Genomic DNA, 113,045 nt, shown 5'->3' with positions numbered 1-113,045 from the left:
GCGGCAGCGTGCGGACGGTGCCGCAGGGCCCGCCCCGCCGTGTCACCCGCCGTCCGGGTCCGCCCGGTTGAGAGCGGACCGCGGGGCCGGGCCCGCCGTCATCAGATAGTCCGCGGCCGAGGTGTCCGTCACCAGGCTGGTGACCAGACCGGAGCGCAGTACGGCGTCGATCGCGGGCCCCTTGCGCTGTCCGCCGGCGATCGCGACGACCTCCGGCACCCGGCGCAGCTGGTCCGCCTTGACCGTGATGCACCGCTCCCCGAGGTCCCGGCCGACCCGGCGGCCCTCGGCGTCGAAGAGGTGCGCGGACATCTCCGCGGCGACACCGAGGGAGGCGTAGTGCGCCCGCTCCTCGTCGCTGAGCATGTCGTGCACCGTCGAGATGCCCGGCTCCCAGGAACCGATGGAGACACAGGCGACGGTGACCTTGTCGAAGTACTCGAAGGCCCGCGCGATCCCGGTCTGGTGGCGCAGCGCCTGAGCGGTGGCCGCGTCCGGCAGCAGCATCGGCGCGTAGATGGGGTGGGCGTCGCCGCCCGACACCTGCGCGGCGCGCCGCACGGCCTCCACCGAGCCGCGTTCGGCGGTCCCGGCGTCGTACACGCCCGTGAGCTGCACGACCGTGCAGGGCGGCAGCCGGTCCAGGGCCGCCGCCATGTGGATGGTGGACCGGCCCCAGGCCAGCCCCAGCACATCCCCTTCGTTGACCAGCTCGCCGAGCAGGTCGGCGGCCACCTCTCCCAGGTTCTCGGGGTCGGGTGTCTCCTCGGCCTCGGCCGGGGACTCGACCACGACGGCGTGCCTGAGGCCGTAGCGGGCGCGGAGCGCGTCGGAGCGCTCGGCGTCCAGTTCGGCCGGCACGCGGATCTCGATCCGCACGAGATCCCGTTCGAGGGCGGTCTCCAGGACCCGGGCCACCTTGAAGCGGCTGACGCCGAACTCCTCGGCGATCTGGATCTTGGATTTGCCCTCGAGGTAGAAGCGGCGGGCCATGGCCGCCGCCTGCACCAGCTCAGCGGGTCCCATCCGCATGGCTGACCGGCCCGCCGACATACCCGACACGGCGATCTCCTCACTGCTGTTCACACTCTGGATTCGCCGTTCATCCTTGCAGATCCGGCGCGGTCGATCAGCCCTGCCGGGCGCCGTTCACGTTCCTGACGCTCAGTGGTCGCATGCCCACGATGCCTTGGCCGTCGCGGCCTCCGCCTGGTTGCGCAGTGCACGTACCGCCTCGGCCGGGTCCGATGCCCCGTACACGGCGGAACCCGCGACGAAGACGTCGGCGCCGGCGTCCGCGCACCGCTCGATGGTGGAGGCCGAGACTCCGCCGTCGACCTGGAGCCAGAGCTCCAGACCGTGCCGGTCGATCAGCTCACGGGTGCGGCGGATCTTCGGCAGCATGATGTCGAGGAACGCCTGCCCACCGAAGCCGGGCTCAACCGTCATGATCAGCAGCATGTCGAGCTCGGGGAGCAGATCCTCGTACGGCTCGACGGGGGTGGCGGGCTTCAGCGCCATGGAGGCGCGGGCGCCCTTGGCGCGGATCTCGCGCGCGAGCCGTACGGGCGCGGCGGCGGCCTCGACGTGGAAGGTGACGGAACCGGCCCCCGCCTCCACGTACTGGGGCGCCCAGCGGTCCGGGGCCTCGATCATCAGATGGCAGTCCAGCGGCGTGTCCGTCGCGCGGGCCAGCGACTCCACGACCGGCACGCCGAGCGTGAGGTTGGGGACGAAATGGTTGTCCATGACGTCGACGTGGAGCCAGTCGGCTCCCTCGACCGCCTTCGCCTCGTCCGCGAGGCGGGCGAAGTCGGCGGACAGGATGCTGGGGTTGATCTGCGGGGCCATGGCCCAAGACTGCCATGCCCGCCGGGGGTTGCGTGCAGCGGTGCCGGTGCGCGGACCGACTCCCCGGGCGGCGGACGGTCCCCGTGACCGGCCCCGCCCCCACAGGCACCGCCGTGACACCCGCCGTCCCGGCCTCACAGCCCGCACAGGACACGGAACACGGAGCCTTCACCACCGGCCCGGACCACAGGTGCCGCGGACGGCGAAGCCCACAGAACCGGCGTCCGCAGCTCACGGCAGGCACGTTCACCGGCCCTGCCCCACCGAATACGGCACGACGCCGGACCACGCACGGACACCTGCCGCCCGCCCGAACCACCGGTGCCGCGGACGGCGAAGCCCACCGGGCAGGCGTCCGCAGCTCACGCCGGGCACGTTCACCGGTCCTGCCCCACCGAATACGGCACGACGCCGGACCACGCACGGACACCTGCCGCACGCCCGAACCACCGGTGCCGCGGACGGCGAAGCCCACCGGGCAGGCGTCCGCGGCTCACGGCAGGCACGTTCAGCGGCCCTACCCCAACGAATGCGGCACGACGCCGGGCCACGCACGGACACAGGTGTCGCGGGCCGCGAGGCCCACCGGGCCCGCGTCCGCGGCTCACGGCGGGCATGTTCATCGGCCCTGCCGCACCGGATGCGGCACGACGCCGGGCCGCGGACGGGCACACGGGCCGTCGTCCCGGTCACGGGCGGCCGGTCCGGCACCTGCGGATGCCCCCGGCGGCCTCCCCGTGCCCCGCACGGGCTCCCCCCGCCGCACCGGACCCGCCGAGGACGCGTCACCGGTGGCCGGACACACCCTCGGTGGGCGGCGGGAGCGGCCGGTCAGCCGGTGCGGCGGATGAGGGCCAGGTACATCGCGTCGGTGCCGTGCAGATGGGGCCACAGCTGTATGTCGGGGCCCTCACCGAGGTCCGGGACGCCGGGGAGCAGGGGGCGGGCGTCGATGAGGTCGGCCTCCGGGAACTGCTTGAGGAGGTCGGCGACCACGGCGCGGGTCTCGGCGAGGTGCGGCGAGCAGGTGGCGTAGCCGACGACACCGCCGGCGCGTACGGACTCCAGCGCGGTGCGCAGCAGCCCGCGCTGGAGGGGCGCGAAGCCGTCCAGGTCCTCCGGGCGGCGCCGCCAGCGTGCCTCGGGGCGGCGGCGCAGGGCGCCGAGGCCGGTGCACGGCACGTCGACCAGCACCCGGTCGAAGCTGCCGGGCCGCCACGGCGGGCGCGTCCCGTCGGCGGCGACCACCTGGTACGGGCCGGGGTTCCCGGCGAGCGCCTTGGCCACGAGTCCGGCCCGGTGCGGCTGTTTCTCGGAGGCGAGCAGCACGGCGCCGCGCTCGGCGGCGAGCGCCCCGAGCAGCGCGGCCTTCCCGCCGGGCCCGGCGCAGCCGTCCAGCCACATCCGGTCACGGCCCTCGACGGGGGCATTGGCGAGCGCGAGGGCGACCAGCTGGCTGCCCTCGTCCTGGACGCCGGCGCGGCCGTCGGCGACCGCCGTGATGGCGCCCGGTTCGCCGCCCTCCGCCAGCCGCACGGCGTGCGGCGACCAGCGGCCGGGGACGGCGGCGTCCTCGTCGAGCAGCTCGTCGGTGGTGGCCCGGCCGGGGCGGGCGACCAGGGTCACCTCGGGGCGTTCGTTGTCGGCCCGCAGCAGCTCCTCGATGCCGTCCCGTCCGCCGCCGAGGGAGTCCCACAGCGCGGAGACCACCCAGCGGGGGTGCGAGTGCACGACGGCGAGGTGGTCCTCGGGGTCCTCGTCGTACGGCGGGGCGACCCGCTCCAGCCAGCCGTCGAGGTCGTCCTGCGCGATCTTGCGCAGCACGGCGTTGACGAACTTGGCCCGCCCGTCGCCGAGCACCACCCGGGCCAGTTCGACGGACGCGGACACGGCGGCGTGCGTCGGGATCCGCGTCCCCAGCAGCTGGTGCGCGCCGAGGCTCAGCACGTCCAGCACCGGCGGGTCCACCTCGCGCAGCGGCCGGTCGACACAGGCCGCGATGACCGCGTCGTAGGTGCCCTGCCGGCGCAGGGTGCCGTACACCAGCTCGGTGGCGAGGGCCGCGTCCCTCGCGTCGAAGTCGTCGTCCTCGCGCGCCTTGCGCAGCAGCGGGGGCAGGACGAGGTTGGCGTAGGCGTCCCGCTCGTCCACGGCCCGCAGGGCCTCGAAGGCGAGGACGCGGACGGGGTCCTTCTTGGGCCGGCGGTAGGGCTTGGCGGGCTTGCGGGGCCGACGGGGCTGGTCGCTCACGAAAAAGGTGCTCCGGATGTGGGGTGAAGTGCGCGCTCCACCCTACGTCCTGGAGGTCCCGGGGGCGTCAGGCGCCGACGGTCTCCCCCGCACCGATGCGCACCCCGCGGGCCCAGTCCGCCGCCCGCATCGGCTTCTTGCCCTGAGCCTGCACCCACAGCAGCTCCACGGCGTACGAGGCGGTGCCCACGTACACGTTGTTCTTGCCGGCGGACAGCTGTCCGGGCGCGAGGCCGGTCAGGTCCGGTACGGGGACGGCCTGCACGATCTTCAGGCGCTCGCCCCGGAAGGTGGTCCAGGCGCCGGGCGCGGGAGTGCAGCCGCGCACCACGCGGTCGACGCGCAGCGCCGGGGTGTGCCAGTCGACGCGGGCGTCCTCGACGGTGACCTTGGGGGCGAGGCTGATGCCGTCGGCGGGCTGCGGCACGGCCTTCAGGGCGCCGTCCTCGATGCCGTCCATGGTCGCGGCGAGCAGGCCGGCGCCGGCGAAGGCGAGCCGGGTGAGCAGGTCGCCGCTGGTGTCGGTGGGGCGGATCTCCTCGGTGACGGTGCCGTAGACGGGCCCGGAGTCGAGGCCCTCCTCGATGAGGAAGGTGGCGGCGCCGGTGATCTCGTCGCCGGCCATGATGGCGTGCTGCACGGGTGCGGCGCCGCGCCAGGCGGGCAGCAGTGAGAAGTGCAGGTTGACCCAGCCCCGGGCGGGGATGTCGAGGGCGGCCCTCGGCAGGAGGGCGCCGTAGGCGACGACGGGGCAGCAGTCCGGCGCGATCTCCCTGAGCCGCTCCAGGAAGTCGGGGTCCCGGGGCTTGGCGGGCTTCAGCACCTCGATCCCGGCCTCCTCGGCACGGTCGGCGACGGGAGAGGCGACCAGCCTGCGTCCCCGCCCGGCGGGCGCGTCGGGCCGTGTGACGACGGCGGCCACCTCGTGCCGCCCGGAGGCGAGAAGAGCGTCCAGTGCGGGAACGGCGACCTCGGGGGTACCGGCGAAGACGAGCTTCATGGGGTGCGTGGGGCCTCTCGGGCGGGAACGGCTGGGCAGCGCACCAGTCTATGGTCCGGGCCCGCGCCCGCCTCACGGGGACGGCCGCCGGCGACGGGCAGCCCCACGGCAGACGCCCGCCTCCCGGCCCACCGGAAACGGGCGGTGCGCGAGCGGGAGAACACTCTGGGACCGAAGGCCGAGGCACACCCCCGCAGGGGCGTACGCATATGCCGCCGCGCCCCCTCCCCGTGACCAGCGGAGCGTCCACGCGTTGGTCAAGAAAGAGTTGACCTCGGGCCCGGCAACGGGCTCATTCCTTTCAACGCCGGTTCGAGAGGCTTGTTCATGGCCGACCACGCAACCCACGACGCCCAGGCTCGGGCCAGCCTGCACTTGCTGGTGCGGGACATCGAGCGGGTCCGGCGGCAGGTGGACGCACTGCGCACGCTCACCGCCCAGCTGGGCAACGTCTACCGCCCGCGCCGCTCCGGCCCCTCCACGGGCTTCGTCGTCTACGGACGTGCCCCCGCCCCGACGGTCCGTCTCGCCCAGGAGCTGCGGGACAGTGTCGAGACCCTGGTCACGGCGGCCGTGGACTTCGACCGCTCGCTCGGCTTCTCGTGGGACGCGGTGGGCTCCGCGCTCGGGGTCACCAAGCAGGCGGTGCACCGCCGCTACGGCGCCCGCCGCGCGGCCGACCGTACACCGGCCGCCTCCACCGCCGAGGCCGAGCGGACGCCGGAGTCGTCGGGCACCCGCACGGTCAACGTGGGCGCGGGCGTCTCCACCGTGCCCACGGTTCCCGCGGCGCGCTCCATGCCGACCCAGCCCACCGCCGGCAGCCCGTCCCTGCGCGAGGAGCCCCGACCCACGGTCTTCCCCGCCCCGCGCAACGGCTGACCCGCCCCTCCCGCCGCGCCCTCCCGGACGACCGCCCCGGGAGGGCGCGGCACGTCCACCCACCACGGCCCGGCCTGACCGGCCCGGCCCAGTCCGATCCGGCCGGTCAGCCGATGTCCAGCGGATCGATCCGGACCCACACGGGGTCATTCCCGCCCCGGGCCATGCGTGCCGCCTGGGCGGCCTTCAGGGCCGCGGCCAGCGCGGCGCCGTGGCCGGGCGGTACGCGGACCAGTGCCCGGTCCCAGTGCTCCCCGGGCGGGGGTGCGCCCGGGCGCCGTGGCCGGCCGGGCGCGGTGACCGGCAGCGGCACCGGGCCCAGGATCTCCGCCCGGGGCGGCAGGTCCACCGCGCGGAGGAACGCGGCCACCGCCTCGCCCGGCCCGGAGACCGCCGCCATCCGCGACACCGGCGGGAAGCCCAGTTCGCCCCGTTCCGCCAGCTCCCGCACCGCGTGCCCGACCGGGTCCCACCGCACCAGGGCCTGCACCGGCCGCAGCGTCGGCTCCGCGACCACCACCACCGTGCCGCCCGCCGGCTGGGGGCGCACCAGCGCCGCCGCGCCGATCCAGCGGCGCAACGCGTCCTCGTCGGAGCGCAGGTCGGGCCGGCCCAGCATGGCCCAGCCGTCCAGCAGCAGCGCCGCCGCGTACCCGCCCTCGGCCACCGGTTCCGCGCCCGGCGTGCTCACCACCAGCGCGGGCGTCCCCGGCACCGTGTCCAGGACGTGCTCGCGCCCCGAGGTCCGTACCGGAACCGCGGGGAAGGCCCGGCCCAGCTCCTCGGCGGTCCGCCGCGCCCCCACGACCTGGGCCCGCAGCCGGAACCCGCCGCACTCGGGACAGTGCCAGCCGCTCTCCTCACGCCCGCACCAACCGCACCGCAGATCGCCGGAGCCCTGGGCCTCCAGCGGCCCGGAGCAGTGCCGGCAGCGCGCCGGGGCCCGGCAGTGGGCGCACGCCATCCGCGGCACGTACCCCCTCCGGGGGACCTGCACCAGCACCGGTCCGTGCCGCAGGCCCTCCCGGACGGCCTGCCAGGCGAGCGTCGGCAGCCGCGCCGCGCGGGCGGCCTCGTCCCGGGCGAGATCCTGGTCGCCCACGGTCCGCACCAGCGGCGCGGCGGCCCGTACCCGTTCCCTCGTGGCGATCAGCGGACGGGCCCAGCCGGTGTCCACGAGCTGGGCGGCCTCCACGGTGCAGCTCCAGCCGCCCAGCAGGAAGGCGCACCGGTCCTGCGCGGCCCTCAGCAGCAGCACCTCACGGGCATGCGGCTGCGGGGCGTGCTGCTCGCTGTGGCTGTCGTCGCCGTCGTCCCAGACCGCGACCAGTCCGAGGTCCCGTACCGGCGCGAACATCGCCGCCCGCGTCCCGATGACGGCCCGGACGGATCCCCGCCGCACCGCGAGCCACTGGGCGTAGCGCTTCTCCGGTCCCGCGTCGGCGGTGAGGACCGCGTGCCGCCCCTCCCCCAGCAGCGCCGTGAGCGCGGCGTCGGCGCGGGTCACGGCCCGTCCGTCCGGCAGGACGGCCAGCGCGCCGCGCCCGGAGGCCAGGGTCGCCGCGACGGCCCGGGCCAGTTCCTCGCTCCACTGCGGGCCGGGCAGCGCGTTCCACACGGCGCGCGGGGCGCCTCCGGAGGCCAGTGACTCCAGGAACGCCGGCCCCTGCTCGTACCGCTCCCAGGAGCCGGGTACGGGCGCCGGCGGCGGGGGCAGCGGCGCGGGCGAGGGACGCTGCTCGGCGCGGGCGTTGCGCGGCGGCACGGCGAGCTGGAGGACGTCGGCGAGGCTGCCCGCGTACCGGTCGGCGACCGCGCGGGCGAGACCCAGCAGTTCCTCGTCGAGCACCCGCTCGGGCGAGACGACCTGGGCCAGCGCGGCCAGCGGCCCCGAGTAGTCGGATTCGGCGAGGCGCTCGACGAGGAACCCGTCGATCAGGCCGCCGCCCTCGCGGCGGCCCTCGCGGACCCGGTGCCGGCCGGCGCCGAACCGCACCCGCACCCGCACGCCCGGCTGCGCGTCGGCGTCCAGTTCCTCGGGCACCGCGTAGTCGAAGTAGCGGTCGAGGTGGAGCACGCCCTTGTCGACCAGGACCCGGGCGACGGGCAGGTCCTTGGCGAGCGCGGCGCCCCGCCAGGTGCGCGGTTTGGCCCGGGGGGCCTTGGCCTGGCGCACGCTCTCCCGGATGAGCGCGAGCTGCTCGGGCGGCGCGCCCTCCGCGCCGCCGTCCTGCCGTCCGTTCTCGCTGCTCACGCCTGCATTCTTACCAAACGCGACTGACAGCGGCGCCGGGCCCGGGATCGGCTCGGGTACCGGCCGAACGACCGAAGGGCGCCGCTGCCCCGGCCCGCTCGGCCCCACCGGGTCCGGGAACCGGCAGCGGGATCGGGACCTGCACCGCAAGCGCGGGGCCCATTCGCGCGGCGCGCACCGACGTTCACGGCGCTGCGTACGTGCCGAGGCCCGGCGGTCCCTCGTCGAGGGGCCGCCGGGCCTCGGGCGGACGCGGAGGCGGTGCCTACAGGCCCGCCGCCTTGCGCAGGGCGTCGACGCGGTCGGTGCGCTCCCAGGTGAAGTCGGGCAGCTCACGGCCGAAGTGGCCGTAGGCGGCGGTCTGGGCGTAGATCGGGCGCAGCAGGTCCAGGTCGCGGATGATGGCGGCCGGGCGGAGGTCGAAGACCTCGTCGATGGCCCGCTCGATCTTCTCGGTCTCGACCTTGGCCGTGCCGAACGTCTCCACGAACAGACCGACGGGCTCCGCCTTGCCGATCGCGTACGCCACCTGGACCTCGCAGCGCGCGGCCAGGCCGGCCGCCACCACGTTCTTGGCGACCCAGCGCATCGCGTACGCGGCCGAGCGGTCCACCTTGGAGGGGTCCTTGCCGGAGAAGGCGCCGCCGCCGTGGCGGGCCATGCCGCCGTAGGTGTCGATGATGATCTTCCGGCCGGTGAGACCGGCGTCGCCCATCGGGCCGCCGATCTCGAACCGGCCGGTGGGGTTGACCAGCAGCCGGTACTTCTCGGTGTCGAGCTTGATGCCGTCGTCGAGGAGCGCCTTCAGCTCCGGCTCCACGACGAACTCGCGGATGTCGGGGGCGAGCAGCGACTCCAGGTCGATGTCGGAGGCGTGCTGGGAGGAGACGACCACGGTGTCCAGACGGACCGCCTTGTCGCCGTCGTACTCGATGGTGACCTGGGTCTTGCCGTCCGGGCGCAGGTAGGGGATGGTCCCGTTCTTGCGCACGTCGGACAGGCGCTTGGACAGGCGGTGGGCGAGGAAGACGGGCAGCGGCATCAGCGTCGGCGTCTCGTCCGTCGCGTAGCCGAACATCAGGCCCTGGTCGCCGGCGCCCTGCCGGTCCAGCTCGTCCGTTTCCCCACCTGCGGCGGCACCCTCGACCCGGGACTCGTACGCCGTGTCGACGCCCTGTGCGATGTCCGGGGACTGCGCGCCGATCGACACCGAGACGCCGCAGGAAGCGCCGTCGAAGCCCTTCTTCGAGGAGTCGTAGCCGATCTCCAGGATCTTGTTGCGCACCAGCGTCGCGATGTCCGCGTACGCCTTGGTGGTGACCTCGCCGGCCACGTGCACCAGGCCGGTGGTGATCAAGGTCTCGACGGCGACCCGGGACGCCGGGTCCTCGCGGAGCAACGCGTCGAGGATGGTGTCGCTGATCTGGTCAGCGATCTTGTCGGGGTGACCCTCGGTCACGGACTCCGAGGTGAACAGACGACGGGACACAACGCTCCCTGGGGTTGCAGCGGCTGCTGGCTGATCATGGGCGGACGGCGGGGGCTGCACCCGGGCGCCGTCCGTCGGACAGTTTATCGGTCGCGCTCCGCCGCGGGTCCCCCTGTCTCGCCTACCGGAGTGCTGTGACCTGCGGCACGGGCATTCTCTCCGGGCCGGGCGAGGTTCGCCAGGGGTGCCACGCCCCGGTGTGGGGAGGTTTCGGCGGGCCGGAGGGAGAATCAACCACTCATCCGAGGCGTTCGGCCACCAGGTCCCAGACGGTTTCGGCCAGGGCCTCCTTGGGGCCGTGCGGGACGGGGGTCTCGCTGCCGTCGGCGCCCAGTACCACGGCCTCGCTCTCGTCCCGGCCGAAGGTCTTGTGCTCCCCCACCTCGTTGACCACGAGCAGATCGCAGCCCTTGCGCTTCAGCTTGGCGCGGCCGTTGGCGAGCACGTCGTCGGTCTCGGCGGCGAAGCCCACGATCACCTGTCCGGACCGCGCCCGGTCGCCGGAGATCTCGGCGAGGATGTCCGGATTCCGCACCAGGGTGACGGGCTCGGGCTCCTGGCCTTCCTTCTTCTTGATCTTCCCGGTGGCGTAGGCCGCCGGGCGGAAGTCGGCGACGGCCGCCGCCATGACGACCGCGTCCGCGTCGGGGGCGGCGCGCAGCACGGCCTCTCGGAGCTCCACCGCGGTCCCCACCGCGACGACGTCCACCCCCGCCGGGTCGGGCAGCGCGGCGTTGGCCGCGATCAGCGTGACGCGGGCGCCCCGGGCGGCGGCGGTGCGGGCGAGGGCGTACCCCTGCTTGCCGGAGGAGCGGTTGCCGAGGAAGCGGACGGGGTCGAGGGGCTCGCGGGTGCCTCCGGCGCTGATGACGACGTGGCGGCCCGTGAGGTCGGGGTCGGTGACGCCGCGGGCCAGTACCCGGCGGCAGACCTCGAAGATCTCACCCGGGTCGGGGAGCCGGCCCTTGCCGGTGTCGGCTCCGGTGAGACGGCCGACGGCCGGTTCGATGACGACGGCGCCCCGTGCGCGCAGCGTCGCCACGTTGTCCTGGGTGGCCGGGTGCTCCCACATCTCGGTGTGCATGGCGGGCGCGAAGACCACCGGGCAGCGGGCGGTGAGCAGGGTGTTGGTGAGCAGGTCGTCGGCCAGGCCGTGGGCCGCCCTGGCGAGCGTGTCGGCCGTGGCCGGGGCGACGACCACCAGGTCGGCCTGCTGTCCGATGCGGACGTGCGGCACCTCGTGGACGTCGTCCCAGACCTCGGTGGAGACCGGATGGCCGGAGAGGGCGGACCAGGTGGCGGCGCCGACGAAGTGCAGCGCGGAGGCGGTGGGGACGACCCGCACGTCGTGGCCCGACTCCGTCAGCCGCCTGAGCAGCTCACAGGCCTTGTACGCGGCGATGCCGCCACTGACCCCCAGAACGACCTTCGGCTTGTCCACCGTCTCTCCCCGGACCTCGGAAATGTTGCGATCAGCACCCATGAGACACCACAGGCCCGGCAACGTGCTGCCGGGCCTGTGGAAAAGTCAGCTGCGAACCGCTGATACGACGTACTGACCGGTTACTGGCCGGGGCCTTCGACGGCCTCGGAGGTCAGCAGTCCCGCGTTGATCTCACGCAGGGCGATCGAGAGCGGCTTCTCGTGGACGTGGGTGTCGACGAGGGGACCGACGTACTCGAGCAGGCCCTCGCCGAGCTGCGAGTAGTACGCGTTGATCTGGCGGGCCCGCTTGGCCGCGTAGATCACGAGGCTGTACTTCGAGTCCGTGGCCTCGAGGAGCTCGTCGATCGGCGGGTTGATGATGCCCTCGGGCGCGGAGATGGAAGAGGACACGCTCTACCTTCCGATGGATGGGAAAGATTCTGTCGGCCTGACCGGTGAGCGACTGCTCACGATCACACGACGTTCACCAAGGCTAGCAGCTCGCGGGCGACGTCCTGGACGGAGGTGTTGACCAGGGTGGTGTCGAACTCCGGCTCGGCGGCCAGTTCGGTCCTGGCGGCGGCGAGCCGGCGCTCGATGACCTCGGCCGACTCGGTGCCGCGGCCCGTGAGCCTGCGCACGAGCTCCTCCCAGGAGGGCGGAGCCAGGAACACCAGCTGGGCCTCGGCCATGGACTCGCGGACCTGCCGCGCACCCTGGAGGTCGATCTCCAGCAGCACGGGCACACCCGCCTCCAGGTGTTCCAGCACCGCCGCGCGGGGCGTGCCGTAGCGGTTGCCCGCGAACTCGGCCCACTCCAGCAGCTCGCCGTTGGCGATCAGCTTGTCCATCTCCTCGTCGGTGACGAAGAAGTAGTGGACTCCGTGCTGCTCACCGGGACGGGGCTTGCGGGTCGTCGCCGAGACGGAGAGCCAGACCTCGGGGTGTTCCTTGCGCATATGAGCGACGACCGTGCTCTTGCCGACCCCGGAGGGGCCGGAGAGCACGGTCAGCCGCGGACGTACGTCCGGGGGTACGGGGGACGTCCCCCGGGGTGTTGCAGCCATGCGGCGATTATTCCAGCAATCCCGGGGCGCCCGGGACGCCGGTCCCGGACTGCCCGGTACTCAGGAGCCGGTGCTGCCGAACTCGCGCTCCAGGGAGGCGATCTGGTTGGACCCGAGACCACGCACACGGCGGCTCTCGGAGATGCCCAGTCGCTCCATGATCTGCTTGGCACGGACCTTGCCCACGCCCGGCAGGGACTCGAGCAGGGCGGAGACCTTCATCTTGCCGATGACGTCGTTCTCCTGGCCCTGCTTGATGACCTCGTGCAGGGAGGCGCCGGAGTGCTTGAGTCGATTCTTGACCTCGGCCCGCTCCCGGCGAGCCGCGGCGGCCTTTTCGAGCGCGGCTGCGCGCTGTTCAGGGGTAAGGGGCGGAAGAGCCACGCCTACGTCACCTCGGATGTCGAACTGTCGGATACGGACCGGTGAGGAACCTAGTCGCCCCACACCTGGGAGCCACGGGCAACACGCTCGCCCGTTCACTCTCCGTCGGAGACTAGCGGCCAACTCCGCCGGAAGTCAGCGAGAACTGCGGAAAAGTCCAGGTCAGCCTCCGCCAGGTCGGACATTTCGGGGCAAAAAGTTGCGTAATCGAGGCTGTATTCAGAGTGCGACGACCACGCAATCTCCCGCCGGCCGCCCTCACCCCCGTGTCACGGCGGCCCGGATCTCCTCCGCGAACCGCTCCGCGGCGTCACGCAGAGCGACCGCGTCGGGACCGTGGCGCAACACTCCCCGGCTGACGTTCGGCACCACGTTGCGCACCGCGCCCCCGAACACCGCCGGGAGGTCGGCCGCCGTGGCCCCTTGCGCGCCGATGCCGGGGGCGAGGATCGGGCCGCCCATGTCCAGGTCGTAGGAGGACAGGTCGCCGAGCGTGGCGCCGACCACCGCGCCGAAGGACCCGAGCGGCTCCTCGCCGGCGTTCTCCAGGGCCAGGTGCCCGAGCATGGTCGCGCCGATGGTGCGCCCGTCGGCGCGGACCGCGTGCTGCACCTCGCCGCCCTCCGGATTGGACGTCAGCGCCAGCACGAACAGTCCGGTGCCGGTCTCGCGGGCCAGCGCGACGGCCGGGCTCAGCGAGCCGTAACCGAGGTACGGCGAGACGGTGAGCGCGTCGGAGAACAGAGGCGCGTCCTTGTGCAGGAAGGACTCGGCGTAGGCGGCCATGGTGGAGCCGATGTCACCGCGCTTGGCGTCCATGACGACCAGCGCCCCGGCCGCCCGCGCCTCCTGGACCGTCTTCTCCAGGACGGCGATGCCGCGCGAGCCGAAGCGCTCGAAGAAGGCGCTCTGCGGCTTGAGCACGGCGATCCGGTCGGCGACCGCCTCGACGACCGTGCGGCTGAACCGCTCCAGCCCCGTCACGCTGTCGCTCAGGCCCCACTCGGCGAGCAGGGAGGCATGCGGGTCGATGCCCACGCACAGCGGGCCCCGCTCGTCCATCGCGCGGCGCAGACGCGCGCCGAAGGGTTCCAGACCTGTCATGCCGTGGTCCTCACGTCGGCGCCCACCGCGTCGGCGAGCGTGGCGTAGGGGCTGGTGCGCAGCCGCGCGGCGAGCCCCTTGTGCATGGCGCGGCCCCAGAAGGGGCCCTTGTAGACGAACGCGCTGTAGCCCTGGACCAGCGTGGCACCGGCCAGGATGCGCTGCCAGGCGTCCTCGGCGTTCTCGATGCCGCCGACGCCGACCAGGGTGATCCGGTCGCCCACGCGTGCGTAGAGGCGGCGCAGCACGTCGAGGGAGCGCGTCTTCAGGGGGGCGCCGGACAGTCCGCCGGTCTCCTTGACGGCCGCGGGGTCGGAGGTCAGGCCGAGCCCCGCGCGGGCGATGGTGGTGTTGGTGGCGATGATGCCGTCCAGGCCGAGCTCGACGGCGAGGTCGGCGACCGCGTCGATGTCCTCGTCGGCGAGGTCGGGGGCGATCTTCACCAGCAGCGGCACCCGGCGGGCCGGGACGCCTCGGTCGGCGGCCTCGCGGACGGCGGCCAGCAGCGGGCGCAGCTGGTCCACGGCCTGGAGGTCGCGCAGTCCCGGGGTGTTCGGGGAGGAGACGTTGACGACCAGGTAGTCGGCGTACGGTGCCAGCCGCTCGGCGGACTTCACGTAGTCGGCGACGGCCTCGTCCTCGGGGACGGCCTTGGTCTTGCCGATGTTGACGCCGACGACCGTCCTGAAGACGGGGGTGCGGGAGGCCAGGCGTGCGGCGACGGCGAGCGAGCCGTCGTTGTTGAAGCCCATGCGGTTGATCAGCGCCCGGTCGCCGACCAGGCGGAACAGCCGCTGCTTGGGGTTGCCGGGCTGCGGCTCCCCGGTGACGGTGCCGATCTCGACGTGGTCGAAGCCGAGCATCGCCATGCCGTCGATGCCGACGGCGTTCTTGTCGAAGCCGGCGGCGAGCCCGAAGGGGCTGTGCAGGCGCAGCCCGAGGGCCTCGGTGCGCAGTTCCCTGTGGCGGGGCGCGAGCACGGCGGCGACGAAGGTGCGCAGGACGGGGACCCGCGCGACGCGGCGGATCCAGCCGAAGGCCAGGTGGTGGGCCCGCTCCGGGTCCATCCGCCGGAAGAGCAGAGTGAAGAGAATCTGGTACATGGTGTCCTCATGAAGAGGGGGACACCGTTTCCGGTGTCCCCCTGGGGGCTGCTGCTAGTCGCGGGCCGCGGTCAGATGCTCCGCGTGTTCCTGGAGCGAGCGGACGCCCACGTCGCCCCGGTTGAGCGCGTCGATGCCCTGGACGGCGGCGGCGAGCGCCTGGACCGTCGTCAGGCACGGCACGGAGCGGGCCACGGCGGCCGTGCGGATGTCGTAGCCGTCGAGGCGGCCGCCGGTGCCGTACGGGGTGTTGACGATGAGGTCGACCTCGCCGTCGTGGATGAGCTGGACGATGGTCCGCTCGCCGTTCGGGCCGGGGCCCTCGGACTGCTTGCGCACCACGGTGGCGTTGATGCCGTTGCGCTTGAGGACCTCGGCGGTGCCGGAGGTGGCGAGCAGCTCGAAGCCGTGCGCCACCAGTTCCCGCGCGGGGAAGATCATCGAGCGCTTGTCCCGGTTGGCGACCGAGATGAACGCGCGTCCCTTGGTCGGCAGCGGGCCGTAGGCGCCGGACTGCGACTTGGCGTACGCCGTGCCGAAGGCGGAGTCGATGCCCATGACCTCGCCGGTGGAGCGCATCTCCGGGCCGAGCACCGTGTCGACACCGCGGCCGTGGATGTCCCGGAAGCGGGACCAGGGCAGCACGGCCTCCTTGACGGAGATCGGCGCGTCCAGCGGGAGCGTGCCGCCGTCGCCCTTCGCCGGGAGCAGGCCCTCGGCGCGCAGCTCGGCGACGGTGGCGCCCAGCGAGATCCGCGCGGCGGCCTTCGCCAGCGGCACCGCGGTCGCCTTCGAGGTGAAGGGGACGGTGCGCGAGGCGCGCGGGTTGGCCTCCAGGACGTAGAGGATGTCGCCGGAGAGCGCGAACTGGATGTTGATCAGACCGCGTACCCCGACACCGCGCGCGATGGCCTCCGTGGAGGCCCGCAGCCGCTTGATGTCGAAACCGCCGAGGGTGATCGGGGGCAGGGCGCACGCCGAGTCGCCGGAGTGGATGCCGGCCTCCTCGATGTGCTCCATGACACCGCCGAGGTAGAGCTCCTCGCCGTCGTAGAGGGCGTCGACGTCGATCTCTATGGCGTCGTCGAGGAAGCGGTCGACGAGCACCGGCCGGGAGGGGCCGATCTCGGTCGACTCGGCGATGTACGCCTCCAGCCGGTTCTCGTCGTAGACGATCTCCATGCCGCGGCCGCCGAGCACGTAGGACGGCCGGACCAGGACCGGGTAGCCGATCTCGTCGGCGATGGCCTTGGCCTCGGCGAAGGTGGTGGCGGTGCCGTGCTTGGGGGCGGGCAGGCCGGCCTCCTTGAGGACCCGGCCGAAGGCGCCGCGGTCCTCGGCGGCGTGGATGGCCTCCGGGGAGGTGCCGACGATCGGCACGCCGTTGTCCTTCAGCGCCTGCGCCAGGCCGAGCGGGGTCTGGCCGCCGAGCTGGACGACGACGCCCGCGACCGGTCCGGCCTGCCGCTCGGCGTGGACGATCTCCAGGACGTCCTCCAGGGTGAGCGGCTCGAAGTAGAGCCGGTCGGAGGTGTCGTAGTCGGTGGAGACGGTCTCCGGGTTGCAGTTGACCATCACGGTCTCGTATCCGGCGTCGCCGAGCGCGAAGGAGGCGTGGACGCAGGAGTAGTCGAACTCGATGCCCTGGCCGATGCGGTTCGGGCCGGAGCCCAGGATGATCACCGCGGGCTTCTCGCGCGGCGCGACCTCGGTCTCCTCGTCGTAGGAGGAGTAGAAGTACGGCGTCCTGGCCGCGAACTCGGCGGCGCAGGTGTCGACGGTCTTGTAGACCGGGCGGATGCCCAGCGCGTGCCGCACCTCGCGGACGACGTCCTCGCGCAGGCCGCGGATCTCGCCGATCTGCTGGTCGGAGAAGCCGTGCCGCTTGGCGTCGGCGAGCAGTTCGCGGGTCAGCTCGGGGGCGGCGGCCAGCTCGTCGGCGATCTCCTTGATGAGGAAGAGCTGGTCGACGAACCAGGGGTCGATCTTCGTGGCGTCGAAGACCTCCTGCGGGGTGGCGCCCGCGTGGATGGCGCCCATGACGGCGTTGATCCGGCCGTCGGTGGGGCGGACCGCCTCGCGCAGCAGCTCGGCCTTGTCGCCGGGCTCGCCGACGAAGGTGAACTGGCTGCCCTTCTTCTCCAGCGAGCGCAGCGCCTTCTGGAAGGCCTCGGTGAAGTTGCGGCCGATGGCCATGGCCTCGCCGACCGACTTCATGGTGGTGGTGAGGGTGGAGTCGGCGCTCGGGAACTTCTCGAAGGCGAACCGGGGGGCCTTCACGACCACGTAGTCGAGCGTCGGCTCGAAGGAGGCCGGGGTCTCCTGGGTGATGTCGTTCGGGATCTCGTCGAGGGTGTAGCCGACGGCGAGCTTGGCGGCGATCTTGGCGATCGGGAAGCCGGTCGCCTTGGAGGCGAGCGCGGAGGAGCGCGACACGCGCGGGTTCATCTCGATGACGATGACCCGGCCGTCCTCGGGGTTCACCGCGAACTGGATGTTGCAGCCGCCGGTGTCGACGCCGACCTCGCGGATGATCGCGATGCCGACGTCGCGCAGCACCTGGTACTCGCGGTCGGTCAGTGTCATGGCGGGCGCGACGGTGATCGAGTCGCCGGTGTGGACGCCCATGGGGTCGAAGTTCTCGATGGAGCAGACGACCACGACGTTGTCGTTCTTGTCGCGCATCAGCTCCAGCTCGTACTCCTTCCAGCCGAGGATGGACTCCTCCAGGAGCACCTCGGTGGTCGGCGAGAGGGTGAGGCCCTGGCCGGCGATGCGGCGCAGCTCGTCCTCGTCGTGGGCGAAGCCGGAGCCGGCGCCGCCCATGGTGAAGGAGGGGCGGACGACGACCGGGTAGCCGCCGAGCTCCTCGACGCCCTTGAGGACGTCGTCCATGGAGTGGCAGATGTGGGACCGGGCGGACTCGCCGTGGCCGATCTTCTTGCGGACCTCCTCGACGACCTCCTTGAAGAGGTCCCGGTCCTCGCCCTTGTTGATGGCCTCCACGTTGGCGCCGATCAGCTCGACGCCGTACTTCTCCAGGACGCCGTTGCCGTGCAGCGAGATCGCGGTGTTGAGGGCCGTCTGGCCGCCCAGGGTGGGCAGCAGCGCGTCGGGGCGCTCCTTGGCGATGATCTTCTCGACGAACTCCGGGGTGATCGGTTCGACGTAGGTGGCGTCGGCGATCTCCGGGTCGGTCATGATCGTCGCCGGGTTGGAGTTCACCAGGACGACCCGCAGGCCCTCGGACTTCAGGACGCGGCACGCCTGGGTGCCGGAGTAGTCGAACTCGGCGGCCTGGCCGATGACGATCGGGCCGGAGCCGATGACCAGGACGGACTGGATATCGGTGCGCTTAGGCACGCTGGCCCTCCATCAGGGAAACGAAGCGGTCGAACAGGTAGGCGGCGTCGTGCGGGCCCGCTGCCGCTTCGGGGTGGTACTGGACGCTGAAGGCCGGCTTGTCGAGGAGCTGGAGGCCCTCCACCACGTTGTCGTTGAGGCAGACGTGGGAGACCTCGGCGCGGCCGTAGGGGGTGTCGGAGACCTTGTCGAGCGGGGCGTCGACGGCGAAGCCGTGGTTGTGCGCGGTGACCTCGACCTTGCCGGTCGTACGGTCCTGCACGGGCTGGTTGATGCCGCGGTGGCCGTACTTCAGCTTGAAGGTGCCGAAGCCGAGCGCGCGGCCCAGGATCTGGTTGCCGAAGCAGATGCCGAAGAGCGGGGTGCCGCGCTCCAGGACTCCCCGCATCACGGAGACCGGGTGGTCGGCGGTGGACGGGTCGCCGGGGCCGTTGGAGAAGAAGACACCGTCCGGGTTGACGGCGTAGACGTCCTCGACGGTGGCGGTGGCGGGCAGGACGTGCACCTCGATGCCGCGCTCGGCCATGCGGTGCGGGGTCATGCCCTTGATGCCGAGGTCGACGGCGGCGACGGTGAACTTCTTCTCGCCGATCGCGGGGACGACGTACGCCTCGGTGGTGGCGACCTCGGCGGAGAGGTCGGCGCCGGCCATCTCGGGGGCCTCCTGGACCCGGGCCAGCAGCGCGGCGTCGTCCTGGACGGCCTGACCGCTGAAGATGCCGACGCGCATGGCGCCGCGCTCGCGCAGGTGGCGGGTGAGGGCGCGGGTGTCGATGCCGGAGATGCCGACGACGCCCTGGGCGGCCAGCTCGTCGTCCAGGGTGCGGCGGGAGCGCCAGCTGGAGGGCACGCGCGCGGGGTCGCGGACGACGTAGCCGGAGACCCAGATCTTCCTGGACTCCATGTCCTCGTCGTTGACGCCGGTGTTGCCGACGTGCGGGGCGGTCATCACGACGACCTGGCGGTGGTAGGACGGGTCGGTGAGGGTCTCCTGGTAGCCGGTCATGCCGGTGGAGAACACCGCTTCGCCGAAGGTCTCCCCCACTGCCCCGTAGGCGCGGCCGCGGAAGATCCGGCCGTCCTCCAGGACGAGTACGGCGGGAACCGTGCCGGTTCCCCTGGTGGAGGTTGTCATCGTGCGCCTTCCGTCTTGTTGATCATGTGGTCGAGGGCTTCCAGCCACTCGTTGTGCTCGGCCGCCCGGTCGGAGCGGAAGCCGGAGTCGATCAGCCGCTCGCCGTGCGCCCAGGTGACCACCAGCAGTCCGCCCTCGGTGAGGACCTTGCCGGCGATGCCCTTGTCGAGCCGGGCCCCGCGGAGCGCGTCGGCCGGGATGAAGAAGTCGTCCGCTCCGGGGCGTACGACGTCCAGTCCGGCGTCGGTGAGCGTGAGCTCGGCCCGGCTGCGGGTGCCCAGGCCGTGCGCCACGATGCGGTCGAGCCACTGACCGGCGGTGGTCGAGCCGTGGTAGCGGCCGCTCATGCCCAGTCTCGCCGGGCCGGGGTCGTCCGGCGCGGCAGGCAGCTCGGGCAGGTCGCCCTGGAGGGTGCCGCGCCACTTCCAGCCCTCGCGCATCAGCCAGTAGACGAGCGCGACGAAGAGGGCGAGTCCGAGGACCCAGCCGATCCGGGCGGCCCAGTCGGTCACTTCCGCCGATTTCTTCTCGGCGGCCAGCAGGATTACAGATGTCACGTGAGCTTCCCGTCGACGAGCGTGGCCTTGCCCCGGAGCCAGGTGTGCGTCACACGGCCCGGCAGCTCACGGCCCTCGTAGGGGGTGTTGCGGCTGCGCGAGGCGAAGCCCGCGGGGTCCACGGGACCACGGTATGCCGTGTCGACGAGGGTGAGGTTGGCGGGCTCACCTGCCGAGACGGGGCGGCCGTGGCCCTCGGCCCGTCCGATCCGCGCGGGTTTGAAGGACATGCGGTCGGCGACGCCGGCCCAGTCCAGCAGGCCCGTGTCGACCATGGTCTCCTGGACCACCGACAGCGCGGTCTCCAGGCCGACCATGCCCATGGCGGCGGCGGCCCACTCGCAGTCCTTGTCCTCGTGCGGGTGGGGCGCGTGGTCGGTGGCGACGATGTCGATCGTGCCGTCGGCGAGCGCCTCGCGCAGCGCCATGACGTCGCGCTCGGTGCGCAGCGGCGGGTTGACCTTGTAGACCGGGTTGTACGACCGGACCAGCTCCTCGGTGAGGAGGAGGTGGTGCGGGGTGACCTCGGCGGTGACGTCGATGCCGCGCGACTTGGCCCAGCGGACGATCTCCACGCTGCCGGCCGTGGACAGGTGGCAGATGTGGACGCGGGAACCGACGTGCTCGGCGAGCAGCACGTCCCGGGCGATGATCGACTCCTCGGCGACGGCCGGCCAGCCGCCGAGTCCCAGTTCGGCGGAGACGACGCCCTCGTTCATCTGGGCGCCCTCGGTCAGCCGCGGCTCCTGCGCGTGCTGGGCGACGACCCCGCCGAAGGCCTTCACGTACTCCAGCGCGCGCCGCATGATCACGGCGTCGTGGACGCACTTGCCGTCGTCGGAGAAGACGGTGACGCCGGCCGCGGACTCGTGCATGGCGCCCAGTTCGGCGAGCTTGCGCCCCTCCAGGCCGACGGTGACCGCGCCGACGGGCCGCACGTCGCAGTAGCCGTGCTCCTTGCCGAGCCGCCACACCTGCTCGACCACACCGGCCGTGTCGGCGACCGGGAAGGTGTTGGCCATGGCGAACACGGCCGTGTAGCCGCCGCTCGCCGCCGACCTGGTGCCGGTCAGCACGGTCTCGGAGTCCTCGCGGCCGGGCTCGCGCAGGTGCGTGTGCAGGTCGACCAGGCCCGGCAGGAGGACCTTGCCGGCGGCCTCGACGACCTCGGCGCCCTCGGTGTCCCCGGCGGACAGGTCCGGGCCGACCGCCTCGACGACGGTGCCGTCGATCAGCACGTCCTGCGGCTCGCCGCCGAGTACCTTCGCACCACGGATCAGGGTCTTGCTCATGGTTCTTACTTCTCCTCGGTGGTACGGGCGTGGGTCGTGGCGGGTTCGTTGCCGCCCAGCAGCAGGTAGAGGACGGCCATCCGGATGGAGACCCCGTTGGAGACCTGCTCGATCACGGTGCAGCGGTCGGAGTCGGCGACCTCGGCGGTGATCTCCATGCCGCGGACCATGGGGCCGGGGTGCATCACGACGGCGTGCTCCGGCATGCGCGCCATGCGCTCGCCGTCGAGGCCGTAGCGGCGCGAGTACTCACGCTCGGTGGGGAAGAACGCGGCGTTCATCCGCTCGCGCTGCACGCGCAGCATCATCACCGCGTCGGACTTGGTGAGCGTGGAGTCGAGGTCGTACGCCACCTCGCAGGGCCAGGTCTCGATGCCGACCGGGAGCAGGGTGGGCGGGGCGACGAGGGTCACCTCGGCGCCGAGGGTGTGCAGCAGGTCGACGTTGGAGCGGGCGACCCGGCTGTGCAGGACGTCGCCGACGATGGTGATGCGGCGGCCGGAGAGGTCCCGCCCGATCCCGGCGTCCCGGCCGACGAGGCGGCGGCGCATGGTGAAGGCGTCGAGCAGCGCCTGGGTGGGGTGCTGGTGGGTGCCGTCGCCCGCGTTGATGACGTGCGCGTCGATCCAGCCGGAGGTGGCCAGGCGGTACGGGGCCCCCGAAGCGCCGTGGCGGATGACCACGGCGTCCACGCCCATGGCCTCCAGGGTCTGCGCGGTGTCCTTCAGCGACTCGCCCTTGGAGACGCTGGAGCCCTTGGCGGTGAAGTTGATGACGTCCGCGGACAGCCGCTTCTCGGCGGCCTCGAAGGAGATACGGGTGCGGGTGGAGTCCTCGAAGAAGAGGTTGACCACGGTACGGCCGCGCAGGGTCGGCAGTTTCTTGATCGGCCGGTCGGCGACCCGGGCCATCTCCTCGGCGGTGTCGAGGATGAGGACGGCGTCGTCGCGGGTGAGGTCGGCGGCCGAGATGAGATGACGCTGCATCTGTCAGGCTCCGTAAGGCAGTTCAATGAGGCGAAATCGGGCAGACGGGTACGCGCGCGGGCGTGCCGGGCCGACGCACGCCGCCGGCGTGCGCGCGAAGTGCTACGGGGCGGTCTGCTTGGCGCCGAGCAGTACGGTGTCGCGACCGTCTTCCTCGGCGAGCAGCACCTTGACCGTCTCCCGCAGCGACGTGGGGAGGTTCTTGCCGACGTAGTCGGCGCGGATGGGCAGTTCGCGGTGGCCGCGGTCGACGAGGACGGCGAGCTGCACCGCGCGGGGGCGCCCGATGTCGTTCAGCGCGTCGAGGGCCGCGCGGATGGTGCGGCCGGAGAAGAGCACGTCGTCGACGAGGACGACCAGCCGGCCGTCGATGCCGTCACCGGGGATCTCGGTGCGGGCCAGCGCACGCGGCGGGTGCATGCGCAGGTCGTCGCGGTACATCGTGATGTCGAGCGAGCCGACCGGCACCTTGCGCTCGGTGATCTGCTCGAGCTTGGCGGCGAGCCGCCGGGCGAGGAAGACGCCCCGGGTCGGAATGCCGAGGAGCACCACGTCGTCGGCGCCCTTGGCGCGTTCGACGATCTCGTGGGCGATGCGGGTCAGCACCCGCGCGATGTCGGGGCCCTCGAGAACGGGCCTGGCATCGGGGTGTGCGGGCTGCGGGCTGTGCGGGTCGTGCTTGTCCATGGGGAACGGACCTCCTTCTCCGCCTCACGGGACGGACGTTAAAGGACGTCGGATTGCGTCGCTCAGGCTATCAGGTCGGGATCCGCGCGGAGCGACACCCCCGATCACCCCAATGGCGTAGCCGATCTTCGCTACCACGGAAGAGTCGGTGTGGACCATTCGGCTTGACGCACGAGAGTAACGCTGCGTAACCTCACAGTGAGTTACCAGCCGCGCGGCATGGAAACCAGCCAGAGCCGCGTCGACACAGTGCCGGGGAGCTATATGTCCAGCGAATACGCCAAACAGCTCGGGGCCAAGCTCCGGGCGATCCGCACCCAGCAGGGCCTTTCCCTCCACGGTGTCGAGGAGAAGTCCCAGGGCCGCTGGAAGGCGGTCGTGGTCGGTTCGTACGAGCGCGGCGACCGCGCCGTGACCGTGCAGCGCCTCGCGGAGCTGGCGGACTTCTACGGCGTCCCGGTGCAGGAGCTCCTGCCGGGCACGACCCCGGGCGGGGCCGCCGAGCCGCCGCCGAAGCTGGTCCTGGACCTGGAGCGGCTGGCCACGGTGCCGGCCGAGAAGGCGGGCCCGCTGCAGCGCTACGCGGCGACGATCCAGTCCCAGCGCGGCGACTACAACGGCAAGGTGCTCTCCATCCGCCAGGACGACCTGCGCACCCTCGCCGTCATCTACGACCAGTCCCCCTCGGTCCTCACCGAGCAGCTGATCAGCTGGGGCGTCCTGGACGCGGACGCGCGGCGTGCGGTGGCCTCGCACGACGAGTAACGCTCCGCGGGGTGCGCAGAAACGTGCCGCCGGGGTGGCCGGAACCTAGTCGGTTTCGGCCACCCCGGCGGTTTTTGCTGCTTCTCGCGGTTCTTCGCGGCTTCTCGCGGTTCTTCGCGGCTCCTCGCGGGTTTCCGCGGCTTCTTGCGGGTTTCCGCGGCTTCTCGCGGGTTCTTCGCTGATTCTCGCGGCTACTCGCGGCGCAGCGACGGCTTGAGTTCCTTGAGCCGGCCGAGCAGGCCGTTCACGAACGAGGGCGACTCGTCCGTCGAGAACTCCTTCGCCAACTGCACCATCTCGTCGAGGACCACCGCGTCCGGGGTCTCGTCCACCCAGATCAGCTCGTACGCGCCGAGCCGCAGGATGCTGCGGTCGACGACCGGCATCCGGTCCAGGGTCCAGCCGACCGAGTACTGCGCGATCAGTTCGTCGATGCGCTTCGCGTGTTCCGCGTAGCCCTCGACGAGCTGCATCGTGTACTCGCTCACCGGCGGCTGCCGCGTGTCGGTCCGGGAATGCCGGATCCAGTCGGCGAGGACCGTCAGGACCTCGGTGCCGCGCTGGTCGCCCTCGAAGAGGATCTGGAAGGCGCGCTTGCGGGCCGTGTTGCGGGCAGCCACGGTTAGCTGTTCACCCGGCCGAGGTAGTCGCTCGTGCGGGTGTCGACCTTGATCTTCTCACCGGTGGTGATGAAGAGGGGGACCTGGATCTGGTGACCGGTCTCGAGCACGGCCGGCTTGGTGCCGCCGGTGGAACGGTCGCCCTGCACGCCCGGCTCGGTCTCCTGGATGGTCAGCTCGACGGCGGCGGGCAGCTCGACGAAGAGCACCTCGCCCTCGTGCTGCGCGACGGTGGCCTCGAAGCCCTCGACGAGGAAGTGGGCGGCGTCGCCGACCACCTTGCGGTCGATGTGCAGCTGGTCGTAGGTCTCCATGTCCATGAAGACGAAGTAGTCGCCGTCCATGTAGGAGAACTGCATGTCGCGCTTGTCGACGGTGGCCGTTTCGACCTTGACGCCGGCGTTGAAGGTCTTGTCGACGGTCTTGCCGGACAGCACGTTCTTCAGCTTGGTGCGCACGAAGGCCGGGCCCTTGCCGGGCTTGACGTGCTGGAACTCGACGACTGACCAGAGCTGGCCGCCTTCGAGCTTGAGCACCATGCCGTTCTTGAGGTCGTTCGTGGAAGCCACGGTTGAGGAATCTCCTGGACTGGACTGACGTGGACGACGGCCGGGGCGGGGGCAGGCGCACAGCGCGGGGCTAGAGCGCGAGCAGCTCCTTGGTCGTGATGGTGAGTAGCTCGGGTCCGCCGTCCGCCTCGGGGCGCACGACGAGCGTGTCATCGATCCGGACTCCGCCGCGGCCGGGGAGGTGAACCCCCGGTTCGACGGTCACCGGCACGCAAGCGTCCAGTTTACCCATGGCCGCAGGGGTCAATTGAGGGTCCTCGTCGATTTCGAGTCCCACGCCGTGACCGGTGAGCGCGGGGAGTGCCTCGGCGTACCCGGCGGAGTCCAGGACGTGGCGCGCCGCGCGGTCCACGTCACGGCAGGCGGCGCCCGGTACGAGGGACTCCCGGCCGGCGCGCTGGGCCGAGAAGACGAGGTCGTACAGCTCGATCTGCCAGTCCGCGGGGGCCGTGCCGATGACGAACGTCCGGCCGATCTCGCAGCGGTAGCCGCGGTAGGTGGCGCCGAGGCAGACGGAGAGGAAGTCGCCCTCCTCGACGCGGCGGTCAGTGGGACGGTGGCCTGGGCGGCCGGCGTTCGGGCCGGTGGCGACGGAGGTGGGGAAGGCGGGGCCGTCGGCGCCGTGGTCGACGAGGCGCCGCTCCAGTTCGAGGGCGAGGTGGCGTTCCGTGCGGCCCACCAGGATGGACTCCAGGAGTTCGCCCAGGGCCTGGTCGGTGATCTCCGCGCCGATGCGGAGGCAGGAGATCTCCTCCTCGTCCTTGACGACGCGGAGCTGTTCCACGGCGCCGGCGATGCCCGCGAGGCGGAGTTTCGGGGCGGCGGAGTGGATCTCGCGGTGCCGGGTGACGGTGAGATGGTGCTCCTCGACGGCGAGGGAGTCGACGCCCTGGGCGACGGCGAGGCCGGCGGCGGCCACGGCGAGGTCGCCGCCGATGCCGTTCACCACGTGCAGGCGTAGGGAGTCGTCGGGGGGGCGGGTCTGCGGGGAGCGGTCGTCGGGCGGGTCCGCGCACACCAGGACGTCCTCGGTCCTGCCGAGCAGCAGGACGGCGCCGTCGGGGGCGGCGCCGGCGAGGTAGCGCACGTTGGCGGGGCGGGAGACCAGCGCCGCCGCGCTGCCGACCGCGTTGCAGCATTCCCGTAGCCGCGCCCGGCGGATCGCGTAGACCTCTGACATTCTTCGAGCGTAGGAGGGGTGGCTGGATGTCGCCGGTCGAGCGGGGCCGAGTGGGGGTGTGGGGTGGGGTGGGGTGGGTCGAGGTGGGGTGGGGTGGGTCGAGGTGGGGCGGGGTGGGGGTGCTGGTGGTGGGGTTGCGGTGGGGCGCGTGTGGTGCGTCGTGGGGTCGGGGGTGTGGGGGTGCGGCGAGCCCGCCGCAATCGGGCCCGTAGCGTGCTGCCACGGTGGACCGGCGTCGGGACCAGCTAAGCGGCGGGCTCCGCCGCACCCCCACACCCCACTCCGGTCCGTCGGCGCCTGCGGCCCGTCCCGGCCACCGGCAAACATCCGACGCAGCCACGGACAGTCGCCCCACGCCGCCACAGGCAACCGTGCCGCGGCGTCGCGGGCAGACACGCCGCACCACCACAGACACACGCCCAGCACCGCCGCACCGCCCGCCGCAGACATACGCCCCACGCCGCCGGCGGGCACACCTGCCGCGTCGTTGCGGGCAGTCGTGCCGCTGGGGCGGCACGGGTGGGCGCGGCGGCGCCCCGTTAGCGCGGGCACGCGACACCCCATCCGGGCGCCACCGACGGGCGCGAGCAGTCATACCCCGGCTGGCAAAGGCCCCGCGTTCACCACTGCGGTGGGCTCGCTATCGCGCGGGCCAGGACGTCGTCCAGGATGCGGGCCGTTTCGGGTATGTCCAGCTGGGAGTTGTCGATGATGGGCAGACCCGAGCCGTACCAGCCGGCCATCCGGCCGTGGATACGGGCCACTTCCTCATCGCTCAGACGCCGATTGCCCGAGCGCTCCGCATTGCGTTCCAGGACGATGTCCAGGCCGGGGAGGAGGACGACCGGCAGCAGGCCGGGGCCGACGTGCCGCTTCCAGCCGCCGAGGCCGACCACCGGGCGGTCGGGGAAGACGGCGTCGTCGAGGATGCAGGAGATGCCGTTGGCGAGGAAATTGCGGGCGGCGAAGCCGCAGGTGCGGCGGGCCAGGCGGTACTGGGCCTCGGAGTGGTCGTTCCACCCGGACTGCGGGTCGGCGAAGCCGGAGCGGACCCATTCGCGTACGTCGTCGAGGCTGATGTGGGCCGTCGGCACCCGGCGGTGGTCCGCCCAGTGCTTGGCGACGCTCGTCTTGCCGGCGCCCGCGGGGCCTATGAGCAGCACCGCGATGATCGTCCCGGCCGGGTCCGGTGCCGCGGGGGCCTGCGGAGGGCTGGGCATGGCGACCGGGCCGCCGGGCGGCAGGGGCACGTGGCCGGTGGTGTCGGGCGGCGGGGGCATCGAGGCGTGCTGCGGACCCGCGGGGGGCCCGGGCGCCGGGTAGCCCGGTGCCGCGGGGGGCACGGGGGCGGGTCCCGGGGGCCGGCCCGGGTGATGTGCGGCCGGTGACCAGCCGGCTGCCGGTCCGTGCCCCGGCTGGTGGGGCGGCGGCAGCGGAGACCCCACTGCGTGCTGCATCCGGTGCCACTCCGTCTCGTACAGGCAATGGGGCGCTGACAGCGGGGGTGTCCCGCGTGCTACCGAACGGTACCGCCCCCTGCCGTCGTTGTGTGAACGGCCGGGGGCGGTGATGAGTGCCCGTGCTACTCGCCCACCTCGCCGTACGCGGCGAGCAGGACGGCCGGGTCGGGGCCTTCGAACACCGTGGGCTTGGCGAGACCGTCGAGGACGATGAAGCGCAGCATGTCGCCGCGTGACTTCTTGTCGACCTTCATGTTCTCCAGCAGCTTGGGCCACTGGTCGTAGCGGTAGTGCAGCGGCAGGCCGACCGATTCGAGGATCGTACGGTGGCGGTCCGCGGTGGCGTCGTCCAGGCGGCCCGCGAGGCGGCCCAGTTCGGCGGCGAAGTGCATGCCCACGGAGACGGCGGCGCCGTGGCGCCACTTGTAGCGCTCGTTCTTCTCGATGGCGTGGCCGAGGGTGTGGCCGTAGTTGAGGATCTCGCGCAGGCCCGATTCCTTGAGGTCGGACGAGACCACGTCGGCCTTGACCCGGATCGAGCGTTCGATCAGTTCCGCGGTGTGCGGACCGGCGGGGGTGCGGGCGGCCTCGGGGTCGGACTCGATGAGGTCGAGGATCGCCGGGTCGGCGATGAAACCGGCCTTGATCACCTCGGCGAGTCCGGACACGTAGTCGTTGACCGGGAGGGAGTCCAGTGCGGCCAGGTCGCACAGGACTCCGGCCGGCGGATGGAAGGCGCCGACGAGGTTCTTGCCCTCGGCGGTGTTGATGCCGGTCTTGCCGCCGACGGCCGCGTCCACCATGGCGAGGACCGTGGTGGGGACGGCGATCCAGCGGACACCGCGCAGCCAGGTCGCCGCCACGAAGCCGGCCAGGTCGGTGGTGGCGCCGCCGCCGACGCCGACGATGACGTCGGTGCGGGTGAAACCGGACTGGCCGAGCGCCTTCCAGCAGTAGGCGGCGACCTCGGCGGTCTTGGCCTCCTCCGCGTTGGGCACCTGGATGGCGATCGCCTCGTAGCCCTGGTCGGCGAGGTCCGCGCGGAGCGCGTCGCCGGTCTCGGCGAGCGCCTCGGGGTGCACGACCGCGACCCGCTTGGCGCGGGTGCCGACCAACCCGCCGAGTTCACCCAGGAGCTGACGGCCCACCAGGACCTCGTACGGGTCGGTGCCCGCCGTGCCGCCGACGCGGATCCTTGTCACGTTCTCTGCCACAGCGTCCTCCGGCCGGGGGTCCGGGGGCTGTTCCCCGGGGAATGCGGTCTTCAGCTCCAGTGCGTCCAGGGCGGCCTCGGCGACCTCTTCGGCGGTACGGCCGTCCGTGGGCACGACGGCCGTGGCGACCTCCTCGTACAGGTGCCGGCGGGCCTCCATCAGCTCGCGCCACTGCTTGCGCGGGTTGACCGCGAGCAGGGGGCGCGCGGCGCCCAGGCCGGTGCGCCTGACCGCCTCCTCGACGTCCATCGACAGGTAGACGACCCGTTGGGCGGCCAGCAGTGTGCGGGTGTCCGCGTCCAGGACGGCCCCGCCGCCCAGGGCCAGGACCCCGTCGTGCCCGGTGAGCGCCGTGCGCACGGCGCGCTTCTCGATGGCGCGGAAGGCCGCTTCTCCGTCGTCGACGAAGATGTCGGCGATCGTCCTGTTCTCGGCGGTGACGATGTCGTCGTCGGTGTCGCGGAAGCCGGCGCCCAGTCGCTCGGCCAGCAGGCGGCCGACGGTGGACTTGCCCACGCCCATCGGGCCGACCAGCACGATCCGCGGGGTCATCGGATGGCCAGGTGGTCGAGGTACGACGTCACGTTGCGGCGGGTCTCGGTGACGCTGTCGCCGCCGAACTTCTCCGCGACCGCGTCCGCGAGGACCAGGGCCACCATCGCCTCGGCGACGATACCGGCGGCCGGTACGGCGGAGACGTCGGACCGCTGGTGGTGGGCCTGGGCGGCTTCCCCGGTGGTGACGTCCACGGTCTGCAGGGCACGCGGCACGGTCGCGATCGGCTTCATCGCCGCCCGCACCCGCAGCAGCTCACCCGTGGTGAGGCCGCCCTCGGTACCGCCGGAGCGGCCGGAGACGCGCCGGATGCCGTCGGGGGTGCTCACGATCTCGTCGTGCGCCTTCGAACCCGGCACCCGGGCGAGCTCGAAGCCGTCGCCGATCTCGACGCCCTTGATCGCCTGGATGCCCATGAGGGCGCCGGCGAGGCGGGCGTCCAGCTTGCGGTCCCAGTGGACGTGCGAGCCGAGGCCCACGGGGACGCCGTAGGCGAGGATCTCCACCACTCCGCCGAGGGTGTCGCCGTCCTTGTGGGCCTGGTCGATCTCCGCGACCATCGCCTTCGAGGCGGCCTCGTCCAGGCAGCGCACCGGGTCGGCGTCCAGCCTCTCGACATCGGCCGGGGTGGGGTACACGCCGTGCGGGGCCTTGGCGGAGGCCAGTTCCACGACATGGCTGACGATCTCGACGCCGGCCGTCTCCTTCAGGTAGGAGCGGGCCACCGCGCCCAGCGCCACGCGGGCGGCGGTCTCACGGGCGGAGGCGCGCTCCAGGATCGGGCGGGCCTCGTCGAAGCCGTACTTCTGCATGCCGGCGAGGTCGGCGTGGCCGGGGCGGGGGCGGGTCAGCGGGGCGTTGCGCGCCAGGCCGGCCAGGACGTCGGGGTCGACCGGGTCGGCCGCCATGACCTGCTCCCACTTGGGCCATTCGGTGTTGCCCACCATGACCGCGACCGGGGAGCCGAGGGTCAGACCGTGCCGTACGCCGCCGAGGAAGGTGACCTCGTCGCGCTCGAACTTCATCCGGGCACCGCGACCGTAGCCCAGCCGCCGCCTCGCGAGGTGGTCCGCCACCATCTCCGTGGTGATCGGCACGCCGGCGGGAAGTCCCTCCAGCGTCGCGACGAGTGCGGGACCGTGGGACTCCCCCGCGGTCAGCCAGCGCAACCTGCTCAACGGTGCTCCTCCGTGCTTCGCGCCCCGGTATGCCCTGCGTACGCGTCCGTTCGCGTATCGCTGTGGCGTGACGGGGGTGCGCGGCCCCGGTCCGCCGTCCCCGATCCTCCCACGTCCGGGCGGGGGAACCGGCCGCCGGTCCATCAGACGGACGGAGGGATCCCCGGCCGGGGGCTACCGGGCGGCGAGAGCCTGTTCTCCCGCTTTGCGCATGGCCTCCAGCGGGGCCGGCGAGCGTCCCGTCATCTGCTCCACCTGCAGCACCGCCTGGTGCACCAGCAGGTCGAGCCCGCTGATCACGGCACCCCCGTACGCGGACCAGCGAGCGGCGAGGACCGTCGGCCACGGGTCGTAGAGGACGTCGAAGAGGGCCGTCGGGCGTTCCGGGACGGCCCGGGCCAGCACGTCCGTGGCACCGGCCGGGGTGGTGCTGACGACCAGCGGTGCGTGCAGGGCCTGCTCGGCGTCGTCCCAGTCGGCGATGCGCACCGGGACGCCGAGCCGCTCGGCCCACTGGCGCATCTCCGCGGCGCGGGCCTCGCTCCGGACGTGAACGGTGATCTCGCCCGTGCAGATCCGCGCGAGGGCGGCGAGGGCGGAGGAGGCGGTGGCGCCGGCGCCGAGCACGGCGGCGGTCTCGACCGTGTCGATGCCGTGCTCGCGCAGGGCGGCGACCATGCCGGGGATGTCGGTGTTGTCACCGGTCCTGCGGCCGTCCTCGTGGAGGACGACGGTGTTCACGGCGTCCACGGAGGCCGCCGTCTCGCTGACCTCGTCGAGCAGCGGGACGACCGCCCGCTTCAGCGGCATGGTCAGGGACAGCCCGGCCCACTCCGGTCCCAGCGTCTCGAAGAACCCCGGCAGCGCGGGCTCGTCCACCTCGAAGCGCTCGTACGTCCATCCCTCCAGGCCGAGTTCCGCGTACGCGGCCCGGTGCAGCACCGGGGAGAGGGAGTGGGCGATCGGGGAGCCGAGTACGGCGGCGCGGCGGGATCCGGTCATCCGTTCTTCCTCGATGCGTTGAATTCCTTGACCAGCTCCGCGTGTTCGGCGTTGGTCTTGGTGAACTCGCTGGTCTTCCCGTCGAGGGAGATGAAGTAGTACCAGCCTTCGTCCGTCGGTGCGAGGGCTCCCTTGACGGCGTCCTCGCCGGGGTTGCTGATCGGACCGGGCGGCAGGTCCTTGTAGAAGTACGTGTTGTACGGGTTGTCGTAGTTCCTGAGTTCCTCGAGGGTCAGGTCGATCTTGCTCTGGTTCTTGATGTAGTTGTACGTGGAGTCGAACTCCAGCATGCCGTTGGTCTCGGTGTTGCCGGGTTGCAGGCGGTTGTAGATGACCTCGGCCATCTTGCGGAAGTCGCTGTGACTGGTGCCCTCGGCCTGGACGAGGCTGGCGACGGTGACCAGCTGCCACGGGTTCTTCAGCCCGAGCCCCTCGGCCTTCTCCGCGACGCCCAGCTTGTCGTAGACCTCGGTGGCCCGCGCGACCATGCGTTTGAGGACGTCCTCGGGCTTCTGGCCCTTGGACACGCCGTAGCTGGAGGGGAAGAGGAATCCTTCCAGCGGGTCCTTGACGTTCTTGTGGTTCTGGGCCCACTCGGGCAGACCGAGCTTCTCCCAGTCCTCCTTGGCCACCTGCGCCGTGGTGCCCGCCTCCACCCCGAGCCGGGTGTCGATGAGCTTGTAGATGTCGGCGTTGCGCTTGCCCTCGGCGATGATCAGGTTGTTGCGGCTCTTCGGGCTGAGCATCAGCTCGACCGCGCTGGCGGCCGACATCTCCTTCTGCAGCGTGTACACGCCGTCCTGGATGGTGGTGCCCTGGGGGTTGGAGGCCTGGGCCGCGACGAACGCGTCGACGCTCTTGACGACGCCCTGTTTCTTGAGCTCCTGGCCGATGGCGTAGCCGCCGGAACCCTTGGGGATCGTGACGGTCACCTGCTCGCCGTTGCCGGACCCCGCGAAGTCCGGGGCGCTGCCGAAACGATCCTGGTAGAACTGGTAGCCGAAGTAGCCGACGCCGGCCAGGCCGCCGCCGAAGACCGCGACCACCACGAGGCAGGCCAGGCCGCTGCGCCGCTTCTTCTCCTTGCCGCCGCGGCGCTCGCCGCGTCCGCGCCGGTCGGCCGGTTCGCCGTCGCGGCCGTCATCGTCGTCGCCGCCCGCGAAGAAGGCGTGTTCTCCCTGGTCGGGGCCAGGGTCCCAGTCGGGCTCCGGCTCAGGTTCGGGTTCCGGTGCGGCGCGGCGGCGCTGGGGCGGCTCGGGCGGCGGGTAGGCCTCGGGGGTGCCGTAGTAGTCGCCCTGGTCCGCGCCGTAGCCCCCGGCCTGCTGCCCGTACGGGTTGGTCGGGTCGGAGCCGTACGGGTCCTGCGGGTGGTGCGCGCCGACGGGCCAGCCGTTCTGGTCGTACTCCGGCTGGTGCTGCTGAACGGCGTACTGCTGGTCGTACTGCGGGTACTGCGGCTGTTGCCCGTAGTCGTGCTGGTCGTGCCGCTGTCCCTGGCCGTACTGCTCACCGGTGCCCCAGTCGCCGTACTGCGGCTGCGGCTGCTGCGGGTAGTGCTGCGGCTGGCCGCCGTAGGGGGACTGCTGGGCCTGCTGGGCCTGCTGTCCTCCCCATCCGCCGTCCCCGTACAACGGGTCGTCCGGATGCCACGGTTCGGAGCCTCGGCCCCGGCCATACTCAGTCATCGATCCCCTAGAGCCGCGAGGCGGCGGTCGCCCCGGCCACCTGAAGACCGCGGCTTCCGTCCCGTCTCTCTCTGTGCGCCGGCTGTTCGAACACCGCCCGCATCGCGCGGAACGTTACCGTATCGCGATCAGATGACCACTTCGACGCCCTCGCCGGGTGGTTCGCCTGACACCCGTTCGGATTCCAGTGCCTGCTGGAGGATGATCACAGCGGCCACCTGGTCGATGACGGAGCGGCCCTTCTTCGACTTCACTCCGGAAGCACGCAGCCCCTGGCTCGCCGTGACCGTCGTCATGCGCTCGTCGACCAGGCGCACCGGAAGGGGTGCGATCCCGCGGGCCAGTTCGCGAGCGAAGGCGCGGACCTTCGCCGCGGCGGGGCCCTCGCCCCCCTTGAGGGAGCGGGGGAGACCGACGACGACCTCGATCGGCTCGTATTCCTCGACGAGCTGCCTCAGTCTGCGGTGGGCGGCCGGGACGTCCCGGCCGGGGACCGTCTCGACCGGTGTGGCGAGGATCCCGTCGGGGTCGCAGGAGGCGACCCCGATGCGGGCGTCCCCGACGTCGATCGCGAGGCGGCGGCCGCGGCGCATCGCCGGGCCGTCCGCCTGCTCGTTCACCGGGTCGTTCACTTGGCGGTGTCCGCCACGAGGCGCTCGACGGCGTCGACGGCCTCGCCGACGGCGGCCGGGTTCTGGCCGCCGCCCTGGGCGACGTCCGGCTTGCCGCCCCCCCCGCCGCCGAGCGTCTTGGCGGCCGTGCGGACCAGCTCACCGGCCTTGAGGCCGCGCTCGCGGGCGGCCTCGTTGGTGGCGATGACCGTCAGCGGCTTGCCGTTGTTCACGGTGAACAGCGCGACGACGGCGGCCCGGCCGCCCTGGATGCGGCCCCGCACGTCGAGGACCAGCTTGCGCAGGTCGTCCGGCGTGGTGCCGTCGGGGACCTGGCCGGTGACGACGGCGATGCCCCTGATGTCCTTGGCCGACCCGGCGAGACCGGCGGCGGCCTGGAGCACCTTCTCGGCGCGGAACTTCTCGATCTCCTTCTCGGCGTCCTTGAGCTTGCCGAGCATGGCGGAGACCTTCTCCGGCAGCTCCTCCGGACGGCCCTTGATCAGCTCCTGGAGCTGGGCGACGACCGTGTGCTCGCGGGCCAGGAAGTTGTAGGCGTCCACGCCGACCAGGGCCTCGATACGGCGCACACCGGAACCGATGGAGGACTCGCCGAGCAGCTTCACCAGGCCGAGCTGGGCGGTGTTGTGCACATGGGTGCCGCCGCACAGCTCCTTGGAGAAGTCGCCGATGGTGACCACGCGGACGCGCTCGCCGTACTTCTCGCCGAACTCGGCGATGGCGCCCTGCTTCTTGGCCTCGTCGATGCCCATGACGTCGGCGCGCACGTCGAGGTCGCGGGCGAGCACCTCGTTGATCTTCTGCTCGACGTCGGTCATCACGGCCGTCGGTACCGCGGACGGGGAGCCGAAGTCGAAGCGGAAGCGGCCGGGCTGGTTCTCCGAACCGGCCTGGGCGGCCGTCGGGCCGAGGGCGTCGCGCAGCGCCTGGTGGGTGAGGTGGGTGGCCGAGTGGGCGCGGGCGATGGCCGTACGGCGGCGGCCGTCGATGGAGGCATGGGCCTTGGCGCCGACGGTGACCTCGCCGACCTGGACGACGCCCTTGTGGACGTACACGCCCGGGACCGGCTTCTGGCAGTCGCGGATCTCGATGACGGCACCGGAGTCGGCCCTGATGCGGCCGGTGTCGCCGATCTGGCCGCCGCCCTCGGCGTAGAACGGGGTGCGGTCGAGGACGATCTCGACCTCGTCGCCCTCGGTGGCGGCCGGCGAGGAGACGCCGTCGACGAGGATGCCGACGACCGTCGACTCGCCCTCGGTGTCGGTGTAGCCGATGAAGTCGGTGGCCCCGGCGCGGTCGGCGATCTCACGGTAGGCGCCGAGGTCGGCGTGGCCGGTCTTCTTGGACCGGGCGTCGGCCTTGGCGCGCTCCCGCTGCTCCTTCATCAGGCGGCGGAAGCCCTCCTCGTCCACGGAGAGGCCCTGCTCGGCGGCCATCTCCAGGGTGAGGTCGATCGGGAAGCCCCAGGTGTCGTGGAGCAGGAAGGCCTTGTCGCCGGCGAGGACGGTGCCTCCGGCGGCCTTGGTGTCGCTGACCGCGGTGTCGAGGATGTTGGTGCCGGCCTTCAGCGTCTTGAGGAAGGCGTTCTCCTCGGCGAGGGCGACCTTCTCGATCCGCTCGCGGTCGGTGACCAGCTCGGGGTACTGCTGCCCCATCATGCCGATGACGACGTCGACCAGGTCCTTGACGACCGGGCCGGTGGCGCCGAGCAGGCGCATGTTGCGGATGGCGCGCCTCATGATGCGGCGCAGCACGTAGCCGCGGCCCTCGTTGCCCGGGGTGACGCCGTCGCCGATGAGCATGACCGAGGTGCGCATGTGGTCGGTGACCACGCGCAGGGAGACGTCCGAGGCCGGGGCGTCGCCGTAGCGGACGCCGGTCAGCTCGGTGGCCTTGTCGATCACGGCCATGGAGGTGTCGATCTCGTACAGGTTCTGCACGCCCTGCAGGATCATGGCGAGCCGCTCGAGACCGAGGCCGGTGTCGATGTTCTTGCTCGGCAGGTCGCCGAGGATCGGGTAGTCCTTGCCCGTGCCCTCGCCCCGCTCGTACTGCATGAAGACGAGGTTCCAGATCTCCACGTACCGCTCGTCGTTGACGGCGGGGCCGCCCTCGACGCCGAACTCGGGGCCGCGGTCGTAGTTGATCTCGGAGCAGGGGCCGCAGGGGCCGGGGACGCCCATGTCCCAGTAGTTGTCCTTCTTGCCCAGGCGCTGGATGCGCTCCTCGGGCACGCCGACGACCTCGCGCCAGATGCGCTCGGCCTCGTCGTCCTCCTCGTAGACGGTGATCCACAGGCGCTCGGGGTCGAGTCCGTAGCCGCCCTTGTCCTGGGGGGTGGTGAGCAGTTCCCAGGCGAGCTGGGCGGCGCCTTCCTTGAAGTAGTCGCCGAAGGAGAAGTTGCCGCACATCTGGAAGAACGTGCCGTGGCGGGTGGTCTTGCCGACCTCTTCGATGTCGGGGGTGCGCACGCACTTCTGCACGCTGGTGGCGCGGGCGAAGGGCGGCTTGACCTCGCCCAGGAAGTAGGGCTTGAAGGGCACCATGCCGGCCGGGACGAGCAGCAGAGTCGGGTCGTCCGCGATGAGCGACGCCGAAGGGACGACGGTGTGCCCGCGCTCCTCGAAGAAGCTCAGCCAGCGGCGGCGGATCTCGGCCGACTCCATCAGTGGTCCTCATTCCGGTTGTACGGGTACGTCGGGTACGTCGACTTGTGCGCCGGGCCCTCGACGTACTTGGGGCTGTTGCGGTTCTCGATGACGGCGTAGCCCCGGGGGGCGGGGAGTTCGCGGTCGACGCCGGCGTCGAGCCCGAGCGCTTCGCCCAGTTCGGCTTCGCGCCGGGCCATGTTGTCGCGGACCTCGAGGGCGAAGTCCACGGCGCGGTCCCTGAGCCGGCCGCCGGCTTCCACGGCCTTGTTCGCCGCGGTGACGGCGAGGTGCTCGGGCGTCAGCTGCTTGATCTTGCGGTTGACCTTGGTGGTGGCCCACACTCCGGCGGCGACGCCGGTGGTGAACCAGAACGTTCGGCGGAACATCGCTGGGTCAGTCCCTCTTTCCCCGGGTCCGCTTCTCCCGCCGCGCGCCCGGGACGGTGCGGCCCACGATCACGGAACGCCTCGGCTCCTTGGCCTGGGCGTCGTCCTTGCGGCCGCTGACGGCCCGGCGCACTCCGTAGCCGAAGGCGGCGACCTTGACCAGGGGGCCGCCGAAGGTGGAGGCCACGGTGGTCGACAGCGCCGAGGCGTTGGAGGTGACCTCCTGGACGTCGGAGGCGATCGCGTCGACCCGCTCGATCTGGGTCTGCGCGGACCGCACCGCCGTGGAGGCGTCCGCCAGCAGCGGGACCGCCTGATCGGTCACCTCCGCCACGAGTCTGGTGGTCGCCCGGAGCGTCTGGGCCAGCCTCGCCAGCGCGACGGCGAGGAAGGAGACCAGGATCGCCCAGAACACGGCCACCAGGATTCCGGCCACCTCGCCACCGGACACTGTGTGCACCCGCTCCCTTGAAACGCGCCTGAACATCGAGAAAGTCGCGTCCCCGAGCCTATCGCGCCGGTGACGCCGCTCCGTACCGGATTACCGTGCGCCACCGGCGGATTCCTCGCCGGGAGGCGGTACCGGCGAAGACGAGCCCGCCGCCTCGTCCGCCCACAGGGGCGGCGAGACGGCGGGCTCTGGATACCGCGTGCCTGCTGGGATCAGCGGGCGTAGTACTCGACGACGAGCTGCTCGTCGCAGATCACCGGGATCTCCTTGCGGTTCGGCTCACGGTCCAGGCGGAACGCCAGGGCCTTGAGGTTCACCTGGAGGTAGCGCGGGATCTCACCGTCGGGGGCGAAGCCACCCTCACGAGCGATCGTGAAGAGGGTCTTCTCCTTGCTGCGCTCACGGACCTGCACGACGTCGTCCGGGCGGACACGGAAGGAGGGCTTGTCGACCTTCTTGCCGTTGACCTGGATGTGGCCGTGCGTGACCATCTGGCGGGCCTGGTAGATCGTGCGGGCGATGCCCGAACGCAGGACCAGCGCGTCGAGACGGCGCTCGAGCTCGATGACGAGGGCCTCGCCGGTCTTCATCGAGGTCTTGGAGGCACGCTCGTAGGCGCGGACCAGCTGGCGCTCGGAGAGGTCGTACTGCGCGCGCAGACGCTGCTTCTCCAGCAGACGGACCTTGTAGTCCGAGTTCTGCTTGCGGCCACGGCCGTGCTCACCCGGCGGGTAGGGGCGGGCCTCGAAGTACTTGACGGCCTTCGGGGTCAGCGCGATACCGAGGGCACGCGACTTCTTGACCTTGGGGCGGGACTGGTTCGCCACTTCTTTTCCTTTTCCATTTCGGCTGCCTCAGGGTTACGGGAGGTCGCATCCGCAGCCGGGGAATTCCCGTCAGGTCCGCTCGGGGCCTGCCGGGCAGCCGCTCCCCTGGTCTGGGCACATACGTGCAGCACACGAACGGCCCACCGACCGGTCCCGTGGGATACGGGTGGTGGTGGGCTGCCCGCGACACCTACGACGGTGCGCGACGCTCCTGGATCGAAGATCCGGCTGGTTGTCCCGTCTGAGGCGCCGGCCGGGGCCGGACACGGGACTCAGCACTTCGCCCGAGTCTACAGGGTGGTCAGGACCGCTTCCGACCGAGGTGCTTCCTGGTCCACTCCACCGCGTCCGCGTACCGCGCCTCCGCGCCGTGCCGCGTGGGCTCGTAGTACTCGCGGTCCTTCAGGGCGTCCGGCGCGTACTGCTGTGCGGCGATGCCCTCGGGCAGGTCGTGCGGGTAGGTGTAGCCCTTGCCATGCCCCAGTTTCGTCGCGCCCTTGTAGTGGCTGTCCCGCAGATGGGACGGCACGGGCCCGGCCAGTCCCTTGCGTACGTCGTCCAGGGCGGCGCCGATCGCGGTGGTCGCCGCGTTGGACTTCGGAGCGAGGGCGAGCGCGATGGTGGCGTGGCTGAGGGTGAGGGCGGCCTCGGGGAAGCCGATCATGGCGACGGCCTGGGCGGCGGCGACCGCGACGGGCAGCGCGTGCGGATCGGCGAGGCCGATGTCCTCGCTGGCGGAGATCATCAGCCGGCGGGCGATGAAGCGGGGGTCCTCGCCGGCCTCGATCATGCGGGCCAGGTAGTGCAGGGCGGCGTCCACGTCGGAGCCGCGGATGGATTTGATCAGGGCGCTGGCGACGTCGTAGTGCTGGTCGCCGTCGCGGTCGTACTTCACCGCCGCCCGGTCGACCGTCTCCTCCAGCGTGGCCAGCGATATCTCCCCCTCGCCCTTGTCGAGGGCGGCCCCGGCGGCGGCCTCCAGGGCGGTGAGCGCGCGGCGGGCGTCGCCGCCCGCGATGCGCTGGAGGTGGTCCGCGGTGTCCTCGGGGAGGGTCAGGGCGCTCTTCAGGCCCCGCTCGTCGGTGAGGGCGCGCCTCAGCAGGTCCCGGATGTCGTCGTCGGTGAGCGGTTCGAGGGTGAGCAGGAGGGAGCGGGAGAGCAGCGGGGAGATGACCGAGAAGTAGGGGTTCTCGGTGGTCGCGGCGATCAGGGTGACCCAGCGGTTCTCCACGGCCGGGAGCAGGGAGTCCTGCTGGGCCTTGCTGAAACGGTGGATCTCGTCGAGGAAGAGGACGGTCTCCTGGCCGTACCCGCCGGAGGCGCGGCGGGCGCCGTCGATGACCGCGCGGACCTCCTTGACGCCCGCGGTGATCGCCGACAGCTCCACGAAGCGCTTGTTGGTGGCCTTGGAGACGACGTAGGCCAGCGTGGTCTTGCCGGTGCCGGGCGGGCCCCAGAGGATCACCGAGGAGGGACCCGCGGGGCCCGAGGCGCCCTCGCCGACCAGTCTGCGCAGCGGGGAGCCCGGCTTCAGCAGGTGCTGCTGGCCCACCACCTCGTCGAGGGTGCGCGGGCGCATCCGGACCGCCAGGGGGCTGCCGGTCGGGTCCTTCTCCTGGCGTTCTTCTGCTGCGGCGGTGAACAGGTCGGGCTCCACGCTGAAACCCTAAGGCACCGCACCGACAGCCCGGGACGGGCGGTCAGCTGGTCCAGAACTCCCACCAGCGGGTCAGGATCAGCATGCCGATGATGCCGATGTGCAGGACCGGCAGGACCCAGGTGAACTCGCCGAAGAAGCTCTTCAGCCGGCTCGGCGCGGGCAGGAAGCCCTTGCGGACGTTGAAGGACGTCACGTACCAGAACATGATGATCGTGGCGACCCAGGCCAGGCAGCACCACAGGCACAGGGCGTTGATCCGGTACAGCGACTGGTGCATCAGCCAGGCGCAGAAGACGACGCCGAAGAGCATGCCCGCGTTGAGGGTGAGCCAGTACCAGCGGGGGAAGCGGGCCCGGGCGAGCAGGCTCATGCCGACGCAGACGACGATGCCGTAGGTGACGAGGCCCAGCATCGGGTTGGGGAAGCCGAAGACGGAGGCCTGGTCGCTCTCCATGACGCTGCCGCAGGAGACGACGGGGTTGAGGCTGCACCCGGGGACGAACGTCTCGCCCTTGACCTTGGCCTCGAGCAGCTTGAACTTGTCGAGCGTGATCACCCACGCGGCGAGCACACCGGCGGCGCCGGTGATCACCAGGAGCAGGGCCAGGGCCCGGCTCGCGCCTTCCGTGCGGGGCGCGGAGGCGGGGCGCTCCGGGGAGGCCTGGGGGTCGGGATCCATGTCGACGTCCCTGACTGTCGTCTTGCTCATCACGCCGATTCCGTCACTGGAGAGTGTGGACCTGCTTCGGGCAGGGGCCATTGTGCCGTACGGGGCTGTGGGTTCGCCGTTGTGCGGACATAAGTGGGTACCGGTGTCCGCCCGTGAGCGTGCGGTTTCGGCCGCCGTCCGGGGACGGTCGTGCACCCGCTCCGCCCAGAATCATCCGTCCGGGTGAAGCCGCCCGTACGCGTGGACGACACAGGCGCCGGTGCCCCGCGCGGGCATCCGGCGCCTTCGTCGGTACGAGGGATCAGCCGAGCCGTGACTCCAGCTCCGCCACGATCTCGTTCACGCCGACCGCCGTCTGCTCGCCGGACTCCATGTCCTTGAGCTGGACGACACCCTCGGCGAGGTCGCGCTCGCCCAGCACCAGGGCGTAGCGGGCGCCCGAGCGGTGGGCGGCCTTCATGGCGGCCTTGAGGCCCTTGCCGCCGTAGGAGAAGTCCGCCGCCACCCCGTTCTTGCGCAGTTCGGTGACCTTCGCGAACAGCACCCGGCGGGCCTCCTCGCCGAGCGGCACGGCGAACACGCTGGTGGTGGCGGGGAGTTCGAGCTCGACGCCCTCCGCCTCCAGGGCGAGCACGGTCCGGTCCACGCCAAGGGCCCAGCCGACGGACGGCAGCGCGGGACCGCCGATCATCTCGGACAGTCCGTCGTAGCGGCCGCCGCCGCCCACCGCGGACTGGGAGCCGAGACCGTCGTGGACGAACTCGAAGGTGGTGCGCGTGTAGTAGTCCAGGCCGCGCACCAGCTTGGGGTCGTCCTCGAAGGCCACGCCCGCCGCCGTGATCAGCTCGCGGACCTCCTCGTGGTACGCCTTGCAGGGGTCGCAGAGGTAGTCGCGCAAGAGCGGGGCGCCGGTGAGCTGCTTCTGCACCGACTCGCGCTTGTCGTCCAGCACGCGCAGCGGGTTGATCTCCGCGCGGCGCAGGGTGTCCTCGTCCAGGTCCAGACCGCGCAGGAAGTCCTGCAGCGCGGCCCGGTACACCGGGCGGCACTCCTTGTCGCCCAGGCTGTTGAGCAGGATGCGGAAGTTCCTGAGGCCCAGCGAGCGGTACGCCTGGTCGGCGAGGATGATCAGCTCGGCGTCGAGCGCCGGGTCCTCCGCGCCGATCGCCTCGGCGCCGACCTGGGAGAAGTGCCGGTAGCGGCCCTTCTGGGGGCGCTCGTAGCGGTAGTACGAGCCGGAGTACCAGAGCTTGACCGGGAGGTTGCCCGCCTTGTGCAGGTTGGCCTCCAGGGCGGCGCGCAGCACGGAGGCGGTGCCCTCGGGGCGCAGGGCGAGCCGGTCGCCGCCCTTGGTCTCGAAGGCGTACATCTCCTTGGTGACGATGTCGGTGGACTCACCGACACCGCGCGCGAACAGTTCGACGCTCTCGAAGCCGGGCGTCTCGATGTAGCCGTAGCCCGAACCCCGCAGCGGGGCGGCGATGGCCTCGCGGACGGCGAGGTACTTGGCGCTGTCGGGCGGGATCAGGTCGTACGTGCCCTTGGGGGCCTTGAAGGTGCTCACGGAAGTCTCTCGTCACATTCCTCGTCGGGGAGCCTCGGTCGTGGCTCCCTGGCCGGCGGCCACCTGCCGCAGATACGGGTTGGTGGCGCGTTCCTGGCCGATGGTCGTCTGGGGGCCGTGGCCGGACAGCACCACGGTCGAGTCGTCGAGCGGCAGGCACACGCGGGCCAGCGAGTCGAGCATCTCGGCCATGTCACCGCCGGGCAGGTCGGTGCGTCCGATGGAGCCGGCGAACAGCAGGTCGCCCGAGAACATGATCGGCGGGATGTCCGCCGCCTCGGGCAGCCCGAAGGTCACCGACCCCTTGGTATGGCCCGGCGCGTGCGCGACGGAGAACTCCAGGCCCGCGAGCGCCAGCCGGGAGCCGTCGGTGAGTTCCTTGACGTCGTCCGGCTCCCCCACGGTCAGCTCGCCCATGAGCGGCATGCCGATGGCACGGCCGATCCCCTTCTCGGGGTCGCTCATCATGTAGCGGTCCTCGGGGTGGATCCAGGCCGGTACGTCGTGTGCTCCGCACACCGGGACGACCGAGGCGACGTGGTCGATGTGGCCGTGGGTGAGGACGACGGCGACGGGCTTGAGCCGGTGCTTGCGGACCGCCTCCGCGACGCCGTCGGCGGCCTGGTGGCCGGGGTCGATGATCACGCACTCCTCACCGGCGGCGGGGGCGACGAGATAACAGTTCGTCCCCCAGGCCCCGGCGGGGAACCCGGCAATGAGCACGATCGTCCTTCGTTGTGTCGGTACGGGAGGCTTGCGACGGGGCTGCGCCCGTGGTCAGAGCCTACCGGCGCTGCCGATTCCTCAGCGAACCCATATACGGTACGGGGCACACGCAGGCGGTCGGCTCACCGCACGCACGCACGCGTACCGGCCGGCACACGAGACGCATGAGGAGAGAACCCGGTGGTCAGCCAGGAACAGCGGCGGCGTCAGCTCGCCCGGGAGAAGTTCTTGCGGCAGCAGCAGCGGCGTACCGAGGCACGTCGCAAGTCGCGCATCCGCAACGCGGTGATCGCGTCCGCGCTCGGTGTGGTCCTCGTGGGCAGCGGTGCGCTGTACGCGACCGGGGCGCTGGAGCAGGACGACGACAAGACCAACGCGAACGCGGAGGTCACGCCGAGCGCCGCACCGACGAGCAAGGCTCCGGACCCGTGCGACAAGCCCGCGGAGGGCGAGGTCGAGACGCAGACCTGGAAGAAGGAGCCGGCGATGTCCATCGACAAGTCGGCGAAGTACACCATGACGCTGGAGACGACCTGTGGCGCGATAGACGTGGCGCTGAAGGCGTCGGCGGCGCCGCACACCGTCAACTCGTTCAACTTCCTTGCCGACAAGGGGTATTTCGACCACAGCAGGTGCCACCGGCTCACCACCAACGGCATCTACGTGCTGCAGTGCGGTGACCCGACGGGCACCGGCACCGGTGGCCCCGGGTACACGATCCCGGACGAGAACCTGAAGGACGCGAGCCTGAAGGACAACATCTACCCGGCGGGTACGGTCGCGATGGCCAATACCGGGCAGAAGGACAGCGGTGGCAGCCAGTTCTTCCTGGTCTACCAGGACAGTCAGCTGCCGCCCAGCTACACGCCGTTCGGCACCCTGTCGGACGCCGGGATGAAGGTGCTGAAGAAGATCGCCGGTGCCGGGGAGAACACCGGAGCCGGCGACGGGGCGCCCAACGCGACGGTCGTGATCGACAAGGCGACCGTCACCGAATCCTGACCCCCAACTGCGTAATTTCGGTCGCGCGGGATGCGGACAGGCATCCCGTCGGTCGCCTATGTTGGCCGTGACGAAACTGTGGACGATGCCCGGGGGAGCTGGCAGGCCCCTTCGACGGCATCATGTGGAGGAGGCGCTGTGAGCAGCGACCCGTGGGGCCGCGTCGACGAGACGGGGACCGTGTACGTGCGTACGGCCGACGGCGAGAAGGTCGTCGGTTCCTGGCAGGCAGGCTCCCCCGAGGAGGCGCTGGCCTACTTCGAGCGCAAGTACGAGGGCCTGGTTGTCGAGATCGGCCTCCTCGAGAAGCGAGTGAAGACCACCGACCTGTCGTCCAAGGACGCCCAGACCGCGATCGAGCACCTGCGCGAGCAGGTCGACGCCCATCACGCGGTCGGTGACCTGGACGCCCTCAGGGCCCGGCTGGACAAGCTCGTGGAGCTGGTGGAGGCGCGTCGCGAGGAGCGCAAGGCACAGCGGGCCAAGCAGTCCGACGAGGCCCGGCACGCCAAGGAGGCGCTGGTCGCCGAGGCGGAGGAGCTGGCGCAGTCCGATCAGTGGCGGGCGGCCGGTGAGCGGCTGCGGTCCCTGGTGGACACCTGGAAGGGCCTGCCGCGGCTGGACCGCAAGTCCGACGACGAGCTGTGGCACCGGTTCTCGCACGCCCGGTCGGCGTTCTCCAAGCGGCGCAAGCAGCACTTCGCGCAGCTGGACGCGCAGCGCGAGGAGGCCCGCAAGACCAAGGAGCGGCTGGTCGCCGAGGCCGAGTCGCTGTCGAACTCGACGGACTGGGGTGCGACGGCGGCCCGCTACCGCGAGCTGATGACGGAGTGGAAGGCCGCGGGCCGGGCCCAGCGCGAGCACGAGGAGGACCTGTGGAACCGCTTCCGCGGCGCGCAGGACGTCTTCTTCGCCGCCCGCGGGTCGGTCTTCGCCGAGCGTGACGCGGAGCAGGCCGAGAACCTGAAGCTCAAGGAGGAGCTGGCCGGGGAGGCGGAGAAGCTGCTGCCGATCACGGACCTGAAGGCCTCGCGGGCCGCGTTCCGTGCGATCAACGAGCGCTGGGAGGCCATCGGCCATGTGCCGCGGGACGCCCGCCCGAAGGTCGAGGGCCGGATGCACACCGTGGAGCGGGCCCTGCAGGAGGCCGAGGAGGCCGAGTGGCGCCGGACCAACCCGGAGGCACGTGCGCGTGCCGCGGGCCTGACCGGCCAGCTGCAGGCCGCCGTGGACAAGCTGAGGGGCCAGATCGAGCAGGCGCGTGCCCAGGGCAACACCGCCAAGGCGGACAAGCTCGAGCGTGAGCTGGAGGGCCGCCAGGCGCTGCTGGACCAGGCGTTGAAGGGCCTGCAGGAGTTCGGCGGCTGAGACCGTCACACGGAAGGGGGCTGCCGTACCCGCGGGTGCGGCAGCCCCCTTTCGTGTGTCCTACGTGCGGTTGCGGGCCGAGGTGACGCGGTAGACGTCGTAGACGCCCTCGACGCCGCGTACGGCCTTCAGGACGTGGCCCAGGTGCTTCGGGTCGCCCATCTCGAAGGTGAAGCGGGAGGTGGCGACCCGGTCGCGGGAGGTCTGCACGGCGGCGGAGAGGATGTTGACGTGCTGGTCGGACAGGACGCGGGTGACGTCCGACAGCAGCCGGGAGCGGTCCAGGGCCTCGACCTGGATGGCGACCAGGAACACCGAGGACTGGGTGGGCGCCCACTCGACCTCGAGGATCCGCTCGGGTTCGCGGGAGAGCGAGTCGACGTTGACGCAGTCGCTGCGGTGCACGGAGACGCCGCTGCCGCGGGTGACGAAGCCGATGATCGGGTCGCCGGGGACCGGTGTGCAGCAGCGGGCGAGCTTGACCCAGACGTCCTCGACGCCCTTGACGATGACGCCGGGGTCGGAGCCCGCGCGGCGCTTGCGGCTGCGGCCGCGGGCCGGCGGGACGCTCTCGTCGATCTCCTCGGTGGCGGCTTCCTCGCCGCCGAGGGCCTGGACGAGCTTCTGCACGATGTTCTGCGCGGAGACGTGGCCCTCGCCGATCGCCGCGTACAGGGCGGAGATGTCCGAGTAGCGCATCTCGTGCGCGAGGGTGACCAGGGAGTCGCCGGTGAGGATGCGCTGGATGGGCAGGTTCTGCTTGCGCATGGCGCGGACGATGGAGTCCTTGCCGTGCTCGATGGCCTCGTCGCGGCGCTCCTTGGAGAACCAGGCGCGGATCTTGTTGCGGGCGCGGGGCGACTTGACGAAGCCGAGCCAGTCGCGGGAGGGGCCGGCTCCGGCCGCCTTGGAGGTGAAGACCTCCACCAGGTCGCCGTTGTCGAGGGTCGATTCGAGGGGTACGAGGCGGCCGTTGACCCGCGCTCCTATGGTGCGGTGGCCGACCTCGGTGTGGACCGCGTAGGCGAAGTCCACGGGGGTGGCACCGGCGGGCAGCGCTATGACGTCGCCCTTGGGGGTGAAGACGAAGACCTCGTTGCGGGACAGGTCGAAGCGCAGGGACTCCAGGAACTCGCCCGGGTCCTCGGTCTCCTTCTGCCAGTCCAGGAGCTGCCGCAGCCACGCCATGTCGTTGATGGCGTCCTTGTCCTTACCGGACCCCTTCGGGACGTCCGTGCGGACCTTGGAGGCGCCGGCGACGGCCTCCTGCTTGTACTTCCAGTGCGCGGCGATGCCGTACTCGGCGCGGCGGTGCATGTCGAAGGTGCGGATCTGCAGCTCGACGGGCTTGCCGCCGGGGCCGATGACCGTCGTGTGCAGCGACTGGTACATGTTGAACTTGGGCATCGCGATGTAGTCCTTGAACCGGCCGGGGACCGGGTTCCATCGCGCGTGCACCGTGCCGAGGGCCGCGTAGCAGTCGCGGACGGTGTCCACGAGGACGCGGATGCCCACCAGGTCGTAGATCTCCGCGAAGTCACGGCCGCGGACGATCATCTTCTGGTAGACGCTGTAGTAGTGCTTGGGGCGGCCGGTGACGGTGGCCTTGATACGGGCCGCCCGCAGGTCCTGCTGCACCTCGTCGGTGACGATGGCGAGGTACTCGTCGCGCTTGGGGGCGCGCTCGGCGACGAGGCGGACGATCTCGTCGTACATCTTGGGGTAGAGGATCGCGAAGGCGAGGTCCTCGAGCTCCCACTTGATGGTGTTCATGCCCAGGCGGTGGGCGAGCGGCGCGTAGATCTCCAGGGTCTCGCGCGCCTTCTTCTCCTGCTTCTCGCGCTTGAGGTAGCGCATGGTGCGCATGTTGTGCAGGCGGTCGGCGAGCTTGATGACCAGGACGCGGGGGTCCTTGGCCATGGCGACGACCATCTTGCGCACGGTCTCGGCCTGGGCGGCCTCGCCGAACTTGACCTTGTCGAGCTTGGTGACGCCGTCGACGAGGAGGGTGACCACGTCGCCGAAGTCGCGGCGGAGGTCCTCCAGGCCGTACTCGGTGTCCTCGACGGTGTCGTGCAGCAGTCCGGCCATGAGCGTGGCCGGGTCCATGCCGAGCTCGGCGAGGATGGTGGTGACCGCGAGCGGGTGGGTGATGTACGGGTCGCCGCTCTTGCGCTTCTGGCCGCGGTGCCAGCGCTCGGCGACCTGGTAGGCGCGCTCGATCTGGCGCAGGGTGGCGTTCTCGATCTTGGGGTCGTTGCCGCGGACGATGCGCAGCAGCGGCTCCAGGACCGGGTTGTAGGGGTTGGCGCGCTGGACGCCGAGCCGGGCGAGGCGGGCCCTGACGCGGTTGGAGGAGCCGGAGCGGGCGGGCTGGCCGGTGTTGGGCCGGGCCACGGCGGCCGAGCGCTCGGGCGGGGACGGCTTGGGGCGCGTCCGCTCGGGCTGGTCCACGGGCGCGGACTGGGCGTGCTGGACCGGCCCACGCGTGTCGTTCTTCGCGTGGGGCGCGCTCGGCGCGGGCTTGGCCGCGGCCGCCGAGGCGGACTCGGGCTTGGCTGCGGTCAGGTGCTGGGCCTCGTCTGGCAAGAGGACTCCTCGTGCGCGATCCGGGTCCCCCGGTCAGGCTCCGGAGACCCCATGGTAGCGATCCCCTGCTCGCGGATCGCCTTCGGAGCGGTGTGAGGACCGTCTACCCCACCAACACACGGGGCGGACGCCCGATTCCTCCCGGGCCGGCCCCGGCCCCGGGGAGCCGGGGCCGGCCCGCGCGGACGGCCGTGGTCGTCACTCGGCAGCGGGGCCTTTGTCCCGGTCTCCCGGAACGGCGGAAGGCGCCCCGGGACGTGGTTCCGGGGCGCCCGTCGTGCCGTGGGACGGTCCGCTCACACGGCGATGAGCGCCTCCAGGGGCACTCCGTCCAGCACGGACTCCAGCCGCTGCCGTCCCCCGAGGAACGTCAGCTCCATCAGGACCGCCAGACCCGCGACCTCGGCGCCCGCCCTGCGGACGAGCCGGACCGAGGCCTCGGCGGTACCGCCGGTGGCGAGGACGTCGTCGATCACCAGAACGCGGTCGTCGGCGCACAGGTCCTCGGCGTGCACCTCGATCTCGGCGGAGCCGTACTCGAGGTCGTACGCCTGGCTGAGGGTGGCTCCGGGGAGCTTGCCCGCCTTGCGTACGGGGATGAAGCCGAGGCCCGCGCGGACGGCGACCGGGGCGCCGAGGATGAAGCCCCGGGCCTCCAGGCCGACGATCTTCGTGGCGCCGGTGCTGCGGGCGATGCCGGCGAGGGCGTCGCTGAGCGCGGAGAACGCCTCGGGGTCCGCCAGGAGCGGGGTGATGTCCTTGAACATCACGCCCGGCTCCGGGTAGTCCGCCACATCCCGGATCCGGCTGAGCAGCAGGGCCGGGATGTCGGTGCGTGCGGTCATCGGCGCTTCCCCGAGGAACGGCCCCGGCCGCGGGCGCGGGAGGCGGACTGGCGCGGCCCGACGACCGCGGGCCCGGCGTCCTCGGGCTCTTCTCCGTGGTCACCGGCGACGGCCATGGCCATCTCCGGGTCGTCCGGGCCGGCGCCCTGGGCGCGCTTGGCCATGACCCGTTTCTTCAGGGACTTCATTCCGGGCTCGAGCTCCTTGAGGTCGGCGACGAGCGGCGTGGCGATGAAGATCGAAGAATACGCACCGGCGGCGAGGCCGACGAACAGCGACAGCGAGATGTCGTTGAGCATGCCGGCGCCGAGGACACCGCCACCGATGAACAGCAGGCCCGCCACCGGCAGCAGCGCGACCACCGTGGTGTTGATGGAGCGGACCAGGGTGCTGTTGATGGAGCGGTTGGCGATCTCGCTGTAGGTCCAGCGGGTCTGCTTGGTGATGTCCTTCGTCTGTTCCTTGAGGCTGTCGAAGACGACGACCGTGTCGTACAGCGAGTAGCCGAGGATGGTCAGCAGGCCGATCACCGTGCCCGGTGTGACCTCGAAGCCGACGAGGGCGTAGATGCCGACGGTGATGGTGATGTCGTGGATCAGCGCGACGAACGCGGCGACGGCCATGCGCCACTCGAAGGCGATCGCCAGGTAGATCACCACGAGGACCATGAAGATGGCGAGGCCCTGCCAGGCCTTGTTGGCGATCTGTTCGCCCCAGCTGGGGCCGACCAGCTCGGCGTTGATCTGCTCGCCGTTGACCTTCAGGTCCTCGGCGAGCGTGTCCTTGATCTTGTCCGAGGTGCTGGTGTCGATGCCCGCGACCTGGATGCGCAGGCTGCCGTCACCGAGCTTCTGCACGATGGCGTCGTGACCGGAGGCTTCCTCCGCGTACTCCTCGGCCTCGGTGACCGAGACGCTCATGTTCTTCGGGGTGGTGAAGACCGCTCCGCCTTGGAACTCGATGCCCATGTGCAGGCCGCGCCCCGCCACACCGACGATGGCCAGGATGGTGATCAGGATGGAGACGCCGTACCAGATCCTGCGGTTCTTGACGAAGTCGTAGCCGGTCTCGCCATGGTGGAGCCGGGCTCCGAGGGTGCCGAGTCTCGACATCTCTCACGCCTCCTTCGGCTGGGCGGGGGCGGAGGGACGACGGGTGCGGCGCAGGGGTGGTTTGGCACCGAGCGCCTTCGGGTCGAGCCCGGACCACTTGTGACCGCTCGCGAAGAACTTCCGGCGGGCCATCAGCGTCAGCAGGGGCTTGGTGAAGAAGAACACCACGACGACGTCGAGCACGGTGGTCAGGCCGAGGGTGAACGCGAAGCCCTGGACCTTGCCGACGGTGACGACGAAGAGCACGGCGGCGGCGAGGAACGACACGAAGTCGGAGACCAGGATGGTGCGCCGGGCGCGCGGCCAGGCCCGCTCCACGGCGGGGCGCAGCGTACGGCCCTCGCGGATCTCGTCCCGGACCCGTTCGAAGAACACGATGAAGGAGTCCGCCGTGATGCCGATCGCGACGATGGCACCGCACACGGCCGGCAGGTTCAGCGCGAAGCCGATCGTCGGGCCGAGCAGCGACATGATGACGTAGGTCAGGGCGGCGGACACCAGCAGCGAGAGGATCGCGATGAAGGACAGGCCGCGGTAGTAGACCAGCAGGTACAGGACGACCAGGGCGAGTCCGATGGCACCGGCGATCAGGCCGGCCTCGAGCTGCTCGCCGCCGAGGGCGGCGGTGACGGTGGTGACGCTGTCCTCGCGGAAGGTCAGGGGCAGGGCGCCGTAGGACAGCATGTTGGCCAGTTCCTGGGCCGACTGCTGGTCGAAGTTGCCGGAGATCTCGGCGTTGCCGCCGGTCAGGGCCTGGCTCACGTACGGGTCGGAGACGACCTCGTTGTCCAGGACGATGGCGAACTGGTTCTGCGGGGACTGCTGCTGGGCGAGCCGGCCGGTGACGTCGGCGAACTTCTTGGCGCCGCCGTCCGTGAACTTCATGGTGACGGTCCAGCCGGCACCGGTCTGGGTGTTGAGGACGGCGTCGGCCTCGTCGACGTCCGTGCCGTCGACCGCGGCGGCACCGAGGATGTACTTCTGCCACTGGCCCTGGGAGTTCTGGCCGCAGGCGAGGGTGGGGTCGCCGGCCTTGGCGCCGTCGCCGGCCTTGGCGCGGACGCTCTCCTTGGTGCAGTCGAGCGCGGCGTACTGGGCCTGGAGCTCGCTGTCGGGGGCGCCGGGGGCGGACGGGGCGGGGTCGGCCTGGTCGTCGGCCTTGCCGCTGGGGGAGCCGGAGGGGGTCTCGTCGGCCTTCAGGGCGTCGGTGACCGCGCGGCCCTGGGTGGTGGCGCTCGCCGAGGGGCTGGTGGAGGCGGACGGGGAGGAGCCGTCGGTGGCCTTCTCGGTCGCCTTGTCCCGGCCGGAGTCCTGCCCTGCGGCGTCGCCGGTCGCGCTGGGCGTCGGAGCGGCTCCGCCGCCGGCCAGTTCGGTGGCGACGACGGGGCGGAAGTAGAGCTTGGCGGTGGTGCCGACCTGTTCCCGGGCCTGCTTGGAGTTCGTGCCCTTGGGGATGTTGACGATGATGTTGCGGGTGCCCTGCGTCTGGACCTCGGCCTCGGAGACACCGAGACCGTTGACACGCCGCTCCATGATGGAGACCGCGGTGTCCATGTTGGTCTTGTTGATCGCGGACTCCTGGCCGGCCTCGGGGACCGCGGCCAGGGTGATACTCGTGCCACCGGCCAGGTCGATGCCGAGACGCGGAGTGGTGTGTCCGGAGGCGAACATCCCCCCGGTGAGCGCCACGATGGCGATCAGGATGAGAGCAAGCGAGCGCCACGGCTTACTTGTGGCGCTCGCGTTCTTTCCCTTTTTGAGTGCTGCCACCTTCTCGTACTCCCTCTCGGGCCGCCTCGCGCCGGGTCGGGGAGCGGGCGGCCATCACATGGTGTCGGGATTCCGTGCGGGCTGGGCACGTCCAGGGGCGCGCGGGAAGCACCCGCGCGCCCCTGGACATGACCGCTACTTCGCGTCGGAGTCGCCGTCGGACTTCTTCGGCTGCGCGTCCGCCTTCGCCCCGTCGGCGGTGTCGGCGTCGGCCGGCTCGTCGGCCGCGTCCTTCTTGCCGAGGTCGACGGGCGTGTCGTCGGAGGCGGCGGCAGCGTCGGAGGAGTCGTCGGTCTCGGTGAGGGAGGAGGCGTCGTCGGGGACGACGTCGGACTTCAGGTCGTGCTCGATGCCGTGGACGATGCGGTTGTACTCGTCGTCGGAGAGGACGGCACCGATCGAGTTCTTGGCGAACAGCAGCTCGACGCCCGGGCCGGCGTCGAGGAGGACCGTGTCCTCGTTGACCTCCTTGACCGTGGCGTACATGCCCCCGATGGTGCGGACGCCGGAACCCGGCTGCATCTGGTTCCGCATCTCGATGGCCTCTTGCTGCTTCTTCTTGGCCGACCGGGTCATCAGGAACATGGCCCCGATGAGCACAATGAACGGGAGGAGGGTCAGGAGACTCACGGGTCGGAACTTCCTTCAACACGACCGCGATGGTGAACGGCCTGATGGTTGGGGGTGTGTGACGCCGCCGACAACGACGGCATCGGCGGAGTCTAAGCGAGTCCGCGCCAAGGGAACAACGCTCAGCATGGCACCCAGGTTCCTGCCTGGGCCAACGCGCTCGCCGTCACGTCCCGAACAGGTCCGCTTGTCCGTTTCCCGGGGCCTGTGACCGGGGCGGTGCCAGGCCGAGGTGCGCCCATGCCGCCGGGGTGGCGACCCGCCCGCGGGGGGTGCGGGCGAGCAGTCCCTCCCGTACCAGGAAGGGCTCCGCCACCTCTTCCACCGTCTCACGTTCCTCCCCCACCGCGACAGCGAGCGTGGAGAGGCCGACCGGTCCGCCGCCGAACAGTTTGAGCAGTGCCTCGAGGACCGACCGGTCCAGCCGGTCCAGGCCACGGGCGTCGACCTCGTAGACGGCGAGGGCCGCGGCGGCGATGTCCTTGGTGATGTGGCCGTCGGCCTTGACCTGCGCGTAGTCCCGGACGCGGCGCAGCAGCCGGTTGGCGATCCGGGGGGTGCCGCGGGAGCGGCCGGCGATCTCCGCGGCGCCGGCGGTGTCGATCTCCACGTCGAGCAGGCTCGCCGAGCGGTGCACGACCCGCTCCAGTTCGGCCGGTTCGTAGAACTCCATGTGCGCGGTGAAGCCGAAGCGGTCGCGCAGCGGGGGCGGCAGCAGGCCGGCCCGGGTGGTGGCGCCGACCAGGGTGAAGGGGGGCAGTTCCAGGGGGATGGCGGTGGCGCCGGGGCCCTTGCCGACGATCACGTCGACGCGGAAGTCCTCCATCGCCATGTAGAGCATCTCCTCGGCGGGCCGGGACATGCGGTGGATCTCGTCGAGGAAGAGGACCTCGCCCTCCTGGAGGGAGGAGAGGATCGCGGCGAGGTCGCCGGCGTGCTGGATGGCGGGGCCCGAGGTGATGCGGATGGGGGCTTCCATCTCGGCCGCGATGATCATCGACAGGGTGGTCTTGCCGAGGCCGGGGGCACCGGAGAGCAGCACGTGGTCGGCGGTGGCGCCGCGCGCGCGTGCGGCGCGCAGGACGAGGTCGAGCTGTTCCCTGACCTTCTCCTGGCCGATGAACTCGCCCAGGTCCTTGGGGCGCAGGGCGGCCTCGACGGCCTGGTCGTCACGGTCGGCGACGGGGCCCACCAGCCGCTCGCCGGTGGCGTCGGGGTCGGTGGTGTCGTCCCAGTTCATGTGCGTTGCCTCAGCTCTCCGTACGGGCTATCGGGCGCGGTTCAGCGTCTGCAGGGCGGCCTTCAGGAGCTGTCCCACCTGCGGGGTGCCCCCGGCGGCCTCCGCCTGGGGTGCCACCGCGGTCACGGCCTCGTCGGCCTCGCGGGTCGCGTAGCCGAGGCCGATCAGGGCGGCGTGCAGCTGGTCGCGCCAGCCGGTGGTGACGGGCGCGCCGACGGCGGGGGCGCCGACCGGCTCGCCGAGGCGGTCCTTCAGCTCCAGGAGCAGCTTCTGGGCTCCCTTCTTGCCGATGCCCGGGACGGCGGTGAGCGCCTTCTCGTCGCCGGTGGAGACGGCCCGGCGCAGCGCGTCGGGGGTGTGCACGGCGAGCATCGCCTGGGCCAGCCGGGGGCCGACGCCGCTGGCCGTCTGGAGCAGCTGGAAGACCTGGCGCTCGTCGTCGTCGGCGAAGCCGTACAGGGTCAGGGAGTCCTCGCGCACGACGAGGGAGGTGGCGAGCTTCGCGGGCTTGCCCACGCGGAGCGTGGACAGCGTGTTCGGCGTGCACTGGACGGCCATGCCCACGCCGCCGACCTCGACCACCGCGGCATCGGGGGCGAGGGCGGCGACCGTGCCACTGACGAAGGCGATCATGTCGTACGGCCTTTCGGTGCGTGCGGGGTGGCCGGCGCGAGGGGTGCTCGTGCGGTGCCGGGGGCTCTGGAGGTGTGCCGGGCGACGGCCTGCTGGAGCCGGTTCTGGGCGGGGGCGCGCCAGATGTGGCAGATGGCGAGTGCCAGGGCGTCGGCGGCGTCGGCGGGCTTCGGCGGCGCGTCGAGCCGCAGCAGCCGGGTGACCATGGCGCCGACCTGTGCCTTGTCGGCGCGGCCCGAGCCGGTGACGGCGGCCTTGACCTCGCTGGGCGTGTGCAGGGCGACGGGGATGCCGCGGCGGGAGGCGCACAGGATCGCCACCGCGCTGGCCTGCGCGGTGCCCATCACCGTACGGACGTTGTGCTGGCTGAAGACGCGCTCCACCGCGACGTACTCGGGCCGGTGCTCGTCCAGCCACTGTTCGAGGCCCTGCTCGACGGCGACCAGGCGGTGGCCGAGGTCGGCGTCGGCCGGTGTGCGGACCACGCCCACGCCGAGCATGGTGAGCGGTCTTCCGGCGACGCCCTCCACGACCCCGACGCCGCACCGGGTCAGTCCCGGGTCCACCCCCAGTACGCGCACGCGCCGCACCCTCTCTCCTCGATCACCTGTTTGTGCAGGCTATCGGGTGCCACTGACAGAGCGACGGGCCGACGGAAGTGTCCCGTCGGCCCGCTGAGCAGGGGACGCGTTACGCGTCGACCTTCTCCATGATCTCGTCGCTCACGTCGAAGTTGGCGAAGACGTTCTGCACGTCGTCGCTGTCCTCCAGGGCGTCGATGAGCTTGAAGATCTTCCTGGCGCCCTCCTCGTCCAGCTCGACCTGCATGGTCGGGACGAAGTTGGCCTCGGCGGAGTCGTAGTCGATCCCGGCGTCCTGCAGTGCGGTGCGCACGGCGACCAGGTCGGTGGCCTCGCTGAGCACCTCGAAGTTCTCACCGAGGTCGTTGACCTCCTCGGCGCCCGCGTCCAGCACGGCGGTGAGGACGTCGTCCTCGCTCAGCCCGCCCTTGGGGACGATGACCACGCCCTTGCGGTTGAACAGGTAGGACACCGAGCCCGGGTCGGCCATGGAGCCGCCGTTGCGGGTCATCGCGACGCGCACGTCCGAGGCGGCACGGTTGCGGTTGTCGGTGAGGCACTCGATGAGCACCGCGACACCGTTGGGCCCGTAGCCCTCGTACATGATGGTCTCGTAGTCGGCGCCGCCGGCCTCGAGACCGCCACCGCGCTTGATGGCGGAGTCGATGTTCTTGTTCGGCACCGACTGCTTCTTGGCCTTCTGGACGGCGTCGTAGAGCGTGGGGTTGCCGTCCAGGTCGACGCCGCCCATCCGCGCGGCGACCTCGATGTTCTTGATCAGCTTCGCGAAGAGTTTGCCGCGCTTGGCGTCGATCACGGCCTTCTTGTGCTTCGTCGTGGCCCATTTAGAGTGGCCGGACATCTGCCTGTCTCCTTCGCGTAACCCATCTCTGCAACGAACGCAGGAATCCTACAAGGACTCGGCCGTCCGCTTCTCGCGTGTCATGCCGACGAACAGGGCGTGCACACGGTGGTCACCGGTCAGTTCCGGGTGGAACGACGTGGCCAGGGCGTTGCCCTGGCGGACCGCGACGATGTGTCCGCCGTGCTCGGCGAGCACCTCGGCCCCGGCGCCGACGGACTCCACCCAGGGGGCGCGGATGAAGACGCCCTCGACCGGTTCGCCGGTGACGCCCCTGACGTCGACCGCGGCCTCGAAGGACTCGTTCTGCCGGCCGAAGGCGTTGCGGCGCACGATCATGTCGATGCCGCCGACCGTCTCCTGGCCGGAGCGGGGATCGAGGATCTTGTCGGCGAGGAGGATCATGCCCGCGCAGGTGCCGTAGACGGGCATGCCGTCGCGCACGCGCGCGCGGAGGGGTTCCATCAGTCCGAACAGGACGGCGAGCTTGGAGATCGTGGTGGACTCGCCGCCGGGGAGGACCAGGCCGTCGACCTCGGCGAGTTCCTCGGGCCGCCGGACCGGCCTGGCCACGGCGTCGGCCGCGGCCAGGGCGGTGAGGTGCTCCCGTACGTCACCCTGGAGGGCCAGGACGCCGATGACAGGGGTGCTCATGGGTGCTTACCAGCCGCGGTTGGCGTAGCGCTCGGTCTCGGGGAGGGTGTCGCAGTTGATGCCGACCATGGCCTCGCCGAGGTTGCGGGACGCGTCCGCGATGATCTTCGGGTCGTCGTAGAAGGTCGTCGCCTTGACGATGGCGGCGGCGCGCTTGGCCGGGTCGCCGGACTTGAAGATGCCGGAGCCGACGAAGACGCCCTCGGCGCCGAGCTGGCGCATCAGCGCGGCGTCGGCGGGGGTGGCGACACCGCCGGCGGAGAACAGCACGACGGGGAGCCTGCCCAGTCCCGCGACCTCCTTGACCAGCTCGTACGGGGCGCGCAGCTCCTTGGCGGCGGCGTACAGCTCGTTGTTGTCGTAGCCGCGCAGGCGGGCGATCTCGTTCTTGATCTGGCGCAGGTGGCGTACGGCCTCGACGACGTTGCCGGTGCCGGCCTCGCCCTTGGAGCGGATCATGGCGGCGCCCTCGGCGATCCGGCGCAGGGCCTCGCCCAGGTTGGTGGCGCCGCAGACGAAGGGGGTGGTGAAGGCGAACTTGTCGCTGTGGTTGACCTCGTCGGCCGGGGTGAGGACCTCGGACTCGTCGATGTAGTCGACGCCGAGCGACTGGAGCACCTGGGCCTCGACGAAGTGGCCGATGCGGGACTTGGCCATCACGGGGATGGACACCGCGTCGATGATGCCCTCGATCATGTCCGGGTCGGACATGCGGGCCACGCCGCCGTCCTTGCGGATGTCGGCCGGGACCCGCTCCAGGGCCATGACGGCGACGGCTCCGGCGTCCTCGGCGATCTTCGCCTGCTCCGGAGTGACGACGTCCATGATCACGCCGCCCTTGAGCTGCTCGGCCATGCCGCGCTTCACGCGGGCGGTGCCGGTCTCGGGACCCTGGTTTTCGGAGAGCGTGCTGGACACGAATGACCTCGCTGAGGGGAAAGGGGGGTTTCTGCAGCACTGAGGAAACGTGAACGGAGCAGGCCACAGCAAGGGCCAATGGGAAGCCGGTGGATCGTTTTCCGGGTCCTTCGGGCGGGGCGGCCGGCGGCGCGGCGGGGCTCCGGCCGCTATGCGGCGCGTTCGATCAGGGCTGCGGGGGGCTCGTCGTCCATCTCGAAGGCCATCGGGAAGGGCGCGTGCCCGGCCAGCCGGAACCAGCGCACCTTGCGGTGGCGCCGCAGGGCCCGTGCGGCGCGTACGGCGTCGTTGTGGAAGCGGCGGGCCATGGGCACCCTGCGGACCGCCTCGGCGAGCTCCAGGGCGGCGTCCTCTCCCCCGGGCACCTCCCTGACCGCGTCCACCTGCTGCGCGTCCGCGAAGACCGCGCGCAGCGCCTGGGTCAGCTCGCTCTCGGCGACCTCGCGCTGCTCCTCCACGGCCTGCCGCGCGGCGTGCGCCGCTTCGTACAGCACGATCGAGGCGGCGGGGTCGAGCACGCCCGAGGTGGCCAGTTCCTGGGCCACGGAGGCGCGGCGCAGCAACTGCGCGTCGAGCGCGGCGCGGGCGGCGTCGATACGGGCGTGCAGCCGGTCCAGCCGCCCCGCCGTCCAGCTCAGATAGAGGCCGATGGCGACGAGGGCGACGAGGATCCAGATGAGGGTTGCGGTCACGGGCGGCAAGGCTAGTACCGCCGCCCACGGCCGCCGTCCGTGGGGGCGACGCACGAGGGGCCCGCACGGCCCGCCGCGCGCGGCCCCCGCACGGGCGAAGGGACACCCGGCGCTCCGCTGCGTGCCCCCTTCGGCCCGGCCGCAGGCCCGCCCCCGCGCTCCCCCGCACGCACAGGGAATCACCCGGGGCGGCTTACGGGCCGCCGCCCCCTCAGTCCCGGGCCAGGCCCAGCCGGGCCCGCAGCCCCGTCGCCCGGTCGTCCGCCGCCACCGCCGCGGCGCCCGCCGTCACCGTCTCGTAGACCGACAGGATGTCCGCGCCGACCGTCGACCAGTCGAAGCGGCGGACGTGGGCGCTGCCGCGGTCGCGCAGTTCCGCGCGGCGCCCGGGGTCCCCGAGGAGCCGCAGCGCGGCGTCGGCGAGCGCGTCCGCGTCCTCGTTGGCGAACAGTTCGCCCGCCGCGCCCCGGTCGAGGACCTGGGCGAAGGCGTCGAGGTCGGAGGCGAGCACCGGCGCGCCCGCGGACATCGCCTCGACCAGGATGATGCCGAAGCTCTCGCCGCCGGTGTTGGGTGCCACGTACACGTCGACGCTGCGCAGGAAGCGGGCCTTGTCCTCGTCGCTGATCATGCCGAGGAACTCCACGCGCGGGCGCAGCTCGCGCGGCAGCGACGCGACGGCCTCCTCCTCGTCGCCCCGGCCCGCGACCAGCAGCCGCGTCTCCGGGCGGGCGGCGAGGATCTTCGGCAGGGCCTTCATCAGCACCGGAAGCCCCTTGCGGGGCTCGTCGATGCGGCCGATGAAGCCGATGGTGCCGCCCTGCCACTCGGGCCGGGGCTCGGCCTTGGCGAAGAAGTCGACGTCGACGCCGTTGGGGATGACCACCGCGTCGCCGCCCAGGTGCTCGACGAGCGTGCGGCGGGCGTACTCGCTCACCGCGATCCGCGCGCTGATCTTCTCCAGGGCGGCCTGGAGGATCGCGTACGCGGCGATCATCGCGCGGGAGCGCGGGTTGGAGGTGTGGAAGGTGGCGACGATCGGTCCCTCGGCCGCCCAGCAGGTCAGCAGGCCGAGCGACGGCGAGGTCGGCTCGTGGATGTGGACGACGTCGAAGGCGCCCTCGTGCAGCCAGCGCCGCACCCGCGCGGCGGACAGGAAACCGAAGTTGAGCCGGGCCACCGAGCCGTTGTACGGCACGGGCACCGCGCGGCCGGCCGAGACGACGTACGGCGGCAGCGGGGTGTCGTCGTCGGCCGGGGCGAGGACGGACACGTCGTGACCGAGGCGGATGAAGTACTCCGCCAGGTCACGGATGTGGAACTGGACGCCACCCGGTACGTCCCACGAGTACGGGCAGACGATGCCGATCCTCACGACGGGGTCCCCTCCTGGTTCTTCCCCGGGGCCGTCGCGGGATCCCGCGCGGGGTCGAGGTCCTTCAGCCACAGACGCTGGAGCATGTGCCAGTCCTGCGGATGATCGGCGATCCCGGTGGCGAAGGCATCGGCCAGCGCCTGTGTCATGACGGACGTCCTCTCGGCGCGCGTACCCGACCCGGGGACCTCGACCGGCGGATGGACCCGCCCCCGCATCACGGGCGAGTCGTCGTACCAGAGGGTCACCGGCAGCAGCCGCGCCCCGGTCTGCTGGGCCAGCAGGGCGGGCCCGGCCGGCATGCGGGCGGTCTCGCCGAAGAAGCCGACCTCGACGCCGGAGGAGGACAGGTCGCGGTCGGCGACCAGACAGACCAGTCCGCCGTCGCGCAGCCGCCGGGCCAGGGTGCCGAAGGCGGCGCCGCCGCTGTGCGGGAGCACCTCCATGCCGAGGCCCTCGCGGTAGGCGACGAACCGGTCGTAGAGCGTCTCCGGCTTCAGCCGCTCGGCGACGGTGGTGAACGGTATGCCCAGCTTCGTGGTGACCCAGGCGCCGGCCAGGTCCCAGTTGGCGAGGTGCGGCAGCGCGAGGACGACGCCCTTGCCGGCCGCCATGCCGTCGGTGAGGTGGTGCAGGTCCTCGGGTTCGAAGCCGGACGCGATCCGCTCGGGGCTCCAGGCGGGCAGCCGGAAGGACTCCATCCAGTAGCGCAGGTACGAGCGCATGCCCGCGCGGGAGAGCTCCGCGAGCCGCTCCGGTCCCGCGTCCGGCACGACGCGCGCGTAGTTGCTCTCCAGCCGGAGGACGCCCTTGCCGCGCTGCTTCCACGCGGCGTCGGCGATGGTCCTGCCGAGGCGTACGGCGACCGGCTCGGGGAGTTTCTTGACGGTGCCCCACCCGGCGCCGTACAGGGCGTCGGTGAGCCGCTCCTGGACACTCACTTCGCGGCCTCGCTCCCCCGGGCCTCCCGCGCCTCGGCGGCCTCCACCTCGGCGGACTCCCGGCGCACGGTGACGACCCGCTGGACCAGCGTCACCAGGCTGCCCACGGCGACGATCCACAGGGCGACGGGCAGCAGGTACTGGATACCGGGCACCCCGAAGGCGTGCAGTCCGGCGAAACCGGCCGCGACCAGCGAGATCACCAGCCGCTCGGCCCGCTCGACCAGCCCGTTGACGGCGACCGGAAGCCCGATCGACTCACCGCGCGCCTTGGTGTACGACACCACCTGCCCGCTGGCCAGGCAGAAGATGGACACCGCGCACAGCACGTTGTCGTCGCCGCCGCCCGCGTACCACAGGGCGAAACCACCGAAAATGGCCCCGTCCGCGACCCGGTCGAGGGTGGAGTCCAGGAAGGCGCCCCAGCGGCTGGACCGGCCGAGCTGGCGGGCCATGTTGCCGTCGACCAGGTCGGAGAACACGAACAGCGTGATGACGACCGTGCCCCAGAAGAACTCGCCCATGGGGTAGAAGACCAGCGCGCCCGCGACCACACCGGCGGTACCGATGAGCGTGACCGTGTCCGGGCTGACCCCCCGCCGGATGAGAAACGCGGCGAACGGCGTGAGGACACGCGTGAAGAATGCACGCGCGTACTTGTTCAGCATGGCCTTCCCGACGGTCGGTGTGGCCGCGCGGCCCTGCTGGCCACCGGCGGGCCCAATCGTAGCCACGCGCGCGTGCGGGCGACGGCCGTACCCCCACAGGCATGCCGGGGCCGCCCGCCGCGCCCCGCCCGGCCGGACGTCCGCGCGAGGGCCGGCCGCCGCCTCCGTCCGTACCGCCGTGAACAGGGGATACGCCGGGATCGCGTCCTTCGTATGGACGCGCCGTGACGGGAGTGGAAAGCTCGAATGACCGCGGGCGCCGCCGGAGCCGCACCGCACGCGGATTCCGCGGGTCCGCGCCCACAGTGACCTCACCGTGCACGGGAGGCAGGAGCATGGGCGACAAGGCGCACACACACCCCGGGGCCGCCGGCAGGGCACAGGCGGCCGACCATCCCACGTCCGTACGGAATGTGGTGCTGGTCGGCCACTCCGGATCGGGCAAGACGACCCTGGTGGAGGCTCTCGCGCTGACCGCGGGGGCCCTGAACCGGGCGGGCCGCGTGGAGGACGGCACCGCCGTCTCCGACTACGACGACATCGAGCACCGCCGGCAGCGCTCGGTGCAGCTCTCCCTGGTGCCGGTCGAATGGGACGGCATCAAGGTCAACCTGCTGGACACCCCCGGATACGCCGACTTCGTCGGGGAACTCAGGGCCGGTCTGCGAGCGGCGGACGCGGCCCTCTTCGTCGTCTCCGCCTCGGACGGCGTGGACGGCTCCACCCGCATGGTGTGGGACGAGTGCGCGGCGGTCGGCATGCCGCGCGCCATCGTCGTCACCCACCTGGAAGCCGCCCGCGCGGACTTCGACGAGATGACACGCGTGTGCGCGGAGGCCTTCGGCGGCGACGACCCCGACGCCGTACTGCCGCTGTACCTGCCGCTGCACGGCCCGGAGGGACCCGACGGGCACGCGCCCGTGCACGGCCTGATCGGGCTGCTCACACGGAAGCTGTTCGACTACTCCGGCGGCGAGCGCAAGGAGTCCGAACCGGACGGGGAACAACTGCCCCTCATCGAGGAGGCCCGCGGCCGGCTGATCGAGGGCATCATCGCCGAGAGCGAGGACGAGACCCTCATGGACCGCTACCTGGGCGGCGAACAGGTCGACGTCAAGACGCTGATCGAGGACCTGGAACGGGCGGTCGCACGCGGGGTGTTCTTCCCCGTCCTGGCCGCCGCTCCCGCCGCCGAGGGCGCCCGCCAGGGACTCGGCACCGTGGAGCTGCTGGAGCTGATCACGGGCGGCTTCCCGACTCCGCTGGAACACGGCACACCGAACGTGACCACGGTCGACGGCAGGCCGCGCGAGCTCCAGCCCTGCGATCCGGACGCCCCGCTGGTCGCCGAGGTCGTGAAGACCTCCTCCGACCCCTACGTCGGCCGGATCTCCATGATCCGCGTCTTCTCCGGCACGCTCCGCGCCGACCAGACCGTTCACGTCTCCGGACACGGACTGGCCGACCGGGGCCACGAGGACCACGACGTCGACGAGCGGATCGGCGCCCTGTCCACGCCGTTCGGCAAACAGCAGCGGCCGGTGTCGCACGTCATCGCCGGCGATCTCGCGTGCGTGGCGAAACTGAGCCGCGCGGAGACCGGCGACACCCTCTCCGACAAGGACGACCCCCTGCTCATGGAGCCCTGGGAGATGCCCGATCCGCTGCTGCCGCTCGCCATCGAGGCACACAGCAAACCGGACGAGGACAAACTCTCGCAGGGCCTGGCCCGGCTGGTCGCCGAGGATCCGACGATGCGGCTGGAACAGAACCAGGACACCCACCAGGTGGTGCTGTGGTGCCTGGGCGAGGCGCACGCCGACGTGGCCCTGGAACGGCTGCGCAGCCGCTATGGCGTCCAGGTCGACGTCGTACCGCACCGGGTGTCCCTCAGGGAGACCTTCGGGGGGAGGGCGGCCGGACGCGGCCGGCACGTCAAACAGTCCGGCGGACACGGGCAGTTCGCCATCTGCGAGATCGAGGTGGAGCCACTGCCGAACGGCTCGGGCATCGAGTTCGTGGACAAGGTGGTCGGCGGCGCGGTCCCCCGGCAGTTCATCCCCTCGGTCGAGAAGGGCGTCAGGGCCCAGGCCGTCAAGGGAGTCGCCGCGGGACATCCGCTCATCGACGTACGGGTGACCCTGCTCGACGGCAAGGCGCACTCGGTGGACTCCTCCGACGCCGCGTTCCAGACGGCGGGCGCCCTGGCACTGCGCGAGGCCGCCTCCGACGCGAGGATCCACCTGCTGGAGCCGGTGGCCGAGGTGAGCGTCCTGGTCGGTGACGAGTACGTCGGCCCGGTCATGAGCGACCTCTCCGGCCGGCGCGGCAGGGTGCTCGGCACCGAGCAGTCCGCCGGGGGACGCACCCTGATCAAGGCCGAGGTACCCGAGATCGAGATCGGACGCTACGCCGTCGACCTGCGCTCCCTCTCCCACGGCACCGCCCGCTTCAGCCGCCGCTACGCACGCCACGAACCCATGCCGCCGCAGGTCGCGGAACGGGTCAAGGAGGAGGCGCGCACGGCCTCGTGACGCGCGCCGGGCGCCCGCGGAATGCCCCCGCGGGCGCCCGCGTACGCCGACTGTGCCGCGACAGCCGGGGAATGCTTCACGCCGTACCGGTGGACCGCTTGGGCGGTCCACCGGCGGTTGCCGTTCGCTGCGGATACGCTGAAGACCTGATCAACAGGTGTGCGCAGCAAGGAAGTCGGGAAGGCCGCAAGACGACAGTCGCGGCGATCGGGGGCGGGAATGACCGTGGAGAGCGGTTACGCGGACTTCTTCGGTCCGCAGGTGCCACGCACCGGCGACGAAGGCCAGACGCCGACCTTCGCGCTGGCCTCGGCGGCCTACCGGGACAACGAGGCCGACGAGATACTCAAGGCCAACAACGAGTGGCACAAGTCCGAGGTCGGCAAGCCCCGGGTCAAGCTGTTCCGGCCCAACCTGGGCGAGGCGTTCTCCCGGGCGGTCATCGACCGCATGCTGGGCTCCGGCCGCGCCCCGCTCATCCAGTCCTTCGGCACCCAGCCGCAGGTGGTGGTCGAGCACTCACTGGCGGCGCACCGCATCCGACGCGAGCGGGACAACTGGCTGAGCGCCGTCATGGTCCTGTGCGGGCTGCTCTTCCTGCCCGGCCTGCTGGTGTGGCTGCTGGTCTTCCAGATCCGCACCACGATGTCCCGGCGCGAGGACAAACGGGCCGGCGCGCTCGCCACCACCCTGCTGGTCGCGGTGGCCGCCCTCGCCGTGCTGTTCCTGCTGCGCATGCCGTTCGACGGCTTCTGGGGCTGGTACGCCCGCGCCTGCGTGGTCGCCCCCGTGGTGGGCTGGTTCTGGGCCAAGCAGATCTGCGAGCGCACGGCGAAGGACCTGCGCGAGCGGTGGAGCAGTCTGCTCTCCGGGAGCAGCGTGGGCGCCAAGGTGCCCGAGGCGGTCCCCGCCAGCCCCGGTGAGACGGCGGCCGAGCAACTGCGCCAGTCCCTGGCCCGGCTCAGCGCCGAGCAGCAGTCCAACTCCGTGTTCTACGCCGGCCCCAAGGGCATACTCGGCATGGGCACGCGCTGGGGCAGCTGGCAGCTCGCCGAGGAGCTGGTGCCGGCCGGCGCGGACCGGGAGATCAACCCGTTCCGCAGCTGGGACGTCGTCAAGGCCATCCACGACCGGCTGCGGATGCTGGAACGCGGCCCGCTGCACACCGGGGGCTTCCCCAAGCCGTCGGTACGGCACTGGATCGTCACCCCGATCGGGGAGAACGCCACGGCGGTGTCCCGTCCGGAGGGCACGGACGTCGAGGCGTACCAGATCAAGTCCCACGCCATACAGGACATCTGCAACAAGCAGCAGTTCGGCGCCGGTGACCGGCACTATCTGGGCGTGCAGTGGACGTTGTGGGACGGCCAGCTGGTGATCACCATGCTGATCACCGTGACCGTACTGCACGAGACGCTGCGCATCGAGGTGACCGGGCACGCGCTGGGGCCGGTCCACTCGCTGTTCACCACGGGGCCCGCCGCCAAGGAGAAGGAGGTCCAGAAGTCGGTCAAGTTCTGGGAGACCCGGAAGGTGAAGCTCCCGCTGGTCGACTCGGACGAGGTGGTACGCCTGACCGCCCGGGCACCGCTGACCTGGTACCCGCCGCTGCTGTACTGGCTCGGCGGCAAGCTCAGCCTGCCGGAGCCGTTCGGCCTGCGGCACGCGTGGGCGGACAAGCCGTGGCGGCACCGGTTCATGGCGGACGACGCGCTGCGGGCGGCGACGCCGGTGCTGCGGGCGGTGCACTCGGCGGCGATCAAGGTGCTGGAGGAGAACGGCGTGGACACGGAGAAGTTCGGGGCGCGGTCGTCGTTCCTGAGCACGGCCGTGCAGGATGCTGCGCCGAAGAAGGCGGACCTCTATGACGCGTGAGCGTCACGTGCCGTGAGTTGTAGCAGACCGGGGGCGGGTGCGCGGCTCGGCGCCGACGAGGTGCCGCTGCGCCCACCCGTGCCGCCCCGCGGCACGACTGCCCGCAGTGGGGCAGCTAGGCCGGCCAGGCTTCCGCGAGCATCTTTCTCGTGTCGGCCAGGAGTTGCGGGAGCACCTTCGTGTGGGCGATCGCCGGCATGAAGTTGGTGTCGCCGCCCCAGCGGGGGACGATGTGCTGGTGCAGGTGGGCGGCGATGCCCGCGCCGGCGACCGTTCCCTGGTTCATGCCCAGGTTGAACCCTTGGGCCCCGGACGCCGTACGCAGAGCCGTCATCGCCTGCTTGGTCAGCTCGGCGAGTTCGGCGGTCTCCGCGTCGGTCAGGTCGGTGTAGTCGGCGACGTGGCGGTACGGAACGACCATGGTGTGGCCGCCGGTGTAGGGGTACAGATTGAGCACCGCGTACACCAGCTCACCGCGCCGGATGATCAGCCCGTCCTCGTCCGACTTGCCCAGGATCGCGCAGAAGGGGCAGCCGTCGTCGGCACCCGAGCCGGTCGGCTTGTTCTCGCCCTGGATGTAGGCCATCCGATGGGGCGTCCACAGACGCTGGAACGCGTCCTGCGTGCCCACTCCCCACTGCTGCTCCGGCTCACTCGTCATGCGTGCAGCATATGGCGTCACCGGAGGAGCAGGGCAAAGGCCCCCGGGAACACGTCCCGGGGGCCTTTCGGCCCCGCGTCGGCGGGGAACATCACACCTGCACGCGACGCTCCACCACATCAACGAGCTTCGCCAGCGCCTGGTCACGCGGAATGCCGTTCTCCTGCGAACCGTCGCGGTAGCGGAACGACACCGTGCCCGCGTGCATGTCCTCGTCACCGACGATGATCATGAACGGGACCTTCTGCTTCTGCTGCGTGCGGATCTTCTTCTGCATCCGGTCCGAGGAGGAGTCCACCTCGACGCGCAGCCCCTTCCGCCGTGCCTCGCCCGCGAACTCCTCCAGGTACTGCACGTGGGCGTCACCGACCGGGATGCCCACAGCCTGGACCGGCGCGAGCCACGCCGGGAAGGCGCCCGCGTAGTGCTCCAGGAGCACCGCGAAGAACCGCTCGATGCTTCCGAACAGCGCGCGGTGGATCATGACCGGGCGGGTCTTGGAGCCGTCCGCGGCCGTGTACTCCAGGTCGAAGCGCTCCGGCAGGTTGAAGTCGAGCTGGATGGTCGACATCTGCCAGGTACGGCCGATGGCGTCCTTGGCCTGGACGGAGATCTTCGGGCCGTAGAAGGCGGCGCCGCCCGGGTCCGCCACGAGCTCCAGGTTCTGCTTCTCGGCGACCTGGCGCAGCGTTTCGGTGGCCTCTTCCCACGCCTCGTCGGTTCCGACGAACTTCGTCTCGTCCTTGGTGGACAGCTCCAGGTAGAAGTCGGTCAGACCGTAGTCGCGCAGCAGGTTGAGGACGAAGGTGAGGGTCTTGTCGAGCTCCTCGGACATCTGCTCGCGGGTGCAGTAGATGTGCGCGTCGTCCTGGGTGAAGCCGCGGGCCCGGGTCAGACCGTGCACGACGCCCGACTTCTCGTACCGGTACACGGTGCCGAACTCGAAGAGACGCAACGGCAGTTCACGGTAGGACCGTCCCCGCGCATCGAAGATCAGGTTGTGCATCGGGCAGTTCATGGGCTTGAGGTAGTAGTCCACGCCCTCGTCGAGCTGCATGGGCGGGTACATGCCGTCGGCGTACCAGTCCAGGTGGCCCGAGGTCTCGAAAAGCCGCCCCTTCGTCGCGTGCGGGGTGTAGACGAACTCGTAGCCCTCCTCCTCGTGCCGCCTGCGGCTGTAGTCCTCCATGACCCGGCGGATGATGCCGCCCTTGGGGTGGAAGACGGCGAGGCCGGAGCCGATCTGCTCCGGGATGGAGAACAGGTCGAGCTCGGAGCCGAGCTTGCGGTGGTCGCGCTTCTCGGCCTCGGCGAGGAACTCCAGGTGGGCCTTCAGCTCGTCCTTGGTCGGCCAGGCGGTGCCGTAGATGCGCTGGAGCATGGGGTTCTTCTCGCTGCCGCGCCAGTAGGCGGCAGCGTTGCGCATCAGCTTGAACGCCGGGATGTTCCGGGTGGTGGGCAGGTGGGGGCCCCTGCAGAGATCCCGCCAGCACAGCTCGCCGGTCTTGGCGTCCAGGTTGTCGTAGATCGTCAGCTCGCCGGCGCCGACCTCGACGTCCGCGCCGTCGTCGTGCGAGGCGGAGCCCTTGAGGCCGATCAGCTCCAGCTTGTACGGCTCGTCGGCGAGCTCTTCCCGGGCCTCGTCGTCGGTGACCACACGGCGGGAGAACTTCTGCCCCCGCTTCTGGATCTCCTGCATCTTCTTCTCGATGGCCTTGAGGTCATCGGGGTGGAAGGGCTTCTCGACGTCGAAGTCGTAGTAGAAGCCGTCCTTGACCGGCGGGCCGATGCCCAGCTTGGCCTCGGGGAACAGCTCCTGCACGGCCTGGGCCATGACGTGCGCGGTGGAGTGACGCAGGATGTTCAGGCCGTCCTCGGAGGAGATCTCCACACCCTCGACGGTCTCGCCGTCCCTGACCTCGTAGGCGAGGTCCTTGAGCTCGCCGGCCACGCGCGCGGCGATGACCGAGCGCTCGCCGGCGAAGAGCTCGGCGGCCGTAGTGCCCGTCGTCACCACGCGTTCTTCCCGCTCGGAATCGCGTTGGATGATCACACGGACGTCTGACACCGGTCTCTCCTGACTGAAGGCTGTGGTCGCGGCGCCATACCGGAGCGCACGCATGGGTGCGATCGTACCGACCCGGGTGGGTCCTCCGCGAAATCAGTTTCCGTCGTCGGGGCCGCAGGCCTCGCCGAAGAAGGCCGCGGTCTCGGCGTTGGCCTGGAGCGCCTTGAGCAGGCGGTCCCGTTCGGCGTCGTCGACCTGCACCGGCGCCAGCTCGCGGGCGTCGGTGAGCCGGCGGAAGCCGCCCCGGCTCTCCAGCCGCCCCCGCACCCGTACCGGGAGGCCTACGAGGTGGGCGTGTCCGGCGATGCGGTAGTTCTCCTCGCCGAGCGTGATCCGGACCTGGCCGATCTCGGCCCCGGCGAGGACCCGCAGCCGGATGACGCCCTCGCCGCGGGGTCCGGACCGGTGCATCCGTACGACGGTGCCGGTGATCCGTACGGTGACGGACGGTTCCGCGCGCCGGTAGCGCAGGCCGGCGTCGCGCAGGACGGGCAGGTCGCCGGGTGAGAACTCGACGGGTTCCGCGGTGGCCGCGCAACCGCCGGGCACGCCGGCCGCCGGGGCCCAGGCGACACCGACGCGGGCGCCCTCGGTGCCGCGGACCAGGGCGGCGAGGGCTTCGGTGAGTTCATGGCTGACGCCCGCGGCGACGGCGGTGTCGAAGGCGTCCATGCCGCCGGTGGCGCGGCGGTAGTCGATGGCCTCGCGGACGGCGTGGAGGGCGTGGTGGAGGCATACGGCGAGGGAGCGGCCGGTGGTGACGGGGGCGAAGGCGGTGAGCCTGCGTCCGTCCGGGGCGGGTCCGACCAGGACGGTGTCCAGTGCGGCGGCGGCCGTGCGCCGGTGCCGGGTGCCGTGGAATCCGGTGCGGGCGCGGGTGGCGAGGGCGGCGGCGAGCAGGGTGCGGCGGGCGGCGGAGCGCAGTTGTTCCTCCGCGGTCCAGGCGGTGGCGCCGCCGGGGCCGGCCGGGATGTCGCGCCACCAGTGGATCTCGTCGCTGGGCACGGCGAGGGAGAGCAGGATCTCCCGGGCGCGGGGGGTGCCGCTGCGGGAGAGGGCGTGCAGGGCCTCGGTGAGGAGGTCCTCGCTGTCGGGGAAGGCGCGGCTCACCGGTACGAGGAGGCTGGTGCCGGTGCCCGGTCCGGGCGGGGTCCAGCGGCCGTAGCGTCCGGTGACGCCGCCGCGGCGCTGCCAGCCGTGCCGGTGGAGCAGGGCGGTGAGGACGGCGGGGTCGGTGTCGGCGGGCGCGGGCGGGCGGGTGTCGAAGGCGGCGTCGGCGGGGTGGGGGCGTACGGGCCGCGGGGGTTCGCCGGTCGGGCGGTGCGTCACGGTGTTCCTCCGGTCCCGACCCGCGTCATGATCTCGCACAGCGCCCGGTCGTCGAAGATGCGTGAGGTGGGGACCCGCACGGTGGTGCGGTGCCGGCCGGTGACCGGGTGTCCCGCGAGGTTGGTCCAGTAGCAGCAGTGCCGCAGGTCGAGGCGGTCGTGGCCGGCGCGCAGCCAGTCGTCGGGTGAGCGCGGCACGATCATCACGACGAGGATCTTGTGCACGGTGACCGGGGTGCGGGCGAGTTTGACGAGGTGGGCGTTGTCGAGCGTGAAGGAGAAGAAGGGGCCCGGCGGGCCGGGGGCGATCTGGTAGGTCGCCTTCAGCTGCACCTTGATGGTGACCTCGTCGTCGACGGTGTGTCCGGGGGCGCTGTGGCTGACGTGCCAGTCGATGCCGTTGTCCGGGAACGGCTGGGAGAGTGAGCAGCCGGCTGCGGCCGCGACGGCGTGCAGATAGCCGACCTGCAACGTCTCCATGCAGGCGGTGGTGGCGAGGGTGCCGCGAGAGGCCGGCGTGCGCTCGGGCAGCAGCCCGCCCCGTTCGGGCTGCGCGATGGCCATGGCCAACAGCCTTCCAGAACAGTGGTTTCCCCGTGCCGGGTCACTGAACTGCAAAGACCCGTACTCGTGTTGTCTCCTTCCGGCGTACGGCGCAAACAGCCCGGGTATCACCGGATCGGGCAGTGGACTGTGTGTCAACTGCCGAGGGTGAGCGAGGGGTTGTTGGGCATGGGGTGCTGGTACGAAGGGCCGTTGGCCGCTTTCGACACGGAGACGACGGGTGTGGACGTCGAGACCGACCGGATCGTGTCGGCCGCTCTCGTCGTCCAGGATGCGCCGGGCAGCCGGCCGCGGGTGACCCGCTGGCTGGTGAATCCGGGGGTTCCGGTTCCGGCCGGGGCCACGCGGGTGCACGGTCTGACGGACGAACACCTGCAGCGCAACGGCCGCTGGCCCGCGCCGGTGATGTACGAGGTGGCCCAGGCGCTGGCGGAGCAGGCGCGGGTGGGACGGCCGGTGGTGGTGATGAACGCGCCGTTCGATCTGACGCTGCTGGACCGGGAGTTGCGGCGGCACCGGGCGTCGTCGCTGAGCCGGTGGTTCGAGCGGACGCCGTTGCTGGTGCTGGATCCGTGGGTGCTCGACAAGCATCTGGACCGCTACCGCAAGGGGCGCCGCACCCTGACCGATCTGTGCGCGCACTACGAGGTGCCGCTGGAGGGGGCGCACGACGCGGCGGCGGACGCGGTGGCCGCGCTGGAGGTCGCCCGGGCGGTGGGGCGTCGTTTCGCGGCCCGTCTCGAGCGGTTGTCCCCGGGTGAGCTGCACACCCTGCAGGCGCTGTGGCATGCGGCGCAGGCGCGGGGGCTGCAGTCGTGGTTCGCGCGCAGCGGCACGGAGGAGGAGGTCGATCCGGCGTGGCCACTGCGTCCGGATCTGCCGGCGGCGGCGTGAGGCGTGTCCCGCGGGGATGAAAGAAGCCGGTCCGTCGGGGACGGACCGGCTTTCCCGGTGGGCGATACTGGGTTCGAACCAGTGACCTCTTCGGTGTGAACGAAGCGCTCTCCCACTGAGCTAATCGCCCGGGAACGCACTGAACCATACAGGTCCGGGGAGGCTTCCTTCAAACCGCTTGCAGGTGTGCGGCCAGTCCGCGCCGGCCGGCCCGCATCATGGCGGCGTGGTTGACGCGGAAGACGGGACGGGCCGGCACGGCGAGCAGGCGCAGCAGTGGCTTGCGGACGTCGACCTCCTGCTCGTAGTGGGCGAGACAGGCGTGGTCTCCGAGGCGGGTGACGGTCCAGCGGGCCCAGCCGTCGATGTCGCCGGAGAGGCCGGCTTCCAGGATCCCCATCTCCCGGTCGCGCCGTCCTTCCCGGACCGTGGAGGTCAGGTCGTAGGGCAGGAGGGCTCGGATGGTGACGATCCCGCTGGTGTCGTCGAGGCGGGTGACCTCACGCACCTGGGGCCACCACCGGGGGTAGTCCTCGATCCGTTCCAGTGCGCCGTACACCGTCGCGGCGGGCGCGGACAGGGTCCACAGACTGCGGAAGCGGTAATGGTTCCAGTCCATGTCCGGAGTGTGCCCGCCCACGCCCGGGTTGTGCGGTCACGGCTTCCGGTCCGCTCGGATTCCCGGCGTCCGCCCGCGTCTTGAGGGCCGGCAGTGCACCGCGTCTGTCGTGCGTACGCGGGAATCCGACGGCATTCCGGAAATCGTCCGGTGGATTCCCGCCGGAGGCCCGGGTCCGGCACTTCTCCCGGAACGTCTCGCAGTCGGTCAATTCAAAGACAAGGCGGCCCGGCTCACAAGTCGTGAGCCGGGCCGCCTGATGATCCGGTGGGCGATACTGGGTTCGAACCAGTGACCTCTTCGGTGTGAACGAAGCGCTCTCCCACTGAGCTAATCGCCCGGACGCAGGAAGAACATTACCCCATGTCAGGGGGTGCCCGTGACCAGCGGGGGCCGGGCGGCCCGGCCCCCGGCGAGGGTCACTGGTTCTCGATCTTCCAGGGCAGCACGAGGCCGAACTTCCACAGGTAGAAACCGGTCACCGCGGCCACGATCACCAGCCCGACCGTGGTCAGGATGATGTTCCGGCGCCGCACCTTGGGGTCGAGGGCCCGCTGGGCCGCCTCGGTGACCTTGCGCTTGGTCCAGCGCAGCACCAACTGGGCCCAGACGAATTCGGTCGACCAGATCGCCATGCCGCCGAAGATCACGACCCACCCCGGGCCCGGCAGCACCAGCATCGCGGCGCCGGCCGCCACGACCGCGAGACCGACGACGAACACGCCGACCTGCCAGCTGAGGTGCAGTGCGCGACGCGCCTTGACGAACTCCGGCGCTCTCGACCCGAGCGCCCGCTCGTCCCGGCTCTCGCTCTCGTCCACCGTCACCCCGTGAGCCGCCAACGTGGTCCCGCCGGCTTTGTTACTCCCCGTGTTCATGCGGCCAAACACTACCTGAGCCAAACACATCACCGGAATGGGCGCACGCCGTGCACGAGCCCTCGGCCGGAAGGGTTACGTAAACCGACGCAAAACACTCAGAGGGGTTTACAACGGCACCGTAGGTGGCATGTCGATTTGGCCGACGTGCGAATCCCCGAGCGCACACTGAGCGAAAGGCCCTGGCGCTTATGAACACCACGGTCAGCTGCGAGCTGCACCTGCGCCTCGTTGTGTCGAGCGAGTCCTCCCTGCCTGTCCCCGCAGGCCTGCGGTACGACACGGCCGACCCCTACGCCGTGCACGCCACCTTCCACACCGGAGCCGAGGAGACCGTCGAGTGGGTGTTCGCCCGCGACCTCCTCGCCGAGGGACTTCACCGCCCCACGGGCACCGGCGACGTCCGCGTCTGGCCGTCGCGCAGTCACGGCCAGGGCGTCGTGTGCATCGCCCTGAGCTCGCCGGAGGGGGAAGCCCTGCTCGAGGCCCCGGCGCGGGCCCTGGAGTCCTTCCTGAAGCGCACAGACGCCGCCGTGCCGCCCGGCACGGAACACCGGCACTTCGACCTCGATCAGGAGCTCTCGCACATCCTGGCGGAAAGCTAGGCGAGGCTCACCAGACCGCCCGGCGCCGTCGACTCGGGGTGACGGCTCGGGCCCGGACAGCCGCCTGCGGACCACCGCACACGGCTCACACACAACGGCGCCGACGCCGCGGGGTTCCGCGGTCGGCGCCGTTGTGCCGTGTGCGCTCCGTGCGGCGCGGGGCGGGCGCGGGGCAGCGGCCGGGAACGTGCGGGGGCCGCCGTGCCGGATTCGAAGCCATGTGCGGAGCGGGGAGGTACGGAGCACGCCGGAGCCACTACCATCGGCCAGCATCGGCGGGCGACCGCCCGACCCCCAGGCCAGGGAGCGAATCGTGCTGATCACCCACGACACCCGGTGCGCACTCGACACCGTGGTGGATCTGGTGAACACCGCGCCGGAGGACGACGCGACCGCGGACGGGCTGGCGGACGTCGCGGCCCTCGAGGTCTTCGTCCGGGACCACAAGATCAGCGAGGTCGGGGTGCTCACCGAGGCCGACCTGGCGGCGGTGCTCAGGATCCGGTCCCGGTTCGCGGCGGTGTTCGCCGCTCCCGACGCCCGCGCCGCGGCCGGGCTGATCAACGAGCTGATCGCGGCCGCGGGCACCACGCCCCGGCTCACCGACCACGACGGTTACGACTGGCACGTGCACTATTTCGCGCCGGGCGCCTCCGTGGCCGATCATCTGGCCGCCGACTGCGGGATGGCGCTGGCGTTCTTCGTGGTCGCCGGGGAGCAGGAGCGGCTGCGCCGCTGCGAGGCCCCGGACTGCCGGCACGCCTTCGTCGACCTCTCCCGCAACCGCTCACGCCGCTACTGCGACAGCCGCACCTGCGGCAACCGCCTGCACGTGGCCGCGTACCGTGCCCGCCGCAAGGAGGCAGCGCGCTGATCCGCCGGCCGGGCGGCCGGCAGCCGGGGGCGCGGTCGTGTGCGGTGCCGTGCCGACGCGGTCCCGACGGGTGACGTCGGGTACCGCGGGTACGGCTCACAGCCACAGCAGGTCGTGCAGGGCAGCCGTGAGCAGCAGACACCCGATCACCGCAAGGAAGATCATCAGCGGTGGCTGGGATAGGGCGAAGAGGCATCCACGCGGCTCGTCCTGCTGCGGCGCGGCATCGCTCTGTGTCGTGTCCAGCATCTCGCCGCGATGATGACGCATGGGGAGCCCCCGACGCGATCAACACTCACGGAAAGCATGCGAGGTCGCCCAATCCGCGATCTACGGTTCCGCTTGTGATCATTTCCGGGCGCTCCGGGACGTCCTGTGACGTTTCGGCCGGTCCGCGGAAGTTCAGACGCCGTGCTTCTTTCAGATGCCGTGCTTCTTGAGGATGGCCTCGATGTCGCTGAAGTCGTCGTCGCCGCGGGACGCCGGCGCCTGTTTCGCCGGTTTGGCGGCCGGGCGGGATCCCTGGCCCAGGGCGGGTGCCGAGGCGCCCGGGGCCACCGCGCCGGAGCCGCCCTCGGCCGCCCGGGCGGCCTTGCGCTCCTTGCGGGTGCCGCCGCGGCGGCGCTCCACGGTGCGTGTGATCGCGAACAGCACCCAGGACAGGCCCAGCAGTCCGAAGCCCGCCCAGGCCGTCGGGCTGAAGGCCGTGTCGGCCAGCCATTGGACGACCCCGGTCATCACCAGGGCGACGGGCACGAGCGAGTAGGCGGCGATACGGGCCGCGGCGAGGAAGCGTTTGCGCCAGGCCGTGACCACCGCGATGCCCAGGCCTGCCGCGGAGACGGCGGAGCAGACGGTCTCGGCAATCATCCGGTCCTCCAGGCAGCGTGCGGTCGCGGCGGTACGTCGTTCCCCTCCATCGTGCACCCACCGGGCCCGGTGAGGCCATGTTCCGGCCCGACATCAGGGACATCTCCGGGTCGGCTCCTCCCCAGGTCCCGGTTGCGGCCGGAGGCCGGGCGGGCTGACGTGGGCGGCCCGGAGCCGGGCTGGGAGACTGTGACCCATGAGCGACTCCTCCCCCGCCCGTCCCGCCACCGCCGTCCTCGACGTCTGGTGCGAGCTGCAGTGCTCCGACTGCCGGACCGCCCTCGACGACCTCCGCGCCCTGCGGGCCCGCTACGGCGACCGCCTGGAGCTGCGGCTGCGGCACTTCCCGCTGGAGAAGCACAAGCACTCCTTCGCCGCCGCCCAGGCCGCCGAGGAGGCGCTGGCGCAGGGGCGGGGCCGGGAGTACGTCGAGACCGTGCTGGAGCGGGTCGAGGAGCTGGACCGCCGGGGCGAGGCGTTCCTCGTCGAGGTCGCCCGTGAACTCGGCCTGGACGCCGAGGAGTTCGACACCGCGCTGATCGACGGACGGCACATCCTGATCGTGGACGCGGACCAGGCCGAGGGCAAGGCGATCGGGGTGACCGGCACTCCGACCTATGTCATCGGCGGTGAGCGTCTCGACGGCGGAAAGAGCCAGGAGGGCCTGCGCGAGCGCGTCGAGGAGATCGCGGACCGCCTGCTGGCCGGGCGGCGTGACTGACCGGGTCCCCGGTGGCTAGACCAGCGCCTTGTACATGAAGTACCGCGTCGTGCCGTAGCCGAGCGACTCGTAGAGCCGCTCGGCCGGTGTGTTGCCGGCGAACACGTTCAGGGCGACGACCCGCTTGCCGGCCGCGGCCGCCTGGGCCTCGGCGAGCAGCATGAGGGTGCGTCCGTGTCCCCGGCCGCGGTGGGCGGCGTCGGCCTCGACGTCGAAGACGAAGGCCTGCTCCCCGGTCACCGCCAGCCACAGGGTGCCCACGGGGGTGCCCCGGTGCTCCAGGACGCTGAACAGCATGCCCTCGGTGGTGCGGCCCCGGGGCAGCAGCGCGGCGTTGTCGTTCACCGCCTTGCCCCGCGCCTCGGCCTCCGGCACCCCGCGCTCGATCCAGTTCCGGGCGTACTCCTCCTGGTTCCTGGCCGTCCAGGGGCCGAACTCGGCCTCGGTCATGGGCCGGGCCACGCTGCCCTCCGGCAGGGCGGGCGCGGTGTCGCCGAGGGGCTTCTCCATGTTCCGGTTGCGCAGGACGTAACCGAGGGCCGTGGCGAGCCCGAGGGCGGTGGCGGAGCCGGCCGGGACCGTCGCTTCGATGCGCCGGCAGCCCCAGCCGCGGGCCACCTCCTCCGCCGCGAGCGCGGCCACCGTGCCCCGGCCGCGCCTGCGGTCCGGTTCCTCGATGCTCAGGCTCATGATCCGGGCCACGGCGTCGCCGAAGACGGGATGCGTACCGAGGTGCACGGCCCCGACGGGACGGCTGTTGACGCACACCCGATAGCGGCGCGAGCGCGTGCCGTCGGGGTTCTGCTGAAGCGGCTCGGCCGGCCGCAGGGTGGTGGTCATCACGGGAGTTCTACCCCTCTCCCCCGGCCCGCCACCACCCGTGGACGGGGCCGTCCCGGCCGATGCACCGGGCCGTCACGGATCGAGGTCGGCCCCCGAGCGCTCGTCGAAGATCCGCATGGCCTTGGCGGTCACCGGGCCGGGAGCGCCGGGCAGTTCGCGGTCGTCGACCCGGTGCACGGCCTGGACGTCGCGCAGGGTGGAGGTCAGGAAGATCTCCTCCGCCCGCAGCAGCACGTCCAGCGGCAGGTCGGTCTCCCTGGCGCCGGTCCACTCGGCGGCGAGGTCGCGGGTGATGCCGGCGAGGCAGCCGGAGGCGAGCGGCGGGGTGTGGAGCTCGCCGTCGAGGACCACGAAGACGTTCGAGCCGGTGCCCTCGCAGAGTTGGCCGACGGTGTTGGCGAACAGCGCCTCGGAGGCGCCCTGTTCGCGGGCCCGGGCGAGGGCGACCACGTTCTCGGCGTACGAGGTGGTCTTCAGGCCGGTGAGCGCGCCGCGTTCGTTGCGGGTCCAGGGCACGGTGATGACGGCGGTGGTGTCGGGGCGGCGGGTGGTCTCGCCGAGGGCGACCACGAGGGTCGGGCCGTGTTCGCCGCGGTCGGAGCCGAGCGGGCCGTGGCCGCCGGTGTAGGTGAGGCGCAGCCGGCCGAGCGGCATGGGATTGGCCTCGAGGACGGCGGCGCAGGCGCGGCGGACCTCGTCGAGGTCGGGGTCGGGCAGCCCGAGCCCCCGGGCGGACCGGGTCAGCCGGTCGAGATGCCGGGTGAGCGCGAACGGGCGTCCGTCCACGGCCTTCACCGTCTCGAAGATGCCGTCGCCCACGGTCAGTCCGTGGTCGAAGACGGAGACGCGGGCGGACTCGATGTCCTGCAGTCCGCCGTCGAGCCAGATCTTCACGTCTAGGTCCCTTCACTCACCCGGTACGTGCCCGACGCTACCGCGAGCAGCCGGGACGCCTTCAGTTCGGTCTCCCGCCACTCCCCCTCGGGGTCGGAACCCCAGGTGATCCCGGCGCCGGTGCCGAAACGCAGGACGGCGCCGCCGTCAGCGTCCCGGTCGATCCAGAAGGTGCGGATGCCCACCGCCAGCACGCCGGTGCCGCGATCGGCGTCCACCCAGCCGATGCCGCCGCAGTACGGGCCGCGGGGCACGGTCTCCAGCGCGTCGATGATCCGCAGGGCGCTGGACTTGGGCGCGCCGGTGACGGAGCCGGGCGGGAAGGCGGCCGAGAGGAGTTCCGGCCAGCCGGCGCCGGTACGCAGTTCGCCGCGCACGGTCGACACGAGGTGGACCAGACCGGGATGCTTCTCGACGGCGCACAGGTCGGGCACCGTCACGGTGCCGGTGGCGCAGACCCGTCCGATGTCGTTGCGGACCAGGTCGACGATCATGACGTTCTCGGCGTAGTCCTTCTCCAGCAGGTCCGCCTCGGTCCTGCCGGTGCCCTTGATCGGCCCGGACTCGACGGTCCCGCCCTCCCGGCGCAGGAAGAGCTCGGGCGAGGCGGTGGCTATCTCCACGCCGTGCCCCGGCAGCCGAAACGTTCCGGCGTACGGGGCGGGGTTGCCGCGGGCCAGCAGGGCGGTGAGGGCGTCCACGTCGGCGCCGGACGGTACGGGCGCGGACAGGACGCGGCAGAGGTTCGCCTGGTAGACCTCGCCGGCGGCTATGTGCGCCCGGATGCGGCGGACGGCCGCCGTGTACGCGGCGCGGTCCAGCGAGGACGTCCAGTCACCGGCGGCCGGTCCCCGCCAGGCGCCCGGCACCGGCGCGGGAACCGGCTGCTCCCGGACCTCACGGAAGCGGGCGCAGGTCAGACGGCCCTCGAAGTCTGCGGCGACGGCCCAGAAGCCGGTGGAGTCCAGGGCGGCGGGGTCGTCGGTGACGTCGAGGAGTCCGGTGGCGACACGGTCGCCGAAGCGGGCGAGGGGTGGGAGGTCCAGCACGTGTCGAGTCTATGGCGGGCCCGGTTCCGGTGCCGTGACCGCGCCCGCCGCGGGCCACCGGGCAGGTCACCGCGCGGGCGCACCGCAGCACGCTGCACAAACGGGTTTTTGTACTGGCCCCGGAATCCGCTAGAGTTCAGTTCGTCGCCGGGAAGCGCAAGCCGACCGAAACGACAGGCGGACGTAGCTCAGTTGGTAGAGCGCAACCTTGCCAAGGTTGAGGTCGCGAGTTCGAGCCTCGTCGTCCGCTCGAAGGAAGAGGGGACTTCCCGGTCCCCTACACTCCTGGTGGAGTGGCCGAGAGGCGAGGCAACGGCCTGCAAAGCCGTCTACACGGGTTCAAATCCCGTCTCCACCTCCAAGGACGATTAGCTCAGCGGGAGAGCGCTTCCCTGACACGGAAGAGGTCACTGGTTCAATCCCAGTATCGTCCACTGGATCTTCGACGGATCATCGAAGGTCCGACCCCGCGCGATTAGCTCAGCGGGAGAGCGCTTCCCTGACACGGAAGAGGTCACTGGTTCAATCCCAGTATCGCGCACGCAGTGCCCATGATCCGCTCCTCGGAGTGATCGTGGTCCCGAGGACGATTAGCTCAGCGGGAGAGCGCTTCCCTGACACGGAAGAGGTCACTGGTTCAATCCCAGTATCGTCCACACCCCTCGAAGCCCCCGGTCCTGCGACCGGGGGCTTCGGCGTGTGTCAGCTGGAGAAGAGCATGTGCCCGAAGCTCTTGTGACGGCGGTGACCGTAGTGGTGGCCGCCGTGGCCGCCGTGCGGGGCGCCCCAGGCGGGCGGCTGCGGGGCGGCCGGGTACGCCTGCGGGGCGGCGGCGGCCGGGGGTGCAGCGGGCGGCGCGGGCTGCGACCACTGGGACTCCAGCCGGGTCAGCGACTCCAGCTCGCCGTAGTCGAGGAAGATTCCTCGGCACCCGCTGCACTGCTCGATCTGGACACCGTTGCGGTTGTAGGTGTGCATCGGGGCACGGCACTTCGGACACTGCATGATCGGTTCAACTCCTCGCCGGTCGTTCCCTCTTCGCGTATCGCCAGGACAGACTCCGTCCGGCCGCGGGTCGGTTGCACCCTACGTCGGTGAACTTGCGCTCAACCCGGTGGGGAGGCGGGTCGGACGGCGGCCATGCGCGCGCAGGCGTCGACCAGTGACTGCTCCACCTCGTCCAGCGGCCGTTCCGCCACGACCGCCTTGGCGACGGCGCGGGCGGCGGTCTGCGCGGTGAGGGCGCGTGCCGGGGTGTCCAGCAAGGTCCAGGGGTCGCCGCCGGCCGGTACGGCCGGGCCGCCGGCCGCGCGGTAGGCGGTGAGGAAGCGGTGCCACTCGTCGGGGGCGAGCAGTCCGCAGGCGTACCAGGCCGCCGGGCGGGCCAGGTCCCACGCCGGGACGCCCGTGCCGAGGTCGTCGACGTCGATCAGCAGCCAGCGGTCCGCGGACGCCGGGGGGCGTATGAGCTGGCCGAGGTGGAAGTCGCCGTGGCAGAGGGTGGCCGTGTCGGGCATGGGGGCCTCGTCCCGGGCCCAGGCGGGGAGGGCGGCCCAGGCGTGCAGTACCGGTGCGGTGGCCGGGTGGTGGGAGGCGGTGGCCCGGAGGGCGGCGATGGCGTGGGCGGCCTTCGCGGGGCCGCGCATGGGGGGTACGGGGACGGGGGGTGGGGTGCGGTGGAGGTGGGCGAGGAGGGTTGCCGCGGCCTCCCAGGGGGCGGCGTCGGGGTCGTCCGGGTCCACCGGGGTGCCGTACGGCCAGTGGGTGACGAGCCGTCCGTGCAGTTCGACGGGGGTCGGGGCGAGTGGGGGGAGGAGGGTGTCGGGGAGGTGGGCGGCCGTGGTGACTCGGGCGGTGAGGTGGGTGGGGTCGGTGCCGGGGGCGTGGGCCTTGGCGACGGTGTCGGCGTGGTGGACGAGGGTGGTGTCGGGGCGGGTGGTGAGGGTCCCTGCGGGGCAGGGGCAGGTGCGTTGGCTGTTGGTGTTGGTGTTGGTGTTGGTGTTGGTGCTCGTGTTCGTGTTGGTGCCGGGGGCGAGGGCGTGGGCCGTTGCCGTGACGTGCGCTGTCAGCGCGGGGAGGAGGTCCGTGGTCACGGGCGTGAGGGTACGAGGTGGGCGGGGGCGGCGCGGTTGGGGGGTGCCGTGCGCTGGTGTGGGCCGGGGGGTGTTCGCGCAGCCCGGCGCGAGCGGGGTGCCGTCGCGCCCACCCGTGCCGCCCCAGCGGCACGACTGCCCGCGGAGTGCGGGGAGTGCGGGGAGTGCGGGGCGGGGCGGCACGGGGGCGCGGGGGCGCAGGGGCGCGGGGGCGCGGTAGGAACAACGCGGTAGCGCGCGGGGAGCGGCGGCGCAGCAGGGCGTAGGGCGCGGAGAGCGAAGGCGCGGCGGAACGACAGGGGGCAGCGCGGTAGCGCGTGGAGAGCGGGGGCGCGGCGGCGCGGTAGGGGGCAGCTCGGTAGCGCGCGGAGGGCGGCGGCGCTGCAGGGGTGTGGCGCGTGGAGAGCGGGTCGCGGCAGCACGGGGGCGCGGTAGGGCGGGGGGCTTGGAGGGGGTAGGGGAATGCCGGCGCAGCTCCCCAGCTGCGCCGGCATTTTTGCCGTCCGCCGCACCCCCGTCCCCACGGGGTTTCATGGGTGGATGTCCCCGCCCGGACCGCTCTTCCGGGCCTGGGGTCGCCGCTCAGCGCCCCAGCATCTCTCCCACGGACGACGCCTGTGTGGCCACTGTCTCCCACCCGTCGAAGACGAGGAGGAGCAGGACCGCCAGGGGAAGGGCCATCAACGTCGCCACCAGCGGGTGACGACGGCTCTCGCCGTGGTCCCGCGTGCGGACGGCGGTCCGCGGTGCCGTGTACGCCATGATCCCTCTCCCGGCCGTTTCTGTTGTTCTTGACAGCGGCGGGCGTCTGACCTCGGGGGACGAGTACCGCACCCGCCGCTTGACCTCAAATCTAGGGGCCCGGCCCTCTCCGGACGTCATGCCCTCGTACCGATTGCCGGGCCTCCCGGAGGATGAGCCGTCACCTGCGCCGTACTCCCCAGGGTGGAGACCCGGGCCCGGCTCTCAGGGTCATCCCCGAAGGGCCGTCCGCTCCGCACCGGTTTTCTCCGATCCGTCCTCCCGCGGTACCGGCTGCTCCACCAGCGCGAGCACCCGGTTCGCCATGAACCGGGCCGTCCGCACGACCGCTCCGGTCCGGGTGACTTCGCTCACTTCGACCACCCCCCGGCGCACCGCGGTCTCCACCCTGCGTCCCGCCCTGCTCGCCACCACCTCGTACGTACGCGTCGTGTCCCCGGCGTCCACGACGATCTCCACACGGTCACCCTTCACGCGATCAATCCCCCTTCGGTGTCGGGTGGTTGGGATCACCCGCCGCGCGAACCCGGCCTGCCCGCGCGCTCCCTGACCACCTTTCAAGTCTCCCACCCACCACTGACAATCCATCGGTTCGAGAGGGCGCGGCCTCTGCGCACGGGCCGTTGTGGAAACGTAAGCTGTGGCACGTCACAGGACCGGGCAGCGGGGATGAACATGGCGATGATGCGCCTGAGGCGCGAGGACCCGCGCGTCGTCGGCTCTTTCAGGCTTCACCGACGGCTCGGCGCGGGTGGGATGGGCGTGGTCTACCTGGGCTCCGACAAGAAGGGGCAGCGGGTCGCGCTGAAGGTCATCCGGCCTGATCTGGCGGAGGACCAGGAGTTCCGTTCACGGTTCGCGCGGGAGGTCTCGGCGGCCCGGCGCATCCGCGGCGGCTGCACGGCCCGGCTGGTCGCCGCCGATCTGGAGGCGGACCGGCCGTGGTTCGCCACGCAGTACGTGCCCGGCCCGTCGCTGCACGACAAGGTCGCCGGCGAGGGTCCGCTCCGGGCGGCCGACGTCGCGGCGGTCGGCGCGGCCCTCTCGGAGGGGCTGGTCGCCGTGCACGAGGCGGGGGTGGTGCACCGGGACCTCAAACCGTCCAACATCCTGCTGTCCCCGAAGGGGCCGCGGATCATCGACTTCGGCATCGCCTGGGCCACGGGCGCCTCGACGCTCACCCACGTCGGCACGGCGGTCGGCTCGCCCGGCTTCCTCGCCCCCGAGCAGGTGCGCGGGGCGGCCGTCACCCCGGCCACGGACGTGTTCTCGCTGGGCGCCACGCTGGCGTACGCGTCGATGGGCGACTCCCCCTTCGGACACGGCAGTTCGGAGGTGATGCTGTACCGCGTGGTGCACGAGGAGGCCCAGCTGCACGGCGTCCCGGACGCGCTGGCGCCGCTCGTCCGCGCCTGCCTGGCGAAGGATCCCGAGGAGCGGCCCAGCACGCTCCAACTGTCGCTGCGGCTCAAGGAGATCGCCGCGCGGGAGGCGCAGGGCCTGGCCGACGTCCGTCCGCCGGCGCCGCGCGCCCCGGAGTCGGACCGGTCCACCGGGCGCCTCGCGGAGAGCTATCCGGAACGGGAACGTGAGCGGGAGCGGCGCCGGCCGGGCGGTCAGGGAACCCCGGCGCCGCGCGGACGCGGTCCCGTGCCCAGGAACGGCGGTTCGTCCCCGGGACGCGGCAGCCGTGGCGTGCCCGCCGCGCGGGGCGGCTCCCCGCGCGGGGGCACGCCGCCGCGGAACGGGTCGCGCCCCACGCCGGCGTCCCGGAACACCACGCGGTCCGGTACCGGTGCGCGCCGGCCGGGGCCCCGGCCGACCGGTACCGGACTCCGCCCGGCCAATCCGCGGCTGCTCAGGCAGCGGCTGTTCGTGTTCGTCGTGGTGACGCTGGTCGTCGCGTTGGGCATCGCGCTGGTGCAGGGCTGCCAGGGCCCCGGGTGAAGCCGGGACCGCGGTAACGGCCCGGACGCCCGGGCTGTTACCGCGGACGCCCGGTGGCCACGGCGTAGAAGGCGACCGCGGCCGCCGCTCCCACGTTGAGGGAGTCGACGCCGTGGGACATCGGGATGCGGACCCGTTCGTCGGCGGCCGCGAGAGCCCGGGCGGACAGGCCGCTGCCCTCCGCCCCCAGCATCAGGGCCACCCGCTCCATCCGGTGCGGGGCGACCTCGTCCAGGGGCCGTGCCGTCTCGTCCGGGGTGAGGGCGAGGAGCCGGAACCCGGCCGCACGCACCGTCTCCAGCCCGTGCGGCCAGGTGTCCACCCGTGCGTACGGCACGGAGAAGACCGCCCCCATGGAGACTTTCACGCTGCGCCGGTACAGGGGGTCGGCGCAGTCCGGGGAGAGCAGCACGGCGTCCATGCCGAGGGCCGCCGCGGAGCGGAAGATCGCGCCGATGTTGGTGTGGTCGTTGACCGACTCCATGACGACGACCCGGCGGGCGGTGCGCAGCACGTCGGCCGCCGTGGGCAGGGGCCGGCGCTGCATGGAGGCGAGGGCGCCGCGGTGCACGTGGTAGCCGGTGACCTCTTCGGCGAGGGCGGGCTCCACGACGTACACCGGGGCGTCGAACCGGTCGATGACGTCCCGCATGACGTCGACCCACTTCGCGGACAGCAGCATGGACCGCATCGCGTAGCCGGCTTCGCCGGCGCGCCGGATGACCTTCTCGCCCTCGGCGATGAACAGGCCCTCGGCGGGCTCGCGCCGGCGGCGCAGTTCGACGTCGGTCAGGCCGGTGTAGTCGTGCAGCCGGGGGTCGCCCGGGTCGTCGACGGTGATGAGCTCGGCCATGTCAGGCCGCCTCGTCCGGGCCCACGCCGACGACGTCGCCGATGACGATGACGGCCGGCGGCTTGACGTCCTGCGCGACGACGGTTTCGGCGACGGTGGCGAGAGTGGCGTCGACGCGGCGCTGGGCGGCGGTGGTGCCCTCCTGGACGAGGGCGACGGGGGTGTCGGGGGACTTGCCGTGCGCGACGAGGGTCTCGGCGATCCGGCCGATCTTGTCGACGCCCATGAGGACGACGAGGGTGCCGGTCAGTTGGGCGAGCGATGGCCAGTCGACGAGGGAGCGTTCGTCGTCGGGGGCGACATGGCCGCTGACCACGGTGAACTCGTGTGCCACACCGCGGTGGGTGACGGGGATGCCGGCCGCGCCGGGGACGGAGATGGAGCTGGAGATGCCGGGGACGACGGTGCAGGGGATGCCGGCCTCGGCGAGCGCCTGGAGTTCCTCCATGCCGCGCCCGAAGACATAGGGGTCACCGCCCTTGAGCCGGACCACCGACCTGCCCCTGCGGGCGTGTTCGATGAGCGCGTCGTTGATGGCCTCCTGGGCCATGAAACGGCCGTAGGGGATCTTCGCCGCGTCGATCACCTCGACGTGCGGGGGGAGTTCGGCGAGCAGGTCGCGCGGGCCGAGCCGGTCGGCGATGACGACGTCGGCCTCGGCGAGCAGGCGGCGGCCGCGCACGGTGATCAGGTCCGGGTCGCCGGGGCCGCCGCCGACGAGGGCGACGCCGGGGGTGCGGGTGCGGTGGTGCGGGGCGACCAGGGTGCCGTCGCGCAGGCCCTCGACCACGGCGTCGCGGATGGCGGCGGTGTGGCGGGGGTCGCGGCCGCGCGCCCTGGTCGTGAGCACGGCGACGGTGACGCCTTCGCTGGTGCCGGTGGCGGGGGTCCACGCCGTCGCCTCGTCGGCGTCGTCGGAGCGGACGCACCAGACGCGGTGGCGCTCCGCTTCGGCGGAGGCGGCGGTGTTGGCGGCGGGGTCGCTGGTGGCGATCAGGGCGTACCAGGCGTCGGCGAGGTCGCCGTCGGCGTAGGGGCGGCGGTGCCAGGTGATTTCGCCGGTGTCCGCCATGGCCTCCACGGAGGGGGTGGCCTCGGGGGACACGAGGTGGATGTCGGCGCCGGCGGCGATGAGGGCGGGGAGGCGGCGCTGGGCCACCTGGCCGGCGCCGAGGACGACCACGCGGCGGCCGGTGAGGCGGAGGCCTACGGGGTAGGCGGGGTGTTCGGCCATCAGGTGAGGCTCCCTCGGACGAGCGGTGGGTCAGCGGGCACGCTGCGGCTTTGGAGCGGGCCTGACGTGGGGATTTTATGCGCGCGTCCGGTGGGGGCCGGGGTGGGTGGGGTGATGCCCCGCCCACCCCCTTCCCGCCGGCCTACTTTTCGGTGACGCCTGCCGAATCGAAGGTCGCCACCTCGTGCATGGCCCGTGCCGTGCTCTGGACCAGGGGGAGCGCCAGCAGCGCGCCCGTGCCCTCGCCGAGGCGGAGGTCGAGGTCGACCAGGGGGCGCAGGCCCAGTGTGTTGAGGGCGGCCACATGGCCGGGCTCGGCGCTGCGGTGGCCCGCGATGCAGGCCGCCAGGACCTCGGGGGCGATGGCCCGGGCCACCAGGGCGGCGGCACCGGCGCTGACGCCGTCCAGGATCACCGGCGTACGCAGCGATGCCCCGCCGAGGAGCAGGCCGACCATGGCGGCGTGCTCGAAGCCGCCGACGGCGGCCAGGACGCCGAGCGGGTCGGCCGGGTCCGGCTGGTGCAGTTCCAGGGCGCGGCGCACGACCTCGGTCTTGCGGACGAGGGTCTCGTCGTTGATGCCGGTGCCGCGTCCGGTGACCTCGGAGGGGTCGGCGCCGGTGAAGACCGAGATGAGGGCGGCGGACGCGGTGGTGTTCGCGATGCCCATCTCACCGGTGAGCAGGGCCTTGTTGCCGGCCGCCACCAGGTCACGGGCGGTCTCGATGCCGACCTCGATGGCCTGCTTGGCCTCCTCGCGGGTCATCGCGGGCCCGGTGGTCATGTCGGAGGTGCCGGCGCGGATCTTGCGGGGCAGCAGGCCGGGGGTGGCCGGGAGGTCGGCGGAGACGCCCACGTCGACGATGCAGACCTCGGCGCCCACCTGGGTGGCGAAGGCGTTGCAGACCGCTCCCCCGCCGAGGAAGTTGGCCACCATCTGTGCGGTGACCTCCTGCGGCCAGGGGGTGACGCCCTGGGCGTGCACTCCGTGGTCGCCGGCGAAGATCGCGACGGCTGCGGGTTCCGGGATGGGGGGCGGGCACTGGCGGGACAGGCCGGAGAGCTGGGCGGAGATGATCTCCAGCATGCCGAGCGCTCCGGCGGGCTTGGTCATGCGCTTCTGGCGCTCCCAGGCCTCGCCGAGGGCCTTGGCGTCCAGCGGGCGGATCTGTGCGACGGTCTCGGCAAGCAGGTCGTGGGGGTCCTCTCCGGGCAGGGCGCGGCGGCCGTACGTCTCCTCGTGCACGACCCAGGACAGGGGGCGGCGCCTGGACCAGCCCGCCTGCATCAGCTCGGGCTCGTCCGGGAACTCGTCGACGTAGCCCACGCACAGGTAGGCGACGACCTCGAGGTGCTCGGGGAGCCCCAGGGCGCGGACCATCTCCCGCTCGTCGAAGAAGCTGACCCAGCCGACGCCGAGGCCTTCGGCGCGGGCGGCGAGCCAGAGGTTCTCGACGGCGAGGGCGGAGGAGTACGGCGCCATCTGCGGCTGGGTGTGGCGGCCGAGGGTGTGCCGGCCGCCGCGGGTGGGGTCGGCGGTGACGACGATGTTCACGGGTGTGTCGAGGATGGCCTCGATCTTCAGTGCCTTGAACTGCTTCGCCCGTCCCTTGGGAAGGGAACTGGCGTAGGCGTCGCGCTGGCGCACGGCCAGTTCGTGCATGCTGCGCCGGGTCTCGGCGGAGCGGATGACGACGAAGTCCCAGGGCTGCGAGTGGCCGACGGAGGGCGCGGTGTGGGCGGCCTCCAGGACGCGCAGCAGCACCTCGTGCGGGATGGGGTCGTCGCGGAAGCCGTTGCGGATGTCCCGCCGCTCGCGCATCACCTTCAGGACGGCCTCGCGCTCGGCGTCGTCGTAGCCGGGTGCGGGCGGGCCGGCGGGCGGCGCCGCTTCCGGACCGACACCGGCGCCCTGGGTGTCCAGGTCGTCCGGGTCCTGTGCGGGTACGGCGTCGGCGTCGGCCTCGCTGTGTTCCTGCGCCGGCACGGTCACGCCGTGCGGCGGGGTCGGTGCGGTGGGCACGCTGCCGTCCACGGGGACGAACTGGCCGAAAGACTGGTCCGGCCCGGGTACGAGGGGGACGGCGGGGGTCTGCAGGGGGTCCAGGACCGGGTCCGCCTGAGCCGGTGCGGTACCGGAGTCGGCGCCGGCCGTCGCGACGGGAGCGTGGGGCGCCTCCGGGACCTCGGCGGTCGGGGGCTGAGGCGGCGCGGGGGTTTCGGGTGCCGCGTCGGGGATCGTCCCGTCGGCTTCCGGGACGGCCCCGGCGGCCGGCTCCGTCACCGGCTCGGCGGGAACGGGCGGCGCGGTGTCCGGTGCGGCGACGCCGGCGCCGGGCACCTCGAAGGGCGGGGCGGCTTCGGCACCGGGCAGCGGCGCGGTCTGCGGGTCTGCGTCGTCCGCGGACGGTACGTCCACTGGGGCCGCCGCTTCGGCGACCTGGACGTACTCCGGCACGACGGGCTCGACGGCCGGTGCCTCGGGGGCCCCGGGCTCCTGGAGAACGTGAGCCGGCTCCGGTACGGCGGTCTCCGCGTCCTCCGCCTGAACGGGGTGGGCCTCCTCGGCCACCTGGACGGGCTCGGCAACCAGCACGGCCTCGGGAGCCCCGGACCCTGTGGCCTCCGCAGCCTGCGCCTGAACGGGCTGCGGCTCCTCAGCCACCTGGACGGGCTCGGCAACCACCTGGGCGGGCTCCGACGCCACGAGGGCAGGCTCGGCAACCACCGCGGCCTCGGGCGCCTCCGCAGCCTGTGCCTCAACCGGCTGCGGCTCCTCAGCCACCTGGGCAGGCTCGGCAACCAGCACGGCCTCGGGAGCCACGGGCCCTGTGGCCTCCGCGGCCTGCGCCTCAACCGGCTGCGGCTCCGCAACCCCCTGGACGGGCTCCGACGCCACGAGGGCGGGCTCGGGAACCGCCACGGCCTCGGGCGCCTCCGGTCCCGCGGCCTCCGCACCCGCCGGGGCGGGGTGGGGTGCCGCGACGGCCTGCGGGTCCACGGCCGCCTGAGCGGGCTCGGCCGCCGCCTCCGCACCGGCGTGCTGCTCCTCGACTGCCGGCGCGGCGGTCTTCTGCACGACCCCGGCGTCCGGCGCCTGGACGACCGCGTCCGGGACCTGCGGCGCCGGCGCGGCTACGGGTTCGGTCACCGTGGCGGACTCCGGGGCAGGGGCCTCCCCGCCCGGGACCTCCGCGGGCTGCGGTGCCTCGAAACCCGGGACGCTCGCGGGGGCCGGCTCGTGCGCCTCGCCCCGGCGCCCCTGCTCCGGCACGGCAGCGGCAACGGTGTCGCCGCCACCCGGCACCCCGGAGGCCACCGGTGTGTACTCCGGCACGGTCCGACCGCCGACGGCGATGCCCGCACCTTCCGTGTCCTGCACCGCGACCGCCTCCGCCGCGACGCGGGTGACGACCGCCTGGGCGGCACCGGCCGCGCCCGTCGGCTCCGCCGGCGGGGCAACCGTTTCCGCGGCCTGCGCGCCCCAGGGCGCCGCGGCCTGCGGTGCCGCCGCCTCCCGCGCGCGCGGGATGTCGAGGTACTCGGGGCCGAGCGTCGGCGGGCCCGGCTGGCGTGCCGGGAGGTCGGCGGGGCCGCGGTCGGCGAGGGAGCGGACCGGGCTCGCGGAGACGTCGGGGATGGGCGGGCCGAGGTGCAGCGGGCGGCGCGGCGCGACCGGCGGGGTCGGCTGCCGGTCCGGGTCGGGGAGCCGGACGCCGCCGAGGTCGACCGAGCCGCTGTCGCGGCCGGCCGTCTCGTGCGGGCCGGGCTCGTGCACGGTCTCGACGACCGGTTCGGGCGCGGGCGGAGCGATCTCGTTGCCCCAGGCGCCCTGGGCGCCCGGCAGCAGCAGGTCTTCGTCCTCGGCGGGACTGTCGGAGAGGTAGGTGTACGCCTCGGGCGCGGGGACGCCCGGCTGCTCCACCATGCCTGCGTTCTCCGGCAGTCCCTCGCCCGGGACCTGGCCGGTGTCGGTCATGCGTACCCCTCGCCCATCGGTTAGTGCTCCTACGACCAGCTCACCCGGAACGGCGCACCGACCGCCCCACACTGAAGAACGAGCGTGCGTCCCCAGCGGCACGAACGGCCCGCCCGAAAAAGGCGACAAAGCCATTCACTGGCATTGTCGCGGCCGCACGGCCGTCGCGTCAGCTTGATCGGCGACGGTTCCGCTGTGGACTGCGCCACGTTGCGCGTCCTCCGGTTTCCTGCCGTACCGCGACTCACCCCCCAACGGGCGCGTTTTCCGGACGGTGAACGGCGAACCGCCGCATGTCCGGGTGCGGTACAACGATCGGCCAGCCTACCCCGCGCGGTGGGACAATCCGATCACGGGGACGGCAATCGGATCAGTCGCCGCGTGCGGGCAGTACCCCGCTGAGCAGGAACGCGACGCTCCGTTCCTTCTCCGTCCAGGCCCGGGTGTCGAGTTCGACGGACTGCAGCAGGGCGCACTCGACCCGGTAGCCGTGTTCGGTCAGGTTCCGTCCGATGAGTTCGGCCGCGTCACGCGTGGCGGCGTGGGTGACGATGCGCTGCGGGCGGCGGTCGGCGACCGCGGAGACCACGGCCGCTCCCCCGCCGCCGACCCGGACGACGTCCGGTTCGGGGAGGTTCTCCAGTACGTGGGGAGCGGTGCCGTGGACGATCTGGAGCCGGACCCCGTGCCGGCGGGCGGTGGCGTCGGTGCGGGCGCAGGCGTCGGGGTCGCTGTCGACGGCGATGACGGCGGCGCCGGCCCGGGCGGCGTCGGTGGCGAAGGCGCCGCTGCCGCAGCCGATGTCCCAGACGAGGTCGCCCAGGCGCGGTCCCAGGCGGGCGAGTTGGGAGGTGCGCAGGGGTTCCCGTTCGCCCTCGCCGAGTTCGCGGCCGTACTCCCCGGCGGGGAGTGTCCAGCCGCGCGGGCCGCCCGAGGGGTCGCGTCCGGCGATCCAGCCGCCGGAGTCACCGGTGCCGGCCCGCCCGCCGACGACGATGACGACGTTGGGGTCGCGCCAGGTGTGGTCGGCGGCCTTGTCGGAGGTGACCACGCTGACCTGCTCGCGCGGGGTGCCGAGTTCCTCGCAGATGACGAAGGTGCGGTGGATTCCCTCCATGAGCAGGCCCAGTTCGGCGGGGCCGGCGCCGGGTGAGGTGAGAACCGCCACTTTGGTGTGGGCCCGGCAGACGTTCACCGCGCGGCGCAGGGTGCGCGGGTGGGCGACCACCACGTGGGCGTCGTCCCAGGGCATTCCGGCGCGGGCGAAGGCGGCGGCGACCGAGGACACGGCGGGCACGACTTCGACCTCCAGGCCGAACTCCGGTGCGCGCAGGGTCCGTACGACGCCGAAGAAGCCGGGGTCGCCGTCGGCGAGGACGACCGCCGTGCCGCGGTGGCCGGCGATGCGGCGGGCGGCAAGGGCGACGGATCCGAGCCGGATGCGTTCGGCCCCGGCGGGCACCTCGGGGAGCGCGAGGTGGTGGCCGGCGCCGGCCACCAGTGTGGCGGCGCTCAGCGCGGCGCGGGCCGCGGCGGTCAGCGGTGAACCGTCCCAGCCGATCACCGTGACCCGGTCGGCCATCGTCGTCAGTCTCCTGGGGATGTCGCGGGTCGTCGTCGGCTGTTCCGCCCTCGGGGCGGTCCGCTGAGATTACCCGGTGCGGCCATGGACCGCCTCGGGGGCGCCCGCGGAGGTCGTCAGTTCCAGTCCGGGTAGGTGGAGAAGCCGCCCGTGTCGGCCAGTTGTCCGTCCGCGCCCTCGATGTCCTCGGGCAGCAGGCTCCAGACGATGTAGTCGGTGCGTACGTCGCTCCAGCCGCCGTCCTCGGTGCGGACCCGGGCTATGCAGGCGCCGCGCAGCACGCCCTCGCTGATGCAGCCGATCTTCTGCGCGACCTGCTGGGCGGCGGTGTTGTCGGCGGCGGTGCGCAGCTCCACGCGCTGGAGTTTCTGGTCGCCGAAGAGCCACTGGGCGGTGGCGAGCGCGGCCTCGGAGGCGTAGCCCTCGCCGCGCGCCCAGGGGGCGACGATGTAGGAGAGTTCGGTGGACCGCACCTGCCAGTCGGTGGCGGCGAGCCGGATGACGCCGACCAGGCGCTGGGTGAGGAACTCGGTGACGGCGAGGTCGAGTCCGCGGCCGGACGCGCGCCGGGCGGGGGCCTCGTCGGTGATCCAGGCGGCGGCGTCGTGTTCGGTGAAGGGCTGGGGGGCGTCGGTCCAGGCGGTGACCTGCTCGTCGTTCATCATCGCGGTGAAAGCGGGGACGTCGTCCGTGTCGAGGGGACGCAGCACCAACCGCTCCGTGCTGATGGAGATGCCGGGGAAGGTGCTCGTCATGCGCCGCTCCGTAACCTGAGAGACCGTCGGGTACTGCTGAACTGCCCAGCATGCAGCATGAAAGCACCGGACCGCACCACGGGGGCCGCTCCACCGCGGTGGAGCGGCCCCCGTGGGTGCCGGGTGCGCGGGATCAGAAGGACGCGAGCACGGAACCGGCGTACTTGTCCTCGATGAACTTCTTCACCTCGGGGGAGGTGAGGAGGTCGGCGAGCTTCTTCACGCGCGGGTCGTCCTCCTGGCCCTCCTTCACGGCGAGGAGGTTGTTGTTCGGGTTGCCCTCGGCGGCTTCCAGGACGAGGGCGTCCTCGGAGGGCTTGAGGTCCGCTTCGATGGCGTAGTTGCCGTTGACGACCGCGGCGTCGACGTCCTCGAGGGAGCGGGGGGTCTGGGCCGCCTCCAGCTCCTTGAACGTGAGGTCCTTGGGGTTCTTGGTGATGTCGGCGGGGGTCGCCGCGGTGCCGACGCCGTCCTTGAGGGTGATCAGGCCGTTGGCCGCGAGCAGCTGAAGGGCGCGGCCCTCGTTGACGGTGTCGTTGGGTATCGCGATGGTCGCGCCGTTCTTCAGCGCGTCGACCTTGTCCACCTTGTTCGAGTAGAGGCCGAGCGGCTCCAGGTGCACGTCGACGACGGACACGATGTGCGTGCCGTTCTTCTTGTTGAAGTCGTCGAGGTAGGGCTGGGTCTGGAAGAAGTTGGCGCCGACCGAGCCGTCCTCCGTCGCGGTGTTCGGGGTGACGTAGTCGGTGAACTCCTTGACCTCGAGGTCGAGGCCGGCCTCCTCGGCGAGGTTGTCCTTGACGAAGGTCAGGATCTCGGCGTGCGGCACGGGGCTCGCGGCGACGATCAGCGGACCGGAGGGGTCGGAGGCGGCGTCCTGGTCGGCGCCGCAGGCGGTGAGGCCGAGGGTGAGGGCGCCGGTGGCGAGGGCAGCGGTGGTGATCTTGGCGGTGTTACGCACGAAAAGTGCCTTTCCTTGGGTGGTGCGGCCCCGTATCGGGGAGTACGGGGAGTTCGGGGGGTGTCAGGCGACCTTGCCGACGTCGCCCGTGGCGGGCTCCTTGGACTTCAGGAGCCGCAGGGCGGGTCCGGGGCCGGAGCGGGCGCCGCGGCGGTGCAGGGCGCGGGCCGCGAAGTCGCCGGCGAACTGGATGACCGAGATGACCACGGCGAGGATCGCGACGGTGATCCACATCAGTTCGCTGTCGAAGCGCTGGTAGCCGTAGCGGACGGCGAAGTCGCCGAGGCCGCCGCCGCCCACGGCACCGGCCATGGCGGAGTATCCGATGAGGGCGATGACCGTGGTGGTGGTGCTGGCGATCAGCGAGGGCAGCGCCTCGGGTACGAGGACCTTGCGGACGATCGTCCAGGTGTTGCCGCCCATGGCCTGTACGGCCTCGACGAGCCCGTGGTCCACCTCGCGCACGGCCGTCTCCACGAGGCGGGCGAAGAAGGGGATGCCGCTGATGGCGAGCGGCACGATCGCGGCCTCGCTGCCGATGGACGTACCGGTGATCCAGCGGGTGAAGCTGGTCAGGGCGACCATGAGGATGATGAACGGCATCGAGCGGCCGATGTTCACGATCTGCCCGATGACCTTGTTGACCACGGTGTTCTGCAGCAGTCCGTGCCGGTCGGTGAGGACGAGCAGGATGCCGAGCGGGAGGCCGCCGGCGACGGCGATCAGGGTGGACCAGCCGACCATGATCAGCGTCTCGATACACGCCTGTTCGAGCAGGGGCTGCATCTGGGTCCAGGTCACTTGGCGGCCTCCTTGACCAGCACGGGCTGTTCCCGGTCGAGCACGTCGATCTGCAGGCCCTGTTCGCGCAGGAAGCCGATGGGAACGACGTTGTCCTCATAGCGGCCGGGCAGTTCGATGCGCATCCGGCCGACCTGGAGGCCGCCGACGGTGTCGATGGCGGCGCCAAGGATCGATATGTCGATGTTGTAGGTGCGCGACAGCTGGGAGATGACCGGCTGGGTGGCGCTGTCGCCGTGGAAGGTGACGTCGACGACGGTGCGGTCGTCGCCGGAGGCCTCGCCGCCGACCGGGAAGAGCGCGGAGGCGAGTTCGGAGCCGGGTGTGGCCAGGAGGTCTCCGACCGTGCCGGACTCGACGATGCGGCCCCGGTCCATGAGGGCGGCCGAGTCGCAGATCTCCTTCACCACGTCCATCTCATGGGTGATGAGCAGGACGGTGAGGCCGAGCTGCCGGTTGAGGTCGCGCAGGAGCCGGAGGATCGAGCGGGTGGTCTCCGGGTCGAGGGCGCTGGTGGCCTCGTCGGAGAGCAGCACCTTGGGGTCGCCGGCGAGGGCGCGGGCGATGCCGACGCGCTGCTTCTGGCCGCCGGACAGCTGGGCGGGGTAGGCCCTGGCCTTGTCGGCGAGACCGACCAGGTCGAGGAGCTCCATCGCCTTGCGGGAACGTTCCTTCCCCGACGTGCCGAGGATCTCCAGGGGCAGTTCGACGTTGTCCTGCACGGTGCGCGAGGACAGCAGGTTGAAGTGCTGGAAGACCATGCCGATGCGGCTGCGCGCCTGCCGCAGTTCCCGTCCGGCGCGCGGGCCGCGCCCGGCGAGGGCGGTGAGGTCCTGGCCGGCCACGGTCACCGTTCCGGCGGTGGGGCGCTCCAGGAGGTTGACGCAGCGGATGAGGGAGGACTTGCCGGCGCCGGACTGGCCGATGACGCCGTAGACCTCGCCTTCGCGGACGTGCAGGTCGACGCCGTCCAGGGCGGTGATCTCGCGGCCGCGTGAGCGGTAGATCTTCGTCAGTCCCGAGGTGGTGATCACGTGGGTATCCGTCACTGTCGAGTGCGCGGCGGTTCGGGGGCGCCGGGCACGAGGCGATCAGGGGTCGCGGGCAGCCGGGCAGCACGGATCTCGCGGAGAGCGTCCGGGGGACCGTGGAGAAACGTGCGCGCGGGGGCGTGGCTCGGTCGCGGGTGCGGGGCACGGGCGCGGACCTGGGCCGGCTCTCGCTTCGGGGCGCGAGGCTCAGTTGGTGCGGGGGCCCTCTAGAAGGCGCACATTCGGTACTGACACGTACGGCGAGCACCGGGCGTCGTGGTCGCCTCGGTCGCAGGGATGCGGTCGCTCGTCGTGGTCATGCGGCCAGTAAAGCAGAGGTTCACTCCTGACCGGACACCGCTGTCCGTATACTGGACAGCGGTGGACAGCCGTGCGCGCACGTCAGGGGCGTACGGCGATCTCCACTCCCGTGTCCGTGACCAGTGCGGACAAGGCCGAGAGGTCCTCGACCACGAGGTCGGCGGTCAGCTCGTGGGCCTGGTGCGTTGTGGCCAAGGCCACGGTCGCCATGCCGGCGGCACGGCCCGCCTGGAGCCCGGCGGGGGCGTCCTCGAAGACGACGCAGTCGGCGGGGTCGACGCCGAGGGTGCGGGCGGCGAGGAGGTAGGGCTCGGGGTCGGGCTTGCCCCGGGTGATGTCGTCGGCGGCGATGAGGGTCTTGGGCAGGATGCCGACGGCGTCGAGGCGGGCCTCGGCGAGGCGCCGGGTGGCGGAGGTCACCACGGCCCAGCGCTCGGCGGGCAGCGCGGCGAGGAACTCCCGGGTGCCGGGCAGCAGGTGCACCCCTCCCCGGGGCACGTCCTCCACCTCCAGGTCCTCGATCCGTGCGACGGCCTCCGGTACGACATGGGCGGGCAGCAGGTCTGCGGCTATCTCGGCGGCCGGCCGCCCGTGCAGCTCCACCCGCGCGAACTGCTCGGCGGTGATGCCGTACTCCCCGGCCCACCGCGTCCAGCAGCGCTGCACGGACAGCAGGGAGGAGACGAGGGTTCCGTCGTTGTCGAAGAGCAGGGCCTGTGCATGGATGGTCATGCCATCGACCTTACGGGCCCGGCGTACCGTGCCGGGCGGACGACCGTGCCGGGCACCCGGACCTCGGACGGGGCGCTGCCGGGGGCGGACGCGGCCGGCATTCTCCGGCGTAATAGGGTCGCTGCCATGCTTGACGTCCTGACGGTGGTGACCGCTGCCGCCGCGCTGCTGCTCGCCGCCTGGTGCGGGTGGGCCGCCTACCGTGATCAGCCGACGAAGGACTGGCACTTCATCGGCATGGCCGTGGTCACGCTGCTGGCCCTGGCGCAGTTGGCCGTCGGGTTCGTGCAGCTCGCCCGGGGCGAGAAGCCGGAGCAGGGCACGACGCTCTTCGTGGCGTATCTGCTCGGCTCGTTCGCGTGCGTGCCGGCGGCCGGCTTCCTGTCGCTGGGCGAGCGCTCCCGCTGGGGCTCGCTGACGGTCGCCGCGAGCGGTGTCGTGCTGGCCGTGCTCGAGGTGCGGCTCTTTGACATCTGGAGAGGCTGAGATGGCCGCGACACAGGAGAAGACGCAGCAGGGAACGGACCGGGCGCGGCTGATCGGCGGGCCGGGGCTGCTGCTGGTGTGGCTGTACGGGGTGATGGTCGTCGGAGCGGTGTCGCGCTCGGCGTACCAGATCGCCACCGAGTTCGACCGGGCGCCGCTCGCCTACACGCTGTCGGCGGTGGCCGGGCTGGTCTACGGCTTCATCACCTACACCCTGGTGCGCGGCGGGGAGACGGCCCGCAGGGCGGCGCTGGTGTGCTGCGCCGCCGAGCTGGTGGGCGTCCTCACCATCGGCACCTGGACGCTGGTGGATCCGTCCGCCTTCCCGGACGCGACCGTGTGGTCGGACTACGGGATGGGGTACCTCTTCATTCCGGTGCTGCTGCCGCTGACCGCCGTGTACTGGCTGCGCCGGGCGCGGCCCCGGCGCGCCGGGGCCTGATCAGGCGGTCGTCGCGTAGGTCTCCGCCTTCTTCTCCAGCACGATCATCGGAACGCCGTCCGTGCCCTTGGACGTGCCCACCCGCTGGTAGCCGACCTTGCTGTAGAGCCGCAGGTTGCTCTCGCTGCGGTGTCCGGCGTGCAGCCGGAACGTCCGGGCGCCGCACTCGCCGGCGAGTGCGGATTCGGCCGCACCGAGCAGACGGGCGCCGATGCCGTGTCCCTGGAGGCGGGGGTGGACGCAGAGCTTGCCGATCGCGGCGGCGCCGTCGTCGGTGATCCTTCCGTGCACCGAGCCGACGATCTCGTCGCCGAGGCGGGCGACGAAGACGCAGTCGGCGGCGACCTCCTCGCGCACCGAGTCGAGGCTCTGGACGAGGGGGTCGATGCGGTAGTTGCCGTAGAGGGCCGCTTCGCTCTGGAAGCACAGGTACTGCAACCTGAAGATCTGCTCCGCGTCCTGCTCGGCCGCCGCAGAGATGGTCACGCTCATGCCCATGTGCGCACGCCTCCCGCTCACCTGATCACCTGTCGTCCCTCACTCCTATCCCCGTCCTCAGCGCGCCGCAACCTCCGGCGTGAGCAAACGACGCAGACATCCCAGGCATCTGGAACGTTCCGGGCCCACACTGCGCTGTGAGATACCCAACTCCCCTGCGAATTCCCGGTATGCCGGATCTCGAGGGGACAGCAGGGCCGCCGTCGGCCCGGGGCAGCGGGAGCGGCTCCGGACACGGTTGCCCGGAGCGGCACGGCCTCCCCCTCCCGGGCGGTGCGGGTCAGTCGTTGACGAAGTCCTCGCGGGCCAGCAGACCGGTGTCCGGGTGGTCGGTGAAGACGCCGTCGATGCCGGTGGCGAAGTAGGCGCGGTAGGCACCGAAGACGTCTCCGTACGCGTCGGGGTCGGTGCCCCTGCGGAAGTCGGCGGGCAGGAAGGGGTTCTCGTTGCGCAGGGTGTAGGGGTGCAGGATCAGTCCGGCCCGGTGTGCGTCGCGGACCAGGGTGGTCGGACGGGTGAGCCTGCCGTCCGCGTCACGCGGGACGACCAGGTCGAGGGTGGGGCCGATGCCCTGGGCGTAGGAGGCGATCTCCTTCAGGCCCTCGGGGGTGATGAGGTCGGCGACGGTGCGCGGGTCGCCGGACTCGACGAAGTCCCAGGGCCGGCTGCCGGCGCCGGACAGCAGCACGACGAGCGGGTTGTCCACGAGCCTGCTGAGCCGCTGGACGCCGGTCGGCTCGAAGGACTGGAGGATGACCGGCGAGTTCCGGCGGTGCTTGTGGTGCCGGCGCAGGATCTTCGCGACCCGCTCCTCCAGGCCCAGGCCGAGGCCCCGGAAGTAGGTGGGGTGTTTGGTCTCGGGGTAGATCCATACCTGCTTGCCGCGCTTGCGGGTCTGCTCGTCCTGCCAGCGCAGCACCTCCTCGAAGGTGGGGATCTCCCAGCGGCCGTCGTAGAGGGTGTTGTGCGGGCGGTTGGCGGGGATGCGCTCGACGGCGCGCAGCCGCTTCAGTTCGGCGAGGGTGAAGTCCTCGGTGAACCAGCCGGTGACGGGGACGCCGTCCAGCGTCTTGGTGGTGCGGCGGCCGGCGAACTCGGGGTGGTCGGCGACGTCGGTGGTGCCGCCGATCTCCGGCTCGTGCCGGCACACGATGTGGCCGTCCCTGGTGGGCACGAGGTCACCGGCCTCGACGATGTCCGCGCCCATGTCGAGGGCGAGCTGGTAGGCGCCGAGGGTGTGCTCGGGCCGGTAGCCGCTGGCTCCCCGGTGACCGATGATCGTCGGCACGGGCAGGCTCTTCAGCCCCCGGCCGCCGCCGTGCCGGGCGCCGGCGGCTCTCGCGGTGCCCGCCGGCGCCAGGGCCGCCGCGGAGGCGCCGAGCACGGCCGCGCCGAGGAGGGCCCGCCGTCCGGTTCCGCCCGCCTGTTCGTTCGACTCCCGCGTTGCCATGAGCGTCCTCCTGGTGTCGGCTGTGCCGGCTCGTCCGGTGCGGGCCGATCGTAGGTGCGCGCGGTTGACGTACGGGAGACCCGCGGCCGAACACACGGCTGAGATCGGGTGTCGTACGCCCCTCATACGGATGACGTACGTCTGTCGTATTCCGGCGGTGATGTGACGGCTCGTCCGATTGGGTACGGCCGACGGGGGCACTCCGGCCGGTGTGCGGGTCAGGGCGACGTCCGTCACAGCGTGACGGCCGTGTTTCGCGCCGCCCACGGGCGGGCCGCCGCAGATGAACCCGGGTCACGGGCGAGTAAGAGCCCGGTGAACACACACGAGCCCGATGTGCGCAACCCCCCGGGCCGCGAGTAATGTCCTCACCTGCACAGACTCGAACGGCATTCACCCACGTCCGCTTCCGAACCGGAGGGTCCGTTGTCCCGCTTCGCGCTCATCAAGGCAGTGCTCGGTCCGATCATGCGCCTGATGTTCCGCCCACGGGTGGAGGGTGCGGAGAACATTCCGGGCGACGGTCCCGTCATCCTGGCCGGCAACCATCTGACCTTCATCGACTCGATGATCCTGCCGCTCGTCTGCGACCGTCAGGTCTTCTTCATCGGCAAGGACGAGTACGTCACCGGCAAGGGCCTCAAGGGCCGGCTGATGGCGTGGTTCTTCACGGGCGTCGGCATGATCCCGGTCGACCGCGACGGCGGCCGGGGCGGGGTGGCGGCGCTGATGACCGGGCGCCGGGTGCTGGAGGAGGGCAACGTCTTCGGCATCTACCCCGAGGGCACCCGCTCCCCCGACGGCCGTCTCTACCGGGGCCGCACCGGCATCGCCCGGCTCACCCTGATGACCGGTGCGCCAGTCGTGCCGTTCGCCATGATCGGCACGGACAAGCTCCAGCCGGGGGGCGCGGGGCTCCCCCGGCCGGGCAGGGTGACGGTCCGCTTCGGTGAGGCGATGGAGTTCTCGCGCTACGAGGGCATGGACCGTGACCGGTACGTCCTGCGGGCGGTGACGGACTCGGTGATGACCGAGGTGATGCGGCTGTCGGGACAGGAGTACGTGGACATGTACGCCAGCAAGGCGAAGGCCGCGTAGCGCTGCGCTGCGCTGTGCCTGGGCAGGGGCGGGCTCGGGTTGCCTTTCGGGCGCGGGTGCGTTGTGGCTGGTCGCGCCCACGCGGCGGAGCCGCACGGTGAATCAGCCCCGCGCCCCTTGGGTGGCTGTCCTGCCGCTTGTTTCCCGGGACCGGTGCCGCTGAGGTGGGCTGTTCAGCCGCTCGCTTCCCGGAACCCGCGGCGCTGAGATGGGCTGTTCAGCCGTTCGTTTCCCAGCCCCCCGTGCCGCTACGGGTGGTCTTCCAGGCGTTGGTCGCGGAGCATGAACCAGGCCGCTGCCGACGCTGCCAGGAGGACCGTCGCTCCGGTGCCCGCCGCCAGGGTGAGGCCGTCGACGAAGGCCTGGCGGGCCGCGTCCAGCATCGGGTCGGCGATGGTGGCGGGGAGGTGGGAGGCCGCCTCCACCGCGCCGCCCAGGGACTCGTGGGCCTCCGCGGGGGTGCCGGCCGGGCCGGTGAAGCCGCGGTAGACGCCGGTCACGATCGAACCGAGTACGGCGATACCCAGGGCCGCGCCGAGTTCGTACGCCGTCTCGGAGACGGCGGAGGCGGCGCCCGCCTGTTCCTTGGGCACGCTGGAGAGGATCACGTCGGCGGTCACCGTGAAGGAGAAGCCGGCGCCCAGGCCCACGACCAGCAGCGATGCCCCGAGCAGCGGGTAGCCGGTGGACTGGCCGATCACCGTGAGGGCGGCCAGGGACAGTCCGATGGCGGCCAGTCCCCCGGCGACGACCGAGCGCACCGAGAACCGGCGGGCGGCCCGGCCGGCCAACAGTCCGGCCGCCACCGCGCCGATCGCGGCGGGCAGTTCGGCAAGGCCCGCCTCCAGCGGGCGTCGCCCCTGCACGAGTTGCAGGTACTGCGACAGGAAGAACACCAGCCCGGACAGGCCGAGGATGGTCAGCAGGTCGGCGAGGACGGCGCCGCTGAAGCCGCGGTGCCGGAAGAGCCGCATGTCCAGCAGCGGGGCCGGGAGCGTGAGTTGCCGGCGCACGAAGCCGTACAGGGCGCCCGCGCCCAGCAGTCCGGCGGTCAGAGCGGGCCAGGTGAAGCCGTGGCTCGCGGTCTCCTTCACCGCGTAGACGACACCGATCATGCCGACCAGGGACAGGAACACGCTGGTCATGTCCCACGGGCCGGGGTTCGCCGTGCGCGACTCGGGGAGCAGCTTGACGCCGACGGCCACCAGGACGGCCATCACCGGCAGGTTGATCAGGAAGACCGAGCCCCACCAGAAGTGTTCGAGCAGGAATCCGCCCAGGACCGGCCCGACCGCGGTGCCCGCGGAGGCGGTCGCGCCCCAGATGCCGATGGCGAGGCTGCGTTCGCGGGGGTCGTGGAAGAGGTTGCGGATCAGTGCGAGCGTGGCCGGCATCAGGGTGGCGCCGGCGACACCGAGCAGGGCCCGGGCGACGATCATCAACTCGGGCGTGTGGGCGTAGGCGTTGAGCACGGATATCGCACCGAACGCGGTGGCGCCCAAGAGCAGGATGCGCTTGCGGCCGATGCGGTCGCCGAGGCTGCCCATGGAGACCAGCAGACCGGCGATCACGAACGAGTAGACGTCGCCGATCCACAGCAGCTGGTTGCCGGTGGGGGCGAGGTCCTCGCTGATGTAGGGGGTGGCCAGGCCGAGGACGGTCGCGTCGACGGCCACCAGCAGTACGGCGAGCACCAGCACGGAGAGCGCGAGCCACCGGCCCGGGCGCCTGGCCTCCTCGGTCATGGTCTCCTGCCGGAGGGCGCTGGTCATGATTCCTTCCTTCGCGCCGGGTCGTCCTGACGACGTACGCCGCCGAGCAGCAGCTCGACGATCATGTGGGTGAAGTCCTTGGGAGCCACGCGGCCCTCGGCCACCGCCCAGGCGGCGGAGGCGAGCAGTCCGTAGAGCGCCTCGGTCAGCCAGGCCGGCGTGAGGTCGATGCGGAACTCCCCGTCCGCCTGGCCGCGCACGAAGAGGGCGGCGACGCGTTCGTCGATCCTGGCCCAGCCCTCGTTCTGCTCCTCCCCCTCGAACAGCTGGTTCTCGCTGTAGAGGAAGGCGAGCAGGGGGGCGTGCGGTTCGATCTCGGCGATCACGCGCCGCACCGCGTCGGTGGCCGGCCCCTCGTCGGGCCGGGCCGCATCCAGGGCGGCCTCGCACTCCGCGATCCCGAGCGCCTCCAGCGCCCGGACCAGCGCCTCCCGCCCGGCGAACTGCCGGTGCAGGGTGGCGCGGCTGATCCCGGCGGCCCTGGCGACCTCGTCCATGGTCGCGGTGGATCTGCGGGTCAGCAGGGTGGCGGCACTGCGCAGCACCTGGTCACGGTCGACAGCCATGAGTCGACAGTACCGCATATGAGACATGGATGTCTCATTCAAGGCGCATGCGTCTCATCACTGTGGTGGCTGTGCCGGTGTCGTGGATCAGTGCCAGGGCAGCTGTCCGCGCCGTTCCCAGTAGGCCCCCGGCTCCTCGGCCAGGGCGTCGAGCCGGGACAGCTGGTCGTCGGTGAGGTCGACGGCGGCGGCGTGCAGATTGGAGGCGAGCTGGGTGGTGGTCGCCGCCCCCGAGAGGACGACACCGGCCCACGGCCGGCGCAGCACCGCCGCGAGGGCGACCGCGTCACAGCCCAGGCCGGTCTCCTCGGCGACGGCCCGCAGCGCCTCGGGCGCGTGGGGGGCGGCGAGCCGGCCGTTGGCCATGCCCTCCTTGACGATCACGGTGAGTCCGGCGTCATGGGCCTCGGCGAGCGCTGGCCCGGCGGAGGTCTCCAGGGCGTTGTAGGTGGACTGCACGGTACGGAAGAGGGGTTCGCCGTCGACCGTGACGGCGAGGGCGGTACGGATGGCGTCCGCCTGGGCGGGGCCGCTGGTGGAGAAGCCGACGGTGACTCCCTGGGCCGCCGCCTCCGCGAGCCGGGCGTGCAGTTCCTTGTCGGTGAGGGCGGGGCTCTCCGGGGTCACCGAGTGGATCTGGTAGAGGTCGAGCCGGTCGCCGAGCAGCGCGTCCGACTCGGCGCGCTGGCGCTCGTAGGCGGCGAGGGAGTGGTCCTTGACCTCGTGCCGTTCGGCGTCGGTGGACCAGTCGGCGGTGTAGGTGTAGCCCCATTTGCTGCCGATGACGACGTCGTCGACGTCGGCCCTCTGCTTCAGCCAGTCGGCGAGGAACTCCTCGGAGCGGCCGTAGGAGCGGGCGGCGTCGAAGTAGCGCACGCCCTGGGCGTAGGCGGCGTCGAGGAGTTCGTGGGTGCGGGCGTGCAGTGTGCGCACGCTGCGGTCTTCCCCGAGGTCGGTGTTCCGGCCGAGGTTGATGTAGCCGGGGCGGCCGATGGCGGCGAGGCCGAGGCCGATGTGGCAGGTGGGGGTCGTCGCTGTTGCCAGTCGGGCGAAGGGCATCGCGGGCTCCGTCGGTCGGTCCGGTTCGGCGTTCCGACCAAACGTAACCCGCGACGCCGCGCCGCTCGCGGAACCGGGGCGCCGAAGAGCCCGGGACAGCCCCGCGCCCCGAGGATGTCGCTCTACCGCTTCTTCGCCGTTGCCCAGGCGTGCTGGTCGGCCACGTCCCGCTTCACCTCTGCCAGCTGGATCGCGACCGCGCTCGGGGCCGTGCCGCCCCTGCCGTTGCGGGAGGCGAGGGCGCCGGGGACGTTGAGGACCGTGCGGACCTCCGGGGTGAGGTGGGCGGAGATCTTGGCGAACTGTTCGTCGGTCAGCTCGTCCAGCTCCTTGCCCTCGGACTCGGCGACCTTGACGCACTCGCCGGCCACCTCGTGCGCGACGCGGAACGGCACGCCCTGCTTGACCAGCCACTCGGCGATGTCGGTGGCGAGGGAGAAACCGGCCGGGGCCAGCTCCTCCATGCGCTCGCGGTGCACGGTGAGGGTGGCCATCATGCCGGTGAAGGCCGGGAGCAGGATCTCCAGCTGGTCGATGGAGTCGAAGACCGGCTCCTTGTCCTCCTGGAGGTCGCGGTTGTAGGCGAGCGGGAGGGCCTTGAGGGTGGCCATCAGGCCCGTCAGGTTGCCGATGAGGCGGCCCGACTTGCCGCGCGCCAGCTCGGCGATGTCCGGGTTCTTCTTCTGCGGCATGATCGACGAGCCGGTGGAGAAGGCGTCGTGCAGGGTCACGAAGGAGAACTCCTTCGTGTTCCAGATGATGACCTCCTCGGCGATCCGGGAGACGTTCACACCGATCATCGCGGTGATGAAGGCGAACTCGGCGACGAAGTCCCGGGAGGCAGTGCCGTCGATGGAGTTGGCGGCGCTGCCGTGCTCGAAGCCGAGGTCCTTCGCCACCGCCTCCGGGTCCAGGCCGAGGCTGCTGCCCGCGAGCGCCCCGGAACCGTACGGGGACACCGCCGTGCGCTCGTCCCACTGGCGCAGCCGCTCGGCGTCCCGGGACAGCGCCTGGACGTGGGCGAGGACGTGGTGGGCGAAGAGCACCGGCTGGGCGTGCTGGAGGTGGGTGCGGCCGGGCATGGCCACGTCCGGGTGGGCCTCGGCGAGGCCGACGAGCGCGTCCTGGAGGTCGGCGATCAGACCGCCGATCGTACGGGCGTGGTCCCGCAGGTACATGCGGAAGAGGGTCGCCACCTGGTCGTTGCGGGACCGGCCGGCGCGCAGCTTGCCGCCGAGGTCGGGGCCGAGGCGCTCCAGCAGGCCGCGCTCCAGGGCGGTGTGGACGTCCTCGTCGGCGATGGTGCCCACGAAGGAGCCGTCGGCGACGTCCGCTTCGAGCCGGTCGAGTCCGTCGAGCATGCGCGTCAGCTCGTCCTCGGTGAGCAGCCCCGCCTTGTGCAGCACACGCGCGTGCGCACGGGAACCGGCGATGTCGTACGGCGCCAGCCGCCAGTCGAAGTGGACCGACGCGGACAGCTTCGCCAGGGCCTCGGCGGGCCCGTCGGCGAACCGCCCACCCCAGAGCCGTACGTCACCGCTGTTGCTGCTCACTGACTGCGCTCCTCAAAGATGGTGATGTGAAGCACCCCGGAAAGGGGCGCGGGGAACTGCGCGACCAGCCACAGCGGGCCCGCAGTTCCCCTCCCACAGCGACCGGCCCGGTCAGACCAGATCCCGCTTCGCGGCGATCTTCGCCGACAGACTGTAGATGTCGATGAACCCCTTCGCCGCCGCCTGGTCGAACGTGTCGCCCGTGTCGTACGTCGCCAGGTTGAAGTCGTACAGCGACGACTCCGAGCGCCGGCCGGTGACGACGGCGCGGCCGCCGTGCAGGGTCATCCGGATGTCGCCGTTGACGTGCTGGTTGGCCTCGGTGATGAAGCCGTCCAGGGCGCGCTTGAGCGGGGAGAACCACTGGCCGTCGTAGACCAGTTCGCCCCAGCGCTGCTCGACCTGCCGCTTGTAGCGGGCCAGTTCGCGCTCGACGGTGACGTTCTCCAGCTCCTGGTGGGCGGTGATCAGGGCGATGGCGCCGGGCGCCTCGTAGACCTCGCGGGACTTGATGCCGACGAGGCGGTCCTCGACCATGTCGATCCGGCCGATGCCCTGGGCGCCGGCCCGCTCGTTGAGCTGCTGGATCGCCTGGAGGACGGTGACGGGCTTGCCGTCGATGGCGACCGGCACACCCTCCTTGAAGGTGATGACGACCTCGTCGGGCTCGCGCGCCACGGCGGGGTTCTGCGTGTACTCGTACACGTCCTCGATCGGCGCGTTCCAGATGTCCTCGAGGAAGCCGGTCTCGACGGCGCGCCCGAAGACGTTCTGGTCGATGGAGTACGGGGACTTCTTGGTGGTGGCGATCGGCAGGCCCTTGGCCTCGCAGAAGGCGATGGCCTTGTCGCGGGTCATGGCGTAGTCGCGGACCGGGGCGATGCACTTCAGGTCGGGGGCGAGGGCGACGATGCCGGCCTCGAAGCGGACCTGGTCGTTGCCCTTGCCGGTGCAGCCGTGGGCGACCGTGGTGGCGCCGTGCTTCTGCGCGGCGGCGACGAGGTGCTTGACGATCGTCGGCCGGGACAGCGCGGAGACCAGCGGGTAGCGGTCCATGTAGAGGGCGTTGGCCTTGATCGCCGGGAGGCAGTACTCGTCGGCGAACTCGTCCTTGGCGTCCGCGACCTCGGCCTCGACGGCGCCGCACGCGAGGGCGCGCTTGCGGATGACGTCCAGGTCCTCGCCGCCCTGGCCGACGTCGACCGCAACGGCGATGACCTCGGCGCCCGTCTCCTCGGCGATCCAGCCGATGGCGACGGAGGTGTCCAGACCGCCTGAGTAGGCGAGTACGACGCGCTCGGTCACGGGTTTCTCCTCACAGTGCATTCGCTGATATGCATGAGTATGCAGGAGCCCGCATGATTCGTCAATCCGCCTCGTCAGCGCACTGCTTTCAGCCAGCGGCCGGATCGGGCCGGTGCGTGAACGCGCGAAAGCGTCTCCCCGTACCTCTCGCCGAACACCCCCGCGCGCCTGAACCTCCTGGCCGCCTGCACGCTCACCGGGTGAGGTGACAGGCGCTGTGGCCGCCCCGTGTACGCGCCGGCCGGGGCGGCCACGGAAATTTCCTTAGACAGTCGAAAGACCTGCGTCCATAATGGCGCGACATGGGAAAGACCTATGAGCGCATCGACGGCCGCCTCCGCACCTTCATCGAGGAACAGCCCCTCTTCTTCACCGCCACCGCCCCCCTGTCCGCCGACGGGACGGTCAATCTCTCGCCCAAGGGGCTCAAGGGGTCCTTCGCGGTCCTCGACGAGCTCACCGTGGCCTACCTCGACTTCGCCGGCTCCAACGCCGAGACCATCGCCCATCTGCGGGAGAACGGCCGGATCACCCTGATGTGGTGCGCGTTCCAGGGGCCGCCGAACATCGTGCGCGTGCACGGCCGCGGGGAGCCCGTCTTCCGGGACGACCCGCGCTTCCCGGAGCTGCTCGCCCGCTTCCCCGACATCGACCACACGACCCACGGCCTGCGCGCCGTCGTCGTCGTGACGGCCGAACTGATCCGCGACACCTGCGGATACGCGGTGCCCTTCATGGCGTACGAGAGCGAACGGGACCTGCACGGCAAGCGGTTCGCGCGGGAGGACGACGCCTCGCTCGACGCGTACTTCACCAAGAAGGAGTACGTCGCGACCAGCCTGGACGGACTCCCCGGGCTGCCGTTGCCGCTGCCCCCCTCTACCGTCTGAGCCATGCGCCCAGGTGCCGCCCCCGCCGCCGTCCTCGTCTCCCTGTCCCTGCTCCTGATCGCCGCCGGCGGGCGGCCGTCGTCGCCGCTGCCGGACCGGATGGCGGACACCGGGGGCGGCACCCAGCTGATCACCGCCGTCGCCCCGGGCACCGGCTCCACGTCCGGCACGGTCACCTGGTGGGACCGCGAGGGCGGACGCTGGGTCGCGGCCGGTTCCGCGCCGGCCCGCTTCGGCGCGCAGGGCCTGGCCGAGGGCACCGCCCGGCGGCAGGGCACGAACACCACACCGACGGGGCTGTACGGCCTGCCGTACGCCTTCGGCATCGAGGCGGCCCCACGCGGGACGGCGTACACCTACCGTCCCGTGCGCCGGGACTCCTGGTGGTGCCAGGACAACGACTCGCGCTCCTACAACCGCTGGAGCGAGCCCCGCGCCGCCGACTGCCGCGCCGACCGTGCCGAACACCTGATCACCTACCGCGCGCAGTACGCCCACGCCCTCGTCGTGGACTTCAACTACCGCCGCCCGGTGCGCGGGCGGGGCGCCGGGATCTTCCTGCACGTCAACGGCCGCGGGGCGACCGCGGGATGCGTGTCCGTACCCCGGGACGCGATGCGCCGGATCCTGCGCTGGGCCGATCCCGGACGCTCACCGCACCTCGCGATCGGCACCACGAGCGGGCGCACCGCGATCACCCGCTACTGAACCCGGGAATTTCTCTGAACGCTCCAGCGTGACGGCACGTATGTGTGGGCCAAGGGCCGAGTCCCCACGGAGGAACCGTGACCACCACGCTCGCCGGCGGCCGTGCCGCCCGCCGCCAGACGATGCGCCGCATCCGTCCGCGCCGCTCCCCCGCCGTGCCCCTGCTGCTCGCCGTGGGCGCGGGCGCGGTGGCCGTGCTGTGGCTGTGGTGGACCAACACCCCGTCCATCGCGGACACCACCGGCAAAATCGTCGCCGCCGGCCGGATCACCGGCCTGCTCGGCGGCTATCTGATGGCCCTGGTGGTGCTCCAGATGGCGCGGGTGCCCGCGCTGGAACGCCGGGTGGGTACGGACCGGGTCGCCCGCTGGCACGCGATGAGCGGCCGCTACACCGTCAGCCTGGTCATCGCGCACGTCTTCCTCATCATGTGGGGCTACGCCCGCCAGGCCGGCCAGAGCCTCGGCGGCATCGTGCAGCAGACGATCACCTCCATCAACACGCTGCCCGACATGGGCAAGGCCGCCATCGGCACCGGTCTGCTGTTCGTGATCGCCTTCATCTCCATCGGCCCGATCCGGCGCCGGCTGCCGTACGACGGCTGGTACCACGTGCACCTGCTGACGTACGCGGCGGTGTTCCTGACGTTCTGGCACCAGATCACCACCGGCAACGAGTTCGCCGTCCAGCCGGCCGCCAAGACCTTCTGGTACGGGCTCTACGGCGCGGTGACCGCCCTCGTCCTGTGGTACCGGGTGATCACCCCGATCCGGCTGAACCTGCGGCACCGGATGCGCGTCGAGGCGGTCATCGAGGAGACGCCGGGCATCGTGTCCGTGCTGATCACCGGGCGCAAGCTGCACCGGATGGGCGCGGAGGCCGGGCAGTTCTTCCGCTGGCGGTTCAAGGCGCCCGGGATGCGGTTCAGCTCCCACCCGTACTCGCTGTCGGCGGCGCCCCGCCCCGACATGCTGCGGATCACGGTGAAGGCGATCGGCGACCACACCTCCCGGCTGCGCGAGCTGGAGCCCGGCACGAAGGTGTGGGCGGAGGGCCCGTACGGGGCGCTGACCGCACAGCGCCGCAGCCGCGGCAAGGTGCTGCTGGTCGCGGGCGGCGTGGGCATCACGCCGATGCGGGCGCTCTTCGAGACGCTGCCCGGCGCGGCCGGTGACATCACCCTCCTCTACCGGGCCAACAGCACGCAGGACCTGGCGCTCTGGGGCGAGCTGGCGAAGATCGCCGACGAGCGGGGCGCGCGGCTGATGTACGCCGTGAACAGCCCCGACGGGGAGCGTCCCGACATCTCGGCGGAGAGCCTCCAGCGGAAGATCCCGGACGTCGACCGGCACGACGTCTTCATGTGCGGGCCGCCCGGGTTCGCGCAGTCGGTGTACGACGCACTGCGCGAGGCGGGAGTCCCCGCCCGGCGCATCCATCACGAGTCGTTCGAGATATGAGCGACGGGCCGTTCACCCACCCGGGTCATCCACACCCATCAGGAGCTTGAGAAGCGATGAGGAAGAGTCACCCCGTCCGGCGCGTCGTGCTCGCGACCGCCGCCACCGTGTCCGGGATCGTGCTGCTGCTGTCGCTCAAGCCGGCGTCCGACCCGGGGTCGGCCGAGGCGGCGGGCGGCGCGGCCCCGCCCGCGGCGGCCCAGTCCCCGCAGGGCGGCTCGCAGCCCATCGGGGACGGCACGGTCACCGGGGACGCGGCGAGCACCCAGTACGGCGCGGTGCAGGTCCGGCTGACGGTGAGCGGCGGGAAGATCACCAAGGCGGAGGCGGTGCAGGCGCCCAAGGGCGGCCAGAGCGACCGGATCACCTCCGACTCCGTCCCCAGGCTCAACCAGGCGGCCGTGGCCGCGCAGGGCGGCGAGATCGACGCGGTGTCGGGGGCGACGTACACCAGTGCCGGGTACAAGAAGTCGTTGCAGTCGGCGCTGGACAAGGCGCGGGCGGCCGGGGCCGCGGGGGGCGGCGGTGACGGCGGTGACGCGGGCGGCGGGGGCGACGCCGGTGAGGCGCAGGCGCGGACGGTCACCGGGGACGCGGCGCAGACGCAGTACGGGGCGGTGCAGGTCCGGATCACCGTGAGCGGCGGGAAGATCACCAAGGCGGAGGCGGTCCAGGCGCCCAAGGGCGGCCAGAGCGACCGGATCACCTCCGACTCCGTCCCCAGGCTCAACCAGGCGGCCGTCGCGGCGGGCAGCGCGGAGATCGACGCGGTGTCGGGGGCGACGTACACCAGCGCCGGATACAAACAGTCCCTCCAGTCGGCGCTGGACAAGGCCGGTGGCTGACACGGTGGCCGAACCGGCCGAGGCTCCCGCCGCGGTACGTCATGCGGAGGAGACGATGGGGACCGTCTTCTCCCTCGACGTCCGCGGCGGGCGGTCCGACGCGGTGCGCGTGGCGGTGGAGGAGGCCGTCGCGGGGCTGCACCGGGCCGACGAGGTGTTCAGCACGTACCGCGACGACAGCCAGATCTCCCGGCTGGCGCGCGGTGAGCTGAGCGTCGGGGAGTGCGCTCCCGAGGTCGCCGAGGTGCTGGAGCTGGCGGCGGAGGCGGAGCGGGTGAGCGAGGGCTGGTTCAGCGCGCGCTACCGGGGGCGGCTGGACCCGACCGGGATCGTCAAGGGGTGGGCCACCGAGCGTGCGGCACGGCGGCTCGCCGCCGCGGGGGCGGCGGGGGTGAGCGTCAACGGGGGCGGTGATGTGCAGTTGCTGGGGGCGCCGGGGGCGGGGCGGCCCTGGCGGGTGGGGGTGTCGGACCCGCTGCGGCCGGGCGGGCTGGCGGCGGTGGTGTCGGCGGCCGGGGCGTCGGAGCTGGCCGTGGCCACGTCCGGGACGGCCGAGCGGGGGGATCACATCGTCGACCCCCGTACGGGGCGGTCGGCGGTGACCGACCTGGTCGCCGTGACGGTGATCGCGCCGCGGCTGACGTGGGCGGACTGCTGGGCGACGGCGGCGTTCGCGATGGGGTCGCGGGAGGGGTTGCGCTGGCTGGAGTCCTTGCCGGACGTGGAGGGGTTGCTGATCACCGCGGGGGACGAGGTGCGGTGCACGGGGGGTCTGGCGGGGTGGCTGGGGTGAGCGGGGCGGCTGCCGGCTGAGCGGCGCTGCGGGTGAGCGGCGCTGCGGCTGAGGTACCGGGGTTTCACTCACCCGCGTTCGCGGGGTGCCGCTGCGCCCACCCGTGCCGCCCCAGCGGCACGACTGCCCGCAGCTGGGGGGGCGGCTCGACCGGCCACGACGTTCCCGCGGTCGGCGGACCACCGCGCCGCTCCCTTCAGTTGCCGTTCTGCGCCAGTCGGAGCAAGTGGTCGGCCAGCGCCTGGCCCCCCGCCGGCTCCCGGCTGATCAGCAGCAGCGTGTCGTCGCCGGCGATCGTGCCGAGGATGTCGTGGAGTTCCGCCTGGTCGATCGCCGAGGCGAGGAACTGCGCCGCGCCCGGCGGGGTCCGCAGGACGACGAGGTTCGCCGACGCCTCGGCGGAGATCAGCAGCTCCTGCGAGAGCCGCCGCATCCGCTCCTCCTTCGCGGAGCCCCCCAGCGGCGCACGGGGGGTGCGGAACCCTCCCTCGCTCGGCACCGCGTAGATCAGGTCGCCGTCGGTGTTGCGGATCTTCACCGCGTTCAGCTCGTCCAGGTCCCGGGAGAGCGTCGCCTGGGTGACGCTCAGCCCGTCGTCGGCGAGCAGCTTCGCCAGCTGGCTCTGCGACCGCACCGGCTGCCGGTTGAGGATGTCCACGATCCGGCGGTGACGCGCGGTGCGCGTCTGGGGCACGGCCGGGCCGGTGTGCTGACCCTGCTCCTGGTCCTGCTCCTGGCTCATCGTCGTCTCATTCTCCGGATCGTCCTTCCCCACCCGCCGCCGCGGCGGCCCGGTCCAGGATGCCGGGCAGCGCCCCGAGGAAGGCGTCCACCGCGTCGTCCCCGAGGTTCAGCGGCGGCATGAGCCGTACGACATCGGGGGCCGGCGCGTTCACGAGGAACCCGGCGTCCTGAGCCGCCTGTTGCACCCGGGGTGCGAGCGGCTCGGTGAGCACGATACCCAGGAGGAGGCCCGCGCCCCGGACATGGTCGATCAGGGCGTGGCCGGACGCCTCGATTCCGTCGCGGAGCCGCTCGCCCTGCCGCTTGACGTTCTCCAGCAGCCCCTCACCCTCGATGGTGTCGAGAACGGCGAGTCCGGCGGCGCAGGCGACCGGGTTGCCGCCGAAGGTCGTGCCGTGGTGGCCGGGCCCGAGCAGGTCGGCGGCGCGGCCGAAGGCGACGGTGGCGCCCAGCGGCAGGCCGCCGCCGAGCTGCTTGGCCAGGGTGACGACGTCCGGCAGGACGCCCTCGTGCGCCTGGTACTCGAACCAGTGCCCGGTGCGGCCGACGCCGGTCTGCACCTCGTCGAGGACGAGCAGCGCGCCGGTCGCGGCGGTGATGGCGCGGGCCGCCTTCAGGTAGCCGGAGGGCGGGACGACGACACCGTGCTCGCCCTGGACGGGTTCGATGATCACCAGGGCGGTCTCCTCGGTGACCGCGGCGGCCAGCGCCTGCGCGTCGCCGAAGGGCACGTGGGTGACGTCCGCGGGCAGCGGCTGGAACGGTTCGCGCTTGCCGGGCTGGCCGGTGAGCGCGAGGGCGCCCATCGTACGGCCGTGGAACGCGCCCTCGGTGGCGACGACATGGGTCCGCCCGGTCAGCCGGCCGATCTTGAAGGCGGCCTCGTTGGCCTCGGCGCCGGAGTTGCAGAAGAAGACCCTGCCGTCCCGGCCGAAGAGCTGGAGCAGCCGCTCGGCGAGGGCGATGGTCGGCTCGGCCATGAAGAGGTTGGAGATGTGGCCGAGGGAGCCGATCTGCCGGCTCACGGCCTCGACGATCGCCGGGTGGGCGTGGCCGAGGGCGTTGGTCGCGATGCCGCCGACGAGGTCGAGGTACTCCGTGCCTTCGGCGTCCCAGACCTTCGGGCCCTCGCCGCGTACGAGGGGCAGGCGCGGCGTGCCGTAGTTGTTCATCAGCGCGCCCTGCCAGCGCGTGGTGAGTTCCGCGTTGCTCACGACTCCCCCTGTTCGTCGGGCACGACCATGGTGCCGATGCCCTCGTCCGTGAAGATCTCCAGCAGGATCGAGTGCTGGACCCGGCCGTCGATGACGCGGGCCGTCCGCACCCCGCCCCGTACGGCGTGCAGACAGCCCTCCATCTTCGGCACCATGCCGGCGGACAGCTCCGGCAGGAGCTTCTCGAGCTGGGAGGCGGTGAGCCGGCTGATCACCTCGTCGCTGTTCGGCCAGTCCTCGTAGAGTCCTTCGACGTCCGTGAGGACCATGAGGGTTTCGGCGCCCAGTGCAGCAGCGAGTGCCGCAGCCGCCGTATCAGCATTGACGTTGTAGACATGGCCCGAATCACCGTCGTCCTGGCTGCGGGCGATCGAGGAGACGACCGGGATGCGGCCGTCGGCGAGCAGTGCCTCGATCGCGCCCGTGTCGATCGCGGTGATCTCGCCGACCCGCCCGATGTCGACCGGCTCGCCGTCGATCTCGGGCCGGTGCTTGGTGGCGGTGAGGGTGTGCGCGTCCTCGCCGGTGAGGCCGACGGCGAACGGTCCGTGCCGGTTGAGCAGTCCGACCAGCTCCCGCTGCACCTGTCCGGCGAGCACCATGCGGACGACGTCCATGGCCTCCTCGGTGGTGACGCGCAGGCCGGCCTTGAACTCGCTGACGATGCCGTGGGTTTCGAGGGCCCGGCTGATCTGCGGGCCGCCGCCGTGCACGACGACCGGTTTCAGGCCGGCGTGCCGCAGGAAGACGACGTCCTGGGCGAAGGCGGCCTTGAGGTCCTCGTCGACCATGGCGTTGCCGCCGAACTTGATGACGACGGTCCTGCCGTGGTGCCGGGTCAGCCAGGGCAGGGCCTCGATGAGGATCTGCGCCTTGGGCAGCGCGGTGTGCTTACGCGTGGTGCTCATGATGAATAGGCGCTGTTCTCGTGGACGTAGTCGGCGGTGAGGTCGTTGGTCCAGATGGTGGCGGTGGCGTCGCCGGCGGCGAGGTCGGCGACGATGTGGACCTCGCGGTAGCGCATGTCGACCCGGTCGCGGTCCTCGCCGACGCCGCCGTTCTTGCAGACCCAGACGCCGTTGATGGCGACGTTCAGCTCGTCGGGCTCGAAGGCGGCCTTCGTGGTGCCGATGGCGGAGAGCACCCGGCCCCAGTTGGGGTCCTCGCCGTGGATGGCGCACTTGAGGAGGTTGTTGCGGGCGATGGAGCGGCCGACCTCGACGGCGTCGTCCTCGGTCGCCGCGTTGATCACCTCGATCTTGATGTCCTTGCTGGCGCCCTCGGCGTCGCGGATCAGCTGCTGGCCGAGGTCGTCGCAGACGGCCCGTAC

General features: G+C 71.9%; 104 protein-coding genes, 7 tRNA genes and 1 pseudogene (1 of these 112 cut by a window edge). 24 read left to right on the top strand and 88 right to left on the bottom strand.

From position 1 onward, the window contains the following. Window positions 1-42 precede the first annotated feature (42 nt). The 4 genes from ACZ434_RS21525 to fmt all read right to left on the bottom strand — a co-directional run bounded on the left by ACZ434_RS21525 (window position 43) and on the right by fmt (window position 5,101). Window positions 43-1,086 carry a sugar-binding transcriptional regulator gene (locus ACZ434_RS21525; protein ID WP_468458138.1) on the bottom strand — a complete coding sequence of 348 codons (1,044 nt, stop codon included), beginning with the start codon at window positions 1,084-1,086 and terminating at the stop codon, window positions 43-45. Window positions 1,087-1,164: 78 nt separating this feature from the next. Further along, the gene (gene rpe, locus ACZ434_RS21520; RefSeq protein ID WP_468458136.1) at window positions 1,165-1,851 is read right to left on the bottom strand and encodes a ribulose-phosphate 3-epimerase; all 687 of its coding nucleotides are present in this window, start codon (window positions 1,849-1,851) and stop codon (window positions 1,165-1,167) included. An 831-nt stretch (window positions 1,852-2,682) separates the two neighbouring features. Beyond that, window positions 2,683-4,101, bottom strand: a complete 1,419-nt coding sequence (locus tag ACZ434_RS21515; protein ID WP_468458134.1) for an RsmB/NOP family class I SAM-dependent RNA methyltransferase — start codon at window positions 4,099-4,101, stop codon at window positions 2,683-2,685. Window positions 4,102-4,168: 67 nt separating this feature from the next. Next, on the bottom strand, window positions 4,169-5,101 hold the full coding sequence (gene fmt, locus ACZ434_RS21510) for a methionyl-tRNA formyltransferase (RefSeq protein ID WP_468458132.1): 933 nt from the start codon (window positions 5,099-5,101) through the stop codon (window positions 4,169-4,171). 327 nt (window positions 5,102-5,428) lie between these two features. On the opposite strand from fmt, the gene ACZ434_RS21505 reads away from it, so the two are divergent. Further along, window positions 5,429-5,983 carry a hypothetical protein gene (locus tag ACZ434_RS21505; RefSeq protein WP_468458130.1) on the top strand — a complete coding sequence of 185 codons (555 nt, stop codon included), beginning with the start codon at window positions 5,429-5,431 and terminating at the stop codon, window positions 5,981-5,983. A gap of 106 nt (window positions 5,984-6,089) precedes the next feature. On the opposite strand, the gene ACZ434_RS21500 is transcribed toward ACZ434_RS21505, so the two are convergent. From ACZ434_RS21500 to pyrR, 14 genes are all read right to left on the bottom strand, one after another. After that, complete coding sequence (locus tag ACZ434_RS21500) at window positions 6,090-8,237, bottom strand: primosomal protein N' (RefSeq protein ID WP_468458128.1); 2,148 nt, start codon at window positions 8,235-8,237, stop codon at window positions 6,090-6,092. Window positions 8,238-8,502: 265 nt separating this feature from the next. After that, complete coding sequence (gene metK / locus ACZ434_RS21495) at window positions 8,503-9,726, bottom strand: methionine adenosyltransferase (protein WP_468458126.1); 1,224 nt, start codon at window positions 9,724-9,726, stop codon at window positions 8,503-8,505. A 238-nt stretch (window positions 9,727-9,964) separates the two neighbouring features. Then, window positions 9,965-11,167, bottom strand: a complete 1,203-nt coding sequence (gene coaBC, locus ACZ434_RS21490; RefSeq protein ID WP_468458124.1) for a bifunctional phosphopantothenoylcysteine decarboxylase/phosphopantothenate--cysteine ligase CoaBC — start codon at window positions 11,165-11,167, stop codon at window positions 9,965-9,967. 122 nt (window positions 11,168-11,289) lie between these two features. After that, a complete protein-coding gene (rpoZ, locus tag ACZ434_RS21485) occupies window positions 11,290-11,562 on the bottom strand; it encodes a DNA-directed RNA polymerase subunit omega (RefSeq protein WP_004933985.1) in 273 nt (90 codons plus the stop codon). 62 nt (window positions 11,563-11,624) lie between these two features. Next, window positions 11,625-12,218: a guanylate kinase gene (gene gmk / locus ACZ434_RS21480; RefSeq protein WP_468458122.1), complete on the bottom strand. Its 594-nt coding sequence runs from the start codon at window positions 12,216-12,218 to the stop codon at window positions 11,625-11,627. 60 nt (window positions 12,219-12,278) lie between these two features. Beyond that, on the bottom strand, window positions 12,279-12,602 hold the full coding sequence (locus ACZ434_RS21475; RefSeq protein ID WP_003977346.1) for an integration host factor: 324 nt from the start codon (window positions 12,600-12,602) through the stop codon (window positions 12,279-12,281). Between the two features lie 258 nt (window positions 12,603-12,860). Next, window positions 12,861-13,706: an orotidine-5'-phosphate decarboxylase gene (gene pyrF / locus ACZ434_RS21470; protein WP_468458120.1), complete on the bottom strand. Its 846-nt coding sequence runs from the start codon at window positions 13,704-13,706 to the stop codon at window positions 12,861-12,863. Continuing rightward, window positions 13,703-14,809: a quinone-dependent dihydroorotate dehydrogenase gene (locus ACZ434_RS21465; RefSeq protein ID WP_468458118.1), complete on the bottom strand. Its 1,107-nt coding sequence runs from the start codon at window positions 14,807-14,809 to the stop codon at window positions 13,703-13,705. The genes pyrF and ACZ434_RS21465 overlap by 4 nt, the downstream gene beginning before the upstream one ends. A 54-nt stretch (window positions 14,810-14,863) precedes the next feature. Beyond that, on the bottom strand, window positions 14,864-18,172 hold the full coding sequence (carB, locus tag ACZ434_RS21460) for a carbamoyl-phosphate synthase large subunit (protein ID WP_468458116.1): 3,309 nt from the start codon (window positions 18,170-18,172) through the stop codon (window positions 14,864-14,866). After that, a complete protein-coding gene (carA, locus tag ACZ434_RS21455) occupies window positions 18,165-19,307 on the bottom strand; it encodes a glutamine-hydrolyzing carbamoyl-phosphate synthase small subunit (RefSeq protein WP_468458114.1) in 1,143 nt (380 codons plus the stop codon). Before carA ends, carB begins: the two co-directional genes overlap by 8 nt. Next, window positions 19,304-19,864 carry a PH-like domain-containing protein gene (locus ACZ434_RS21450; protein ID WP_468458112.1) on the bottom strand — a complete coding sequence of 187 codons (561 nt, stop codon included), beginning with the start codon at window positions 19,862-19,864 and terminating at the stop codon, window positions 19,304-19,306. Before ACZ434_RS21450 ends, carA begins: the two co-directional genes overlap by 4 nt. Continuing rightward, a complete protein-coding gene (locus ACZ434_RS21445) occupies window positions 19,861-21,156 on the bottom strand; it encodes a dihydroorotase (RefSeq protein ID WP_468458110.1) in 1,296 nt (431 codons plus the stop codon). Before ACZ434_RS21445 ends, ACZ434_RS21450 begins: the two co-directional genes overlap by 4 nt. A 5-nt stretch (window positions 21,157-21,161) precedes the next feature. Beyond that, window positions 21,162-22,142: an aspartate carbamoyltransferase catalytic subunit gene (locus tag ACZ434_RS21440; RefSeq protein WP_468458108.1), complete on the bottom strand. Its 981-nt coding sequence runs from the start codon at window positions 22,140-22,142 to the stop codon at window positions 21,162-21,164. A gap of 102 nt (window positions 22,143-22,244) precedes the next feature. Next, a complete protein-coding gene (pyrR, locus tag ACZ434_RS21435) occupies window positions 22,245-22,829 on the bottom strand; it encodes a bifunctional pyr operon transcriptional regulator/uracil phosphoribosyltransferase PyrR (protein ID WP_468458106.1) in 585 nt (194 codons plus the stop codon). A 264-nt stretch (window positions 22,830-23,093) separates the two neighbouring features. On the opposite strand from pyrR, the gene bldD reads away from it, so the two are divergent. Beyond that, on the top strand, window positions 23,094-23,594 hold the full coding sequence (bldD, locus tag ACZ434_RS21430; RefSeq protein WP_215206102.1) for a transcriptional regulator BldD: 501 nt from the start codon (window positions 23,094-23,096) through the stop codon (window positions 23,592-23,594). A gap of 191 nt (window positions 23,595-23,785) precedes the next feature. Here the strand turns inward: bldD and nusB are convergent, their stop codons facing one another. From nusB to ACZ434_RS21345, 17 genes are all read right to left on the bottom strand, one after another. Continuing rightward, window positions 23,786-24,214, bottom strand: a complete 429-nt coding sequence (nusB, locus tag ACZ434_RS21425; protein WP_149552439.1) for a transcription antitermination factor NusB — start codon at window positions 24,212-24,214, stop codon at window positions 23,786-23,788. A 2-nt stretch (window positions 24,215-24,216) separates the two neighbouring features. Next, window positions 24,217-24,783, bottom strand: a complete 567-nt coding sequence (gene efp, locus ACZ434_RS21420) for an elongation factor P (RefSeq protein WP_468458103.1) — start codon at window positions 24,781-24,783, stop codon at window positions 24,217-24,219. A gap of 70 nt (window positions 24,784-24,853) precedes the next feature. Beyond that, complete coding sequence (locus ACZ434_RS21415; RefSeq protein ID WP_468458101.1) at window positions 24,854-25,963, bottom strand: aminopeptidase P family protein; 1,110 nt, start codon at window positions 25,961-25,963, stop codon at window positions 24,854-24,856. Window positions 25,964-26,583: 620 nt separating this feature from the next. Further along, entirely contained in the window at window positions 26,584-27,420 is an 837-nt protein-coding gene (locus tag ACZ434_RS21410) for a Pro-rich N-terminal domain-containing protein (RefSeq protein WP_468458099.1), read from the bottom strand. 125 nt (window positions 27,421-27,545) lie between these two features. Beyond that, window positions 27,546-29,189 carry a 3-dehydroquinate synthase gene (gene aroB / locus ACZ434_RS21405; RefSeq protein ID WP_468458097.1) on the bottom strand — a complete coding sequence of 548 codons (1,644 nt, stop codon included), beginning with the start codon at window positions 29,187-29,189 and terminating at the stop codon, window positions 27,546-27,548. Then, entirely contained in the window at window positions 29,186-30,370 is a 1,185-nt protein-coding gene (gene aroC / locus ACZ434_RS21400) for a chorismate synthase (RefSeq protein WP_468458095.1), read from the bottom strand. The genes aroB and aroC overlap by 4 nt, the downstream gene beginning before the upstream one ends. 174 nt (window positions 30,371-30,544) lie before the next feature. After that, window positions 30,545-31,372: a shikimate dehydrogenase gene (locus tag ACZ434_RS21395; RefSeq protein WP_468458093.1), complete on the bottom strand. Its 828-nt coding sequence runs from the start codon at window positions 31,370-31,372 to the stop codon at window positions 30,545-30,547. Further along, a complete protein-coding gene (gene mltG / locus ACZ434_RS21390) occupies window positions 31,369-33,057 on the bottom strand; it encodes an endolytic transglycosylase MltG (RefSeq protein WP_468458092.1) in 1,689 nt (562 codons plus the stop codon). The genes ACZ434_RS21395 and mltG overlap by 4 nt, the downstream gene beginning before the upstream one ends. A gap of 128 nt (window positions 33,058-33,185) precedes the next feature. After that, entirely contained in the window at window positions 33,186-33,650 is a 465-nt protein-coding gene (gene ruvX / locus ACZ434_RS21385) for a Holliday junction resolvase RuvX (RefSeq protein WP_468458282.1), read from the bottom strand. Between the two features lie 35 nt (window positions 33,651-33,685). Then, on the bottom strand, window positions 33,686-36,355 hold the full coding sequence (alaS, locus tag ACZ434_RS21380) for an alanine--tRNA ligase (RefSeq protein WP_468458091.1): 2,670 nt from the start codon (window positions 36,353-36,355) through the stop codon (window positions 33,686-33,688). Continuing rightward, window positions 36,355-36,726 (bottom strand): hypothetical protein, encoded by a 372-nt coding sequence (locus tag ACZ434_RS21375; RefSeq protein ID WP_468458090.1) that lies wholly within the window; start codon window positions 36,724-36,726, stop codon window positions 36,355-36,357. The genes alaS and ACZ434_RS21375 overlap by 1 nt, the downstream gene beginning before the upstream one ends. Before the next feature lie 7 nt (window positions 36,727-36,733). After that, window positions 36,734-37,186: a DUF948 domain-containing protein gene (locus tag ACZ434_RS21370; protein WP_468458088.1), complete on the bottom strand. Its 453-nt coding sequence runs from the start codon at window positions 37,184-37,186 to the stop codon at window positions 36,734-36,736. A gap of 203 nt (window positions 37,187-37,389) precedes the next feature. After that, window positions 37,390-38,004 carry a 30S ribosomal protein S4 gene (gene rpsD, locus ACZ434_RS21365; protein ID WP_189560244.1) on the bottom strand — a complete coding sequence of 205 codons (615 nt, stop codon included), beginning with the start codon at window positions 38,002-38,004 and terminating at the stop codon, window positions 37,390-37,392. A gap of 301 nt (window positions 38,005-38,305) precedes the next feature. Next, window positions 38,306-39,661: a replication-associated recombination protein A gene (locus ACZ434_RS21360; protein WP_468458085.1), complete on the bottom strand. Its 1,356-nt coding sequence runs from the start codon at window positions 39,659-39,661 to the stop codon at window positions 38,306-38,308. A gap of 43 nt (window positions 39,662-39,704) precedes the next feature. Next, window positions 39,705-40,373 (bottom strand): vitamin K epoxide reductase family protein, encoded by a 669-nt coding sequence (locus ACZ434_RS21355; RefSeq protein WP_468458083.1) that lies wholly within the window; start codon window positions 40,371-40,373, stop codon window positions 39,705-39,707. Window positions 40,374-40,635: 262 nt separating this feature from the next. Beyond that, window positions 40,636-41,898, bottom strand: a complete 1,263-nt coding sequence (gene hisS / locus ACZ434_RS21350) for a histidine--tRNA ligase (RefSeq protein ID WP_468458081.1) — start codon at window positions 41,896-41,898, stop codon at window positions 40,636-40,638. A gap of 12 nt (window positions 41,899-41,910) precedes the next feature. After that, window positions 41,911-42,621 (bottom strand): MBL fold metallo-hydrolase, encoded by a 711-nt coding sequence (locus tag ACZ434_RS21345; protein WP_468458079.1) that lies wholly within the window; start codon window positions 42,619-42,621, stop codon window positions 41,911-41,913. Between the two features lie 183 nt (window positions 42,622-42,804). Between ACZ434_RS21345 and ACZ434_RS21340 the strand changes: the two genes are divergently transcribed. Together ACZ434_RS21340 and ACZ434_RS21335 are read left to right on the top strand one after the other, a co-directional pair. Continuing rightward, entirely contained in the window at window positions 42,805-43,626 is an 822-nt protein-coding gene (locus ACZ434_RS21340) for a peptidylprolyl isomerase (protein WP_468458077.1), read from the top strand. A gap of 138 nt (window positions 43,627-43,764) precedes the next feature. After that, window positions 43,765-44,994, top strand: coding sequence for a DUF349 domain-containing protein (locus tag ACZ434_RS21335; protein ID WP_468458075.1), 1,230 nt, complete (start codon window positions 43,765-43,767; stop codon window positions 44,992-44,994). 60 nt (window positions 44,995-45,054) lie between these two features. Here ACZ434_RS21335 and relA read toward each other — a convergent pair whose 3' ends face one another. From relA to pgsA, 15 genes are all read right to left on the bottom strand, one after another. After that, window positions 45,055-47,583, bottom strand: coding sequence for a GTP pyrophosphokinase (gene relA, locus ACZ434_RS21330; protein WP_468458073.1), 2,529 nt, complete (start codon window positions 47,581-47,583; stop codon window positions 45,055-45,057). Window positions 47,584-47,879: 296 nt separating this feature from the next. Further along, window positions 47,880-48,428, bottom strand: a complete 549-nt coding sequence (locus tag ACZ434_RS21325; protein WP_468458071.1) for an adenine phosphoribosyltransferase — start codon at window positions 48,426-48,428, stop codon at window positions 47,880-47,882. Beyond that, window positions 48,425-49,540, bottom strand: coding sequence for a protein translocase subunit SecF (gene secF / locus ACZ434_RS21320; protein WP_468458069.1), 1,116 nt, complete (start codon window positions 49,538-49,540; stop codon window positions 48,425-48,427). The genes ACZ434_RS21325 and secF overlap by 4 nt, the downstream gene beginning before the upstream one ends. Window positions 49,541-49,543: 3 nt before the next feature. Then, a complete protein-coding gene (gene secD / locus ACZ434_RS21315; RefSeq protein WP_468458067.1) occupies window positions 49,544-51,310 on the bottom strand; it encodes a protein translocase subunit SecD in 1,767 nt (588 codons plus the stop codon). A 135-nt stretch (window positions 51,311-51,445) separates the two neighbouring features. After that, window positions 51,446-51,940: a preprotein translocase subunit YajC gene (gene yajC / locus ACZ434_RS21310; RefSeq protein ID WP_468458065.1), complete on the bottom strand. Its 495-nt coding sequence runs from the start codon at window positions 51,938-51,940 to the stop codon at window positions 51,446-51,448. A gap of 166 nt (window positions 51,941-52,106) precedes the next feature. Further along, window positions 52,107-53,180 carry a Holliday junction branch migration DNA helicase RuvB gene (ruvB, locus tag ACZ434_RS21305; RefSeq protein ID WP_468458063.1) on the bottom strand — a complete coding sequence of 358 codons (1,074 nt, stop codon included), beginning with the start codon at window positions 53,178-53,180 and terminating at the stop codon, window positions 52,107-52,109. 27 nt (window positions 53,181-53,207) lie between these two features. Beyond that, a complete protein-coding gene (gene ruvA / locus ACZ434_RS21300; RefSeq protein WP_468458061.1) occupies window positions 53,208-53,813 on the bottom strand; it encodes a Holliday junction branch migration protein RuvA in 606 nt (201 codons plus the stop codon). Then, on the bottom strand, window positions 53,810-54,394 hold the full coding sequence (gene ruvC, locus ACZ434_RS21295) for a crossover junction endodeoxyribonuclease RuvC (RefSeq protein ID WP_468458059.1): 585 nt from the start codon (window positions 54,392-54,394) through the stop codon (window positions 53,810-53,812). Before ruvC ends, ruvA begins: the two co-directional genes overlap by 4 nt. 109 nt (window positions 54,395-54,503) lie before the next feature. Continuing rightward, the gene (locus ACZ434_RS21290; protein WP_468458057.1) at window positions 54,504-55,256 is read right to left on the bottom strand and encodes a YebC/PmpR family DNA-binding transcriptional regulator; all 753 of its coding nucleotides are present in this window, start codon (window positions 55,254-55,256) and stop codon (window positions 54,504-54,506) included. Between the two features lie 48 nt (window positions 55,257-55,304). Beyond that, a complete protein-coding gene (pdxT, locus tag ACZ434_RS21285) occupies window positions 55,305-55,910 on the bottom strand; it encodes a pyridoxal 5'-phosphate synthase glutaminase subunit PdxT (protein WP_468458055.1) in 606 nt (201 codons plus the stop codon). Window positions 55,911-55,916: 6 nt separating this feature from the next. After that, window positions 55,917-56,828: a pyridoxal 5'-phosphate synthase lyase subunit PdxS gene (gene pdxS / locus ACZ434_RS21280; protein ID WP_468458053.1), complete on the bottom strand. Its 912-nt coding sequence runs from the start codon at window positions 56,826-56,828 to the stop codon at window positions 55,917-55,919. A 149-nt stretch (window positions 56,829-56,977) separates the two neighbouring features. Continuing rightward, a complete protein-coding gene (locus tag ACZ434_RS21275; protein ID WP_468458051.1) occupies window positions 56,978-57,520 on the bottom strand; it encodes a LemA family protein in 543 nt (180 codons plus the stop codon). 211 nt (window positions 57,521-57,731) lie between these two features. Beyond that, window positions 57,732-58,895 (bottom strand): glycosyltransferase family 4 protein, encoded by a 1,164-nt coding sequence (locus ACZ434_RS21270; protein ID WP_468458049.1) that lies wholly within the window; start codon window positions 58,893-58,895, stop codon window positions 57,732-57,734. After that, window positions 58,892-59,836 (bottom strand): phosphatidylinositol mannoside acyltransferase, encoded by a 945-nt coding sequence (locus ACZ434_RS21265; RefSeq protein ID WP_468458047.1) that lies wholly within the window; start codon window positions 59,834-59,836, stop codon window positions 58,892-58,894. The genes ACZ434_RS21270 and ACZ434_RS21265 overlap by 4 nt, the downstream gene beginning before the upstream one ends. Continuing rightward, a complete protein-coding gene (pgsA, locus tag ACZ434_RS21260; RefSeq protein ID WP_468458280.1) occupies window positions 59,833-60,504 on the bottom strand; it encodes a phosphatidylinositol phosphate synthase in 672 nt (223 codons plus the stop codon). Before pgsA ends, ACZ434_RS21265 begins: the two co-directional genes overlap by 4 nt. Before the next feature lie 335 nt (window positions 60,505-60,839). On the opposite strand from pgsA, the gene ACZ434_RS21255 reads away from it, so the two are divergent. Both ACZ434_RS21255 and ACZ434_RS21250 read left to right on the top strand, forming a co-directional pair. Next, window positions 60,840-63,038, top strand: coding sequence for an elongation factor G-like protein EF-G2 (locus ACZ434_RS21255; protein WP_468458045.1), 2,199 nt, complete (start codon window positions 60,840-60,842; stop codon window positions 63,036-63,038). 219 nt (window positions 63,039-63,257) lie between these two features. Next, window positions 63,258-64,913, top strand: a complete 1,656-nt coding sequence (locus ACZ434_RS21250; protein WP_468458043.1) for a hypothetical protein — start codon at window positions 63,258-63,260, stop codon at window positions 64,911-64,913. 115 nt (window positions 64,914-65,028) lie between these two features. Here the strand turns inward: ACZ434_RS21250 and ACZ434_RS21245 are convergent, their stop codons facing one another. The 4 genes from ACZ434_RS21245 to ACZ434_RS21230 form a co-directional block, all read right to left on the bottom strand. Beyond that, on the bottom strand, window positions 65,029-65,574 hold the full coding sequence (locus tag ACZ434_RS21245; protein ID WP_468458041.1) for an HIT family protein: 546 nt from the start codon (window positions 65,572-65,574) through the stop codon (window positions 65,029-65,031). Between the two features lie 91 nt (window positions 65,575-65,665). Continuing rightward, window positions 65,666-67,642 (bottom strand): threonine--tRNA ligase, encoded by a 1,977-nt coding sequence (gene thrS, locus ACZ434_RS21240; protein ID WP_468458039.1) that lies wholly within the window; start codon window positions 67,640-67,642, stop codon window positions 65,666-65,668. Between the two features lie 93 nt (window positions 67,643-67,735). Continuing rightward, window positions 67,736-68,971: a hypothetical protein gene (locus ACZ434_RS21235; RefSeq protein WP_468458037.1), complete on the bottom strand. Its 1,236-nt coding sequence runs from the start codon at window positions 68,969-68,971 to the stop codon at window positions 67,736-67,738. Then, window positions 68,968-69,534 (bottom strand): DUF4365 domain-containing protein, encoded by a 567-nt coding sequence (locus ACZ434_RS21230; RefSeq protein ID WP_468458035.1) that lies wholly within the window; start codon window positions 69,532-69,534, stop codon window positions 68,968-68,970. The genes ACZ434_RS21235 and ACZ434_RS21230 overlap by 4 nt, the downstream gene beginning before the upstream one ends. Before the next feature lie 168 nt (window positions 69,535-69,702). On the opposite strand from ACZ434_RS21230, the gene ACZ434_RS21225 reads away from it, so the two are divergent. Further along, window positions 69,703-70,428 carry an exonuclease domain-containing protein gene (locus ACZ434_RS21225; protein ID WP_468458033.1) on the top strand — a complete coding sequence of 242 codons (726 nt, stop codon included), beginning with the start codon at window positions 69,703-69,705 and terminating at the stop codon, window positions 70,426-70,428. 58 nt (window positions 70,429-70,486) lie between these two features. Here the strand turns inward: ACZ434_RS21225 and ACZ434_RS21220 are convergent. From ACZ434_RS21220 to ACZ434_RS21205, 4 genes are all read right to left on the bottom strand, one after another. Continuing rightward, a tRNA-Val gene (locus tag ACZ434_RS21220) sits at window positions 70,487-70,558 on the bottom strand. 39 nt (window positions 70,559-70,597) lie between these two features. After that, entirely contained in the window at window positions 70,598-71,047 is a 450-nt protein-coding gene (locus ACZ434_RS21215; RefSeq protein WP_468458031.1) for an SRPBCC family protein, read from the bottom strand. A 268-nt stretch (window positions 71,048-71,315) separates the two neighbouring features. Continuing rightward, window positions 71,316-71,387 (bottom strand) — tRNA-Val (locus tag ACZ434_RS21210). 79 nt (window positions 71,388-71,466) lie between these two features. Beyond that, on the bottom strand, window positions 71,467-71,925 hold the full coding sequence (locus ACZ434_RS21205) for a TIGR02611 family protein (RefSeq protein WP_468458029.1): 459 nt from the start codon (window positions 71,923-71,925) through the stop codon (window positions 71,467-71,469). Between the two features lie 191 nt (window positions 71,926-72,116). Between ACZ434_RS21205 and ACZ434_RS21200 the strand changes: the two genes are divergently transcribed. Together ACZ434_RS21200 and ACZ434_RS21195 are read left to right on the top strand one after the other, a co-directional pair. Beyond that, window positions 72,117-72,530 (top strand): SsgA family sporulation/cell division regulator, encoded by a 414-nt coding sequence (locus ACZ434_RS21200; protein ID WP_004002642.1) that lies wholly within the window; start codon window positions 72,117-72,119, stop codon window positions 72,528-72,530. Window positions 72,531-72,843: 313 nt separating this feature from the next. After that, complete coding sequence (locus ACZ434_RS21195; protein WP_468458027.1) at window positions 72,844-73,404, top strand: CGNR zinc finger domain-containing protein; 561 nt, start codon at window positions 72,844-72,846, stop codon at window positions 73,402-73,404. A gap of 96 nt (window positions 73,405-73,500) precedes the next feature. Here the strand turns inward: ACZ434_RS21195 and ACZ434_RS21190 are convergent, their stop codons facing one another. Then, the gene (locus tag ACZ434_RS21190; protein WP_156698612.1) at window positions 73,501-73,674 is read right to left on the bottom strand and encodes a hypothetical protein; all 174 of its coding nucleotides are present in this window, start codon (window positions 73,672-73,674) and stop codon (window positions 73,501-73,503) included. A 150-nt stretch (window positions 73,675-73,824) separates the two neighbouring features. Continuing rightward, entirely contained in the window at window positions 73,825-74,274 is a 450-nt protein-coding gene (locus ACZ434_RS21185; protein WP_468458025.1) for a hypothetical protein, read from the bottom strand. Window positions 74,275-74,470: 196 nt separating this feature from the next. Here ACZ434_RS21185 and ACZ434_RS21180 point away from each other — a divergent pair, with 196 nt between their 5' ends. Further along, complete coding sequence (locus ACZ434_RS21180; protein WP_468458023.1) at window positions 74,471-74,995, top strand: DsbA family protein; 525 nt, start codon at window positions 74,471-74,473, stop codon at window positions 74,993-74,995. 15 nt (window positions 74,996-75,010) lie between these two features. Here ACZ434_RS21180 and ACZ434_RS21175 read toward each other — a convergent pair whose 3' ends face one another. The 3 genes from ACZ434_RS21175 to ACZ434_RS21165 form a co-directional block, all read right to left on the bottom strand. Next, entirely contained in the window at window positions 75,011-75,835 is an 825-nt protein-coding gene (locus ACZ434_RS21175; RefSeq protein ID WP_468458021.1) for a GNAT family N-acetyltransferase, read from the bottom strand. Between the two features lie 75 nt (window positions 75,836-75,910). Then, window positions 75,911-76,732, bottom strand: a complete 822-nt coding sequence (locus tag ACZ434_RS21170; protein ID WP_468458019.1) for an aminotransferase class IV — start codon at window positions 76,730-76,732, stop codon at window positions 75,911-75,913. Window positions 76,733-76,734: 2 nt separating this feature from the next. Continuing rightward, on the bottom strand, window positions 76,735-77,781 hold the full coding sequence (locus ACZ434_RS21165; protein WP_468458017.1) for a chorismate-binding protein: 1,047 nt from the start codon (window positions 77,779-77,781) through the stop codon (window positions 76,735-76,737). Between the two features lie 177 nt (window positions 77,782-77,958). Here ACZ434_RS21165 and ACZ434_RS21160 point away from each other — a divergent pair. The 5 genes from ACZ434_RS21160 to ACZ434_RS21140 all read left to right on the top strand — a co-directional run bounded on the left by ACZ434_RS21160 (window position 77,959) and on the right by ACZ434_RS21140 (window position 78,437). Next, a tRNA-Gly gene (locus tag ACZ434_RS21160) sits at window positions 77,959-78,031 on the top strand. A 37-nt stretch (window positions 78,032-78,068) separates the two neighbouring features. Next, window positions 78,069-78,142: transfer RNA gene (locus ACZ434_RS21155), tRNA-Cys, on the top strand. Window position 78,143: 1 nt separating this feature from the next. Continuing rightward, window positions 78,144-78,215: transfer RNA gene (locus ACZ434_RS21150), tRNA-Val, on the top strand. Between the two features lie 35 nt (window positions 78,216-78,250). Next, window positions 78,251-78,322: transfer RNA gene (locus ACZ434_RS21145), tRNA-Val, on the top strand. Window positions 78,323-78,365: 43 nt separating this feature from the next. Continuing rightward, window positions 78,366-78,437 (top strand) — tRNA-Val (locus ACZ434_RS21140). Window positions 78,438-78,483: 46 nt separating this feature from the next. On the opposite strand, the gene ACZ434_RS21135 is transcribed toward ACZ434_RS21140, so the two are convergent. The 4 genes from ACZ434_RS21135 to ACZ434_RS21120 all read right to left on the bottom strand — a co-directional run bounded on the left by ACZ434_RS21135 (window position 78,484) and on the right by ACZ434_RS21120 (window position 81,110). Further along, window positions 78,484-78,786 carry a TFIIB-type zinc ribbon-containing protein gene (locus ACZ434_RS21135; RefSeq protein ID WP_468458015.1) on the bottom strand — a complete coding sequence of 101 codons (303 nt, stop codon included), beginning with the start codon at window positions 78,784-78,786 and terminating at the stop codon, window positions 78,484-78,486. 101 nt (window positions 78,787-78,887) lie between these two features. Then, window positions 78,888-79,874, bottom strand: coding sequence for a phosphotransferase family protein (locus tag ACZ434_RS21130; protein ID WP_468458013.1), 987 nt, complete (start codon window positions 79,872-79,874; stop codon window positions 78,888-78,890). Window positions 79,875-80,456: 582 nt separating this feature from the next. Continuing rightward, complete coding sequence (locus tag ACZ434_RS21125; protein ID WP_468458011.1) at window positions 80,457-80,636, bottom strand: hypothetical protein; 180 nt, start codon at window positions 80,634-80,636, stop codon at window positions 80,457-80,459. A 210-nt stretch (window positions 80,637-80,846) separates the two neighbouring features. Further along, on the bottom strand, window positions 80,847-81,110 hold the full coding sequence (locus tag ACZ434_RS21120) for a hypothetical protein (protein WP_468458009.1): 264 nt from the start codon (window positions 81,108-81,110) through the stop codon (window positions 80,847-80,849). Between the two features lie 195 nt (window positions 81,111-81,305). Between ACZ434_RS21120 and ACZ434_RS21115 the strand changes: the two genes are divergently transcribed. Next, entirely contained in the window at window positions 81,306-82,583 is a 1,278-nt protein-coding gene (locus tag ACZ434_RS21115; RefSeq protein WP_468458007.1) for a serine/threonine-protein kinase, read from the top strand. Between the two features lie 37 nt (window positions 82,584-82,620). Here ACZ434_RS21115 and ACZ434_RS21110 read toward each other — a convergent pair whose 3' ends face one another. The 9 genes from ACZ434_RS21110 to ACZ434_RS21070 form a co-directional block, all read right to left on the bottom strand. Continuing rightward, window positions 82,621-83,436, bottom strand: a complete 816-nt coding sequence (locus tag ACZ434_RS21110) for a TrmH family RNA methyltransferase (RefSeq protein ID WP_468458005.1) — start codon at window positions 83,434-83,436, stop codon at window positions 82,621-82,623. 1 nt (window position 83,437) lies between these two features. Then, on the bottom strand, window positions 83,438-84,670 hold the full coding sequence (gene cobA / locus ACZ434_RS21105; RefSeq protein WP_468458003.1) for a uroporphyrinogen-III C-methyltransferase: 1,233 nt from the start codon (window positions 84,668-84,670) through the stop codon (window positions 83,438-83,440). Window positions 84,671-84,812: 142 nt separating this feature from the next. After that, window positions 84,813-88,649 carry a nicotinate-nucleotide--dimethylbenzimidazole phosphoribosyltransferase gene (gene cobT, locus ACZ434_RS21100; RefSeq protein WP_468458000.1) on the bottom strand — a complete coding sequence of 1,279 codons (3,837 nt, stop codon included), beginning with the start codon at window positions 88,647-88,649 and terminating at the stop codon, window positions 84,813-84,815. Between the two features lie 370 nt (window positions 88,650-89,019). Beyond that, complete coding sequence (cbiE, locus tag ACZ434_RS21095) at window positions 89,020-90,231, bottom strand: precorrin-6y C5,15-methyltransferase (decarboxylating) subunit CbiE (RefSeq protein WP_468457998.1); 1,212 nt, start codon at window positions 90,229-90,231, stop codon at window positions 89,020-89,022. A 116-nt stretch (window positions 90,232-90,347) separates the two neighbouring features. Further along, window positions 90,348-90,986, bottom strand: coding sequence for a GNAT family N-acetyltransferase (locus tag ACZ434_RS21090; protein WP_468457996.1), 639 nt, complete (start codon window positions 90,984-90,986; stop codon window positions 90,348-90,350). Window positions 90,987-91,119: 133 nt separating this feature from the next. Continuing rightward, window positions 91,120-91,947, bottom strand: coding sequence for a MetQ/NlpA family ABC transporter substrate-binding protein (locus tag ACZ434_RS21085; protein WP_468457994.1), 828 nt, complete (start codon window positions 91,945-91,947; stop codon window positions 91,120-91,122). A gap of 63 nt (window positions 91,948-92,010) precedes the next feature. Then, entirely contained in the window at window positions 92,011-92,748 is a 738-nt protein-coding gene (locus ACZ434_RS21080) for a methionine ABC transporter permease (protein ID WP_468457992.1), read from the bottom strand. After that, window positions 92,745-93,782, bottom strand: coding sequence for a methionine ABC transporter ATP-binding protein (locus tag ACZ434_RS21075; protein WP_468457990.1), 1,038 nt, complete (start codon window positions 93,780-93,782; stop codon window positions 92,745-92,747). The genes ACZ434_RS21080 and ACZ434_RS21075 overlap by 4 nt, the downstream gene beginning before the upstream one ends. Window positions 93,783-94,181: 399 nt before the next feature. Continuing rightward, entirely contained in the window at window positions 94,182-94,832 is a 651-nt protein-coding gene (locus ACZ434_RS21070) for an HAD family hydrolase (protein WP_468457988.1), read from the bottom strand. A 126-nt stretch (window positions 94,833-94,958) separates the two neighbouring features. On the opposite strand from ACZ434_RS21070, the gene ACZ434_RS21065 reads away from it, so the two are divergent. Further along, window positions 94,959-95,318 (top strand): hypothetical protein, encoded by a 360-nt coding sequence (locus ACZ434_RS21065; protein WP_468457986.1) that lies wholly within the window; start codon window positions 94,959-94,961, stop codon window positions 95,316-95,318. 1 nt (window position 95,319) lies between these two features. Beyond that, window positions 95,320-95,760 (top strand): hypothetical protein, encoded by a 441-nt coding sequence (locus ACZ434_RS21060; RefSeq protein ID WP_468457984.1) that lies wholly within the window; start codon window positions 95,320-95,322, stop codon window positions 95,758-95,760. Here the strand turns inward: ACZ434_RS21060 and ACZ434_RS21055 are convergent, their stop codons facing one another. The 3 genes and pseudogenes from ACZ434_RS21055 to ACZ434_RS21045 all read right to left on the bottom strand — a co-directional run bounded on the left by ACZ434_RS21055 (window position 95,761) and on the right by ACZ434_RS21045 (window position 97,708). Further along, window positions 95,761-96,258, bottom strand: coding sequence for a GNAT family N-acetyltransferase (locus tag ACZ434_RS21055; RefSeq protein ID WP_468458278.1), 498 nt, complete (start codon window positions 96,256-96,258; stop codon window positions 95,761-95,763). A 57-nt stretch (window positions 96,259-96,315) separates the two neighbouring features. Continuing rightward, a pseudogene (locus ACZ434_RS21050) lies at window positions 96,316-96,489 on the bottom strand (sigma-70 family RNA polymerase sigma factor); the annotation flags it as partial. Between the two features lie 49 nt (window positions 96,490-96,538). Beyond that, on the bottom strand, window positions 96,539-97,708 hold the full coding sequence (locus ACZ434_RS21045; RefSeq protein ID WP_468457982.1) for a glycerophosphodiester phosphodiesterase: 1,170 nt from the start codon (window positions 97,706-97,708) through the stop codon (window positions 96,539-96,541). 426 nt (window positions 97,709-98,134) lie between these two features. On the opposite strand from ACZ434_RS21045, the gene ACZ434_RS21040 reads away from it, so the two are divergent. Then, entirely contained in the window at window positions 98,135-98,806 is a 672-nt protein-coding gene (locus ACZ434_RS21040) for a lysophospholipid acyltransferase family protein (RefSeq protein ID WP_468457980.1), read from the top strand. 248 nt (window positions 98,807-99,054) lie between these two features. Here ACZ434_RS21040 and ACZ434_RS21035 read toward each other — a convergent pair whose 3' ends face one another. The 5 genes from ACZ434_RS21035 to ACZ434_RS21015 form a co-directional block, all read right to left on the bottom strand. Continuing rightward, window positions 99,055-100,578, bottom strand: a complete 1,524-nt coding sequence (locus ACZ434_RS21035) for an MFS transporter (protein WP_468457978.1) — start codon at window positions 100,576-100,578, stop codon at window positions 99,055-99,057. Then, window positions 100,575-101,144, bottom strand: coding sequence for a TetR/AcrR family transcriptional regulator (locus ACZ434_RS21030; RefSeq protein WP_468457976.1), 570 nt, complete (start codon window positions 101,142-101,144; stop codon window positions 100,575-100,577). The genes ACZ434_RS21035 and ACZ434_RS21030 overlap by 4 nt, the downstream gene beginning before the upstream one ends. An 87-nt stretch (window positions 101,145-101,231) precedes the next feature. After that, window positions 101,232-102,203 (bottom strand): aldo/keto reductase, encoded by a 972-nt coding sequence (locus tag ACZ434_RS21025; protein WP_468457974.1) that lies wholly within the window; start codon window positions 102,201-102,203, stop codon window positions 101,232-101,234. 122 nt (window positions 102,204-102,325) lie between these two features. Then, window positions 102,326-103,756, bottom strand: coding sequence for an argininosuccinate lyase (gene argH / locus ACZ434_RS21020; RefSeq protein ID WP_468457972.1), 1,431 nt, complete (start codon window positions 103,754-103,756; stop codon window positions 102,326-102,328). Window positions 103,757-103,867: 111 nt separating this feature from the next. Next, entirely contained in the window at window positions 103,868-105,061 is a 1,194-nt protein-coding gene (locus tag ACZ434_RS21015; protein WP_468457970.1) for an argininosuccinate synthase, read from the bottom strand. Between the two features lie 302 nt (window positions 105,062-105,363). On the opposite strand from ACZ434_RS21015, the gene ACZ434_RS21010 reads away from it, so the two are divergent. The 5 genes from ACZ434_RS21010 (at window position 105,364) to ACZ434_RS20990 (ending at window position 109,757) form a co-directional block, all read left to right on the top strand. After that, window positions 105,364-105,951: a pyridoxamine 5'-phosphate oxidase family protein gene (locus ACZ434_RS21010; protein WP_468457968.1), complete on the top strand. Its 588-nt coding sequence runs from the start codon at window positions 105,364-105,366 to the stop codon at window positions 105,949-105,951. 3 nt (window positions 105,952-105,954) lie between these two features. Beyond that, window positions 105,955-106,659, top strand: coding sequence for a L,D-transpeptidase family protein (locus ACZ434_RS21005; protein ID WP_468457966.1), 705 nt, complete (start codon window positions 105,955-105,957; stop codon window positions 106,657-106,659). A 77-nt stretch (window positions 106,660-106,736) separates the two neighbouring features. Beyond that, window positions 106,737-108,119 carry a ferredoxin reductase family protein gene (locus tag ACZ434_RS21000; RefSeq protein ID WP_468457963.1) on the top strand — a complete coding sequence of 461 codons (1,383 nt, stop codon included), beginning with the start codon at window positions 106,737-106,739 and terminating at the stop codon, window positions 108,117-108,119. A gap of 56 nt (window positions 108,120-108,175) precedes the next feature. Next, on the top strand, window positions 108,176-108,964 hold the full coding sequence (locus ACZ434_RS20995; protein WP_468457961.1) for an FMN-binding protein: 789 nt from the start codon (window positions 108,176-108,178) through the stop codon (window positions 108,962-108,964). Window positions 108,965-109,019: 55 nt separating this feature from the next. Continuing rightward, entirely contained in the window at window positions 109,020-109,757 is a 738-nt protein-coding gene (locus ACZ434_RS20990) for an FAD:protein FMN transferase (protein ID WP_468458276.1), read from the top strand. A gap of 196 nt (window positions 109,758-109,953) precedes the next feature. On the opposite strand, the gene ACZ434_RS20985 is transcribed toward ACZ434_RS20990, so the two are convergent. The 4 genes in view from ACZ434_RS20985 to argJ are tightly spaced (at most 7 nt apart) and all read right to left on the bottom strand, a layout consistent with a single transcriptional unit that may run on beyond the window. Next, a complete protein-coding gene (locus ACZ434_RS20985; protein WP_468457957.1) occupies window positions 109,954-110,499 on the bottom strand; it encodes an arginine repressor in 546 nt (181 codons plus the stop codon). Between the two features lie 7 nt (window positions 110,500-110,506). Next, window positions 110,507-111,715 (bottom strand): acetylornithine transaminase, encoded by a 1,209-nt coding sequence (locus ACZ434_RS20980; RefSeq protein WP_468457955.1) that lies wholly within the window; start codon window positions 111,713-111,715, stop codon window positions 110,507-110,509. Continuing rightward, window positions 111,712-112,623 carry an acetylglutamate kinase gene (gene argB / locus ACZ434_RS20975; protein WP_468457953.1) on the bottom strand — a complete coding sequence of 304 codons (912 nt, stop codon included), beginning with the start codon at window positions 112,621-112,623 and terminating at the stop codon, window positions 111,712-111,714. Before argB ends, ACZ434_RS20980 begins: the two co-directional genes overlap by 4 nt. Next, window positions 112,620-113,045, bottom strand: the 3' end of a protein-coding gene (gene argJ / locus ACZ434_RS20970; protein WP_468457951.1) for a bifunctional glutamate N-acetyltransferase/amino-acid acetyltransferase ArgJ. 726 nt of this gene lie beyond the right edge of the window; 426 of the gene's 1,152 nt are visible here — the last part of the coding sequence; its start codon lies beyond the right edge, outside the window; it ends in the stop codon at window positions 112,620-112,622. Before argJ ends, argB begins: the two co-directional genes overlap by 4 nt.

The sequence above is a fragment of the Streptomyces sp. NPDC030893 genome (genome assembly GCF_055571535.1).
Note: the sequence above shows the minus strand (reverse complement) of the source record. Positions and strands in the feature narration are given on the sequence as shown.

What these genes read in the sequence shown, in the direction of transcription:
- rpe (WP_468458136.1), bottom strand. Translation starts at nt 1,851, where the DNA reads ATGGCCCCGCAGATCAACCCCAGCATCCTGTCCGCCGACTTCGCCCGC.
- fmt (WP_468458132.1), bottom strand. Translation starts at nt 5,101, where the DNA reads ATGAAGCTCGTCTTCGCCGGTACCCCCGAGGTCGCCGTTCCCGCACTG.
- ACZ434_RS21505 (WP_468458130.1), top strand. Translation starts at nt 5,429, where the DNA reads ATGGCCGACCACGCAACCCACGACGCCCAGGCTCGGGCCAGCCTGCAC.
- gmk (WP_468458122.1), bottom strand. Translation starts at nt 12,218, where the DNA reads ATGGCTGCAACACCCCGGGGGACGTCCCCCGTACCCCCGGACGTACGT.
- pyrF (WP_468458120.1), bottom strand. Translation starts at nt 13,706, where the DNA reads ATGACAGGTCTGGAACCCTTCGGCGCGCGTCTGCGCCGCGCGATGGAC.
- ACZ434_RS21465 (WP_468458118.1), bottom strand. Translation starts at nt 14,809, where the DNA reads ATGTACCAGATTCTCTTCACTCTGCTCTTCCGGCGGATGGACCCGGAG.
- carA (WP_468458114.1), bottom strand. Translation starts at nt 19,307, where the DNA reads ATGACAACCTCCACCAGGGGAACCGGCACGGTTCCCGCCGTACTCGTC.
- ACZ434_RS21445 (WP_468458110.1), bottom strand. Translation starts at nt 21,156, where the DNA reads ATGAGCAAGACCCTGATCCGTGGTGCGAAGGTACTCGGCGGCGAGCCG.
- ACZ434_RS21440 (WP_468458108.1), bottom strand. Translation starts at nt 22,142, where the DNA reads ATGCAGCGTCATCTCATCTCGGCCGCCGACCTCACCCGCGACGACGCC.
- pyrR (WP_468458106.1), bottom strand. Translation starts at nt 22,829, where the DNA reads ATGGACAAGCACGACCCGCACAGCCCGCAGCCCGCACACCCCGATGCC.
- bldD (WP_215206102.1), top strand. Translation starts at nt 23,094, where the DNA reads ATGTCCAGCGAATACGCCAAACAGCTCGGGGCCAAGCTCCGGGCGATC.
- ACZ434_RS21415 (WP_468458101.1), bottom strand. Translation starts at nt 25,963, where the DNA reads ATGTCAGAGGTCTACGCGATCCGCCGGGCGCGGCTACGGGAATGCTGC.
- ACZ434_RS21410 (WP_468458099.1), bottom strand. Translation starts at nt 27,420, where the DNA reads ATGCAGCACGCAGTGGGGTCTCCGCTGCCGCCGCCCCACCAGCCGGGG.
- aroB (WP_468458097.1), bottom strand. Translation starts at nt 29,189, where the DNA reads ATGACCCCGCGGATCGTGCTGGTCGGCCCGATGGGCGTGGGCAAGTCC.
- ACZ434_RS21395 (WP_468458093.1), bottom strand. Translation starts at nt 31,372, where the DNA reads ATGACCGGATCCCGCCGCGCCGCCGTACTCGGCTCCCCGATCGCCCAC.
- mltG (WP_468458092.1), bottom strand. Translation starts at nt 33,057, where the DNA reads ATGACTGAGTATGGCCGGGGCCGAGGCTCCGAACCGTGGCATCCGGAC.
- ruvX (WP_468458282.1), bottom strand. Translation starts at nt 33,650, where the DNA reads ATGCGCCGCGGCCGCCGCCTCGCGATCGACGTCGGGGACGCCCGCATC.
- alaS (WP_468458091.1), bottom strand. Translation starts at nt 36,355, where the DNA reads ATGGAGTCGGCCGAGATCCGCCGCCGCTGGCTGAGCTTCTTCGAGGAG.
- ACZ434_RS21375 (WP_468458090.1), bottom strand. Translation starts at nt 36,726, where the DNA reads ATGTTCCGCCGAACGTTCTGGTTCACCACCGGCGTCGCCGCCGGAGTG.
- ACZ434_RS21355 (WP_468458083.1), bottom strand. Translation starts at nt 40,373, where the DNA reads ATGAGCAAGACGACAGTCAGGGACGTCGACATGGATCCCGACCCCCAG.
- ACZ434_RS21325 (WP_468458071.1), bottom strand. Translation starts at nt 48,428, where the DNA reads ATGACCGCACGCACCGACATCCCGGCCCTGCTGCTCAGCCGGATCCGG.
- secF (WP_468458069.1), bottom strand. Translation starts at nt 49,540, where the DNA reads ATGTCGAGACTCGGCACCCTCGGAGCCCGGCTCCACCATGGCGAGACC.
- ruvB (WP_468458063.1), bottom strand. Translation starts at nt 53,180, where the DNA reads ATGAACTGGGACGACACCACCGACCCCGACGCCACCGGCGAGCGGCTG.
- ruvA (WP_468458061.1), bottom strand. Translation starts at nt 53,813, where the DNA reads ATGATCGCCTTCGTCAGTGGCACGGTCGCCGCCCTCGCCCCCGATGCC.
- ACZ434_RS21290 (WP_468458057.1), bottom strand. Translation starts at nt 55,256, where the DNA reads ATGTCCGGCCACTCTAAATGGGCCACGACGAAGCACAAGAAGGCCGTG.
- pdxT (WP_468458055.1), bottom strand. Translation starts at nt 55,910, where the DNA reads ATGAGCACCCCTGTCATCGGCGTCCTGGCCCTCCAGGGTGACGTACGG.
- pgsA (WP_468458280.1), bottom strand. Translation starts at nt 60,504, where the DNA reads ATGCTGAACAAGTACGCGCGTGCATTCTTCACGCGTGTCCTCACGCCG.
- ACZ434_RS21255 (WP_468458045.1), top strand. Translation starts at nt 60,840, where the DNA reads ATGGGCGACAAGGCGCACACACACCCCGGGGCCGCCGGCAGGGCACAG.
- ACZ434_RS21250 (WP_468458043.1), top strand. Translation starts at nt 63,258, where the DNA reads ATGACCGTGGAGAGCGGTTACGCGGACTTCTTCGGTCCGCAGGTGCCA.
- ACZ434_RS21245 (WP_468458041.1), bottom strand. Translation starts at nt 65,574, where the DNA reads ATGACGAGTGAGCCGGAGCAGCAGTGGGGAGTGGGCACGCAGGACGCG.
- ACZ434_RS21230 (WP_468458035.1), bottom strand. Translation starts at nt 69,534, where the DNA reads ATGGCCATCGCGCAGCCCGAACGGGGCGGGCTGCTGCCCGAGCGCACG.
- ACZ434_RS21225 (WP_468458033.1), top strand. Translation starts at nt 69,703, where the DNA reads ATGGGGTGCTGGTACGAAGGGCCGTTGGCCGCTTTCGACACGGAGACG.
- ACZ434_RS21215 (WP_468458031.1), bottom strand. Translation starts at nt 71,047, where the DNA reads ATGGACTGGAACCATTACCGCTTCCGCAGTCTGTGGACCCTGTCCGCG.
- ACZ434_RS21205 (WP_468458029.1), bottom strand. Translation starts at nt 71,925, where the DNA reads ATGAACACGGGGAGTAACAAAGCCGGCGGGACCACGTTGGCGGCTCAC.
- ACZ434_RS21200 (WP_004002642.1), top strand. Translation starts at nt 72,117, where the DNA reads ATGAACACCACGGTCAGCTGCGAGCTGCACCTGCGCCTCGTTGTGTCG.
- ACZ434_RS21190 (WP_156698612.1), bottom strand. Translation starts at nt 73,674, where the DNA reads ATGCGTCATCATCGCGGCGAGATGCTGGACACGACACAGAGCGATGCC.
- ACZ434_RS21185 (WP_468458025.1), bottom strand. Translation starts at nt 74,274, where the DNA reads ATGATTGCCGAGACCGTCTGCTCCGCCGTCTCCGCGGCAGGCCTGGGC.
- ACZ434_RS21180 (WP_468458023.1), top strand. Translation starts at nt 74,471, where the DNA reads ATGAGCGACTCCTCCCCCGCCCGTCCCGCCACCGCCGTCCTCGACGTC.
- ACZ434_RS21175 (WP_468458021.1), bottom strand. Translation starts at nt 75,835, where the DNA reads ATGACCACCACCCTGCGGCCGGCCGAGCCGCTTCAGCAGAACCCCGAC.
- ACZ434_RS21135 (WP_468458015.1), bottom strand. Translation starts at nt 78,786, where the DNA reads ATGCAGTGTCCGAAGTGCCGTGCCCCGATGCACACCTACAACCGCAAC.
- ACZ434_RS21125 (WP_468458011.1), bottom strand. Translation starts at nt 80,636, where the DNA reads ATGGCGTACACGGCACCGCGGACCGCCGTCCGCACGCGGGACCACGGC.
- ACZ434_RS21115 (WP_468458007.1), top strand. Translation starts at nt 81,306, where the DNA reads ATGAACATGGCGATGATGCGCCTGAGGCGCGAGGACCCGCGCGTCGTC.
- ACZ434_RS21110 (WP_468458005.1), bottom strand. Translation starts at nt 83,436, where the DNA reads ATGGCCGAGCTCATCACCGTCGACGACCCGGGCGACCCCCGGCTGCAC.
- cobA (WP_468458003.1), bottom strand. Translation starts at nt 84,670, where the DNA reads ATGGCCGAACACCCCGCCTACCCCGTAGGCCTCCGCCTCACCGGCCGC.
- cobT (WP_468458000.1), bottom strand. Translation starts at nt 88,649, where the DNA reads ATGACCGACACCGGCCAGGTCCCGGGCGAGGGACTGCCGGAGAACGCA.
- cbiE (WP_468457998.1), bottom strand. Translation starts at nt 90,231, where the DNA reads ATGGCCGACCGGGTCACGGTGATCGGCTGGGACGGTTCACCGCTGACC.
- ACZ434_RS21090 (WP_468457996.1), bottom strand. Translation starts at nt 90,986, where the DNA reads ATGACGAGCACCTTCCCCGGCATCTCCATCAGCACGGAGCGGTTGGTG.
- ACZ434_RS21070 (WP_468457988.1), bottom strand. Translation starts at nt 94,832, where the DNA reads ATGACCATCCATGCACAGGCCCTGCTCTTCGACAACGACGGAACCCTC.
- ACZ434_RS21065 (WP_468457986.1), top strand. Translation starts at nt 94,959, where the DNA reads ATGCTTGACGTCCTGACGGTGGTGACCGCTGCCGCCGCGCTGCTGCTC.
- ACZ434_RS21060 (WP_468457984.1), top strand. Translation starts at nt 95,320, where the DNA reads ATGGCCGCGACACAGGAGAAGACGCAGCAGGGAACGGACCGGGCGCGG.
- ACZ434_RS21055 (WP_468458278.1), bottom strand. Translation starts at nt 96,258, where the DNA reads ATGGGCATGAGCGTGACCATCTCTGCGGCGGCCGAGCAGGACGCGGAG.
- ACZ434_RS21045 (WP_468457982.1), bottom strand. Translation starts at nt 97,708, where the DNA reads ATGGCAACGCGGGAGTCGAACGAACAGGCGGGCGGAACCGGACGGCGG.
- ACZ434_RS21035 (WP_468457978.1), bottom strand. Translation starts at nt 100,578, where the DNA reads ATGACCAGCGCCCTCCGGCAGGAGACCATGACCGAGGAGGCCAGGCGC.
- ACZ434_RS21030 (WP_468457976.1), bottom strand. Translation starts at nt 101,144, where the DNA reads ATGGCTGTCGACCGTGACCAGGTGCTGCGCAGTGCCGCCACCCTGCTG.
- ACZ434_RS21025 (WP_468457974.1), bottom strand. Translation starts at nt 102,203, where the DNA reads ATGCCCTTCGCCCGACTGGCAACAGCGACGACCCCCACCTGCCACATC.
- ACZ434_RS21010 (WP_468457968.1), top strand. Translation starts at nt 105,364, where the DNA reads ATGGGAAAGACCTATGAGCGCATCGACGGCCGCCTCCGCACCTTCATC.
- ACZ434_RS21005 (WP_468457966.1), top strand. Translation starts at nt 105,955, where the DNA reads ATGCGCCCAGGTGCCGCCCCCGCCGCCGTCCTCGTCTCCCTGTCCCTG.
- ACZ434_RS20995 (WP_468457961.1), top strand. Translation starts at nt 108,176, where the DNA reads ATGAGGAAGAGTCACCCCGTCCGGCGCGTCGTGCTCGCGACCGCCGCC.
- ACZ434_RS20990 (WP_468458276.1), top strand. Translation starts at nt 109,020, where the DNA reads ATGGGGACCGTCTTCTCCCTCGACGTCCGCGGCGGGCGGTCCGACGCG.
- ACZ434_RS20985 (WP_468457957.1), bottom strand. Translation starts at nt 110,499, where the DNA reads ATGAGCCAGGAGCAGGACCAGGAGCAGGGTCAGCACACCGGCCCGGCC.
- argB (WP_468457953.1), bottom strand. Translation starts at nt 112,623, where the DNA reads ATGAGCACCACGCGTAAGCACACCGCGCTGCCCAAGGCGCAGATCCTC.